At 33.3% G+C, this 115,343-nt stretch carries 123 protein-coding genes, 2 tRNA genes and 4 other annotated features (2 of these 129 cut by a window edge); of the genes, 107 read left to right on the plus strand and 18 right to left on the minus strand.

Translation table 11 applies throughout. The annotated features are described in order from the left end of the window. The 9 genes from MN187_RS01730 to MN187_RS01770 form a co-directional block, all read left to right on the plus strand. A protein-coding gene (locus MN187_RS01730) for a branched-chain amino acid aminotransferase (protein ID WP_117972471.1) crosses the window boundary here: on the plus strand, positions 1–489 show its 3' portion. Its footprint begins 543 nt before the window's first position; the window shows 489 of its 1,032 coding nt (coding positions 544–1,032); the start codon falls outside the window, past its left edge; the stop codon is at positions 487–489. A gap of 52 nt (positions 490–541) precedes the next feature. Continuing rightward, positions 542–777: a binding site (T-box leader), on the plus strand. A gap of 37 nt (positions 778–814) precedes the next feature. Continuing rightward, positions 815–1,054: a binding site (T-box leader), on the plus strand. Positions 1,055–1,119: 65 nt separating this feature from the next. Continuing rightward, complete coding sequence (locus MN187_RS01735) at positions 1,120–2,199, plus strand: methionine ABC transporter ATP-binding protein (RefSeq protein ID WP_117972472.1); 1,080 nt, start codon at positions 1,120–1,122, stop codon at positions 2,197–2,199. Beyond that, complete coding sequence (locus MN187_RS01740) at positions 2,183–2,863, plus strand: methionine ABC transporter permease (protein ID WP_117972473.1); 681 nt, start codon at positions 2,183–2,185, stop codon at positions 2,861–2,863. The genes MN187_RS01735 and MN187_RS01740 overlap by 17 nt, the downstream gene beginning before the upstream one ends. A gap of 21 nt (positions 2,864–2,884) precedes the next feature. Further along, positions 2,885–3,736: a MetQ/NlpA family ABC transporter substrate-binding protein gene (locus tag MN187_RS01745; protein WP_117972474.1), complete on the plus strand. Its 852-nt coding sequence runs from the start codon at positions 2,885–2,887 to the stop codon at positions 3,734–3,736. A 24-nt stretch (positions 3,737–3,760) separates the two neighbouring features. Then, positions 3,761–4,966 (plus strand): M20 family metallopeptidase, encoded by a 1,206-nt coding sequence (locus tag MN187_RS01750; protein ID WP_117972475.1) that lies wholly within the window; start codon positions 3,761–3,763, stop codon positions 4,964–4,966. 338 nt (positions 4,967–5,304) lie between these two features. Further along, positions 5,305–5,988: a metal-dependent hydrolase gene (locus MN187_RS01755; RefSeq protein WP_117972476.1), complete on the plus strand. Its 684-nt coding sequence runs from the start codon at positions 5,305–5,307 to the stop codon at positions 5,986–5,988. A 154-nt stretch (positions 5,989–6,142) separates the two neighbouring features. After that, the gene (locus MN187_RS01760) at positions 6,143–6,640 is read left to right on the plus strand and encodes an RrF2 family transcriptional regulator (RefSeq protein WP_117972477.1); all 498 of its coding nucleotides are present in this window, start codon (positions 6,143–6,145) and stop codon (positions 6,638–6,640) included. Then, the gene (locus MN187_RS01765; protein ID WP_117972478.1) at positions 6,634–9,336 is read left to right on the plus strand and encodes a YhgE/Pip domain-containing protein; all 2,703 of its coding nucleotides are present in this window, start codon (positions 6,634–6,636) and stop codon (positions 9,334–9,336) included. Before MN187_RS01760 ends, MN187_RS01765 begins: the two co-directional genes overlap by 7 nt. Before the next feature lie 235 nt (positions 9,337–9,571). Continuing rightward, positions 9,572–10,333, plus strand: coding sequence for a (S)-acetoin forming diacetyl reductase (locus tag MN187_RS01770; protein WP_117972479.1), 762 nt, complete (start codon positions 9,572–9,574; stop codon positions 10,331–10,333). Positions 10,334–10,431: 98 nt separating this feature from the next. On the opposite strand, the gene MN187_RS01775 is transcribed toward MN187_RS01770, so the two are convergent. Next, positions 10,432–10,791: a PepSY domain-containing protein gene (locus tag MN187_RS01775; protein WP_117972480.1), complete on the minus strand. Its 360-nt coding sequence runs from the start codon at positions 10,789–10,791 to the stop codon at positions 10,432–10,434. Between the two features lie 175 nt (positions 10,792–10,966). On the opposite strand from MN187_RS01775, the gene pepA reads away from it, so the two are divergent. The 9 genes from pepA (at position 10,967) to MN187_RS01820 (ending at position 15,330) form a co-directional block, all read left to right on the plus strand. Then, positions 10,967–12,043, plus strand: a complete 1,077-nt coding sequence (pepA, locus tag MN187_RS01780) for a glutamyl aminopeptidase (RefSeq protein WP_117972481.1) — start codon at positions 10,967–10,969, stop codon at positions 12,041–12,043. Between the two features lie 7 nt (positions 12,044–12,050). Further along, a complete protein-coding gene (locus tag MN187_RS01785; protein WP_117972482.1) occupies positions 12,051–12,362 on the plus strand; it encodes a thioredoxin family protein in 312 nt (103 codons plus the stop codon). Between the two features lie 14 nt (positions 12,363–12,376). After that, positions 12,377–12,832 carry a universal stress protein gene (locus MN187_RS01790; RefSeq protein WP_117972483.1) on the plus strand — a complete coding sequence of 152 codons (456 nt, stop codon included), beginning with the start codon at positions 12,377–12,379 and terminating at the stop codon, positions 12,830–12,832. Positions 12,833–12,860: 28 nt separating this feature from the next. Beyond that, the gene (gene ytpR, locus MN187_RS01795; RefSeq protein ID WP_117972484.1) at positions 12,861–13,478 is read left to right on the plus strand and encodes a YtpR family tRNA-binding protein; all 618 of its coding nucleotides are present in this window, start codon (positions 12,861–12,863) and stop codon (positions 13,476–13,478) included. A gap of 91 nt (positions 13,479–13,569) precedes the next feature. Further along, the gene (locus MN187_RS01800; RefSeq protein WP_117972485.1) at positions 13,570–13,839 is read left to right on the plus strand and encodes an IreB family regulatory phosphoprotein; all 270 of its coding nucleotides are present in this window, start codon (positions 13,570–13,572) and stop codon (positions 13,837–13,839) included. Continuing rightward, entirely contained in the window at positions 13,836–14,255 is a 420-nt protein-coding gene (gene ruvX, locus MN187_RS01805; protein WP_117972486.1) for a Holliday junction resolvase RuvX, read from the plus strand. The genes MN187_RS01800 and ruvX overlap by 4 nt, the downstream gene beginning before the upstream one ends. A gap of 68 nt (positions 14,256–14,323) precedes the next feature. After that, positions 14,324–14,647, plus strand: a complete 324-nt coding sequence (locus tag MN187_RS01810; RefSeq protein ID WP_117972487.1) for a DUF1292 domain-containing protein — start codon at positions 14,324–14,326, stop codon at positions 14,645–14,647. Positions 14,648–14,734: 87 nt separating this feature from the next. Next, positions 14,735–14,881: a hypothetical protein gene (locus MN187_RS01815; RefSeq protein WP_158559366.1), complete on the plus strand. Its 147-nt coding sequence runs from the start codon at positions 14,735–14,737 to the stop codon at positions 14,879–14,881. Between the two features lie 38 nt (positions 14,882–14,919). After that, positions 14,920–15,330, plus strand: coding sequence for a GNAT family N-acetyltransferase (locus MN187_RS01820; RefSeq protein ID WP_199500884.1), 411 nt, complete (start codon positions 14,920–14,922; stop codon positions 15,328–15,330). Between the two features lie 30 nt (positions 15,331–15,360). Here the strand turns inward: MN187_RS01820 and MN187_RS01825 are convergent, their stop codons facing one another. Both MN187_RS01825 and rnhC read right to left on the minus strand, forming a co-directional pair. Beyond that, positions 15,361–17,550: an amidase family protein gene (locus tag MN187_RS01825; protein ID WP_242094091.1), complete on the minus strand. Its 2,190-nt coding sequence runs from the start codon at positions 17,548–17,550 to the stop codon at positions 15,361–15,363. Positions 17,551–17,722: 172 nt separating this feature from the next. Further along, on the minus strand, positions 17,723–18,649 hold the full coding sequence (gene rnhC / locus MN187_RS01830) for a ribonuclease HIII (protein WP_241699273.1): 927 nt from the start codon (positions 18,647–18,649) through the stop codon (positions 17,723–17,725). 152 nt (positions 18,650–18,801) lie between these two features. On the opposite strand from rnhC, the gene zapA reads away from it, so the two are divergent. From zapA to MN187_RS01865, 7 genes are all read left to right on the plus strand, one after another. Then, positions 18,802–19,272, plus strand: coding sequence for a cell division protein ZapA (gene zapA / locus MN187_RS01835; protein WP_158559368.1), 471 nt, complete (start codon positions 18,802–18,804; stop codon positions 19,270–19,272). A gap of 20 nt (positions 19,273–19,292) precedes the next feature. Further along, positions 19,293–19,844: a CvpA family protein gene (locus MN187_RS01840; protein WP_117972491.1), complete on the plus strand. Its 552-nt coding sequence runs from the start codon at positions 19,293–19,295 to the stop codon at positions 19,842–19,844. 63 nt (positions 19,845–19,907) lie between these two features. Continuing rightward, a complete protein-coding gene (locus tag MN187_RS01845) occupies positions 19,908–22,280 on the plus strand; it encodes an endonuclease MutS2 (protein WP_241699274.1) in 2,373 nt (790 codons plus the stop codon). Between the two features lie 85 nt (positions 22,281–22,365). Continuing rightward, the gene (gene trxA / locus MN187_RS01850) at positions 22,366–22,677 is read left to right on the plus strand and encodes a thioredoxin (RefSeq protein WP_117972493.1); all 312 of its coding nucleotides are present in this window, start codon (positions 22,366–22,368) and stop codon (positions 22,675–22,677) included. Between the two features lie 103 nt (positions 22,678–22,780). Further along, on the plus strand, positions 22,781–24,562 hold the full coding sequence (gene uvrC / locus MN187_RS01855; protein ID WP_242094094.1) for an excinuclease ABC subunit UvrC: 1,782 nt from the start codon (positions 22,781–22,783) through the stop codon (positions 24,560–24,562). Between the two features lie 69 nt (positions 24,563–24,631). Continuing rightward, a complete protein-coding gene (locus MN187_RS01860; RefSeq protein ID WP_117972495.1) occupies positions 24,632–24,925 on the plus strand; it encodes a hypothetical protein in 294 nt (97 codons plus the stop codon). 97 nt (positions 24,926–25,022) lie between these two features. Continuing rightward, positions 25,023–26,231, plus strand: a complete 1,209-nt coding sequence (locus MN187_RS01865) for an NAD(P)/FAD-dependent oxidoreductase (protein ID WP_117972496.1) — start codon at positions 25,023–25,025, stop codon at positions 26,229–26,231. Positions 26,232–26,283: 52 nt separating this feature from the next. On the opposite strand, the gene sdaAA is transcribed toward MN187_RS01865, so the two are convergent. Both sdaAA and sdaAB read right to left on the minus strand, forming a co-directional pair. Continuing rightward, positions 26,284–27,159: an L-serine ammonia-lyase, iron-sulfur-dependent, subunit alpha gene (gene sdaAA / locus MN187_RS01870; protein WP_117972497.1), complete on the minus strand. Its 876-nt coding sequence runs from the start codon at positions 27,157–27,159 to the stop codon at positions 26,284–26,286. Between the two features lie 13 nt (positions 27,160–27,172). Next, positions 27,173–27,832 carry an L-serine ammonia-lyase, iron-sulfur-dependent subunit beta gene (gene sdaAB / locus MN187_RS01875; protein ID WP_117972498.1) on the minus strand — a complete coding sequence of 220 codons (660 nt, stop codon included), beginning with the start codon at positions 27,830–27,832 and terminating at the stop codon, positions 27,173–27,175. A 143-nt stretch (positions 27,833–27,975) separates the two neighbouring features. On the opposite strand from sdaAB, the gene MN187_RS01880 reads away from it, so the two are divergent. The 9 genes from MN187_RS01880 to lplA all read left to right on the plus strand — a co-directional run bounded on the left by MN187_RS01880 (position 27,976) and on the right by lplA (position 39,556). Beyond that, the gene (locus tag MN187_RS01880) at positions 27,976–29,190 is read left to right on the plus strand and encodes a CinA family nicotinamide mononucleotide deamidase-related protein (protein WP_158559370.1); all 1,215 of its coding nucleotides are present in this window, start codon (positions 27,976–27,978) and stop codon (positions 29,188–29,190) included. A 96-nt stretch (positions 29,191–29,286) separates the two neighbouring features. Continuing rightward, complete coding sequence (gene recA / locus MN187_RS01885; RefSeq protein WP_117972500.1) at positions 29,287–30,345, plus strand: recombinase RecA; 1,059 nt, start codon at positions 29,287–29,289, stop codon at positions 30,343–30,345. A gap of 249 nt (positions 30,346–30,594) precedes the next feature. Next, positions 30,595–32,151, plus strand: a complete 1,557-nt coding sequence (gene rny / locus MN187_RS01890; protein WP_117972501.1) for a ribonuclease Y — start codon at positions 30,595–30,597, stop codon at positions 32,149–32,151. Positions 32,152–32,559: 408 nt separating this feature from the next. Next, positions 32,560–34,722: an anaerobic ribonucleoside-triphosphate reductase gene (gene nrdD / locus MN187_RS01895; RefSeq protein WP_370448230.1), complete on the plus strand. Its 2,163-nt coding sequence runs from the start codon at positions 32,560–32,562 to the stop codon at positions 34,720–34,722. A gap of 44 nt (positions 34,723–34,766) precedes the next feature. After that, positions 34,767–35,345 (plus strand): anaerobic ribonucleoside-triphosphate reductase activating protein, encoded by a 579-nt coding sequence (gene nrdG / locus MN187_RS01900; protein ID WP_117972503.1) that lies wholly within the window; start codon positions 34,767–34,769, stop codon positions 35,343–35,345. 104 nt (positions 35,346–35,449) lie between these two features. Beyond that, positions 35,450–36,226: a hypothetical protein gene (locus MN187_RS01905; protein ID WP_117972504.1), complete on the plus strand. Its 777-nt coding sequence runs from the start codon at positions 35,450–35,452 to the stop codon at positions 36,224–36,226. Positions 36,227–36,542: 316 nt separating this feature from the next. Further along, a complete protein-coding gene (locus tag MN187_RS01910) occupies positions 36,543–37,628 on the plus strand; it encodes a M42 family metallopeptidase (protein ID WP_242094096.1) in 1,086 nt (361 codons plus the stop codon). Positions 37,629–37,801: 173 nt separating this feature from the next. Further along, positions 37,802–38,536: an MBL fold metallo-hydrolase gene (locus tag MN187_RS01915; RefSeq protein ID WP_117972506.1), complete on the plus strand. Its 735-nt coding sequence runs from the start codon at positions 37,802–37,804 to the stop codon at positions 38,534–38,536. 12 nt (positions 38,537–38,548) lie between these two features. Continuing rightward, the gene (gene lplA / locus MN187_RS01920; RefSeq protein WP_117972507.1) at positions 38,549–39,556 is read left to right on the plus strand and encodes a lipoate--protein ligase; all 1,008 of its coding nucleotides are present in this window, start codon (positions 38,549–38,551) and stop codon (positions 39,554–39,556) included. Positions 39,557–39,605: 49 nt separating this feature from the next. Here the strand turns inward: lplA and MN187_RS01925 are convergent, their stop codons facing one another. The 3 genes from MN187_RS01925 to MN187_RS01935 form a co-directional block, all read right to left on the minus strand. Beyond that, positions 39,606–40,652 carry a peptidylprolyl isomerase gene (locus MN187_RS01925; protein ID WP_242094098.1) on the minus strand — a complete coding sequence of 349 codons (1,047 nt, stop codon included), beginning with the start codon at positions 40,650–40,652 and terminating at the stop codon, positions 39,606–39,608. A gap of 132 nt (positions 40,653–40,784) precedes the next feature. After that, positions 40,785–41,165 (minus strand): YtxH domain-containing protein, encoded by a 381-nt coding sequence (locus MN187_RS01930; protein ID WP_117972509.1) that lies wholly within the window; start codon positions 41,163–41,165, stop codon positions 40,785–40,787. 2 nt (positions 41,166–41,167) lie between these two features. Beyond that, positions 41,168–41,590, minus strand: coding sequence for an HIT family protein (locus tag MN187_RS01935; RefSeq protein ID WP_241699279.1), 423 nt, complete (start codon positions 41,588–41,590; stop codon positions 41,168–41,170). 147 nt (positions 41,591–41,737) lie between these two features. Here MN187_RS01935 and MN187_RS01940 point away from each other — a divergent pair, with 147 nt between their 5' ends. From MN187_RS01940 to trmB, 4 genes are all read left to right on the plus strand, one after another. Beyond that, positions 41,738–42,472 (plus strand): ABC transporter ATP-binding protein, encoded by a 735-nt coding sequence (locus MN187_RS01940; protein ID WP_117972511.1) that lies wholly within the window; start codon positions 41,738–41,740, stop codon positions 42,470–42,472. Further along, a complete protein-coding gene (locus MN187_RS01945; RefSeq protein ID WP_117972512.1) occupies positions 42,472–43,701 on the plus strand; it encodes an ABC transporter permease in 1,230 nt (409 codons plus the stop codon). Before MN187_RS01940 ends, MN187_RS01945 begins: the two co-directional genes overlap by 1 nt. Positions 43,702–43,805: 104 nt before the next feature. Continuing rightward, on the plus strand, positions 43,806–44,585 hold the full coding sequence (locus tag MN187_RS01950) for a phosphotransferase family protein (protein WP_117972513.1): 780 nt from the start codon (positions 43,806–43,808) through the stop codon (positions 44,583–44,585). 54 nt (positions 44,586–44,639) lie between these two features. Then, positions 44,640–45,284, plus strand: a complete 645-nt coding sequence (gene trmB / locus MN187_RS01955; RefSeq protein WP_117972514.1) for a tRNA (guanosine(46)-N7)-methyltransferase TrmB — start codon at positions 44,640–44,642, stop codon at positions 45,282–45,284. Positions 45,285–45,323: 39 nt separating this feature from the next. Here trmB and dhaS read toward each other — a convergent pair whose 3' ends face one another. Further along, positions 45,324–45,863 (minus strand): dihydroxyacetone kinase transcriptional activator DhaS, encoded by a 540-nt coding sequence (dhaS, locus tag MN187_RS01960; RefSeq protein WP_117972515.1) that lies wholly within the window; start codon positions 45,861–45,863, stop codon positions 45,324–45,326. Between the two features lie 165 nt (positions 45,864–46,028). Here dhaS and dhaK point away from each other — a divergent pair, with 165 nt between their 5' ends. The 10 genes from dhaK (at position 46,029) to rplT (ending at position 52,513) form a co-directional block, all read left to right on the plus strand. Beyond that, complete coding sequence (gene dhaK, locus MN187_RS01965; RefSeq protein WP_117972516.1) at positions 46,029–47,018, plus strand: dihydroxyacetone kinase subunit DhaK; 990 nt, start codon at positions 46,029–46,031, stop codon at positions 47,016–47,018. Between the two features lie 15 nt (positions 47,019–47,033). Continuing rightward, positions 47,034–47,612: a dihydroxyacetone kinase subunit DhaL gene (gene dhaL, locus MN187_RS01970; protein WP_117972517.1), complete on the plus strand. Its 579-nt coding sequence runs from the start codon at positions 47,034–47,036 to the stop codon at positions 47,610–47,612. Next, entirely contained in the window at positions 47,613–47,981 is a 369-nt protein-coding gene (gene dhaM, locus MN187_RS01975; RefSeq protein ID WP_117972518.1) for a dihydroxyacetone kinase phosphoryl donor subunit DhaM, read from the plus strand. 15 nt (positions 47,982–47,996) lie between these two features. Further along, positions 47,997–49,130, plus strand: coding sequence for a glycerol dehydrogenase (locus tag MN187_RS01980; RefSeq protein ID WP_241699282.1), 1,134 nt, complete (start codon positions 47,997–47,999; stop codon positions 49,128–49,130). A gap of 103 nt (positions 49,131–49,233) precedes the next feature. Further along, the gene (dhaQ, locus tag MN187_RS01985; RefSeq protein ID WP_117972520.1) at positions 49,234–50,223 is read left to right on the plus strand and encodes a DhaKLM operon coactivator DhaQ; all 990 of its coding nucleotides are present in this window, start codon (positions 49,234–49,236) and stop codon (positions 50,221–50,223) included. A 182-nt stretch (positions 50,224–50,405) separates the two neighbouring features. Continuing rightward, positions 50,406–50,606, plus strand: coding sequence for a cold-shock protein (locus MN187_RS01990; RefSeq protein WP_071456381.1), 201 nt, complete (start codon positions 50,406–50,408; stop codon positions 50,604–50,606). Between the two features lie 202 nt (positions 50,607–50,808). After that, entirely contained in the window at positions 50,809–51,000 is a 192-nt protein-coding gene (locus MN187_RS10690) for a hypothetical protein (RefSeq protein WP_158559372.1), read from the plus strand. A gap of 177 nt (positions 51,001–51,177) precedes the next feature. Further along, positions 51,178–51,314: a sequence feature (ribosomal protein L20 leader region), on the plus strand. Between the two features lie 25 nt (positions 51,315–51,339). After that, positions 51,340–51,861, plus strand: a complete 522-nt coding sequence (infC, locus tag MN187_RS02000) for a translation initiation factor IF-3 (RefSeq protein WP_117972522.1) — start codon at positions 51,340–51,342, stop codon at positions 51,859–51,861. A 25-nt stretch (positions 51,862–51,886) separates the two neighbouring features. Then, positions 51,887–52,087 (plus strand): 50S ribosomal protein L35, encoded by a 201-nt coding sequence (gene rpmI / locus MN187_RS02005; protein WP_071456384.1) that lies wholly within the window; start codon positions 51,887–51,889, stop codon positions 52,085–52,087. Positions 52,088–52,153: 66 nt separating this feature from the next. Then, on the plus strand, positions 52,154–52,513 hold the full coding sequence (gene rplT / locus MN187_RS02010; protein ID WP_071456385.1) for a 50S ribosomal protein L20: 360 nt from the start codon (positions 52,154–52,156) through the stop codon (positions 52,511–52,513). 100 nt (positions 52,514–52,613) lie between these two features. Here the strand turns inward: rplT and MN187_RS02015 are convergent, their stop codons facing one another. Continuing rightward, a complete protein-coding gene (locus MN187_RS02015) occupies positions 52,614–54,533 on the minus strand; it encodes a fructose-1,6-bisphosphatase (protein WP_242094100.1) in 1,920 nt (639 codons plus the stop codon). Positions 54,534–54,674: 141 nt separating this feature from the next. On the opposite strand from MN187_RS02015, the gene MN187_RS02020 reads away from it, so the two are divergent. Further along, positions 54,675–55,376, plus strand: a complete 702-nt coding sequence (locus MN187_RS02020) for an O-methyltransferase (protein ID WP_242094102.1) — start codon at positions 54,675–54,677, stop codon at positions 55,374–55,376. Between the two features lie 74 nt (positions 55,377–55,450). Here MN187_RS02020 and MN187_RS02025 read toward each other — a convergent pair. Beyond that, positions 55,451–55,524: transfer RNA gene (locus MN187_RS02025), tRNA-Arg, on the minus strand. Between the two features lie 270 nt (positions 55,525–55,794). Between MN187_RS02025 and MN187_RS02030 the strand changes: the two genes are divergently transcribed. The 15 genes from MN187_RS02030 to recN all read left to right on the plus strand — a co-directional run bounded on the left by MN187_RS02030 (position 55,795) and on the right by recN (position 66,857). Next, positions 55,795–56,409: a TetR/AcrR family transcriptional regulator gene (locus tag MN187_RS02030; protein WP_158559374.1), complete on the plus strand. Its 615-nt coding sequence runs from the start codon at positions 55,795–55,797 to the stop codon at positions 56,407–56,409. Between the two features lie 75 nt (positions 56,410–56,484). Then, positions 56,485–56,555, plus strand: a sequence feature (ribosomal protein L21 leader region). A gap of 20 nt (positions 56,556–56,575) precedes the next feature. Further along, positions 56,576–56,884 (plus strand): 50S ribosomal protein L21, encoded by a 309-nt coding sequence (gene rplU, locus MN187_RS02035; RefSeq protein ID WP_071456389.1) that lies wholly within the window; start codon positions 56,576–56,578, stop codon positions 56,882–56,884. Positions 56,885–56,906: 22 nt separating this feature from the next. After that, positions 56,907–57,254, plus strand: coding sequence for a ribosomal-processing cysteine protease Prp (locus MN187_RS02040; protein ID WP_117972526.1), 348 nt, complete (start codon positions 56,907–56,909; stop codon positions 57,252–57,254). Next, a complete protein-coding gene (gene rpmA, locus MN187_RS02045; protein WP_071456391.1) occupies positions 57,248–57,532 on the plus strand; it encodes a 50S ribosomal protein L27 in 285 nt (94 codons plus the stop codon). The genes MN187_RS02040 and rpmA overlap by 7 nt, the downstream gene beginning before the upstream one ends. Before the next feature lie 118 nt (positions 57,533–57,650). After that, positions 57,651–58,715 carry a M24 family metallopeptidase gene (locus MN187_RS02050; RefSeq protein WP_117972527.1) on the plus strand — a complete coding sequence of 355 codons (1,065 nt, stop codon included), beginning with the start codon at positions 57,651–57,653 and terminating at the stop codon, positions 58,713–58,715. Positions 58,716–58,752: 37 nt separating this feature from the next. Further along, positions 58,753–59,310, plus strand: a complete 558-nt coding sequence (gene efp / locus MN187_RS02055) for an elongation factor P (RefSeq protein WP_117972528.1) — start codon at positions 58,753–58,755, stop codon at positions 59,308–59,310. A gap of 24 nt (positions 59,311–59,334) precedes the next feature. Next, positions 59,335–59,763: an Asp23/Gls24 family envelope stress response protein gene (locus MN187_RS02060; RefSeq protein ID WP_117972529.1), complete on the plus strand. Its 429-nt coding sequence runs from the start codon at positions 59,335–59,337 to the stop codon at positions 59,761–59,763. A gap of 1 nt (position 59,764) precedes the next feature. Next, entirely contained in the window at positions 59,765–60,208 is a 444-nt protein-coding gene (nusB, locus tag MN187_RS02065; RefSeq protein ID WP_233519155.1) for a transcription antitermination factor NusB, read from the plus strand. A gap of 332 nt (positions 60,209–60,540) precedes the next feature. Beyond that, entirely contained in the window at positions 60,541–61,404 is an 864-nt protein-coding gene (folD, locus tag MN187_RS02070; protein ID WP_117972530.1) for a bifunctional methylenetetrahydrofolate dehydrogenase/methenyltetrahydrofolate cyclohydrolase FolD, read from the plus strand. Further along, complete coding sequence (gene xseA, locus MN187_RS02075; protein ID WP_117972531.1) at positions 61,401–62,750, plus strand: exodeoxyribonuclease VII large subunit; 1,350 nt, start codon at positions 61,401–61,403, stop codon at positions 62,748–62,750. The genes folD and xseA overlap by 4 nt, the downstream gene beginning before the upstream one ends. Beyond that, positions 62,747–62,974 (plus strand): exodeoxyribonuclease VII small subunit, encoded by a 228-nt coding sequence (locus MN187_RS02080; RefSeq protein ID WP_117972532.1) that lies wholly within the window; start codon positions 62,747–62,749, stop codon positions 62,972–62,974. Before xseA ends, MN187_RS02080 begins: the two co-directional genes overlap by 4 nt. Positions 62,975–62,976: 2 nt before the next feature. Beyond that, positions 62,977–63,876 (plus strand): polyprenyl synthetase family protein, encoded by a 900-nt coding sequence (locus MN187_RS02085; RefSeq protein WP_158559376.1) that lies wholly within the window; start codon positions 62,977–62,979, stop codon positions 63,874–63,876. Beyond that, positions 63,873–64,700, plus strand: coding sequence for a TlyA family RNA methyltransferase (locus MN187_RS02090; protein ID WP_117972534.1), 828 nt, complete (start codon positions 63,873–63,875; stop codon positions 64,698–64,700). The genes MN187_RS02085 and MN187_RS02090 overlap by 4 nt, the downstream gene beginning before the upstream one ends. Positions 64,701–64,717: 17 nt before the next feature. Beyond that, on the plus strand, positions 64,718–65,164 hold the full coding sequence (locus MN187_RS02095) for an arginine repressor (RefSeq protein ID WP_117972535.1): 447 nt from the start codon (positions 64,718–64,720) through the stop codon (positions 65,162–65,164). A gap of 16 nt (positions 65,165–65,180) precedes the next feature. Then, positions 65,181–66,857 (plus strand): DNA repair protein RecN, encoded by a 1,677-nt coding sequence (gene recN / locus MN187_RS02100; RefSeq protein WP_117972536.1) that lies wholly within the window; start codon positions 65,181–65,183, stop codon positions 66,855–66,857. Between the two features lie 28 nt (positions 66,858–66,885). Here the strand turns inward: recN and MN187_RS02105 are convergent, their stop codons facing one another. Further along, on the minus strand, positions 66,886–67,005 hold the full coding sequence (locus MN187_RS02105; protein WP_277756540.1) for a DUF4044 domain-containing protein: 120 nt from the start codon (positions 67,003–67,005) through the stop codon (positions 66,886–66,888). Between the two features lie 169 nt (positions 67,006–67,174). On the opposite strand from MN187_RS02105, the gene MN187_RS02110 reads away from it, so the two are divergent. The 19 genes from MN187_RS02110 to MN187_RS02200 all read left to right on the plus strand — a co-directional run bounded on the left by MN187_RS02110 (position 67,175) and on the right by MN187_RS02200 (position 85,820). Further along, positions 67,175–67,549, plus strand: coding sequence for a DUF3397 domain-containing protein (locus MN187_RS02110; protein ID WP_117972538.1), 375 nt, complete (start codon positions 67,175–67,177; stop codon positions 67,547–67,549). A gap of 146 nt (positions 67,550–67,695) precedes the next feature. Further along, positions 67,696–68,127, plus strand: coding sequence for a division/cell wall cluster transcriptional repressor MraZ (gene mraZ, locus MN187_RS02115; protein WP_117972539.1), 432 nt, complete (start codon positions 67,696–67,698; stop codon positions 68,125–68,127). Positions 68,128–68,146: 19 nt separating this feature from the next. Then, positions 68,147–69,112 carry a 16S rRNA (cytosine(1402)-N(4))-methyltransferase RsmH gene (rsmH, locus tag MN187_RS02120; protein WP_117972540.1) on the plus strand — a complete coding sequence of 322 codons (966 nt, stop codon included), beginning with the start codon at positions 68,147–68,149 and terminating at the stop codon, positions 69,110–69,112. Between the two features lies 1 nt (position 69,113). Continuing rightward, entirely contained in the window at positions 69,114–69,506 is a 393-nt protein-coding gene (locus MN187_RS02125; protein WP_117972541.1) for a cell division protein FtsL, read from the plus strand. Then, the gene (locus MN187_RS02130) at positions 69,506–71,398 is read left to right on the plus strand and encodes a peptidoglycan D,D-transpeptidase FtsI family protein (RefSeq protein ID WP_117972542.1); all 1,893 of its coding nucleotides are present in this window, start codon (positions 69,506–69,508) and stop codon (positions 71,396–71,398) included. The genes MN187_RS02125 and MN187_RS02130 overlap by 1 nt, the downstream gene beginning before the upstream one ends. A gap of 1 nt (position 71,399) precedes the next feature. Further along, positions 71,400–72,368 carry a phospho-N-acetylmuramoyl-pentapeptide-transferase gene (gene mraY / locus MN187_RS02135; protein WP_117972543.1) on the plus strand — a complete coding sequence of 323 codons (969 nt, stop codon included), beginning with the start codon at positions 71,400–71,402 and terminating at the stop codon, positions 72,366–72,368. A gap of 13 nt (positions 72,369–72,381) precedes the next feature. Beyond that, a complete protein-coding gene (gene murD / locus MN187_RS02140; RefSeq protein ID WP_117972544.1) occupies positions 72,382–73,743 on the plus strand; it encodes a UDP-N-acetylmuramoyl-L-alanine--D-glutamate ligase in 1,362 nt (453 codons plus the stop codon). 2 nt (positions 73,744–73,745) lie between these two features. Further along, positions 73,746–74,834: an undecaprenyldiphospho-muramoylpentapeptide beta-N-acetylglucosaminyltransferase gene (gene murG, locus MN187_RS02145; RefSeq protein WP_117972775.1), complete on the plus strand. Its 1,089-nt coding sequence runs from the start codon at positions 73,746–73,748 to the stop codon at positions 74,832–74,834. Positions 74,835–74,855: 21 nt separating this feature from the next. Beyond that, positions 74,856–75,785 carry a cell division protein FtsQ/DivIB gene (locus tag MN187_RS02150; protein WP_117972545.1) on the plus strand — a complete coding sequence of 310 codons (930 nt, stop codon included), beginning with the start codon at positions 74,856–74,858 and terminating at the stop codon, positions 75,783–75,785. Between the two features lie 131 nt (positions 75,786–75,916). Continuing rightward, positions 75,917–77,257: a cell division protein FtsA gene (ftsA, locus tag MN187_RS02155; RefSeq protein ID WP_117972546.1), complete on the plus strand. Its 1,341-nt coding sequence runs from the start codon at positions 75,917–75,919 to the stop codon at positions 77,255–77,257. A gap of 21 nt (positions 77,258–77,278) precedes the next feature. Next, positions 77,279–78,547 carry a cell division protein FtsZ gene (gene ftsZ / locus MN187_RS02160; protein WP_117972547.1) on the plus strand — a complete coding sequence of 423 codons (1,269 nt, stop codon included), beginning with the start codon at positions 77,279–77,281 and terminating at the stop codon, positions 78,545–78,547. Positions 78,548–78,560: 13 nt separating this feature from the next. Beyond that, positions 78,561–79,247: a YggS family pyridoxal phosphate-dependent enzyme gene (locus MN187_RS02165; protein ID WP_233519156.1), complete on the plus strand. Its 687-nt coding sequence runs from the start codon at positions 78,561–78,563 to the stop codon at positions 79,245–79,247. 15 nt (positions 79,248–79,262) lie between these two features. Further along, positions 79,263–79,871 carry a cell division protein SepF gene (locus tag MN187_RS02170; RefSeq protein ID WP_117972548.1) on the plus strand — a complete coding sequence of 203 codons (609 nt, stop codon included), beginning with the start codon at positions 79,263–79,265 and terminating at the stop codon, positions 79,869–79,871. Positions 79,872–79,886: 15 nt separating this feature from the next. Then, entirely contained in the window at positions 79,887–80,150 is a 264-nt protein-coding gene (locus tag MN187_RS02175; RefSeq protein ID WP_199500889.1) for a YggT family protein, read from the plus strand. Positions 80,151–80,168: 18 nt separating this feature from the next. Further along, positions 80,169–80,951, plus strand: coding sequence for a YlmH family RNA-binding protein (locus tag MN187_RS02180; protein ID WP_117972549.1), 783 nt, complete (start codon positions 80,169–80,171; stop codon positions 80,949–80,951). Positions 80,952–80,965: 14 nt separating this feature from the next. Beyond that, positions 80,966–81,757 carry a DivIVA domain-containing protein gene (locus MN187_RS02185; RefSeq protein ID WP_117972550.1) on the plus strand — a complete coding sequence of 264 codons (792 nt, stop codon included), beginning with the start codon at positions 80,966–80,968 and terminating at the stop codon, positions 81,755–81,757. 274 nt (positions 81,758–82,031) lie between these two features. Then, on the plus strand, positions 82,032–84,818 hold the full coding sequence (gene ileS / locus MN187_RS02190; protein WP_117972551.1) for an isoleucine--tRNA ligase: 2,787 nt from the start codon (positions 82,032–82,034) through the stop codon (positions 84,816–84,818). 87 nt (positions 84,819–84,905) lie between these two features. Next, positions 84,906–85,289 carry a DUF4430 domain-containing protein gene (locus tag MN187_RS02195; RefSeq protein WP_233519157.1) on the plus strand — a complete coding sequence of 128 codons (384 nt, stop codon included), beginning with the start codon at positions 84,906–84,908 and terminating at the stop codon, positions 85,287–85,289. 12 nt (positions 85,290–85,301) lie between these two features. Continuing rightward, the gene (locus MN187_RS02200) at positions 85,302–85,820 is read left to right on the plus strand and encodes a hypothetical protein (RefSeq protein WP_233519158.1); all 519 of its coding nucleotides are present in this window, start codon (positions 85,302–85,304) and stop codon (positions 85,818–85,820) included. A 12-nt stretch (positions 85,821–85,832) separates the two neighbouring features. On the opposite strand, the gene MN187_RS02205 is transcribed toward MN187_RS02200, so the two are convergent. Beyond that, entirely contained in the window at positions 85,833–86,807 is a 975-nt protein-coding gene (locus MN187_RS02205) for a LacI family DNA-binding transcriptional regulator (protein ID WP_117972553.1), read from the minus strand. A gap of 101 nt (positions 86,808–86,908) precedes the next feature. Between MN187_RS02205 and MN187_RS02210 the strand changes: the two genes are divergently transcribed. From MN187_RS02210 to licT, 3 genes are all read left to right on the plus strand, one after another. Continuing rightward, positions 86,909–88,342 carry a 6-phospho-beta-glucosidase gene (locus tag MN187_RS02210; protein WP_241699284.1) on the plus strand — a complete coding sequence of 478 codons (1,434 nt, stop codon included), beginning with the start codon at positions 86,909–86,911 and terminating at the stop codon, positions 88,340–88,342. 248 nt (positions 88,343–88,590) lie between these two features. Then, complete coding sequence (locus tag MN187_RS02215) at positions 88,591–90,468, plus strand: beta-glucoside-specific PTS transporter subunit IIABC (RefSeq protein ID WP_242094106.1); 1,878 nt, start codon at positions 88,591–88,593, stop codon at positions 90,466–90,468. A gap of 108 nt (positions 90,469–90,576) precedes the next feature. Then, complete coding sequence (gene licT / locus MN187_RS02220; RefSeq protein WP_241699286.1) at positions 90,577–91,419, plus strand: BglG family transcription antiterminator LicT; 843 nt, start codon at positions 90,577–90,579, stop codon at positions 91,417–91,419. A 192-nt stretch (positions 91,420–91,611) separates the two neighbouring features. Here the strand turns inward: licT and MN187_RS02225 are convergent, their stop codons facing one another. Further along, positions 91,612–92,217, minus strand: a complete 606-nt coding sequence (locus MN187_RS02225) for an FUSC family protein (protein WP_117972557.1) — start codon at positions 92,215–92,217, stop codon at positions 91,612–91,614. A 15-nt stretch (positions 92,218–92,232) separates the two neighbouring features. Next, on the minus strand, positions 92,233–92,865 hold the full coding sequence (locus tag MN187_RS02230) for a hypothetical protein (RefSeq protein ID WP_117972558.1): 633 nt from the start codon (positions 92,863–92,865) through the stop codon (positions 92,233–92,235). Positions 92,866–92,986: 121 nt separating this feature from the next. Here MN187_RS02230 and MN187_RS02235 point away from each other — a divergent pair, with 121 nt between their 5' ends. From MN187_RS02235 to thiI, 18 genes are all read left to right on the plus strand, one after another. After that, positions 92,987–93,949: an aromatic acid exporter family protein gene (locus MN187_RS02235; protein WP_117972559.1), complete on the plus strand. Its 963-nt coding sequence runs from the start codon at positions 92,987–92,989 to the stop codon at positions 93,947–93,949. Positions 93,950–94,071: 122 nt separating this feature from the next. Next, complete coding sequence (locus MN187_RS02240; protein WP_117972560.1) at positions 94,072–94,632, plus strand: hypothetical protein; 561 nt, start codon at positions 94,072–94,074, stop codon at positions 94,630–94,632. Positions 94,633–94,637: 5 nt separating this feature from the next. Further along, positions 94,638–95,381, plus strand: a complete 744-nt coding sequence (locus MN187_RS02245) for a M15 family metallopeptidase (RefSeq protein ID WP_242094108.1) — start codon at positions 94,638–94,640, stop codon at positions 95,379–95,381. 7 nt (positions 95,382–95,388) lie between these two features. Continuing rightward, the gene (locus MN187_RS02250) at positions 95,389–96,015 is read left to right on the plus strand and encodes a glycoside hydrolase family 73 protein (RefSeq protein ID WP_117972562.1); all 627 of its coding nucleotides are present in this window, start codon (positions 95,389–95,391) and stop codon (positions 96,013–96,015) included. A 58-nt stretch (positions 96,016–96,073) separates the two neighbouring features. Next, entirely contained in the window at positions 96,074–96,769 is a 696-nt protein-coding gene (locus MN187_RS02255) for a beta/alpha barrel domain-containing protein (protein ID WP_242094110.1), read from the plus strand. Between the two features lie 144 nt (positions 96,770–96,913). Next, a complete protein-coding gene (locus tag MN187_RS02260; protein WP_117972564.1) occupies positions 96,914–97,300 on the plus strand; it encodes a DUF1149 family protein in 387 nt (128 codons plus the stop codon). An 82-nt stretch (positions 97,301–97,382) separates the two neighbouring features. Next, positions 97,383–99,278, plus strand: coding sequence for a coiled-coil domain-containing protein (locus MN187_RS02265; RefSeq protein ID WP_117972565.1), 1,896 nt, complete (start codon positions 97,383–97,385; stop codon positions 99,276–99,278). Positions 99,279–99,280: 2 nt separating this feature from the next. Further along, the gene (locus MN187_RS02270) at positions 99,281–101,449 is read left to right on the plus strand and encodes a Tex family protein (RefSeq protein WP_117972566.1); all 2,169 of its coding nucleotides are present in this window, start codon (positions 99,281–99,283) and stop codon (positions 101,447–101,449) included. Between the two features lie 13 nt (positions 101,450–101,462). Next, entirely contained in the window at positions 101,463–101,909 is a 447-nt protein-coding gene (locus tag MN187_RS02275; protein ID WP_242094112.1) for a SprT family protein, read from the plus strand. A gap of 54 nt (positions 101,910–101,963) precedes the next feature. Further along, positions 101,964–102,049, plus strand: a tRNA-Leu gene (locus MN187_RS02280). A 65-nt stretch (positions 102,050–102,114) separates the two neighbouring features. Then, the gene (locus tag MN187_RS02285; RefSeq protein WP_117972568.1) at positions 102,115–102,942 is read left to right on the plus strand and encodes a DUF72 domain-containing protein; all 828 of its coding nucleotides are present in this window, start codon (positions 102,115–102,117) and stop codon (positions 102,940–102,942) included. A 206-nt stretch (positions 102,943–103,148) separates the two neighbouring features. Continuing rightward, positions 103,149–103,868: an ATP-binding cassette domain-containing protein gene (locus tag MN187_RS02290; RefSeq protein WP_241699292.1), complete on the plus strand. Its 720-nt coding sequence runs from the start codon at positions 103,149–103,151 to the stop codon at positions 103,866–103,868. Continuing rightward, positions 103,865–104,542, plus strand: a complete 678-nt coding sequence (locus MN187_RS02295) for a methionine ABC transporter permease (RefSeq protein WP_117972570.1) — start codon at positions 103,865–103,867, stop codon at positions 104,540–104,542. The genes MN187_RS02290 and MN187_RS02295 overlap by 4 nt, the downstream gene beginning before the upstream one ends. Next, entirely contained in the window at positions 104,542–105,369 is an 828-nt protein-coding gene (locus MN187_RS02300) for a MetQ/NlpA family ABC transporter substrate-binding protein (protein WP_242094114.1), read from the plus strand. Before MN187_RS02295 ends, MN187_RS02300 begins: the two co-directional genes overlap by 1 nt. A 73-nt stretch (positions 105,370–105,442) precedes the next feature. After that, positions 105,443–105,835, plus strand: a complete 393-nt coding sequence (locus MN187_RS02305) for an OsmC family protein (RefSeq protein ID WP_117972572.1) — start codon at positions 105,443–105,445, stop codon at positions 105,833–105,835. Positions 105,836–106,251: 416 nt separating this feature from the next. Beyond that, complete coding sequence (locus tag MN187_RS02310) at positions 106,252–107,976, plus strand: septation ring formation regulator EzrA (protein WP_117972573.1); 1,725 nt, start codon at positions 106,252–106,254, stop codon at positions 107,974–107,976. A 121-nt stretch (positions 107,977–108,097) separates the two neighbouring features. Then, entirely contained in the window at positions 108,098–109,249 is a 1,152-nt protein-coding gene (locus MN187_RS02315) for a cysteine desulfurase family protein (RefSeq protein ID WP_117972574.1), read from the plus strand. A gap of 13 nt (positions 109,250–109,262) precedes the next feature. Then, entirely contained in the window at positions 109,263–110,480 is a 1,218-nt protein-coding gene (thiI, locus tag MN187_RS02320; RefSeq protein WP_117972575.1) for a tRNA uracil 4-sulfurtransferase ThiI, read from the plus strand. 38 nt (positions 110,481–110,518) lie between these two features. Here the strand turns inward: thiI and MN187_RS02325 are convergent, their stop codons facing one another. Continuing rightward, on the minus strand, positions 110,519–111,757 hold the full coding sequence (locus MN187_RS02325) for an aminopeptidase (RefSeq protein ID WP_117972576.1): 1,239 nt from the start codon (positions 111,755–111,757) through the stop codon (positions 110,519–110,521). A gap of 267 nt (positions 111,758–112,024) precedes the next feature. Between MN187_RS02325 and MN187_RS02330 the strand changes: the two genes are divergently transcribed. Further along, positions 112,025–112,594 (plus strand): TetR/AcrR family transcriptional regulator, encoded by a 570-nt coding sequence (locus MN187_RS02330; protein WP_117972577.1) that lies wholly within the window; start codon positions 112,025–112,027, stop codon positions 112,592–112,594. Positions 112,595–112,625: 31 nt separating this feature from the next. Here the strand turns inward: MN187_RS02330 and MN187_RS02335 are convergent, their stop codons facing one another. Further along, positions 112,626–113,072 carry a flavodoxin gene (locus MN187_RS02335; RefSeq protein WP_241699294.1) on the minus strand — a complete coding sequence of 149 codons (447 nt, stop codon included), beginning with the start codon at positions 113,070–113,072 and terminating at the stop codon, positions 112,626–112,628. A 149-nt stretch (positions 113,073–113,221) separates the two neighbouring features. Between MN187_RS02335 and map the strand changes: the two genes are divergently transcribed. Both map and MN187_RS02345 read left to right on the plus strand, forming a co-directional pair. Further along, the gene (gene map, locus MN187_RS02340) at positions 113,222–113,974 is read left to right on the plus strand and encodes a type I methionyl aminopeptidase (protein ID WP_117972579.1); all 753 of its coding nucleotides are present in this window, start codon (positions 113,222–113,224) and stop codon (positions 113,972–113,974) included. Between the two features lie 14 nt (positions 113,975–113,988). Further along, positions 113,989–114,927: a YihY/virulence factor BrkB family protein gene (locus tag MN187_RS02345; protein WP_117972580.1), complete on the plus strand. Its 939-nt coding sequence runs from the start codon at positions 113,989–113,991 to the stop codon at positions 114,925–114,927. Positions 114,928–114,932: 5 nt separating this feature from the next. Here MN187_RS02345 and MN187_RS02350 read toward each other — a convergent pair whose 3' ends face one another. After that, on the minus strand, positions 114,933–115,343 hold the 3' end of the coding sequence (locus tag MN187_RS02350; RefSeq protein ID WP_117972581.1) for a glycosyltransferase family 4 protein. Its footprint extends 720 nt past the window's final position; the window shows 411 of its 1,131 coding nt (coding positions 721–1,131); its start codon lies off the right edge, out of view — the gene reads right to left on this strand; its stop codon occupies positions 114,933–114,935.

The raw sequence follows: 115,343 nt of genomic DNA on the forward strand, positions 1-115,343 counted from the left end.
GTTGGTGGAAACTATGCTGCGAGTCTTTATCCTGGTAAATTAGCAAAAGAAAAACAGTTTTCAGATTGTATCTATCTTGATCCAGCAACGCATACAAAGATTGAAGAAGTGGGTTCTGCTAATTTTTTTGGTATTACAAAAGATGATGAGTTTGTCACACCGTACTCTCCATCTATTTTACCAAGTATTACAAAGTATTCTTTATTGTATCTTGCAAAAGAAAGATTAGGTTTAAAGACTCGTGAGGGAGATGTTTATTTAAAAGATTTGGATGAGTTTAAAGAAGCAGGAGCATGTGGAACTGCAGCTGTTATTTCTCCAATTGGGGGAATACAAGTAGGCGATGATTTCCATGTGTTTTACTCGGAAACAGAAGTAGGGCCAGTAACTAAAAAATTATATGATGAATTAGTAGGAATCCAATTTGGAGATATTGACGCACCAAAGGGATGGATCACAAAAGTAGAGTTAACATTAAATAAAGATTAAAAAAATGTTGACAGGATTAAAAAAATCGTGTAGATTAATGGCAACATATAAATAATGTTCTGTTTGATTAGGAAAGTAAGCTTTGATGCTTTTTAGAGAGACTCTGGTTGGTGAAAAGAGTTAAGTGATGATAAGTTGAAAATGACCTATGAGGAAAGAGTATCGATAGGTAGGTGCTCTCGGAAAAAGTTTCACCGTTAAAAGAAACACCGATAGATCCATTGTCGGGTATGAGGGAAGAAGAAATTCTTCTAAAAAAAGGTGGTAACACGATAAGTCGTCCTTTTACATAGTTCGCTATGTAAAAGGGCTTTTTTATTTTTATAGACCTACATTGACATGGTAAGTAGATTGACTTTATTTTTTACAGAGAACCTCGTGAAGCTGAGAAGAGGAAAGGTAAACCAATTGAAAATGGCCATGGAGTAATTTATATTCGAGCATTTTGATGTCAGAGTATAACGAGCGCAACCGTTAACTTGCTAGAGTATGATAGTACTCGATAAGGATTAATTTGTGAGAATTAATCAAATTAGAGGTGGTAACACGCACAAGCGTCCTCAAGAAAACAAATGACAGGGTTTGTTTTCTTGAGGATGTTTTTTTATAAATGAATTTGGAGGAAATAAAATGATTGAGTTGAAAGATATATCAGTAACATTCTATCAACCAGACAGACAAATTAATGCTGTCAAAGATGTTAATCTAACTATAGATAAAGGTGATATCTATGGCATTGTCGGTTTTTCTGGTGCAGGAAAAAGTACGTTAGTGAGAGTGATTAATTTATTACAACGACCGACATCAGGTGAGGTCATTATAAAAGGAGAAAACATTACCAATTTAAAGGGAAAGGATTTAAGAAGAAAGAGACAGTCCATTGGGATGATTTTCCAACATTTTAATCTAATGGCAAGTCGTACTATTTTTGATAATGTTGATTTTTCATTAAAGTATTCAGGAAAATCAAAACAAGAGAGAAAAGAAAAAGTAACAGAATTATTAGAATTAGTTGGTTTATCTGATAAACATGACGCGTATCCAAGCCAATTGTCAGGTGGGCAAAAACAACGTGTTGCTATTGCAAGAGCTTTAGCAAATGACCCAGAAATTCTTTTATGTGATGAAGCAACAAGTGCTCTTGATCCAAAAACAACATTACAGATTTTATCTCTATTAAAAGAATTGAATAAACGGTTAAATCTAACCATTGTACTTATTACCCACGAAATGCAGGTGGTTAAAGAAATATGTAATAAAGTTGCCGTAATGGAAAATGGCGAGATTGTTGAAAAAGGAGACAGTGTCACATTATTCAGCCAAGCGGAAAAAGAATTGACTCAGACATTTATTCGAACAGCTTCACATATTGATCAAGCCCTAGAAACGATACTGAATAGTCAATCGTTTATTGATTCATCCAACGATATTTGGCTGATTGAATTATCTTATATAGGAAGTCAAACCAATGAAGCATTAATTTCACAACTGTACAGTCGTTTCCAAGTATCAGCCAATATTCTTTATGGAAATGTTGAAATTATTCAAGATGTTCCATTGGGAAGCTTAGTGGTCAGTTTGTCAGGTGACATTGATAAACGACAAGAAGCAGTAGCATATCTTATTGCTGAAGGCGTGAAAATTACAATCGTTAAAGCAGATGAGCCAGTTGAAGTGGAAGGAGTGAATCATTATGCAAAGGTTAATTGAAAATTATCTACCAAATGTGAGTCAAATTCCAGATGAATTTAAGCAAGCGACTATTGAAACATTATACATGTCGTTTTGGACAGCCATTATTGCGGGAATATTTGGTTTGATATTTGGTGTTATTTTAGTCGTCACTCGACCAGGTGGATTATTAGAACAAAAATATTTGTATCACCTATTAGATAAAATTGTGAATGTAGTTCGTTCCATACCATTTATCATCTTACTGGCTTTATTAAATGTTGTGACGCGTGTGATTGCAGGAACAACAATTGGCGCAACAGCAGCACTTGTACCACTTGTTGCAGGAGTTGTCCCATTTTTTGCAAGACAGATTGAAGTCGCGTTACTCGAAGTTGACCCGGGAGTTATTGAGGCGGCTGAGGCAATGGGAACAAGTCCTTTAGGAATTATCTTTAGAGTGTATTTAAAAGAAGGTTTACCAGGCATTGTCAGAGTTTCAGCCCTCACGATTATCAATGTGATTGGGTTAACAGCGATGGCTGGAGCAGTTGGGGCTGGAGGGTTAGGGAATCTAGCCATATCAAGAGGCCATAATAGATTTCAAAGTGATGTCACTTGGGCAGCATTGATTATTATTTTATTAATCGTATTTATTTGTCAGGGAATTAGTAACTTTATCATAAAAAAAATAAGCCATTAACAATCAAAAGGAGAATGAAATATGAAAAAATTTGTCGGATATATCGTAGCAGTTGCAGTAGTATTATTAGTTGTTACAGGGTGTGGTTCAGGTAATAAAGAGGCAATATCTGAATCAAAAAGCGGAAAAGAAATGACAGTAAAATTAGGTGTTGTCGGATCAGACACAGATGTTTGGGATAATGTACAAAAGAGATTGAAAGATGAAGGAATTAATCTAGAATATGTAAAATTTACTGATTATAGTCAACCAAACGTGGCTTTAGATAGTGGTGATATTGATTTAAATTCATTCCAACATCAAATCTTTTTAGATAACTTTAATCAAGAACATGGGACAGATTTAGTATCAATTGGGAATACAGTGAATGCACCTTTGGGAATCTATTCAGAAAAAATTAAAGATGTTAAAGAACTAAAAGATGGAGACACCATCTCTATTCCAAATGATGTAACAAATGGGGGGCGTGCGTTATTACTTCTTCAAACAGCAGGGTTAATCAAAGTTGATCCAGCCAAAAAACAATCACCAACAGTGAGTGATATTACAGAGAATAAATTGAATTTAAAAATTGAAGAATTAGATGCTTCTCAAACACCTCGTTCTTTACAAGATGTTGCAGCAGCTATTATCAATAGTGGTGTGGCAGTAGATGCTGGATACCATCCAACGAAAGATGCGATATTCTTAGAACCAGTAGACGATACATCAAAACCATATGTCAATATTATTGTGGCAAGAAAAGAAGATGAAGATAACGAAACATACCAAAAAATAGTAGATGCTTATCAAACAGAAGATACGAAAAAAGTGATTGAAGAAACATCTAAAGGCTCAAGTATTCCAGCATGGGATACATTTGGTAAAAAATAAGGCTACTTAAAGGAGAAAAGGACTATGACAAGAGCAGAACAATCAGCAATTATAAAAAATTATATTAAAAAACAATTACCTATATATAAAGAACTAGCATTAGACATACACGCCCATCCGGAAGTCAGTAACTATGAAGTTTACTCATCAGATGTATTAATTAATCAATTGAAAAAAGAAGGTTTTGACGTTAAAAAAAATGTTGCTGGTCACCATACAGGATTTGATGCACGATATAAATCTGGCAAGCCTGGACCAACTTTAGCATTTTTGGCTGAATACGATGCCTTACCTGGAATTGGTCATGCATGTGGACATAACTTATTTGGAAACTATTCAGTTTTAGCTGCTAGTGCATTAAAACAAGTGATAGATGAAGTTGGTGGTGAAATTCGCATTTATGGAACACCTGGAGAAGAAGGAGGGGAAAATGGATCAGCTAAAGGTAGTTTTGTAAGAGAGGGATTTTTTGATGATGTTGATGCCGCCCTCTGCGTTCATCCTGCACACAAGTATGGCAAGACGGCTTTAGGATTAGCAAACGATCCGGTAGATATTGAATTCTTTGGTGTGGCTTCTCATGCTGCAGCAGCACCTGAAAAGGGAGTTAATGCGCTCGATGCTTTAATACAAGTGTTTAATGGTATTAATGGACTAAGGCTTCATCTACCAAAAGATGTGAATATTCATGGCATTATTACTAATGGGGGAGTTGCTGCGAACGTTGTTCCTGAATATGCGTCTGGACGTTTTTATTTAAGAGCAGCTAATAGAAAAACGTTAGATGATGTCTATCAAAAAGTTGAAAATATTGTTAAATGTGCGTCAATTGCGACAGGAGCAGATTACAAATTTGGGTTATTTCAAAATGGAGTAGATGATATTATTGTGACACCAACATTTGATGATATTTTTGTTAGTCATTTTGAGAGAATCGGTATTTCAGAAGAAGAAATATATAGTGGTGAAAGACAAAATATCGGTTCTTCCGATGTTGGAAATGTTAGTCAAGTGATTCCAACCATTCAACCAACAGTATCTATCTCTGATGAATACATTGCAGGTCATTCAGAAGAATTTAAAGCAGCCGCTAAAAGTGAGAAAGGTTTAAATTCAATAGGAATTGCTGCCCAGTTGTTAGCAGAAACAGCGTTGGATTTACTTTTAGATGACAAGTTATTAAATGAAATAAAAGAAGAACATAAAAAACAAAAAATACAAGGAAATTAATCTTTATTCTTTATCAATATAATAGATTTTTATATTGATATTACCAATCCCCTCTTTTTAAAAAAACTAACATTATATAGTAAAGATGTAGTGGTCATGCCTTTATAGAGATTGGACCCTGCTATAATTTTTTATGTTAATCATTAGGCTTGAAAATAAGAAAATAATTTGTTTATCTTATATAGAAATAAGCTATCCCCCCTAGTTATTTTTTATTAAGATGTTTCTAAAAAAACAAGTCTAAAGCATGACTGAATGGTATTATTCCATTCAGTTTTTTGAGTTATTTTATAGAAATAGGTATAATTGATTTATCTAATAAGTTAGGAGGAAATTATATGAAAATTAGTTATCATGGTCATTCAGTCGTTATTATAGAAACAGATGATCATACTCGTATTTTAATTGATCCATTTATTACAGGAAATAAATTAACAGACCTAACACTAGAAAAAGTGGAAATAGATTATATTTTTATTACTCATGGACATAGTGACCATGTGGGGGATTTGGTTTATTTAGCTAAAAAAAACAATGCTCAAGTTGTTGCTATTCCAGAAATTTGTCATTTTGCAACAAGTCAAGGAATTAAGAATGTTCATCCTATGAATATAGGAGGAAAGTTTGATTTTCCGTTTGGTCAAGTTAAAATGGTTTTTGCACAACACAGTTCAGGATATGAGTTGGATGGTGAGATGATTTATATGGGAGAACCCGCTGGATTTATCTTTACCATTGATAATAAGTCAATTTATCATGCCGGAGATACTGCTTTTTATAGTGATTTATCTTTGTTGAAAGATGATTTTGATTTAGATGTCGCTTTTTTACCAATTGGTGACAACTTTACAATGGGGATAGCAGACGCTGCAAAAGCATCAAACGTTATTCAAGCAAAATTGACTATACCGATTCATTATAATACCTTTCCTGTTATAGAACAAAATCCATATGAGTTTATTGGTTTATTACCAGAAAATACAGGTAAAGTATTAGAACCAGGAGAGTTCATTAGTATTTAAAAATCATATGAGAACAGTCCGAATAGAACTGTTCTTTTTTTATTCCAAAAACATGTTGTATTGAAAATGATAAAATAATGAAACCTTTCTATTGCATTGTGGATAAAAAAAGTCTATAATAGCCGAATGTAAGAATGAGAGGAAGTGATATCACTTGAAGTTAACCAATGCAACGGAACAAGCGTTGGCAATCATGGCATTATTATCGACACAGGAAAAAGACGTACCTGTGTCATCAATCGCAATTTATCAAAAACTGTCAGTTTCTTCTTCTTATATTAGAAAGTTACTAAGAAAGTTAGTGGTTTCAAATATTATTGAAGGGGTATCTGGAAATAATGGTGGATTTTACATTAAAAAAGAGTTATCTGATATTACGCTATTACACATTGTTGAAGCAATAGAAGAGCCGTTTCACTCATTTCCAAAAGTGGGTGTTTTAGAGAGAGCTTTTAGTGATTTTACTAAAATTGCTCAAACAGGTGATGAACAAATTGCCGAGTGCTTTTCGCGAGCGGATAAAAAATGGAACAAAGAATTAGAAAGAATCACAGTAGAAGATATATTATCTGATGTCTTTCGTGAGTATGGTGAAATACCACATAGAAATTGGAATGATTTTATAGAGGATGAGAGGTCAATTCAATGTTAAATAGAATAAAAAATGTATGGGATTTATTTGTACTAGATTGGAAAAGGATTTTTCATAACAAGCTCACGTTTGTATTGATGATAGCATTGATGATTATCCCATCGTTATATGCATGGTTTAACATTGCTGCACTATGGGATCCATATTCAAATACTGGTGGTATCAAGATTGGGATTTATTCCGATGATCAAACAGTTGATTTGAAAGGTAAAGAAATCAATATTGGTGAAGAGATAGTTGAAAATTTAAAAGATAATAAAACAATTGGCTGGCAATTTGTGTCATCAAAGCAAGAGCTTGATGATAAAGTGAAAACTGGTAAGTATTATGCAGGAATTTATTTACCAAAGAACTTCACTGAGAATCTTTTAAGTTTTACTAAAGGTGAAATTGATTATCCAGAAATTGAATATCAAGTGAACCAAAAAATTAATGCCATTGCACCAAAAATATCTGATAAAGGTGCTGGGACCATTCAAGATACTATTTCAACAGAATTTATTGAAACAGCTAGTAAAACATTATTAGAAGTATTTAATGAGATTGGGTTTAACCTTGATGCCAATTTACCTTCTATTAAAAAAATTACGTCAAAAATTATCAAAGTAGATGAAAATCTTGATGAGATAGATGGCTATACAAAAGAAGTTTTGGAATTACAAACTAAAATGCCAGAATTTAAACAAAAACTAGCATTGGCTAATGAATTTGTTGATTATATTCCTGAATTAAATAAAACAACGGACAAAGTTGTGGCATTAAATGGAAAATTACCTGAGATAGCCCAATATGGTCAAATCGTTTATGATGTTCAAGGAAATATTCCAAAAATTAAAAATGCCGGAACTCAGTTAAACAAAGCTGACAATGACATGGATAAAATTGTGAAGATGATGGATGAGGCCATTAATGAAGCAACAAAAGGGTTAGAAGTCATTGGAACAGCACAAAAAGTGTTACCAGACGTGACAGAGTTGATTAACACAGCTGATGGCATGATTCCGGATTTACAAAAACAATTACAAGAGATAGCAAATGTGTTGCCAACAGTGACAGAAGGATTGACACAAGGATTGGAAGTATTAGATACCTTGTCTAAAGTGTCAGCTAAATTAGCAGCTGATATTGCGGCATTAGATACTGAAACACATACAGCACAAATTCATGCTCAACTTGTAAAACTGGATAACCAATTAAGCACACAACTACAAATTATTCAGTCATTAAAAGAAACATTGACTCAATTATCTACCTTACCAAATGCACCTGATTTTTCTAATGCATTGGCACAATTAGATGATTTAGAATCACATGTGAGTCATGCTCAGGCAAACGTTCAATCTATTTTAGATAATTGGGAAAGCTACGCAGACGCACCTGCTCAATTACAAGCAAAATTAACTGAAATCAGCAATACATTAAATCAGATTGTTGTATCAATCAACCCACAAGAAATTGAAGCACAAGTTGATCAAACATTAAAAAATGTTCAACACATGTTAACGTCAGCCGGAAACATTACTGGTACAATTATTGATAACAATACAATGAAAACGTTGGATAGTTTATTAACAAATACAACAGGTATTATTAATGAAGCAATAGGATTCTTGAAGGATTATCAAAAAGAGATGCCAGCTATTCAAGATGAGATTCATACAGCTAATGTTATGCTAAATGGCAATATGGATTTAATTATTAATGGTATTAATCAAGGTGCTGATTTTTTTAAAAATGATTTTCCTGTTGTTCAAAGTAAAATGAATAAGGCAACATTATTTATTAAAAATGATTTACCTGGAATTGAAAATGATGTAAAAGAGACCATGTCCAAAGTTAATGAAAAGGCACCTAAATTGGAAACAGCTTTAAATGCAGCAGAAGTGATGATTAAAGAAGACTGGCCGAATGTTAAAGAAGGTGTTCAAAAGGCAGCAAATGCCATTAGAAAAGGGGAAAAGGACATTGATTTAGAGGAGGCAGTGAAGTATCTTAAGGGAGATGCTAATGCTGAGAGTAAGTTTATTTCTAGTCCGGTCAAACTTAAAACGAAAGATGTGTATCCTGTTCCAAACTATGGATCAGCAAGTACGCCTTTTTATACAGCACTTTGTTTATGGGTTGGGGCAGTCTTATTTTCAAGTATTGCATCAACTAAATTCCATTTAGACGAGGAACACGTAGGGCGTTTTTCAAAACGTCAACAGTTTTTAGCTCGTATGGGAACATTCTTGGTAGTAGGTTTCTTCCAAGCGTTAATTGTAACAGTTGGAAATCAATTACTCCTTGGAACCTATACAAAAAATCCAGTATGGAATGTGATATTTGCTTTAATTATTGATTTAGCCTTTATGATGATGGTGTATGTGCTAGTTGCTTTATTTGATAATCTTGGTAAAGGAATTGCCATTATTATCTTGGTTCTTTCTATTTCAGCAGGTGGAGGAAACTTCCCAATTGAAATGTCAGGACCGTTCTTTAGAGCAATTAACCCTTATATTCCTTTTACCTATGCTGTAAACTTATTAAGAGAATCAGTGGGTGGTATTTATTGGCCGTCAGCACTTAAAGCTATCACTATTTTGATTAGTATAACAATCGGATTCTTCATTGTTGGGTATATTTTGTATCCAAAAGCAGAGAGAATCTTTAAAAAAGTAGGAGATAACCTTAAAGAAGGACGAATTCTTCATTAACATTAAATTATATAAAAAAGAATCTAGAATAACTCTAGGTTCTTTTTTGTTATAAATAAAACAATAATGTATTTATGAAAAGGTTGACAAAGCATAAAATGTGGGTATTTAGCAATAAATTAAATAACAATAAAAAGTAATTTGCAACAAATTAATAGTAGCAGTATACTAAACAAGAAAAAATAAGGATTGTTGATTGTCACAATAGACAACCCGCTAAAGGGGAGATAGAATTATGAGTAAAGTTGCGATAGTTACAGGAGCAGGACAAGGAATTGGTTTTGCTATTGCAAAACGATTATATGACGATGGCTTTAAAGTAGGTGTGATTGATTATAATAAGGACATCGCACAAAAAGCGGTTGAACACTTAGGAGAGAATGCTTTTGCTGCAACAGCTGATGTTTCTGATAGAGAACAATTAGCTTCAGCTATTCAAGTGATTGTTGAAACATTTGGTGATTTGCATGTTATGGTAAATAATGCTGGGATTGCTCCAACAACACCAATTGAAACCATTACGCCAGAACTTTTCAAAAAAGTTTATGACATTAATGTTGGTGGAGTATTATGGGGAACTCAAATCGCAACAGAAATGTTCCGTAAATTTGGTCACGGCGGTAAAGTGATTAACGCAACATCTCAAGCCGGTGTTGTAGGAAACCCTAATTTAATGCTTTATAGTTCATCAAAATTTGCGGTTCGCGGAATGACTCAAATCGCGGCACGTGATTTAGCTGAAGAAGGAATCACAGTAAATGCTTATGCTCCAGGTATTGTTAAAACACCTATGATGTATGACATTGCTCATCAAGTTGGTAAAAATGCAGGAAAAGATGATGAATGGGGAATGCAAACTTTTGCTAAAGATATTGCAATGAAACGTTTATCTGAACCAGAAGAAGTAGCAAGTGTGGTATCATTCCTTTCAGGACCAGACTCAAATTACATTACTGGTCAAACAATTATTGTAGATGGTGGAATGCAATTCCATTAATATCTAGTCATAAATTAAACTCTCTCGGGAACATTTCTGAGGGAGTTTTTTTATACGAAAAAAAGAGTGCTGATAAAAAATCAACACACTCTTATCTATTAATCTTCAATTTTATGGATATCAATGATTGAACCAGTATGAGCATCTGCTGTAAATTCATATTGAACAAGTTGTCCTTCTTCAACACGAGAAATACCACCTGTATAGACATCTGTTTTAATAGCAAATTTGTCTAAAGGTTCCTTTTTAAAGTGAATCCAAGAGCCTTCGATTGGGCCATCTTGTAGAAAATCAGATTTTACTTGCTCTAAAATATCGTCTGCTGAAAGAACTTTATTTTCTTTGTACCATTTTGTGACTAAAGCACCAGCAACGGCACCCATTGCTAAACCAATACCTAAACCAGTCGTTAATCCATGATGATAAACTTCTTTTGTTTTTTGTTTTTTATGAAACATGTCGTTACCTCCTATGGTAATACTGATGTTATTATTGTAGCATAAATGATTAAAATGGAAAGAAAAAAGAAGTTAAAAAATCAAGTGATTGGTTTTTGACTAAGCTTTGCTTATGTTATAATTAAGTGAAGAAGAAAGAGAGGTGAACTACTAATTATATAATTAGTAGATAATCATGGATGATAAATTATTTAATCGTATAAAAACATTAACTGAAATTCAAAGTGTCAGTGGCTTTGAAGACAACATGCGACGGGTTATGGCTAAAGAAATGACACCATTTGTTGATAAAGTAGAATATGATGGATTAGGTGGTGTGTTTGGTATTCGTAAAAACAAATCAAACGAAGCACCACGTATCATGTTAGCGTCTCACATGGATGAAGTTGGTTTTATGGTGAGTCAAATTTTAGAAAATGGATTGTTTAGAGTCGTCCCTTTAGGTGGATGGAATCCTTACACTGTATCGGCACAACGATTTACGTTACAAACAAAAAAAGGTGACTATCCAATTATTTCGACATCAGTTCCACCGCATTTATTAAGAGGAGCAAATAAGCAAAAGGGAATAGATGTTGCGGATATTTTATTTGATGCAGGATTTGTATCAAAAGAAGAAGCAGAAGAATTTGGCGTACGTCCAGGAGACGGGATTGTTCCTCAAGCTGAAACAATTAAAACAGCAAACGGTAAACGACTCATTTCAAAAGCGTGGGATAATCGCTATGGTTGTACACTGGTGTTAGATGTTTTAGAAGAATTATATGGTCAAGAATTACCAAATACCTTAATTGCAGGAGCAAACGTGCAAGAAGAAGTTGGGTTACGTGGAGCAAAAGTATCGACTCACAAATTTAAACCTGATTTATTCTTTGCAGTGGACTGCTCACCAGCTGATGATATGTCAGGTAAAAAAGATGCAAACGGTCAATTAGATGAAGGATTCTTATTAAGAATATTTGATCCAGGAATGATTATGTTAGGTCGCATGCGTGAATATATCCTTGAGTTAGCAGAAGATAATAACATTCCCTATCAATACTTTGTTTCAAAAGGTGGAACAGACGCAGGTGCAGCACACTTAGTCAATGACGGGGTTCCAAGTGCGGTAATTGGTGTGCCAGGTCGTTATATCCATACTCATCAAACCATGTTTAGTATCAAAGACTATGAAGCTGCAAGAGAAATGGTCTTGAAATTAATCACAACATTAGATAAAACAGAAGTTGATACAATAATATACGGAAAGTAGTGAAGAGATGTTAATCCCAACAACGTATGAAGAATTAGCTAAACCACTTGAAGAAGGAAAAACCATGCTATTTTTTACAGCTGATTGGTGTGGTGATTGTGTCTTTATTAAACCAGACATGCCAGAAATTGAAGCGAGTTTTCCTGAATACACGTTTGTCCAAGTGGATAGAGATGTGTTTATCGATATTTGCCAAAAATGGGAAATACTAGGCATTCCAAGTTTTGTAGCAATCAAAGACGGTAAAGAGCTAGGTCGTTTTGTTAGTAAAGACCGTAAAACGAAAGAAGAAATTATGACGTTTATCAGTGAATTATAAAAGGAGGAGATAGTATGTTAGAATCACAAGAATATCGTTCAATATTAGTTGGAACAGATGGTAGTGAACAAGCCCAACAAGCATTTGAAAAGGCTGTCGCTGTGGCAAAACGTAATAATGCAGATATCGTTGTAGCACATATCATCGAAAATAAATTATACGGCGGGACTATGGCGTTTTCTACTTTTTCTCCAGATATTGTTCAAGAAGAAACTAATCAAGCAAAAGAGTTGCTCGAGAGCTATCTCCAGATAGCAAACGATTTAGGTTATGACCGAGTAAAAGCAACCTTAGAGTTTGGTTCCCCTAAAGTGATGATGGCAACAGAACTGCCAGAAAAATATGATACAGATTTAATTATGGTTGGACAATCAGGATTAAATGCGGTAGAACGATTAGTTATGGGAAGTGTGAGTGATCATATTATACGAACAGCACCATGTGATGTCTTAGTTGTTCGACCTGAGTAAAACAAAAAGAATGGTGAGGAAAAAATTAATGATTGTTAGTTATAATTTAGAAGCAGTTGGTGACACGCTGATTATTGTTGTAGCAAAAGGAAATAGTAAAGAAGTATCTGTTGTTAAAAAAGATAATGTAGCTTGTATTATAGAAAATGAAACAGATCACATTTTGGGTTGGAATATTTTTGATGCGTCAGATCATATTACTAATTTAAATGGAAATGGCCAAATCGAGTTATCATCATCACAAATTACTGAGCTTAATTTGACATTAAAAGAGGCAGGATTTTCTCATGAGTTTGAAGTAGATCATTCGCCAAAATTTGTTGTGGGATATGTTCATACATGTATACCACATGAAGATTCTGACCACTTAACGGTAAACGACATTGAGGTTGATAATGGTGAACATCTACAAATTGTATGTGGTGCACCAAACATTAAAGCTGGTTTAAAGGTAGTTGTTGCAAAAGTAGGTGCTATGATGCCTGATGGCTTAATTATTTGGCCTGGAGAATTACGTGGTGTGAAAAGTTTTGGTATGGTTTGTTCTGCAAAAGAATTACACTTACCAAATGCACCAAAAGAAAAAGGAATTTTAGAGCTAGATGATAGCTATGAAGTGGGAAGTCGCTTCAATTTACCTCAATAATTAATACTTTGTAAAAGTTTGAGTTATTAATTGTTGTTTCAAACACTATGAGTTAAAATAACATAGAGACATATTAAAGGGGGGAATTGCAATGAGTTTTGTTGATGAAACAGTCCAATTTGATTTTGGGGATGCCAATAAACGTGAAGTAAGTGAAACATTAGCGATTGTTTATATGGCGCTAAAAGAAAAAGGCTATAATCCTATTAATCAAATTGTTGGTTACTTATTATCAGGAGACCCAGCCTATATTCCGCGTTATCAAGATGCTCGTAATTTAATTCGTCGTCATGAGAGAGACGAAATTATGGAAGAATTGGTAAAAAACTATTTAGTGCATAATGGTATCGATCTATTATGAGAAAAATGGGATTAGATGTAGGATCTAGAACTGTTGGTGTTGCCGTAAGTGACTTACTTGGTTGGACAGCCCAAGGGTTAGAAATTATAAAAATTAATGAAGATGAAGGCGAGTTCGGTATTGAACGTGTAGCAGATTTAGTCAAACAATACGAAGTTGAAGAATTTGTGGTTGGCTTACCTAAGAACATGAATAATACGATTGGTCCAAGAGCAGAAGCAGCAATAGCTTATGGTGATTTATTAAAAGAAACCTTTAATTTACCAGTCGTTTATCAAGACGAGCGATTGTCAACTGTCGCAGCTGAGAGAATGTTAGTTGAGCAAGCTAATACGTCTCGAGCCAAGCGAAAAAAAGTGATTGATAAATTAGCTGCTGTAATGATTCTTCAAAATTATTTGGATAAAAAGGTTTAATAGCCTTTTTATCTTTTTTTTTGTATAATGAAGAGGAAGCAAAGATGAACAGAAAAGAGGAATAAATGATGACAGATAAACATGTACACACAGATGACTGTAACCACGATCATGAACATGAGGCAGATGATTTAATTACGTTAATTGATGATGAAGGAAATGAAGTATTATTTCGTATTCACTTAACAATTGATGGTAAAGAACAATTCGGTAGAGATTATGTATTATTATATGATGCAAGTACACCAGAAGGTGAAGAAGTTGAATTATTAGCTTATGCTTATGAGCAAGAAGATAACGAAGCAGAAGGTCGTTTAATGGAAATTGAAACAGAAGCTGAATGGGATATGATTGAAGAAGTTTTCAATGCATTCGAAGCAGAAGAAGATTAAACATCTTAAAATAAGAGCTAAACCCTTGATATGATTGGGTTTAGCTTTTTTTGTAGAGTTTTGGAAGTTTGAGAAGAGGGAAAGTAAATGAAAAAGTATAAAGGAAGCTATACTGTATTATTTTTAAGTCTTCTAATCGGGATTGTTTTGGGAAATGTTATAAAAGATATGACATTAGGTATATTAATTGGGATTTTAACTTATCCATTGTTTTCTTTCATGCAAAGATATTAGGAAGGGATGCTAAGATGATCACTAAATTAGAGGTTTTAATGGAAAATCAATTACAAGATATTATGTCGATTTGGCTTGATACTAACAAAAAGGCCCACTCCTATATAGCTAATTCATATTGGGAAGACAATATAGAGTTTGTAGAAAAAGAGCTACCTAAAGCAGATATCTATATAGCAACAGATGAAAATGGAAAAATTATTGGCTTTTTAGGTATTTTAGAAAGCTATATAGCGGGATTATTTGTATCGTCTGATTATCAAAGGCAAGGTATCGGAAATAAACTAATAGAACGAGCAAAAGTTGATTTTGAAGAATTATCTTTAACTGTTTATGAAAAAAATAAGCAAGCAGTAAATTTTTACACTAAAGAAGGATTTAAAATTAGTGAAACTCAAATTGATGAGGACACAAATGAAATTGAATTAGTTATGGTATACAAAAACTGACAGTGAATAAATCAACTGTCAGTTTTATGTTTATTGTTTTTTCTTTTTCATATACCAAAAAATAGCTGCTAAACCAATGATTAGAATTCCTATGAATGGCAGATATTTTTGAACAACCTCTCCTGTTTTAGGAAGACGAGATAAAGAGTTTAGTTCTTGATTAACATTGTTTACTTTTTTATTTTTAGAAACTGTTTTCTGAGAATTAGTGTCTGTCTGGCTACTTGTTTCACTAGTCTCTGAACTGGCTGATTGACTTGATTGTTTACTAGAACTTATTTCTGTACTATCAGTTGTTTCAGGAGCAGGAGTGACTAAAGTATTATCATCTTCAGTTATTAGAGTAGAAGAGGATGACGTAGAACTTGATTCTTGTTGACTACTACTTACTGTTACATCTGTTGTCTCGGAAGTACTAGTGGTAGAATTCTTTGATTCGTCACTTATCGTTTGAGTTGTAGAGTCAGTATTACTTTCTGAAAGTATTGTATCTGTTACGCTAGTTGTTTCTTGTGTCGACTCATTTTCAGATTGACTGATAGTGTTATTTGTCTGACTTGTTTCACTTTCGCTACTTAAAGAAGAACTAGACTCAGTTTCTGTTGTCGATTCAGTAGAGGACGTCATTGTATCGCTTGTTTCAGGAATGACTACATCTTTTTTAGTGTGTAGTTGCTTAAATTGATTATTTTCTTCAAATAATTTTCCTATTTCTAGTAAAAGTCTATCTTGATTTGTCGCAGCATTAAATTGTATTCCTAAAGGTAAATTACCTTTGCTGACATAAGTTGGTAAACTAATAGCAGGTTGGCCAGTTAAATTTGCTAACTGAGTAAAAGGTGTGTAAGCCAATGAATTTAACCATTGATCGTAGACAACTTTCATTCGTTCATCTTTTGTTTTTAACTCATCAATATGTTTAATTTGTTCAGCGTATTCTGGTGTTAGTAAAGATTCAGTTAGCCCTGGAGCAGTTGAAGCCGTAGTTGGCGTTAATATTAAAGGATAGTCTTTGTACAAAGCTTCCATTGTTTCTTTAACCTCATCGTTATAAGCATTGACTTTTTCTAAGTCTTCTTTATGAACCAATTCACTCGCTTGGTAAAGAGCCCACGTAACTGGATCAACATCGTCTATATGTAAACTTCTTTTTAATGTTTGCTTAGCTAAAAAGTTGGCTAAACTACCTGAAGCAGTTGCCATCTCATAATAACCATGCATTAGTTTAATCCCATCAACTGGAATAGAGATTTCTTCAGTGACAAATCCTTTTGAATTTAAAAAGTTAACAGCGTTCATAACAGCTTGTTTAGCATCATCACTGACAGGTGTCCCAACAGGTGAAGTAGTGGTGTAACCTACTTTTATACCAGTAAGATTAGCCGGTGTAGGATTAATATCAGATGTTAATAGATTCTCAAACAAAGCTGTTGTGTCTTCCATATTTTTAGCAAGTGGGAAATTGACGACTTGTCCAGTTTTAGCATTTCCTGAAATGATGCCTCTAGAAGGTTTTAATCCGACAAGACCATTCCATGATGCTGGAATTCTGATAGAGCCACCAGCATCACTACCAGACGCAACAGGCACCACACCAGATGCCACGGCAGCACCAGAGCCACCAGAAGACCCACCGGCTTGATAGTTAGGATTCCAGGGACTTCCAGTAGGGCCATAAAGAGTCGAATCAGTCACATTTTTCAATCCTAATTGGGGGTAGTTACTTTGACCAATGATAACAAAGCCTAAATCTTGTAATGATTTGGCAATACGCCCGTTAAATTTTGTTGTGACATGTTTGTTAAAATCTAACCCATTGGAGTTACTTCCACCAACGATACTATGACCTAATCCTTTCATTACAATAGGGACACCAAAAAATGGTTGACCGTTATCGACCATCTCGCTTGCTTCTTTTAAAGCAAGGTCTTTTCTTGTTGTAATTAAAGCATTTGTTCGTGGGTTTTCTATGTCATTGACTTGAAAAGCTAAATCAATTAATTCTTCGGTTGTAACTTTTTTCTCTCTTACTAGCTTAGCTAAATCAGTAGCGCTCATAGAAATGTACTCATCAGTTGTTAGATTCGTGTGTTGTGGTGTATCAGTAACGATGGTTGAACTACTAGTTGTAGCGACAGGAACCTCTACGGCATGAGTATGTATACCAACAGATAATAGTGCTGTGGCAAGTAATAATTTTATATGATTTTTTATCGGCATATTTTTTCTCCTTTTTACAAACTTCTTCAAGTGTAATCAAAAACGATCAAAAAAGAACGACGTAAATTTTTTACGTCGTTCTTTTACTGACGGAAAAGACGAAAATGTGTAATTTTTTATAAAATACCACTACTAGAAGACATATTCCAAAATAAACAAAACAATTTTGTATTTAACGATTAATTAAATGGTAGGCTTTTTGCGTATTGGCAAAATGAACTTTTGCATATTGTTCTAAAAGGGGCATGCCACCTTTTTTGATGATGTTAGCAGCAGCTATATCTGATTTTTGTCCAGCACCTGAAGGCATAGTAAATCCAAGTTCTTGACTTGCTTTTTCTAAACTAGTTAAAAATTCTGCTCGGCAGATAATAGAAGCTGCAGCAACAGACAAATGATATTGCTCACCTTTCGTTGTAAAGTAAAGAGGTTTAGTCACCCGATTTTGCTCTTTTGATAAGTATTTGCGATAGTTTGATTCAGGAGTGAATTGATCAATTAGTATACCTTTAGGGGTAATTGGGCTGATATCTTGCATTAAAAGATAGATGGCTTGATTATGTAAGGCAACTTTCATTCGATTGACATTGTATTCTGGTTGGATTTCATTATATTTTTTTGGTGTTAATACTAGTTTTCGGTAAGGTATGACATGGATGATTTCTTTGGCAATCCGTTTAATGTCATGATCCGTTAACATTTTTGAGTCTTTTACGCCTAACTCTTTTAATAGTGGCATATGTGTGTCATCAACATAAGCAGCACAGACAACAACTGGTCCAAGATAGCTACCATTTCCAACCTCGTCACTCCCCACAACGTTCCATGAAGCAAAATCTTTTGGCAACGAGTTTGAAGAACTAGAAGATTGTTTTTTTTGCGTCGTATTAGCTCCACGCTTTTCCCACATAGCGGCTTCTTTTTCAGCGTTGACTCCTTGAAAGACAACTTTTTTTGATTGATAAGCTGTGATAACTACTCCAGGAATTTTGGCTTGAAATAATGCGTATGGGGGTGTTTTTTGGAAATATGATTCATAAGCTGTTGTTAGTTCACTGATTAGCTTGTCAGAGGCTAATAATGTTATAGTTTGTTGCATATTCAACTTCCTTTTTAAAAAATTTATGTTAAGTATAACATGTTTTTATCATGAATGATTCTTAAGGTACAACTTGCTGAATTGTCAATTAAAAGAAAGTCATATATAATTAAGTTGCTTCTTTTAGTGAAGGATTTATGGGAGGATTTAAAATGGCTTTTGAAGAGAACAAACGATATAAAGCAACCATTGCTGGTAATACATATACAATCATAGGAAAAGAAAGTCATCATCATATGGATATTGTTAATCAGTTGGCAAACGAGCAGCTTGAAACAATTATGAAACATGCTCCTAAGCTATCAACAGAACAGGCTGCTATCTTATTAGCGATTAATACACTATCTGTTCAAATAAAACAGCAGGAAACAATTTTAAACTTAAAAAAAGATATTAGTGAATTAGAAGATGAACTAGAAAAAATGAAGAAGTTAGAAGAACGTCTTGATAAAATCGAGTCAAGAGAAAAAGAAACACGAAAAAAAGTGATACAAGAAAATCGAGAGTTAACAGATGAAGAGATGTTGAATCAGATTGAGATTCAAAAAATTGTGAATGAACAAGCAAAAGAAAAAATTAAACGCAACAATCATCAGAAGAAAAAACAACAATCAAACAAATAAAAAAATAAGTAGGTTTTTCAATGGTTATAACAATAATTAGTATTTTAGTATTATTGACAGGATTTTATGCAGGCTATCGACGAGGTTTTACTTTACAGTTGGTTTATTTTGTGGGCTATTTGTTAAGTTTTTTTATGGCAAAAAGCATGTATCAATCTGTAGGAAAAAAAATTGAACTATTAATCCCTTATCCTGCGCCAACAAAGACAACGAAACTAGCTGTTTTTGATAATCAGCTGATATTTGATTTAGATAAAGCTTTTTATGCAGCATTTGGCTTTTTAATTGTTTTAGTCGTAGGCTATTTGGTAACAAAATTTGTCGGTATGTTGTGTTATAGATTAACTTTTATTCCATTGCTTCATAAAAGTAACCAGTTAGTTGGAGGATTAATTAATCTTGCTTTAACCTATATTGGATTAGTCATCGTGTTAACGATAATAAGCATGATACCACTAGGTTTTATTCAAAATGCTTTTGCTAGTTCAGGTGTTGCTAGAGCGATGATTGAACATACCCCAATACTGTCATCTAGTTTGTATCAGTGGTGGATTAAACAAATTATTTTATAAAAGAAGAGCCTAGTAAAATGGGCTCTTTATTTACATAAGTCGTATTTTAGGAAGTGAAATAGAATGAAAAAGACAATAGAAGACATTTTAGAATTTGATAAAGTGAAACAATTATTATCACAACATATTGTGACAAAATCAGGATTAGAGCATGTGAGTGAGTTAAAGGCTTCTCATTCATATGATGAGATAGAAGAAGCATTAATGGAAACGGAAGATGGGATGACAGTTCTACGTTTGCGTGGTGGGATTCCTATGCCGATTTTAGAAAATATTAAACCACATATGAAACGAATTGAAATAGGTGCCATGCTTAATGGGGTTGAGTTAGCTCAAGTTGGACGTGTGCTAAGAACAGTATTAGAGATTCAATCCTTTTTTGATGATTTAAACGATGCTGAGGTTGCTTTACATCGATTATATGATTGGTCAGAAAAAATGATTGCGTTACCTGATTTATCAAAAATCATTCGATTATCAATTGATGAAGATGGTCATGTAACAGATGACGCGTCACCTGAATTAAAACAAATTAGACAAAGTATTAGACGGTCAGAGCAAGCAGTTAGAGAACAGCTTGATGGCATACTTCGTGGAAAAAATTCAAATTACTTGAGTGATACGATCGTGACAATGAGAAATGATCGCTATGTTATCCCAGTAAAAAGTGAGTATCGCAGTCATTTTGGTGGTGTTGTTCATGATCAAAGTGCATCTGGTCAAACAGTTTTTGTTGAGCCAAGGCAAGTAGTTGAATTAAATAATCGTTTAAGACAACACCAAATTGCTGAAAGAAAAGAAATCGAGCGTATTTTAGCTGAGCTTTCTAATGAATTAGAACCTTACAGACAAGATATTTTACAAAATGCCTATGTTTTAGGTAAACTAGATTTCATTAATAGTAAAGCATTATTTGGTAAACAATTGAAAGCTGTTGTGCCAAGATTGAGCGAGGACAAGGATGTTAACCTTAAACAAGCTAGACATCCACTAATTGATGAAGATGTTGTGGTACCAAATGATATTGTAATTGGTAAAGAGTATCAAGCTGTGGTCATCACTGGACCGAATACAGGTGGTAAGACGATTACGCTTAAAACATTAGGATTACTTCAATTAATGGGGCAATCAGGGTTACCAATTCCTGTTGGAGAAGAAAGTAGTATTGGAATCTTTTCAAATATTTATGCAGATATTGGGGACGAGCAATCAATTGAACAGAATTTATCAACGTTCTCTTCACATATGACAAATATTGTGTCAATTTTAGATAATCTTGATTCAGATAGTTTGGTATTATTTGATGAGTTAGGAGCGGGGACAGATCCACAAGAAGGAGCAGCATTGGCTATTTCTATTCTAGATAAAGTGGGAGAAATCGGCGCCTATGTTATGGCAACGACTCACTACCCTGAGTTAAAAGTTTATGGCTATAATCGTCCAAATACAATTAATGCTAGTATGGAATTTGATGTTGATACACTTAGTCCAACATATCATTTGTTAATTGGAATTCCTGGTCGAAGTAACGCGTTTGAAATATCAAAACGTTTAGGGTTATCACCTGATATCATTGAGCAATCTAAACAACTTATTGACGGAGAAAGCCAAGATTTAAATGATATGATTTCTGATTTAGAAAATCAACGGAAAATGACGGAAACCGAATATTTGGAAATGCGTCACTATGCTGATGAGGCGGAAAATCTTTATCATGATTTAAAAGAAGCGTATGAACGATTCTTTACTGAACGTGAAAAAGAGATGAATAAAGCGAAAAAAGAAGCAAATGAAGTCATCAGTAAAGCGCAAGAAGAATCGGAAAAAATGATTAAAGAGATTCGTCAAATGCAACTAAGAACAGGGAATAATCAATCCGTTAAAGAACATGAATTGATTGAAGTTAAATCAGGATTAGAAAATCTAAAACATGATGAAACGCACTTGAAGAAAAATAAAGTCTTGAAAAAAGCGAAAGAGAAAAAAACATTTAAAGTTGGTGATGATGTTTTAGTTGAAGCATTTGGTCAAAGAGGAACATTGATTGAGAAAGTTGGCAATAAAGAGTGGCAAGTTCAATTAGGTATTCTGAAGATGACTGTCTCAGAAGATGGCATGACACGAATTGCACCAGAGAAAGAATCTCGCATGCGTGTATCAACGGTGAAAAGTGATGGTGGCGGTAGTCGTCAATCAGTTTCAACTCAACTGGATTTACGTGGTAAACGTTATGAAGATGCCTTAGCAGAAGTTGATCAATACATTGATGCAGCCTTACTTGCAGGTTATCCTCAAGTAACAATTGTTCACGGACGTGGAACAGGTGCTTTAAAACAAGGGGTACAAGAGTACTTGAAAAATAATCGTCGAGTAAAAAAATATAATTTTGCTCCTAGCAATCAAGGTGGAGACGGCGCGACAATTGTAACTTTCTAAAAAGTGAGCAGATTGTTAGTTCTTTACTACCCCCGATGGTATAATCAGTTTATAAAATAAAAGATGATTTAGGAGATGAATGAATATGGTAGAAAATATTACAGATGCAAACTTTGCAGCAGAAACAGATGAAGGATTAGTATTGGTAGACTTTTGGGCACCTTGGTGTGGACCATGTCGTATGCAAGGACCTATTTTAGATGGTATCGCAACAGAATACCAAGACAAAGTAAAAATTGTTAAAGTAAATGTGGATGAAAACCCTCAAACAAGTCAAGCACACGGAATTATGAGTATTCCAACATTACTACTTAAAAAAGATGGTCAAGTTGTTGAACAAATGGTTGGTGTCCAACAAAAACCACAATTAGAACAAGTATTTAATAAATATCTTTAAAATTATAATCATTCTATGGTGCTATAATCACTGTGGAATGATTTTTTTTTCAACAAATTGTATACTTGACTTGATAAAGAGAGAGTACAAGGAGATTGAACTAGTGAACGAAAGAATAAAAAATAAATTAGCTTTGTTACCGGATCAACCAGGCTGTTATTTGATGAAAGATAAACATAATACCATTATATATGTTGGTAAGGCGAAAATTTTAAAAAATCGTGTGCGGTCTTATTTTACAGGGACGCATGATGAGAAGACACAACGACTAGTTAGCGAGATTGTAGATTTTGAAACGATTATTACAGAGTCGAACACGGAAGCTCTATTGTTAGAAATTAATTTAATTCAAAAAAATATGCCGAAATATAACATCATGTTAAAAGATGATAAGAGCTATCCCTTTATTAAAATTACCAATGAAAAAGCACCAAGACTGCTTATTACTAGAAAAGTATTGAAAGATAACGCCATTTACTTTGGCCCGTATCCTGATGTTAAAGCAGCCAATGAAACCAAGCGACTACTAGATAAAATCTATCCACTTAGAAAATGTAAAAATCTACCAAATGAAGTATGTTTATATTATCATATGGGACAATGTTTAGGACCATGTGTGAACCCAGTGGTAGAAGCGAAGTACAAAGAGATGGTAGAAGAAATTAAAAAGTTTTTAAATGGTGGTTATACCGAGATTCAAAAAGAAATTGAAGGAAAAATGATAAAAGCCTCTGAAAATATGGAGTTTGAAAAAGCAGCAGAATATCGTGATCAAATTCAGTCTATTCAAAGTGTGATGACCAAACAAAAAATGACGAATGCAGATTTTGTTGATCGCGATGTATTTGGTTATTATGCTGACAAAGGGTGGATGGTTGTTCAAGTTTTTTTTGTTAGACAAGGAAAACTAATTGAACGAAATGTATTTGATTTTCCATTTTATAATGAGCCAGAAGAAGATATATTGACTTTTATTGGGCAATTTTATCAAGAGAATCACCATTTTATTCCCAAAGAAATACTATTACCAAAAGAACTGGATAAAAGCCTTGTCGAAGCGATGATTCCAACTAAAATTTTACAACCTCAACGCGGTGAGAAAAAAGATTTAGTGAATTTAGCCAATAAAAATGCCAAAATTTATTTGGAAGAACAGTTTAATTTGATTGAGCGAAAAGAAGATAGAACGATTGGGGCGGTAGAAAAGCTAGGACAAGCAATGAATATTCCAATACCTAATAGAATAGAAGCATTTGATAACTCGAATATCATGGGAGTAGATCCTGTTTCTGCGATGGTGGTTTATATTGACGGAAAACCATCAAAAAAAGACTATCGTAAATTTAAAATTAAAACAGTTGAAGGTCCAGATGATTATGCCTCAATGAAAGAAGTGATTTATCGAAGGTATTCGCGAGTAATAAAGGACAATTTACCAATGCCAGATTTAATCTTAATTGATGGTGGGAAAGGACAGGTACATGCAGCTCAGGATGTGTTAGACAATCAATTAGGTTTAGATATACCAATTGCAGGATTAGCAAAAAATGATCAACATAAAACAAGTGAGTTATTATTTGGTCCAGATTTGGAAGTTATTCCGTTAAAACGTAATTCATCTGAATTCTTTTTGCTTCAGCGCATACAAGATGAGGTCCATCGATTCGCTATTACGTTTCATCGCTCAACACATAGTAAAACAAGTTTTGCCTCTAAATTAGATGGTATAGATGGTCTTGGACCAAAGCGTAAAAAACAATTATTGACAAAATTTAAATCGATGAAAAAAATTGAGGAAGCAAGTGTTCAAGATTTGATTAAGTCAGGCTTACCTCAACGGGTCGCAACTAATGTATACCAACATTTTAAATCAATAAAAAAATAGTCAAATGATAAAAAAAATGTTACAATTTAAAGCATGTTTTTTTAATTCGATAATAGAGGAGTCTTAACTATGAATTTAATTATACAAATCGTTACGTTACTTATCATTTTTGTCAGTATGTTTATTTATTATCGTCAAGTAAGTAAAGCAAAAAAAAATCAGTTGGGTTTAGAAGTATTAGCTAAATCATCTCAATTAACTATGAGTGGATTTATTTTAGGATTAGGTGTTATTTTAACTGAATTAAATTCATTTGGACTTTCAAGAAGTGAATTTGTGAATCATTTACTGATATACGGTGCATTTGTGAGTTTAGTGACAATTATTAGTATTTGGTACTACTCTAGAACGCTAAAAAAATAGAAGCATGTTTGTTTAAAAAGTCACAGTCAAAAAAATTGACTTTTTTGTGAAAAAATCATATAGTGTCGATGGACTAAAAGTTGGAGGGAATAAAAAAATGAGCAGACCAAGAGTCGTTATTTTGGGGGCAGGCTATGCAGGCCTAAAGACAGCTAAAGAATTAAGCAAGAAAAATGTTGAGGCGGATATCGTTTTAGTGAATAAAAATGATTATCATTATGAATCAACGCAATTACACGAAGTAGCTGCTGGAACAGAACCAGCAAGTAAAATAACATTTAATATTGTGGATGTTATTGATACAAAAAAAGTTGAATTTATAAAAGATACTGTTATTAAGGTTGAAAAAGATGATAAAAAAGTATTGTTAGAAAACAATGGTGAGCTATCATATGACTATTTAGTAATGGCATTAGGTTTTGAATCAGAAACATTTGGCATTCCAGGTGTAGATGAATTTTCTTTGCCATTAGTAAATATTAAAACAGCAGAAGCAGCACAAGCACACCTAGATAAAATGTTATCTAATTATCAACAATCTAAAAATGAATTAGATTTATCAATAGTAGTATGTGGTGCTGGTTTTACAAGTATTGAATATTTAGGTGAGATTACAAACCGTATTCCAAAATTGGCGAAAACAATGAATTTCCCAATGGATAAAGTGAAAATTACTTGTATTGAAGCAATGCCAACCTTATTGCCAATGTTTTCAGAAAAACTTGGTCAATTTGGTATTGACGTATTAAAAAAACGTGGTGTGACATTTAAAGTTGGCACACCAATTAAAGAAATTAAAGAAAATACAGTTGTTTATGAAGAAAATGGTGAACTAAAAGAAGTTCATGCACATACAATTATTTGGACAACAGGGGTTAAAGGAAGCCATGTTGTTGGAGAATCTGGATTTGCAGAACGTCGTGGACGTGTGATGGTGGAAAAAGATTTACGCGTTGAAGGTTACCCTGATATCTTTATGATTGGTGATGTGAGTGCCGTAATGGATGAAGAATCTGGTCGACCATTTCCAACGACAGCTCAAATCGCAATTAAACAAGGTGAAGCAGCTGCAAACAACTTAGCTCGCTTATTGAACAACCAACCTACTGAAGCCTTTACTTTTAAATCTTTAGGAACGGTAGCTTCAATTGGTAATAATGTTGGGATGGGCCAAATCCTTGGTGGAAAAGAAGTTAAAGGATATATGGGATCAATTGTTAAGAAAAGTATTATCAATAAATCTCTTCTTGATGTTGGGACTGCAGGAACACTTCTTAAAAAAGGCCGTTTTGATTATTATCATTAAAAATAAGAATAAAGAGCACCTTATTAGATTGAAGTCTAACAAGGTGCTTATTTTATTTAGGTTGATTATTGTAAAGTTGATGCATAATTTTTTTACCTGTTTTAGTTGCTGCTAATCCACCTTCAGCAGTTTCTTTAAAAGCAGAGGGCATTTGCATTCCGACTTGATGCATCGCTTCGATTACTTCATCTACAGGAATAACACTTTTAACTCCTGCTAAAGCCATATCAGCAGAAATAAATGCTTGGGAAGCACCTAAGGCATTTCTTTTAATACAAGGTATCTCAACTAACCCAGCAACTGGGTCACAGATAAGACCTAGCATATTGATAAGGGTTATTGCAACAGCATGAGATGCTTGTTCAGGTGTTCCACCACACGTTTCGACTAAAGCACCACTTGCCATAGCACTAGCTGATCCAATCTCTGCTTGGCACCCACCAGCAGCACCACTAATTGAAGCATTATTTGCAATGACTAAACCGATAGCACCAGCTGCAAATAAAAAGTTGATTTGTTGTTCTTTTGTTAAATCACGTTTATCTGTTAAAGCAGATAATACTCCAGCAGCAACTCCAGCGCTACCAGCAGTAGGTGTGGCACAAATTAACCCCATTTCAGCGTTAACTTCATTAACTGCTATGGCATTTTGTACAGCACGTAAAATAGTTTCACCACTTAAAAAGTTTCCTTGATTGACATAGTCATTCATCCTAGGAGCATCTCCACCAGTTAAACCGGTTACAGAAGTAACACCTTTTACCCCTTTTTCAATTGAGGCTAACATAATAGAAAGATTTTTTTCCATATGAGCGATAATCACATCACGTGGTCGCTGTGAAACATCTATTTCTGTTTGGATCATAGCTTCGGCAATTGAACCATGTTCATTTGCTAAAGTAATTAATTCTTCAATTGTTTCAAACATGTTTGTCTCCTTTCTAGTTGAAAAAATCAACCGCATCAATATGTTCAATTTGTCTCAGAGAATCGAGTAAGCCATCCACACGATTATCTACCTCGATAATCATCATAGCTTTTTCTCCTTTGGCTTCTCTTGTTAATGTCATGGTGCTGATGTTAATATTTTTTTCAGATAACAGTCGCGTTACGTTAGCAACAACTCCTGGTTTATCCTGATGGAAAGTAATGTAGGTTGGTGTTGAAAAATCTAAATTAATTTTAAAACCATTAAGTTCAGAAATTTGAATGGATCCACCACCAATAGAGATACCAGTACATGTCATGCTACGATCTTTTGTTTTTAATATCATTTTAACTTGATTAGGATGGTCAGCTTTTTCAATTTTAGGTATAAAAGCTACTTCCATTCCTTTTTCATGAGCGATTTCCAAGGATTTGGCTAAACGGTCATCATCTGGATCCATCCCAAGTAACCCACCAACTAACGCGATATCAGTTCCATGACCACGATAAGTTTTTGCAAAAGACTCATATAAATAGATATCAACAGAAAGTGGCTGTTCACCTAAAATACGTCGGATGACTTTTCCAATTCTTGCAGCACCAGCAGTATGTGAACTGCTAGGTCCTATCATGACTGGTCCAATGATGTCGAAAACGCTATTATATTGCCCCATGATTTACCTCCGTATATATTATTATTTGATTTTAGTTTATCATGAAAGGTTGATTTTATTGTAAACTTAGTCTTTTTTTTATTTAAATATAATGTGATAAAATAGGAAAAAGCGTATTTTAATTTATGAGTGGAGGAATAAGAATGAAAACAGAACTGATTGTAGTAGGAACTGAATTACTGTTGGGGCAAATTATTAATACAAATGGCGCTTTTTTGTCGAAAGAGTTAGCTGATTTAGGTTATGAAGTTTATTTTGAAACAACAGTTGGAGATAATAAAAAACGTTTAATAGATACCTTGAATTTAGCTTCAAAAAGAAGTGAGTTAATTATTTTGTGTGGAGGGTTGGGGCCAACAACAGATGATTTAACAAAAGAAGCAGTGAGTGAATTTATTAATGAACCGTTAGAATATGATAAAGAATCTCTAGAAAAGATTTACCATTTGTTTTCATCGACAGATAAAGTCATGCCAGAAAATAATAAAAAACAAGCACTTACCTTTAAGAAAGGCATAACATTAAAAAATCCAACAGGTTTGGCATGTGGTGCTTTTATTGAAGTGAATGGTGTTAATTATCTACTTTTACCAGGGCCACCAAGTGAATTAACGGCTATGTTTGAACAAGAAGCTAAACCTCTACTCAGAAAACTATCTCCACACCATAAGGAATTGGTATCGCGTTATTTACGATTTATTGATATTGGCGAGTCGCAGTTAGTAACAGATTTATCAGACATTATCGATGCGCAAACTAATCCAACAGTAGCACCTTATGCTAAGTCAAATGAAGTGATGTTAAGACTTACGGCACAGAGCTCAAATTTAGATACGGCTAAAGAGTTATTAGATGAAATGGAAGAAAAAATATTAGATATTGAAAAGCGTTATTTTTATGGTTATGGAGAAGAATTAACCATTCAAGAAGTTGTTATTAACCAATTAAAGAAACAAGGAAAAACATTATCAGTGATTGATCTATTAACGGATGGTCGTTTTTTTACTGTAGGGACTGAGGTAGCTGGTGGGGAACAAGTTGTAAAAGCAGGATTCAACGTCAATAGTAAGAGCATGTTATCTTCTATATTTAATCAAACAATTGAGGTAAGTGACGATAACACGCTCGGGAAAGAGTTAGCAAAATCAGGATTAGAGATGTTTCAAACAGATTATGTAATGGTGTTATTAGGAGATGTGAGTCATGGAAATGATGAATTACCTGAAGGGATTATTTGGTTTTTCTTGGCTAATAAAGAAGATATTATCTGTAAAAAAAGAATATTTAAACGTCACTTATCTTATATGAAAGACGGTGCTATAAAGCATGGATACAATTTTATACGATTAAATAGTTAATCGGGAACGCGAATATTTGTTCGCTTTTTTCTTGCTTTTTTGATTAAAAGAAAGTATATTAAAGAGTGAAGAGATAAAATAACTGGAGGTACATACATGGCAGATAATCGTAAAGCAGCCTTAGATGCTGCGTTAAAAAAAATAGAAAAAGATTTTGGTAAAGGTTCAGTAATGAAATTGGGAGAGAAAGTGGATACACAAATTTCAACAGTATCTAGTGGCTCTCTTGCTTTAGATTCTGCCTTAGGTGTTGGCGGATACCCACGAGGAAGAATTGTGGAAGTTTACGGTCCAGAAAGTTCTGGTAAAACAACGGTTGCACTACACGCTATTGCTTCAGTTCAAAAAGCTGGCGGGACGGCTGCCTTTATCGATGCAGAGCATGCATTAGATCCTAAATATGCAAGCGCGTTAGGAGTTAATATTGATGAGCTATTGTTATCACAGCCGGATACTGGAGAACAGGGGTTAAATATTGCGGAAGCACTAGTTTCAAGTGGAGCAATTGATATTGTTGTAGTCGATTCTGTTGCAGCACTTGTACCAAGAGCTGAAATTGATGGAGAAATGGGAGATTCACATGTTGGTCTGCAAGCTCGTTTAATGTCTCAGGCTTTAAGAAAATTATCAGGAACAATTAATAAAACCAAAACCATTGCTATCTTTATTAATCAAATCCGTGAAAAAGTTGGTGTGATGTTTGGAAATCCAGAAACAACACCAGGTGGGCGTGCATTGAAATTTTATGCAACAGTCCGTTTAGAAGTTCGTCGTGCAGAACAATTAAAATCAGGGACCGATATCATTGGTAACCGTACAAAAATTAAAGTCGTTAAAAATAAAGTGGCGCCACCTTTTAGAATAGCAGAAGTAGATATTATGTATGGTGAAGGAATTTCGCAAGAAGGCGAATTACTGGACATGGCTGCAGATAAAGACATCGTCAATAAAAGTGGTGCCTGGTATTCTTATCAAGATGAACGTATTGGTCAAGGCCGTGAAAATGCGAAAAAATATTTGGCTGAACACTCAGAGATGATGGAAGAGATTTATCAAAAAGTACGTTTAGCTTATAATATGGATGGTGTAAAACCTGAAGAGGTAGAAGAAGAAAATGAAAAATTAGAGGAAATGTCTGTCGAATCCGAAGATTAATTGTATAATAAACTACTGTTTAAAGTAATAATAACGAATTATGTTATTCTATTAATTTAGACAGTAGTTTATTTTTTTATGCTTTGTTGTTTAGCCTCTTTTTTAAGTTGACACTCCTTTTAACAAAGATTAGAATATATAATGTATAGTTAAATATATACACTCATATTTTATATATGATTTAAGTCATAGTAATATGTTTTACATCTACGAATAACACAATAATAAAGATAGTATGGAGGTGTTTTTATGGCTGCTACAATACTCCTTGCTATCATCGGTTTAATTGTAGGTCTAGCAATTGGCTATTTTATTGCCATGACTCGACATAAGAGGTCTATAGAGGGTGCGAATAATACTGCCACCGGAATTATTCGACAAGCCAAGAAAGAGGCTGAGACTCTAAAAAAAGAGCATTTGTTGGAAGCAAAAGAACTGAATCAACAATACCGATTCGAAATCGAAAGTGAGCTGAAGGAAGAAAGAGCTGAATTAAAAAATCAAGAAAATAGACTGTTACAAAGGGAAAACAATCTTGATCGAAAAGATGACTCTTTAGAAAAACGCGAACGTTCACTTGAAGAAAAAGAGGAAAAACTTGATTCAAGGAAACAATTGATTGATGAGCGGGAAAAAGAGGTATCGACCTTAATTGAAAAACAAGAGATAGAATTAGAGCGTATTGCCAGTCTATCTAAAGATGAAGCACAAAACATTATCATGAACGACATGAAAGCAGAATTGTCACATGATCGGGCAATGTTGATTAAAGAAAGTGAACAACGTGTAAAAGATGAAGTAGATCGTAAAGCACGTAATATGTTAGCTTTAGCGATTCAGCGAAGTGCTGCTGACCAGATCTCTGAATTGACAGTGACAGTTGTTACATTACCAAACGATGATATGAAAGGTCGAATTATCGGACGAGAAGGCCGAAATATACGAACACTTGAAACATTAACAGGTATTGATTTGATTATTGATGATACACCAGAAGCAGTCGTCTTATCTGGATTTGATCCAATTAGACGAGAAATTGCTCGAATGACATTGGAAAAATTAATTCAAGATGGTCGTATTCATCCAGCTAGAATTGAAGAGATGGTGGAAAAATCTCGTAAGGAAATGGATGAACGGATTCGCGAGTACGGTGAGAACGCAGCATTTGAAGTGGGAGTTCATTCATTACACCCTGATTTAATTAAAATACTTGGTCGTTTAAGATTTAGAACAAGTTATGGTCAAAATGTTTTAAATCACTCAATCGAAGTAGCAAAACTAGCTGGTGTCTTAGCTGAGGAATTAGGAGAAGATGCAACGTTAGCACGTAGAGCTGGATTACTACATGATATTGGTAAGGCTTTAGATCATGAAGTAGATGGCTCTCATGTTGAAATAGGAACAGAGTTAGTAAGTAAATATAAAGAAAATCCAGTAGTAATAAATGCTGTTGCCTCTCATCATGGTGATGTAGAAGCAACTTCTGTAATCTCTGTCTTAGTTGCAGCAGCAGACGCTTTATCAGCTGCTCGACCAGGAGCAAGAAGTGAGTCATTGGAAAACTATATTAAACGTTTAGAACGTTTAGAAGGAATTGCTAATGATTTCCCTGGTGTTGAAACAAGTTTCGCAATACAGGCTGGTAGAGAAATTAGAGTTGTAGTGAAACCAAGTGAAGTGACAGATGACGAAGCCGTTATATTGGTTCATGACATTCGTAAGAGAATAGAAGACGAGCTTGAATATCCTGGACACATTAAAGTAACGGTTGTTCGTGAAGTTAGAGCAGTTGATTATGCTAAATAACGTTTACCAATAAGAAACAAAAAACAGATGGAGAAATTCATCTGTTTTTTTATTTACAAAATTTAATAAAGGTAAACGACTATTTGTTATTGCAGCATTTTTAATGACGATTAGATTTTTTATAAAAAATGAAAAGTAAGAAATGATAGATAAAAAAATGGAATATTCTTTTAATACAGAATAGTTCATTTTTTTATGATTAAGTGAATAAAAAAACAAAACAACTATTGACAAATAAAAGATATTATCAAACCAATATTTATACTATATATAGTGTTTTTAAATCTTTTGTAACAAAAATATATACTATATATAGTTGAAAAAAGACTCTCGTTGGGATAAGATATTAATTGAATATATTAAGGGAGTTAGATGATAATGATAGAAACAGCAGAACCAAGCGAAAAAATGAGCAAAATATCAGAAGAAATTGATACGATTAATGTCATTAAAAGAGATGGACGTACGGTTGATTTTGACATTGCAAAAATAACAGCGGCACTACTGAAAGCAGAAAATAAAATAAATGGTCCAATTGATGATTTATCTATTAGAAAAATTGATGAATTAGTATTTAAAATTGTTTCTGAGATTACATCTCGTTTTTCTAAAGATGTGAAAATTTATGAGATTCAAAATATCGTCGAACATATACTTCTTGAAAATCGTGAATATTCTTTAGCTCAAGAATATATAAATTATCGAACTAAGCGGGATTTTGAACGAGCAGAATCAACAGATATTAATGTGACAATTGAGAAATTACTAAATAAGGATCAACGTTTAGTAAATGAAAATGCGAATAAAGATAGTGATGTATTTAATACCCAAAGAGATTTGACTGCAGGAATTGTTGGAAAATCAATCGGTTTGAGAATGTTGCCTCCCCATGTGGCAAATGCTCATCAGAAAGGTGAAATTCATTATCATGATTTAGACTATCATCCCTATTCACCTATGACAAATTGTTGTTTAATTGATTTTGAGAGTATGTTGAATAATGGATTTAAAATTGGAAATGCTGAAGTTGAGCCTCCTAAGTCAATTCAAACGGCAACAGCACAAATTTCACAAATTATTGCTAACGTAGCATCTAGCCAGTATGGTGGCTGTTCAGCTAATCGAATCGATGAGTTTTTAGCACCATTTGCGAAAAAAAATTATGAAAAACATTTAGAAGATGCTAAGCAATGGATAGATGATGAGTCTAAACACGATGAATATGCAAAACAAAAAACAAGTAAAGATATTTATGATTCTATGCAAAGTTTAGAGTATGAAATTAATACATTATTTACTTCTAACGGCCAAACGCCATTCACTTCATTAGGATTTGGTCTTGGAACGGATTGGTTTGAGCGAGAAATTCAACGAGCAATTTTTTTAAATCGTATTAAGGGGCTTGGAGGAGAACATCGTACAGCGATTTTCCCAAAATTAATTTTTACGATTAAAGATGGTGTTAACTTGAAACCAAGTGATCCAAATTACGATATCAAAGAGTTAGCGTTAGAATGTGCGACTAAAAGAATGTATCCTGACATATTGAATTACGATAAAATTGTTGAGTTAACTGGTAGTTTTAAAGTACCAATGGGATGTCGATCATTTTTACAAGGTTGGAAAGACGAGACAGGCAAAGAAGTTAATGCTGGACGTATGAATTTAGGCGTAGTGACATTGAATTTGCCACGCATCGCGTTGGAAGCTAAGGGTCACATAGAAACATTTTGGTCAATGTTAGATGAGCGTTTATCTATTGCTAAAGATGCTCTGATTTTTCGTGTGAAAAGATGTAAAGAAGCAGGACCAGCTAATGCGCCTATTTTATATATGTACGGTGCATTTGGCAATAGATTGAACAAAAATGAGTCAGTTGATGAATTATTTAAAAATAAACGAGCAACTGTATCACTTGGTTATATCGGGTTGTATGAAGTGGCTTCATCATTTTTTGGTGGAGAATGGGAAGATAATCCTGAAGCAAAAGAATTTACTTTAGAAATATTGAAATATCTAAAACAACATACTGATGCATGGGGCGATGAGTATGGTTATCACTTTAGCGTATATTCAACACCTAGTGAAAGTTTAACGGATCGTTTCTGTCGTTTAGATAAAGAAAAATTTGGGGAGATTGAACATATTACAGATAAAGAATACTACACAAATAGTTTTCACTATGATGTGAGAAAAAATCCTACGCCATTTGAAAAATTAGATTTTGAAAAAGATTACCCTAAATATTGTTCAGGAGGGTTCATTCATTACTGTGAATATCCAGTCTTGCAACAAAATAGAAAAGCATTAGAAGCGGTGTGGGATTATGCTTATGATAAAGTTGGGTATTTAGGTACTAATACCCCAATTGATCATTGTTATGAATGTGGTTTTGAGGGGGATTTTAACCCAACTGAACGTGGTTTTGAATGTCCACAATGCCACAATAATGACCCAAAAACATGTGATGTAGTAAAACGAACATGTGGCTACTTAGGTAACCCACAAGCAAGACCAATGGTTCATGGTCGTCATAAAGAAATTTCATCACGAGTAAAACATATGAAATAAAAAAGAGTATCGCACTCTTTTTTATTTTTTAAAGGAGTATAGAAATGAGAAATCCAAAACCAAAAGAGTGGGACTCTGCTAAATATAGTAAAGGATACATTGCTGACTATAAACCCTTTATGTTTGTAGATGGAGAAGGTGTTCGTTGCAGTATTTATGTTAGTGGTTGTTTATTTGCTTGTAAGGGATGTTTTAATCGAGCCATCCAAAATTTTAGATATGGAACACCTTATACTAACGAACTAGAAGATAGAATAATAGAGGATTTATCACACGATTATGTACAAGGATTAACATTACTTGGGGGAGAACCTTTCTTAAATACAGAAGTATGCTTGTCATTAGTTAAACGTGTTAGAAAAGAATTTGGTCACACAAAAGATATTTGGTCGTGGACAGGCTATACATTTGAGGAACTCTTGGAAGAAACAGATGATAAATTAGAATTACTGAGCTATGTGGATGTGTTAGTTGATGGTCGATTTGAGTTGGAAAAGAGAGATTTAAGTTTGCAATTTCGAGGAAGTAGTAATCAACGAATTATCGATGTCCCACAATCCCTGGTTGAATCTAATGTGGTGATTTGGGAAAAATGTTTAGATAAAGAAGCCTATTTCCGTTGAAATGGATGAATGCGTATAGTATTCATCTTTTTTTTACGATTTTATCCTTAAAAAGTTAAAAGTATTTGTGATAATTAACGTATCAAACATTAGGGGTGGGTCATATGATAGTCTCAGTTAATTTATTTCAACAACAAACACCAGAAGTACAGCAAAAAATAGCGGAACAACAAAAAGTAATGGAGCATTTATATCCAATATTAAATGATGTGCCAACGTTAGTATTTTTTACTGATGATAGTCAAATGGATTCTTTATTTGAGCAACAGTTTATCCAGCTGAATGACCAACCAAGTATTTTATATAGCCATGATGAACAAGATTATCAAACATTAATTGAAGGAATAGGAGCAATTGTATTAACTGCAGATAAAGTGGATAATACACAAATGATGTGTCAATCCTTATTAACAAAAGTAACTGATAATCAACGTGTTGTATTTGATGGTTGTGACGACATACTTAAATTAGTGCTGAGTGGGGATAGTAAGCCTTATGCCATTTGTGTACAAGAAAATAGATTGTCAAATCTTCTTTCGTTATCAAAAGAGACTATTTCAACGATGTTGCCCTCAGAAATTATGACAGATCCATTATTTGAGGATGTTCCGTTTGTTTTTATTTATAATGAAGCAGGTATTGGTTATCTCAATCATACTGACGAATTGTATGATGTCTCTATTGAACACTTGGACGTTAGCAAATTAAATCATACTGGTATGTTATTAGGATTGGCTAAAGGATTGAGTGATGAGGAAAAGTCGACAGAAGAAATTGTAACAGACGGGATTGTTTGTGCGATTTCTGCTATAGAAAATCAGGATGTTGTATTTGACAAACATTTTTATAAAGATAAAATAAATGTGATTAAACTAGCATGAAAGGGGCTTACTAGCCTCTTTTTTTGTGTTAAGGAATATAATACTCTTGTTTAATCTTTGTTTTAATAACATAATTAACACCCAAATTTTTCATTTTTACTTAATCAAATGGAATCATTTTTGCTTCGTTTGGTTTAATAAACGTTGACGATTTATTTTGTTTACTTGATAGGTTTATTGAAAAAAATAAAAAAGTGAGCATATATCTTAAGATTAAAAAAATGTCAGACTTTTTCAATGAATTAATTCTCATCTTTTTATATTTCGGTTAAAAATGTTATACTAAAGTTAATGAAATTAAAAAGAGGTGACTAGTTTGTTAGATAAACAAGAAGAATTATTTTTAAAAGAATTAACAGATGCAAAAGGCGTACCTGGTAATGAAACACAGGTGACAGAACTATTTAAAAAATATGCTGAGCCATATGCTGATAAATTATTGTTTGATGGGTTAGGTGGGATTAATGCACGTCACATTGGTGAAAAGGAAGGCCCACGTGTCTTAATTTCTGGTCATATGGATGAAGTTGGATTTATGGTGACTAAAGTCACTGATAAAGGCTTTATTGAATTCCAAACATTAGGTGGTTGGTGGGGACAAGTCATGCTGGCTCAACAAGTGACTATCACAACATCTAATGGAAAAGAAATTCATGGTGTAATTGGTTCAAAACCACCACATGTTTTGTCTGCTGAAGCAAGAAAACAACCATATGATATTGCAGATATGTTTATAGATATTGGCGCAACAAGTAAAGAAGAAGCAAATGAGTGGGGCATCAAACCAGGAGATATGGTGACGCCTTACATTGAGTACAAACGATTAAATGATTCAAAATATTTATTAGCAAAAGCATGGGATAATCGTATCGGAACGGCCGTGTCATTAAAAGTATTAGAAAATTTAGCTAAAGAAGGTCATCCAAATATTTTATTTGCAGGAAGTAATGTACAAGAAGAAGTTGGATTACGTGGTGCCAGAACGAGTACTCATTTAGTTAATCCTGATATTGCATTTGCTCTTGATACAGGGACTGCAGGAGACACACCAGGTATGACACCAAAAGAAGCGGATTCTGTGTTAGGTGAGGGCCCACAGATTTTAATTTTTGATGCGTCAATGATTCCACACAGAAAATTACGTGATTTTGTCATTGATGTGGCAGAAGAACTGGATATTCCATTCCAATATACTGTTATCACAGGTGGAGGAACAGATGCTGGAATGCAACATTTAACACGTAATGGTGTACCATCGCTTGGGATTACAGTGGCAACTCGTTACTTACATTCACATACATCTATTATTCATGAAGATGATTATTTAAACACTGTTAAATTAGTGACAGAAGTAGTGAAACGATTAGATGCTGATAAAGTAAAAGAATTAACATCTTACTAAATGAAATGAACAGGTACGTAAAAGTATCTGTTTATTTTTTATAAAGAACAAAATTGTTTTAAAAAATGATTTTTATTGAATGATTTTAGGAATTAGTTGATAATATTACCAAAGTATTTGTATCTTTTATTGACTAGTCGTAGGATAATATTGTATGGAAAGGAAGTCGTATTATGGATATCACTGTATTAGGCTATTGGGGAGGTTACCCTTATCAAGGGGAAGGTACAACATCATACCTTGTTCAATCAAATGATTTTTCATTGTTATTAGATGCTGGAAGTACAACACTTGTTAGGTTAGAGGAAAAGTTAGATCCTTTGACGTTAGATGCTGTTCTTTTGACTCATTATCATCATGACCACATGGCAGATTTAGGCGTTTTACAATATTTACGCCAATTAAAACCAACAAAACCTGTGGAAGAATTGCTGATATATGGTCATACTGAAAATATGGAAAAATTTAATGAGCTAACCATGACAGGTATTTCAAAAGGTATTGCCTATCATGAAACACAAGAGCTTGAACTGGGTCCATTTCTAATAACGTTTAAACGTACGATTCATCCTGTTCCTTGTTTTGCAACAAGAATTGTCGAAAAAAGTACAGGCAAAGTGTTTGTGTTTACGGCAGATACAGGCTATTTGGAAGGGCTATCTGATTTTTGTCAAGAGGCTGATTTGTTAATTACTGATACTTATTTTTTAGAAGGTAATGAGCATCATAAAGCTCATCTAACAACCAAAGAAACTGGTGAATTAGCTAAACAAGCTAATGTTAAACAAGTAATCATTAGTCATTTAAATCAATCCCTTGATTTAGATGAAGTTTTAAAACAGACTCAATATTATGCTGGAGATATTCCAATTCAACTTGCAAAAATTAATTTAAATAAGACATTATAAGGAGATGTATCGATGATTTATGTATCAAATGAAGAAATAACAGACCCACGTATTAACTTAGCTATTGAGACATTTTTATTACAGGAAATGCCAGTAGATGAGCCAATTTTATTATTTTATATTAATGAGCCATCAATTATCATTGGACGTAACCAAAATACGATTGAAGAAATTAATATGGATTATGTTGAAGATAATGGTATTCATGTGGTTCGTCGATTAAGTGGTGGGGGAGCAGTTTATCACGATGAAGGAAATTTAAACTTTAGTTTTATTATGCCAGATGATGGAGAATCCTTTAGAAATTTTGCGAAGGTGACTCAACCGATTATTGATGCCCTTCATGAGCTAGGAGTTGAAGGAGCAGAATTAAAAGGAAGAAATGATCTAGTCATTGACGATAAAAAATTCTCAGGAAATGCGATGTATGCAACAAATGGTCGTATGTTTGCTCATGGAACATTGATGTTTGATAGCGATGTGAATGAAGTTGTAAATGCATTAAAGGTGAGAAAAGATAAGATTGAGTCAAAAGGAATTAAATCAATTCGTTCTCGTGTCACTAACATCAAACCTTTTTTATCTGATGATTACCAATATATGTCAACAAAAGATTTTAGAAAAGAAATTTTATTAAAAATCTTTGAAACAACAGATATTAATGATGTAAATGAATATAAATTAACAGAAGAAGACTGGAAAAAAATCAATGCTATTTCTGATAAATTATATCGTAATTGGGATTGGAACTACGGTCGTTCGCCTGAATTTGATATTGTACGACGTAAAAGATACCCAATTGGTTCAATTGAAGCAAAAATGAATGTATCCGATGGTGAAATTAAAGAGATTCGTATTTTTGGTGATTTCTTTGGATTAGGTCAAATTGCTGATGTGGAAGATATTCTTACTGGAATCAAATATGACAAAGAATCAATATCAAAAGCTGTTGAAAAAATTGATGTTAAAAAATACTTTGGAAATATTGAAGTAAGTGATTTAATTGAATTATTGTATTAAATAAAAGACGTGCATCTCATTAGGAGATGCACGTTTTTTATTATTAGCATTATTTAGTTGATTCAGTGGTTTCTTCTTTACTAGATTCAGTTGATTTAGATTCTGAGGATTTACTTGTTTTAGAATCTGAAGATTTACTTGTTTTAGACTCTGATGTTTTGCTATCACTTGTTTTTGTTTCTTTTTGTGGTAAGTATGGTGTTAATATATTTTTATACTGATTATCTTTAATATTTACATTTGCTTTTTCTAATTCTTTTCCAATAACTTCTTGTTGGAAAGTAGGATCAGATATTTTAGTTTGTTCAAAAATGTCTTTTAATTCTTTTTCATAAGGTTTGTAATCATTACCTTTTTGTTTATTTTTAACCATTTTTACAATGTAATAAACATCTGTACCAGTTTGTTGGTTTTGAACAGTGATTAAATCAGATACCTTACCGTCTTCTAATTTGTATGCAGCTTCTTTTACTTCAGTAGGAACTGTTACACCAGCAGGATCAGTTGTAGCAGTTGAGTCAAACTTCACTTTACCACCATCTTCTTTAGTGACAGTATCTTGAGAGTCACTTTTCGCTACTTTAGCAAAATCATCACCATCATTGATTTTTTTCAATGCTTTTTCAGCGTTTTCTTTAGAGTCAAATGACATAATTTGAGTTTCTACTTGTGGGTGATATGTTTTCCAAGTTTCTTTAAGATCAGCATCTGTTACTTTGATGTGAGATTTCAACATTTCTTTGAAGGCCAAACTTTGTTTAATATTATCTTTAAATTGTTTAGCTGTCGTGTTGTTTTGTTTCAGTAGGGCTTCAAAAGATTTTTTACCACCATTTTGTTTTTCATAAGTAGAGTATTGTTTATCAATTTCTTTTTGGTCAACTTTACTACCGTAATCGTCTAAAGTGATTTTTTGAATAATCATGTTAACCAATGTTTCAGATGAAGTAGGGCTTTTCTTCAATTCATCGAAAAATTGAGTATCAGTAATTTTTCCACCTTTCATTGTAACGATATCTTTACCGCCAGAACAACCTGCTAAAGTAATCATACTTAATAGCGCGACAGCGGCTAATTTTAATTTTTTGTTTTTCATGTTAATTCTCCAATCTAGTTTTCAATAAATATTATGGATGATTCATAAGCATGTTTATTATTATACCATAAAAAGAATGAAACTAAATAGTTATCTAAAAAGTTAATAATAATTTATAAATAATTTAAGACTTTATTGTTCAAGAGTGTCTTTAAATTCAGTGATATCTTGTTCAATTTTTGCTAATTGTTCTTTGATTTGTTCGATCCTTGGTTTGGCTTTAAATTTAAATTTTTTAAGACTTTTTAATGTTTCTTGTTCAAAGACAGGTAATAATTCTTGTGATAAGGTTACTAATTGATTAGCTTGTATTTTGGTAGTATCAATTTGATTACTTAGTGATAGAAGAAAATTGATATCTGTTTCTATTTTATTAGTGATTGATTGTTTGGTTTCTTTTCCAGATCGTGGAGCTAGTAAGAGAGCAGCCCCCCCACAAATAGCTCCTCCGATTAAAAAGCCTTTAATAAATTTTTTTCCTGAAAAAGAGTTATTTTTCTCTTTTTTTTTCATTTTTAAATCTCCTTGTTAATGGACTGAGCAATGGATAGCATATCTTCTTTTGAGTATTTTGAACCATTATCTGCAAAGGTCATTGAAAAATCGTCCTCTTTCCCATATCTTGGAATAAGATGGACATGTGAATGAAAGACACTTTGATAAGCCGCTTCTTTATTATTATTAACCATATTTAATCCAACCATATCGGGGAAGGCTTGTTCAATAGCACGTGCAATTTTAGGGATTCTAGTAAAAACATCTGATGCTAACTTCTCATCATACTCAAAAATGTCAGTAACATGTTTTTTTGGAATCACCAAAGTATGTCCTTTAGTGGTCTGAGTAATGTCTAAAAAGGCATATACCATATCATCTTCATATACAGGGTAACTAGGTATTTCTTTTTCTATTATTTTGCAAAAAATACAATCAGTCATGCTTTGTTCCTCCTATGTTTATTAGCTTTCTGTTTTAGTGTAACATTATCACAATTGAATGAAAAGCTAGGACAATGAATATTAAAATAAGTAAGTAAACGAACGATATATGATATAATCAGTCTAGTATATATTGGAGGAAAAATAATGAGTTTAAAAATAGAAAATCTAACAGGAGGCTATGGTCATGTTCCTGTTTTAAAATCAGTTAATTTTGAAGTGAAATCTGGTGAGATGGTTGGGTTAATCGGTCTTAATGGCGCAGGTAAAAGTACAACCATAAAACATATTATTGGGTTACTTAATGCACAAAAAGGAAAAATTACCATTGATGATGAGACCATTTTTAATGCCCCTGAATTTTATCGAAAAAAAATAGGCTTTATACCAGAAAGTCCAATATTGTATGATGAATTGACATTAAGGGAACATATTGAAGTGACGGCGATGGCGTATGATATTCCTAAAGAAGAAGCTTTAAAACGTGCGGAGTATTTATTAAAATTATTTCGTTTAGAAAATAAATTAGATTGGTTTCCCACTCACTTTTCAAAAGGAATGAAACAAAAAGTTATGGTATTGTGTGCTTTTTTAACAGAGCCAAGTTTATATATCATAGATGAGCCATTCTTAGGCTTAGATCCATTGGCTATCAATGCTCTTCTTGAATTGATGAATGAAATGAAACAACAAGGTGCTGCTATTTTGATGTCCACTCATATTTTAGCTACAGCTGAAATATATTGCGATCGTTTTGTGGTCTTGCATAATGGTGAAGTTAGGGCGAATGGGACAATGGAGGAATTACGTGAGGAGTTTAATTTACCAGATTCTTCTTTAGATGATATTTATTTATCTCTTACTAAAGAGGAGGGGAAATAATGGCAGAATTTTATAAATTACGTCTTACTAAACATCGAAAAAAAATGCTTCGCTATTTAAAATATGTGATGAATGATCATTTTATTTTAATTTGTATGGTTGGACTAGGAGGTTTTGGTTATTACTATTCCGAATATTTAAAAACATTGACTCCATTGGTTACGTGGGTACCTTTTATGGTGCTGCTGCTTTGGATTATCAGTCTATTTATTGGACGATTGAGTACCTTGATGCAAGAAGCAGATATGGTATTTTTACTGCCAAAGGAAAGAGCGATGATGACTTATTTGAAACAAAGTTTAAGATATTCGACTATTTTACCAATGATTAGCTTATCTCTAATTGTCGGAGTGACGTTTCCTTTAGTAGCGGCAACAACATCGGTGACTCTTTCTATGGCATTATTCATAATTGCAAGCTTGATTTCATTAAAATATGCAGATTTATGGATACAGTTAGAGTCACTTTATCTTAATACAGAGAAAAAGGTGATAACGCATCGATTTGTATGGTGTATTGGAGCTTTAATTGGTCTTTCTTCAAGTTTATTTTTATCATTTTATATTGGAACAGTCATTTCAATTATTGTGAGTACCTTGCTAGTGGTATTAGCAAAACAAACGTTAGAAATAAGTCAATTGAATTGGGAAAAGAGTATTAACATGGAGAGAAAAAGAATGAAACGAATTTATTCATTCTTTAATTTATTTACGGATGTTCCGGGCTTGTCATCAGATGTTAGAAGACGGAAATATTTAGATGGCTTACTGAATAAAGTTAAGAAAACCTCAGAGAATACTTATCTTTATCTGTATGCAAGAGTTGCTGCAAGAAGTTCTGAGTATAGTAGCTTAACATTACGATTGGTTGCTGTAGGCGCGATTCTTTTATTTTTTACTCAGTCATTTTGGTTAATGGCTATACTAGGTAGTTTGTTTATCTATTTGTTGGGATTTCAATTAATTCCAATGTATCATGCATTCGACTATATGTTGATGATTAAGCTGTATCCTGTTTCTCCTAAGAAAAAATCTGGTGCAGTTTTATCTATAATAAGAAGTGTATTAATTATCATGACAATTATTTATGGCATAATTGTGTTGATTGTATTACCTAATAAAGTAGAGGCAATGCAATTATTTGGGATATTTGTGGTGGTATGCTTAGTATTCTCGTGGGGGTATCTTCCTTTGAGACTAAAAAAAATTGAAAAAAATGCAAATAGATGAAAAACTTTAATAGAAATGTGTTATACTAAATTTTCGTAATCCCGTAGTGGAACAGTGGAATGATGGTAAAAGTGAGTAAAGGACAGTTATGGAGAGTAATAGACATGTTTAATTTTGATAAAAACTGGAATCTCCAACCAATAAAAGGAGATACCGGGAAAGCTTATAAAGGTATGAAAGAAAATGAGAGGGTCTTTATTAAGCGTAATTCTACTCCTTTTTTAGCCGCATTATCTCGTGAAGGTTTGACGCCGAAATTACTTTGGACAAAAAGAACAAGTAATGGGGACATATTAACTGCACAAGAATGGTTAGAAGGACGACAATTAGAGGTAGATGAACTCCCTGAGAGTGAAGATGTTGCACATATGTTGCGTTATCTTCATCAATCAGAGTCATTAAAATCAATGCTTAAAAGAATGGATGGTGCAGAAAAATCAGTCTTTGATTTTTTGAAAGATTATATAACTGATTTACCTAAGGAATTGAAAAACGACGATTATTTAATGCGTATTTTTCGTTATTTAGAAAATCACTTACCATCTTATGCATCAGTTGAATTTGTTGCGTGTCATGGAGATGCTATTCATAATAATTGGATGTTAGCATCAAATGGAGAATTATATTTGGTTGATTGGGATTATTCTGTTTTAGCTGATCCAGCTTATGATTTGGGGACTATATTAGGGCAATATGTTTCTAGAGAGGATTGGCCTAATTGGTTAGAAATGTATGGTATACAAGTTGATGATGAAGTGTTGGAGCGTATTAATTGGTACGCAGGCATGAACTTGTTGCAGCAAATTAAAAGAAGTTATTATCGAGAAGAATACAAACAAATGTCAAACTATGTTTCATTATTAAAAAAATTATATGAGGTATGAGTAGCTCTTTGACTTAAAAGTCAAGGGGCTATTTTATAGAGAAAGGAATACGTTATGCGATTAAGAAACAAACCAGGTGCAATGGAGACAATTAAAGACAATCCACAATATATTTTAACTGATGGTAGCTTGTGGAAAGGTAAATGGCAAGAACGTTTTGCAAAAGAACAACCCATCCACATAGAAGTGGGGAGTGGAAAAGGGCAATTTATTGTCGAAATGGCAAAAGCTCATCCTGATATTAACTATGTTAGTATTGAACTGCAAACAAATGCTATGATTTCAGTATTAGAAAAACAATTAGTTGAGCAGTTACCTAATTTGCAATTATTATTAGTCAATGGAGCAGATTTAACTGATTTTTTTGAAGAAGGTGAAGTGTCTCAAATTTATTTGAATTTCTCTGATCCATGGCCAAAGAAGAAGCATGCTAAAAGACGGCTAACGTATAAAACATTTTTAAAAACCTATGAAACTATCTCAAAGTCAGGTGCACAACTTCACTTTAAAACGGATAATCAAGGTTTATTTGAATATTCATTAGCTAGTTTGTCTCAATATGGTATGGTTTTAAATCAAGTGTGGCTTGACTTGCATGGTAGCGATTATGAAGGCAATATTATGACAGAGTATGAAGAAAAATTTTCTTCGAAGGGACAACCAATTTATCGATTAGAAGCAACTTTTAAAGAGAAATAGTAAAAACATCTTTGCGGATAAAAAAACGCAAAGATGTTTTTATTTTTCTCTGATGAGAAAAGATAGTTGAGTAATAATAGATGAGGTAAGTTGTTCTTTTGGTGTTTGGCAATCATAAAACAACCAATTTTTAATGACGCCTGTCACAGCAAATGCATAAAAATCAGCCGTTTCTTCAAGTTTGATTTGTTTTATCGTTTCTTTTTTTTGATGGGTGATTAGGTATAAAATAAATTGTTGTAGTTGAGTCGATAACTGAGCATCAAAAACATAGGATTCTAGTAGCGTCTTTTGGTAAAATAATTTATTTTTTTCGAAATAATCAACCAATCGTTTAATAATCACTGTCCAGTGATCATAGTTGATAAAATGCTCCACAATTTCAGTGAGTTCTTGTTGATAAATCCAAATAATCAGATCTTCTTTGTCTGTAAAATGATCATAAAAGGTTTGTCTACGATATTCAGCATGAGACATAATATCTTTGATGGATATTTTTTGATAGGGAGTTGTCTTTAATAAATCTTTTAACGAATAGGCGATGACTTTTTTTGTGATTAAAGAACCAGTTGACGCCATGAGAGACCTCCTTTAGTTGACCTTGTCTATAGAATAACAAGCTAAAACGAAAAAGACAAATATGATTCATTTTTGAAAGCGGACACATTTTCGAAACTGTCCATTACGAAGAAAGCCTTTTCTTTATATAATACAGACATAGATAAGAAAACGGAGGAAGCGACGATGAAAAAAATAATTAATCAAACAGATGATATATTAAATGAAATGCTTGAAGGACTCTCTTACGCTTATAGTGATTTAGTAACACGAGTTCCAGGAACAAACGTTATTGCTAAAAAGACTATTTCTGGTAACAAAGTCGGTGTCGTAAGTGGTGGAGGAAGTGGTCATGAACCTGCACATGCTGGATTCGTTGGAAAAGGAATGCTGAGTGCCGCTGTTTGTGGAGAAATTTTCACATCACCTACTCCAGATCAAGTACTAGAAGGAATTAAAGCAGCCGATGATGGTGCTGGAGTATTACTTGTCATTAAAAATTATTCTGGTGACGTGATGAATTTTGAAATGGCAAAAGATTTAGCCGAAATGGAAGGCATTGAAGTTGAAACAGTTTTAGTTGATGATGACATTGCGGTTGAAGATAGCACATACACAGCTGGAAGACGTGGTGTTGCTGGAACTATTTTCGTTCATAAAATTTTGGGTCATGCCGCAGAAAATGGTAAAACATTAGCTGAGATAAAAGAAATCGGGGACAAATTAGTTAAAGACATTAAAACACTAGGTGTTGCTTTAACCGGTGCAACAGTTCCTGCTGTAGGGAAACCAGGATTTGTTTTAGAAGAAGACGAAATTGAATTCGGTGTGGGAATCCATGGAGAACCTGGTTATCGTAAAGAAAAACTACAATCATCAAGAAAACTAGCTGAAGAATTAGTTGGGAAACTAAAAGATGAATTTAACTGGAAATCTGGTGATAAATATGGTGTGTTAGTGAATGGTTTAGGTGGAACACCATTAATGGAACAGTTTGTTTTCATGAATGATGTGAAAGCGCTATTAGAAGAAGATGGATTAATTGTTGACTTCAAAAAAGTTGGTGATGTGATGACATCAATTGATATGGAAGGATTATCGTTAACGATGATTCACCTAGATACACCTGAATGGACAGAAGCATTGAAAGCACCTGTTACAACAATTGCGTGGTAAAAAGGAGAAAATTGTATGGAAGCAAAGAAAATTATAAATTGGTTACAACTTTTTACAGATAAAGTTGGCGAAAATAAAGCGTATTTAAGTGATTTAGATACACCAATCGGAGACGGTGATCATGGTGCTAACATGGCTCGTGGAACGAGTGAAATGATGAAAGTTATCGAAGAAAAAAATCCAGAAACACCAACAGATGTCTTTAAGTTAGCGGCTATGACATTGATTAGTAAAGTCGGTGGGGCTTCTGGTCCTTTATATGGTTCTGCTTTTATGGGAATGACAAAAGCATCAATGAAATCAGATGATTTGGTGACAATTTTAGAAGGTGGCATGAGTGAAATTCAAAAACGTGGCAAAAGTGAGCCAGGCGAAAAAACAATGCTTGATACTTGGTCACGTGTCATTGAATCCCTCAAAGACGGTTCTTTAACAGAAGAAAAAGTGAAAGAAATTGCCGAAGAAACAAAAGAGATGAAAGCAACAAAAGGACGTGCCTCTTATTTAGGTGAACGTTCAATTGGACACATTGATCCAGGTGCTATGTCAAGTAGTTACCTATTTGAAGCTATGATAGAAGTAGGAGTGAAATAGATGAGTTTAGGAATCGTATTAGTATCACATGTATCAGAGATTACAACAGGTATTACTCGTTTAATCAAAGAAGTAGCCAAAGATGTTTCGATTACAACAGCTGGCGGTTTGGAAGACAACGGTATTGGAACTAGTTTTGATACGATTATGTCAGCATTTGAAGAAAATGAAGCAGACACTATCCTGGCTTTTTATGACTTAGGAAGTGCTAAAATGAACTTGGAATTAGCAATGGACATGACAGATAAAAATGTCATTTTATATGATACAGCATTAGTGGAAAGTAGTTATACAGCGGCCGCGTTAATACAAGCTGGTGCTGATTTAAAAACCATTGAAGAACAATTAAGCGAATTAAAGGTAAAATAACTAGGGGGAAAAATCATGAGAAAAGCATTTATTAGTCCATCAAAATATGTACAAGGCGAAGATGAATTACTGAACTTAGGTTATTATGTTAAAACATTTGGAAAGACAGCTCTTTTAATCGCACATCAAGATGATATTAATCGTGTGCAAGAAAAACTAGACAAGACAGCAGAAAAATTTGGTATCACATTTATTCCAAGTCATTTCAATGGGGAATGCTCACGTGGTGAAGTAGCAAGGTTACAAGCATTTGCTAAAGAAAATGAAGCCGATTGTGTGATTGGTTTAGGTGGTGGTAAAGCCATTGACACATCAAAATGTGTAGCTGAAGGAGATCACTTAATTATCGTGCCAACTATTGCTGCAACTGATGCACCAACAAGTCATTCAGCTGTTTTATACACTGAAGATGGTGAATTTGATGACTATGCTTACTTTAAACAAAGCCCAAGTGTGGTCATGGTTGATACAACGATTATTGCTAATGCACCAACCAGATTTTTAGTATCAGGTATGGGGGATGCGTTATCAACATTATTTGAAGCTCGTGCAACAGCGAATTCATTCTCAAATGTTAATGCCGGTTTACCAAATGGGTATGTGACAAAAGAAACAGCTCCTGCTAAAAATACGATTGCAGCTTACACATTAGCTAAAGTATGTTATGAGACATTACTTGAAAATGGCTACAGTGCCAAAATAGCATGTGACAATAACATCGTGACACCAGCGTTAGAAAATATTGTTGAAACCAATATTTTATTATCCGGTTTAGGATTTGAAAGTAGTGGTTTAGCTGCTGTTCATGCAATCCATGATGGATTAACTGCTTTAGAAGGAACTCATTCATATTTCCATGGCGAAAAAGTTGCCTTTAGTGTGATTTGTCAATTAGTCTTAGAAAATGCCTCACAAAAAGAATTACATGAAGTACTTGATTTTAGTTTATCTATTGGCTTACCAGTTTGTTTAGAAGACATTGGCGTAGAAAGCATTACGTTTGAAGAAGCAATGGAAGTGGCTAAAAAGGCTTGTATTCCAGAAGAATCAATTCACTCTATGCCTTTCCCTATTGTTGAGGAAGAAGTTGCGGCTGCCATTATTGCAGCAGATAAGATTGGTCGTGATTACAAAGCGAAACATAAATAATGATTTAAAGGTTTCAAACAGCCAGAATGCTCTATGATCTGGCTGTTTATTGTTTTATATACTTATGTTAGACTAGGGAGGAAAAAGAAGAAGGGGGGATGTTATGACGCGGATTATCAATAAACCAAACGATACTGTTTCACAAGTTTTAAATGGTGTGGCATACATTCATCAAGATATCTTACAAAGAATTCCTAAAACAGGTATATTATTACGAAAAAGCAGTATACCAAACAAAGTTTCAATCATTAGTGGTGGGGGAAGTGGCCATGAACCAGCACATTTTGGGTATATTGGAGAAAATATGCTTGATGCTTCGGTGAGCGGCCCCGTATTTATTCCACCAACAGCTGAAGAGGTATTTAAAGCCATTCAGAAAACAGATCAAGGTGACGGCGTTTTATTAGTCATAAAAAACTTTGAGGCTGATGTCAGTAATTTTTTACAAGCAGAAAAGCAAGCGAAAGACGCGGGTCATAAGGTTTCTCACGTGATTGTCAATGATGACTGTTCAGTTGAAACCGGAAGTTTTGAAAAAAGACGTCGAGGTGTTGCTGGAACTATTTTTGTACATAAAATACTGGGAGCAGCAGCTAGTGAAGGGAAAACATTAGATGAATTAGTTTCAATAGGAGAAAAAGTCATCAACTCAATGAATAGTCTAGGGGTGGCTTTGTCAAGTGGGACAAGTTTAACTGGAGAAACGTCTAACTTTACCTTAGAAAAAGATATGATTTCCTTTGGTATTGGCATTCATGGTGAAGAAGGATATCGAAGTGAACCCTTTCATTCGTCAGAACACTTAGCCAATGAGCTATTAAATAAATTACTCGTTCAGTATGATGATCATACTAATAAAAGATTTGCAATCCTTATAAATGGTTTGGGTACAACGACGGTAATGGAGCAGTATGTTTTTTCAAATGATGTCAAAAGGCTGTTAGAGTTAGAGGGTGTAACGGTTGTTTACGCTAAAACAGGAAATTATATGACATCAACTGATATGGCTGGAATTTCGTTGACTCTTTTAGAAATTATCGAAGAAAGTTGGTTAGAGTATCTCGAAAAACCAACTAATGCTTTTGCTTGGTAAAAAATTAATTATTTGAAAAAAAGGTTGTATTTAAATGAAACTTATGATATATTAATAAGCGTAGTATATTTGATTCGTTTTAGGAAAATTAACGTTCTGTTTACATTTCTCCTATTAAGCGTCACATTTATTGCAACAAAATATGCGTATATGATTACGCGATAATAAGGAGGAAACACAACATGGCAAACGGAACTGTAAAATGGTTTAACGCTGAAAAAGGTTTTGGTTTTATCACTCAAGAAGGTGGAGAAGATGTATTTGCACATTTCTCAGCTATCCAAGGTGACGGATTCAAAACTTTAGAAGAAGGTCAAGAAGTGACTTTTGATGTTGAAGAAGGTCAACGTGGACTTCAAGCAACTAACATCGTTAAAGCTTAATCTAACTTTTAATTAAACAAAACCACTTAAGTTAATTCTTAAGTGGTTTTTTATTTGTTTGAATCAAATGGCTTGTCTATCACCATACTAAGGGCTAAACCGATGCTAATCATTTTATCCATATTTACAATAAGTCCTTGGATTAAGTCCTTGGATTTTATCAGGAGAAAAGTGGATCTGTTCAAAGTGGCACGTAGAAAGATTGAGTGAATCAAGAGATGTATTTAACCAGGTTGTATTTTCAAGAGTACAATCATCTATTTTAAGTTGTTTCCAAGTGGTATCAGAAAATTCAGATGATAATGGATTGCAAGATAAAAAATGTGTCAGGCGTATTTTAGAAAAATTAAATGGTGTATGGGGCATAGTACAGTTGGTAATTGACAATGGTTAAGATGGGAATTAACCCCATAGATGACACTCTTTAAACATAACACGATGGAAGGAGCTATTCATCCTTTCTGATAGATATCATACATAATGTTTAGAACAAGTATAAAATACTACGTTATTAAATGATAAAAAAGTTGTTGACTTTTTTGTTTGATTCTTATACAATTAAGAAGTTGAGAAATTAAAGCAGAAGCACCCGCTTCTCGCCTTAACAATAAAAAATTGTTGGGCTAGATAACGTTTAGTTTTGATATAATATCAAATACTATTTTGGTGCGGGGTCTTTATTTGTAAAGAGCTCGTTTTTTTCTGTGTTTTTCTCTAAAAAATTCGGAGGTGAATGACCATAGCAAAAGATAATATGGTGAATGACGGCATTCGTGCAAGAGAACTACGTTTAATTGCAGTAGACGGAGAACAGCTAGGTGTTAAATCTAAAGTAGAAGCTTTAAGAATTGCTCAAGAAGCAAATCTTGATCTTGTTTTAGTATCACCAAATGCTAAACCACCAGTTGCAAAAATTATGGATTATGGAAAATTCCGTTTTGAGCAACAGAAAAAGGAACGCGAAGCCCGTAAAAAACAAAAAGTCATTAATGTGAAAGAGGTTCGTTTGAGCCCAACAATCGATGTCAATGATTTTAATACCAAATTGCGTAATGCGCGTAAATTCCTTGAAAAAGGTGATAAAGTGAAAGCTTCTATCCGATTTAAAGGTCGTGCGATTACCCATAAAGAAATTGGTCAGAACGTCTTAAATCGCTTAGCAGATGAAACAAGTGATATCTCAGTTGTTGAGCAAAAAGCGAAAATGGATGGTAGAAGTATGTTTATCATGCTTGCACCAAAAACAGATAAGTAGGTAAGAATCTGAGGAGGAAAATAACATGCCAAAAATGAAAACACACCGTGGATTAGCAAAACGTGTAAAACGTACTGGTGGTGGAGGTCTTAAAAGACATCGTGCATTTACTAGTCACCGTTTCCATGGAAAAACTAAAAAACAACGTCGTCAATTACGTCGTCCAGCAATGGTATCAAAAGGCGATTACAAACGTATTCGTCAACAATTGACTCGCATGAAATAATTTTTAGTTCCTGATAATAGCTAAAAATATATATTGAAATAATGAACAACTCAAGGAGGAATTATCATGGCACGTGTAAAAGGTGGAACAGTAACTCGCCAACGTCGTAAAAAAGTGCTTAAGTTAGCTAAAGGCTACTATGGCTCAAAACACACATTATATAAAACAGCAAAAGAACAAGTGATGACTTCTTATACATACGCATTTAGAGATCGTCGTCAAACAAAACGTAACTTCCGTAAATTATGGATTGCTCGTATTAACGCAGCAGCTCGTATGAATGGTTTAAGTTATTCTAAATTCATGCATGGTTTAAAATTAGCAAACATTGATATGAACCGCAAAATGTTAGCTGATATTGCTATTCATGATGCAGAAGCATTTACAACATTAGCTGACCAAGCAAAAGCTGCTTTAGCTAAATAATAAGAGTTATTAATCTAGAGAATGTATGTTTTCTAGATTTTTTATATGAAAAACACATGTTTTTTAGGTGAGATAAATCTAAAAAGCATGTGTTTTTTTATTAATAGTTTAAATAATTCAATAGTTTATTTAGGTCATTGATTTGTTCTTGTAAACTTGCTCCAATAGTCGTATCTCTTACGTATTTTCTATCCACAGGTCTATCCACAATTCGTTTGACTGAAGCAATATCATCGTTTTGTAAAATAACTTCTTCTATAGAGGAAAAAGGTTTATGAGCAACTAATTGCATGCCGTAAGAATTATATAAAAGAGTATATCCGGCGATACCGGTTGTTTTTTGATAAGGTTTTGAAAATCCTCCATCGATTACTAACATTTTTCCTCCTGCTTTAATAGGTGTTTCTCCCTTAATCTCTTTAACAGGAGTATGACCATTTATAAGGTGGCTATCTTTCTTGTTTAGACCAAATTCAGAAAGAATAAAAGAAATCGTTTCTTGATTCTCTCTAAGTTTATAATAAGCATTTTTTTCTTCTATGTGAGTTTCCTTGTCTTTAATGAAATATCGTTCAAAAGTAGTCATTTCTTTTTTTCCGAATAATGACGAATTTTCTCCTGACCATAAATACCAAAGTAAATCTGTGTCGATATCGTTATGACTATGTGGATTAGCGTAAGCTCTTCTTAAGCTGGTTTCAAAAAAATCTAATAGATATTTCCCTTTATACGCGTGTCCGTTGATATGGAAAGCTTTTAATGAACCATCTTGGTTTAAAGGAACGCAACCGTGAATAAGCAAGTTATCATTGTAGACCAGGTACATATTTCCTCTTCTTACTAAAAAATCAGTATGGCGTTTTAATTTTTCTGAATGGATAAAGTTATGCATTAAACGTTCAATAATATCTTCTTCTTCCAATGTTAATTTAGTGGGATTATTAGGATCTACTGTCATGAAACAGGTGTTGGTTAAAGTATACTTTTTTCCTTTTAGGTGAACCGATAAGTCAGTGTAGTCGACAGTTGTTAAAAATTTTCTATGATCCATATTAAACTCTTGTCGCCTAGAAACCAATTGTTCCTCTAATTTGAATTGTAAAATAGCGGCTGCTTGATGTATTTTGGTTGTCTCTAACAGCTCTTCTTTTGAAGATATCGTTTCAGGTATTGTTTTCGGTTGAAATACTGGATTATCTAGGTAGTACTTTTCTGCATAAGTCAGTAACGGTCGTAAGTTGATACCATAAGTATCTTCAATAATATCTAAGTTATTATATCTTGCTGAAATGCGAATGATATTCATCATACAAATAGGAGAACCTGCTGCTGCACCAATCCAAATGATGTCATGATTTCCCCATTGTATATCGACTGAATGGTAATTCATTAAAGCGTCAATAATTTTATCTGGTGCAGGTCCTCTATCATATATATCGCCGACAACGTGTAAATGGTCTATAACTAAACGTTGGATAGTGTAACACAGGTCAATAATTAAAGCGTTCCCTTGTTTGAGCGTCAAAATATTAGAAATGATTTGATTATAATATTCTGCTTTATCAGCATTAGTTTTTACTTGATAAAGTAGCTCCTCAATGATATATGAAAAACGTTTTGGTAAAGATTTTCTTAATTTTGAGCGAGTATATTTACTCGCACTAAATTTTATTAAACGAATTAATTGATCAATTGTTTGTCTATACCAATTAGCGTTAATTTGTTTTTCAAGATGTTTTAATTTTTCCTCGGGATAATAAATAAGTGAAGCAAGGTTCTGTTTTTCATTAAAAGTTAATTCATTATTAAAGACATCATTTATTTTTTCTTTTACATTACCCGATCCATTTCTTAATAAATGTTGGAAAGCATTGAACTCCCCATGTAAATCACTAACAAAGTGTTCAGTGCCTTTTGGTAAGTTTTGAATCGCTTTCAAATTTATGATTTCGCTAATAATGTTTTCTTCATTTTCATACTGTTTATAAAGTAAATCAAGATATTTATTTTGTTCTATCATATAATCTAAACCTTTTCTTTTTACCTTAATAGTAGTCTATCATACATTATTAGTCAATATATACCAATTAGTAAAAAATACCTAATTGTCAAACGATAAAAAAATTTGTATAATTTGTAAGGATGGGGTAGGTGATAAAAAATGAGAAATGAAATGATGTATCGTCCAGTTTTAAAAGATGAAATAATAGAATTACTTAGGCATAGACAACCGGAAATGAGCGGTAAAGTAGGAAAAGTCCAAGAAGAAGCTAAAGAAACAGGAGTACCAGTTATTCCAAATGAAACAGCGACGTTTTTACGATTTTTCTTAAAACAAATTAAAGCAAAAAATGTTTTGGAAATTGGCACTGCTATTGGTTTTTCTGCTAGTTTGATGATAGAGGCTATGGGAAAAGATAGTCATGTGACGACGATTGACCGATTTGACGTTATGATTAGGCGAGCAAAGAATACATTTGAACAATTAGAAATTGAAGATCAAGTAACTTTACTAGAAGGTGACGCAAAAGATTTATTAGGAACTCTTGATGAGCCATATGATTTTATATTTATGGATAGTGCAAAATCAAAGTATATTGAGTTTTTACCAGAATGTTTAAGGTTAGTAAAAACAGGTGGCGTGATTATGATCGATGACGTATTTCAAGCGGGAACAGTCATGCATGATATAAAGGATATACCTAAGAGCCAGCGAACTATTTATCGAAAATTAAATCAATTATATGATACCGTACTAGGAAATGAAGACTTATCTGTCACGATTCTTCCCTTAGGAGATGGCGTGTTAATGATTTCAAAAGAAGTGGATAATGTACACTTAAAAAGTGACAAGGGAATGTGATAGAGTCACATTCCTTATTTTTTATTAAAATAAAAAACCCAACTGATAAATAAATTAACAGTTGGGTTAAATAACGTCGCAGGAGGGATTCGAACCCCCGACCGTTCGCTTAGAAGGCGAATGCTCTATCCAGCTGAGCTACTGCGACTGAATGAATAAGTAGTATTGGTTGTTTCAAACAACAGAATAATCATAAACAATTTTCACAGGATAGTCAACTGTTTTTTTATAAAAATTTATTTTTTAAAAAAACCTATGTAAAAGGAAAAACAGAAGAAAAAATGGATGATAAACAAACGGAATTTTAAAAAACTAGACAAAAAGTAGAAGTATGATGTATACTTACAAAAGTATTGTTGATATTATGGGGAAATTAAACAATATAACAATTAATTTATGTGTAAGGGGAATATACAATATGGGGAAAATCGATCCACGAGTCATTAAAACTCGTAAAAAATTAAGACAAGCTTTTCTAGATTTGTTAAAAACACGTAGTTTGAGTGAAATGAACATCAAAGATTTAACAAATCAAGCAGGTGTTACTAGAGGTACTTTTTATTTACATTATCGAGATAAAGATACATTTATTGAAACCATTATGGAAGAAATCATTGAAGATTTCTATGAATCAGTGGTGGAGTACATTCCTTATCAAGGTGATGAAGAAAAACAAATTCCACGAATTGTTTTAGATCGTGTGTTTGCTTATATTGGTAACTCACCAGAATTTTTTGTTACGTTACTAAATGAAAACGATGCAGAAGATTACCGCGTATTATTTAGTGAACGTTTATATGACTACGTATTAGCTCATGTGAACTATGGTAACTCTATCCCAGTTAGAAAAATGCCAAAAGAATTGGTAAATAACTTTGTTGTATACTCGTTGCTAGGTATTTCAAATGCGTGGGTTAGTGAAGGTCAGATTTACGCGAATCATTATATTGCCGCAATGGTATCAAAAATGTATCGCTCTGAATTGTTTATTGAAGTTGGGTTGTCCGACTTTTTTGTATCTGAAACACTCTAATTTATAGAGAATGGTCAAAAGTTATTGACCGTTCTCTTTTTTTTTGGTAGAATGTTAATGTTGTATTTGTGTGCACCACAACTACAACCGCACGAAACAAGTATTAAGAACGCAAGTCGCTTGTAACGGCGAGTCTAAGTATAGAAGAAGGAGGTGCGGAACAAACATGTACGCTATTGTAAAAACTGGTGGAAAACAAGTTAAAGTAGAAGTAGGTCAAGCCATTTACGTTGAAAAATTAGACGTAGAAGCTGGCGGTAAAGTTGTGTTTGATGAAGTCGTTTTAGTAGGTGGAGAATCAACAAAAGTTGGAACACCACTTGTTGAAGGAGCAACTGTTGAAGGAACTGTTGAAAAACAAGGAAAACAAAAGAAAGTTGTCACTTACAAATATAAACCTAAAAAAGACAGTCATCGTAAACAAGGTCATCGTCAACCTTATACAAAAGTTATGATTGAAGCAATTAATGCCTAATTTTTAGAAAGTAGGTATGCTTGTGATACAGGCTAAATTTAAGCAAACTGAGACCGGTGACTTTTTATCATTTGAAATGGATGGACATGCTGAATCAGGTCCTTATGGATACGACATAGTGTGTGCAGCAGCATCTGCTTTGTCAATTAATACGATAAATAGTATTAACGAACTAGCAGACTATATGCCCATTTATGAAATGGAGTCAGGATATCTTTATTTTGAAAGATTGGATTCTTTATCAGATAAACAAATTGATATAACAAATTTATTGGTTCACAGTTTATTAATTGGGCTACGCTCAATTGAAGCTGATAATCAAGCATTTATACAAGTTAAACTCAGTCAAGGAGGTGCAAATCCATGTTAAAAATGAATTTACAATTATTCGCCCATAAAAAAGGTGGAGGTTCTACTACTAACGGTCGTGACTCAAGATCAAAACGTTTAGGTGCTAAACGTGCTGATGGTCAAACTGTATCAGGTGGATCAATTTTATACCGTCAACGCGGAACAAAAATTTATCCAGGTGAAAATGTTGGTCGTGGTGGAGATGATACATTGTATGCAAAAGTGGACGGAGTTGTTCGTTTCGAACGCAAAGGTCGCGAAAAAACACAAGTATCAGTTTATCCAGTGGCTAAATAATTAAAACTCTAAAGCAGCTTATTCGTTGGGATAAGTTGCTTTTTTATTTTGTTTGATTTTATTTCCTTGATAAGTTTGTTATAATAAAAAGTAGCATAATGAAAAGAGGGCGACGTAAATGATGGAACGTGTAGAAAAATTACGAAGTAAAATGGTGGAACGTGGAATAGATAGTTTTTTAATTACAAATTCATATAATTTAAGATATTTAACAGGCTTTACTGGAACAACAGGTATTGCGTTAATCACTCTAGACAAAGCATATTTTATTACAGACTTCAGATACACTGAACAAGCAAGTGAACAATGTGTAGGATATGAAATTGTTAAAAATGTTGAACCAGCTTTTAATGTTGCTGCTGATCTAGTGAATCAATCTAAAGTTCAAAATATGGCATTTGAAGAACAAACAGTATCGTTTTTCCAATACACTGTGTTAGAAGAATTAGTAGATGTTGATTTAATACCAGTAACAGGAGTGATTGAAACTTTACGTGAAGTAAAAGATATCGCTGAGATTGAAACCATTCGTAAAGCTTGTCAAATTGCTGATGCTGCCTTTGAACATATTTTAACTTACATCAAACCTGGAATGACTGAAATACAAGTAGCAAATGAATTAGACTTTTATATGAGAAGTTTAGGAGCAAGTGGTGTATCATTTGATACAATTGTCGCAAGTGGATTACGTTCAGCTATGCCACATGGTGTTGCAAGTGATAAAGTTATCGAAGTTGGCGATTTTATTACGATTGATTTTGGTTGTTATTATAATGGGTATGTTTCTGATATGACAAGAACGATTTCTTTAGGTGAACCAAGTGAAAAATTGAAAGAAATCTATCAAATTGTTAAAGAAGCACAACAATTGGTTTTGGATACAGCTAAGCCAGGTATGACTGGTATAGAATTAGATGCAGTAGCAAGGGATTATATTGCTGAAAAAGGATATGGTGATGCTTTTGGTCATTCAACAGGACATGGAATTGGTTTAGAAATTCATGAAGGACCAAATGTTTCTAAATTAGCTGAAAAAATGTTTGTTCCAGGAAATGTTATCACAAATGAACCAGGAATTTATTTGCCAGGAATTGGTGGGGTTCGAATTGAAGATGATATGTTAGTGACAGAAGATGGTATTGACCGATTGACACATTCTCCAAAAGAGCTTATTATTTTATAGATAATTCATGTGAAAAATAGTATTTTAGGAGGCCGTTATGATATCAGTTAATGATTTAAAAACAGGCTTAACAATTGAAGTAGATGGTAATATTTATCGTGTCATTGAATTTCAACATGTTAAACCAGGAAAAGGTGCAGCGTTTGTTCGAACAAAATTAAAAAATTTACGAAATGGAAATACTGCTGAAAAAACATTTCGTGGTGGAGAAAAAGTCGCAAAAGCTCAAATAGATAATAAAAAAATGCAATATCTTTATGAATCTGGAGGCAGTTATGTCTTTATGGATATGGATACTTATGAGCAACTAGAGTTACCACAAGAACAGATAGCAGAAGAATTAAATTACTTATTGGAAAATAGCGAATGTCATATTATGATGTATGGAACAGAAACTATTGGAATAAATCTTCCAAATACGGTAGAATTAGAAGTCAAAGAAACAGAGCCAGGAATTAAAGGAGATACATCATCAGGGGGATCAAAACCTGCTGTTATGGAAACAGGGTTAGTTGTCCAAGTACCATTCTTTATTAATGCTGGTGACCGTTTGATTATTAATACAACTGATGGGTCATATGTTTCTCGTGCATAGTGATAAACTAAAGGAGGAAGTTTAATGTCAGAAAATAAAAATTTGGTATTAAGTAACCAAAATCAAGCGATTGATGGAGAAATTGTCGTTGCTCCTGAAGTCATAGAAGTTATTGTTGGTATTGCTGCATCCAAAGTATCTGGTGTTTATGGTATGCGCGGTAACTTAGCATCTAACGTTGCTGAACTGTTTGGAAGTTCTGTTCATGACAAAGGTGTGTATTTAACAAATGATGCTGGCAAGATTAAAATTGACCTGTATTGCTTCTTGAATTATGGTGTATCAGTGCCTAAAACAGCTATTGATATGCAAGAAAAGGTGAAACAACAGGTTCTTTATATGACAGATTTAGAGATAGCAGAAGTAAATGTCCATGTTGTTGGCGTTGTTCCTGAAAAAACAACATTGCCAGATTTAAATGAATTATTTGATTCAGAAGATGAGGAAGATTAGAGTGGGATTAACAAGACACCAATTAAGAGAAGTAGCTTTTCAAACAATTTTTTCAATGATGTATCAAGAAGATGCTGCAATTATTGATTCCATTAGTTATACACTATCACTAATGGATGAGAGTTTTGAGTTAGAGGAAGAAGATTTAGTGATTCCTACTTATTTAGAAGTGGTTGTAACTGGGATTACGGAAAAACAAGACATACTTGACGAAGTGATTGAAAAACATTTGAAAGGATGGAAAATTAATCGTTTAGCTAAAGCTGATTTGATTATTTTACGTCTAGCCATTTTTGAAATGCTATATTTAAAAGATATACCTAACAAAGTATCATTGAATGAGGCGCTTGAATTAGCTAAAACGTATAGCGATGACGAATCGAAACGTTTTATTAATGGTGTTTTGTCATCAGTATTAGAAGATATAGAAACAGAAACTGTTTAATCATAAAAGACAAAAAGATTAATTTCTTTTTGTCTTTTTAAATAAGCTACTAGGAGTTTTTGTAAGTAAGTGTTAATGGCTAGTTTAATATGTTTATGTATAAAAATAAAGTAGATAATGTCTTCAACTAACGTAAATAGAAATGAAAGTATTCAGTAATTTTTATTGTTGAAATATAAATTCATAGTATAATAAGAACTAATTATGATAAGATGACCTTTAACTAAGGAATATTATCATAATTAGTTTTTTTATTAAACGAGATGATATTTTTTATCAAAAATAGCTTATGATACAATAGAACGAAATGAAAAAATGAGGGGATGGAGACTATGACAGTAATTTTAGACGGGAAAGCATTAGCAAATAAAATGCAAGAAGATTTAGCCAATGAAGTGGCAGAATGGAAAACTAAAGGTTATCGTATACCAACACTTGTGGTCATTTTAATCGGAGAAGATAGTGCAAGTAAGGTATATGTTAAAAATAAAGAGAAATCAGCACAAAAAATAGGATTTAATTCAATTGTGAGACGATTAGATACAACGATTAAAGAAGAAGATCTTTTATCAATTATTGAATCATACAATCAAGATGATTCAGTAGATGGTATTTTAGTTCAACTACCGCTACCAAAACATATAGATGAAGAAAAAGTATTATTAGCCATTGATCCTAGAAAGGATGTGGATGGTTTCCATCCTTTAAATGTTGGAAAATTATTTGTAGGAGATCCAGACATGCATCCATGTACTCCATATGGCATTATTACTTTGTTAAAAGAGCATAATGTTCAACTTGCTGGGAAAAAAGTTGTGATTATTGGTCGAAGTAATATCGTCGGTAAACCATTGATGCATATGATGTTGAATGAAGATGCGACTGTGACAATTGCTCATTCAAAAACAAAAAATTTGAAGGATGAAACGCTAACGGCAGACGTGTTGGTAGCTGCAATTGGACAAGCTGAATTTATCACATCAGATTATGTGAAAGAAGGAGCTGTTGTGGTTGATGTTGGAATGAATCGTAATAGTGAGGGCAAATTAGTTGGAGATGTTGATTACCAAGATGTATTGCCAAAAGTTAGTGCCATCACACCTGTTCCAGGAGGCGTTGGACCAATGACTATAACAATGTTAATGGAGCAAACCATGAACCAGGGAAGAAAGTATTGTGGTGAAGAAAAAGAATGACGGGAAAAAATTATTTAACAGTAACAGCCTTAACAAGGTATTTAAAACGAAAATTTGAAGCAGATCCTTATTTGGAGAAAGTTTATTTAACTGGAGAAGTATCAAATTTTAGACCTAGAGCAAACAGTCATCAATATTTTAGCTTGAAGGATGAAAAAGCTAAATTATCTGCGGTGATGTTTAAAGGTGCTTATCAAAAATTAAAATTTCAACCAGAAGAAGGCATGAAAGTTTTAGTAGTTGGTCGAATTTCGCTTTATGAAGCATCAGGAAATTATCAAATTTATATTGATCATATAGAACCAGATGGTGTAGGAGCGCTTTATCAAGCTTATGAACAGCTTAAAAATTCGCTAAATCAAGAAGGGCTATTTAAAGAAAGTCATAAACAACCATTAGTTAAATATCCTAAACGCATTGCTGTTGTCACTAGTCCTAGTGGCGCGGTAATTAAAGATATTATCACAACTATTCAAAGACGTTATCCGATTGCACAACTCGTTTTATTTCCAACAAAAGTTCAAGGAGACGATGCCTCTAAAGAAATTGCTCAACGGATTAGAGAAATTAATGAGATAGGAAGTTTTGATACCATGATTGTTGGTCGTGGTGGTGGTTCTATTGAGGATTTATGGTCTTTTAATACGGAGGAAGTTGTAAGAGCGGTATTCGAATCCAGAACGCCTGTTATTTCATCTGTCGGGCATGAAACAGATACGACACTGACTGATTTAGTGGCCGATGTTAGAGCGGCAACACCTACTGCAGCTGCAGAATTAGCAGTTCCAGTATTAAAAGAAGAGTTAATAAAAATTCGTGAAAAACAAATGCGTTTATACAATGCATTAAATAATCAGTTGAAACATAAACGGGCTAACTATGATAAATTGAGTCAGTCAGTGATGTTTAAGCAACCGAATAGATTATACGAAGCCTTTTACTTACAATTAGATGGTTTAGACAGACGTTTGAAACAAACCATTATAAATACATTGCATGAAAAACAAACGCAGTGGCAAAAGCAATCTGAAAAATTAATGCTTAAAAATCCTTCAGAACAAATAAAAAGACGTCATCAAGAGCTTACTTTTTTTGAGCAATCACTTAATCGTTCGATGCAACAGCTGTTACTTAATAAAGAAAAGCATTTTTATCAAGCTACTGAATCACTTGATTTATTAAGTCCTTTAAAAACAATGAGCAGAGGATATAGTTATGTTACGAAACAACAACATATTGTAAAAAGCGTATCAGATGTTAAAATTGAAGATGAAGTGACGTTAAATGTATCAGATGGTAAAATAATAACAATTGTAAAAGAAATAGAAAGCGATGGGATGATATGACCAAAGAAAAACAAACATTTGAAGAATCAATGGAAGAGTTAGAAACGATTATTAAAGGGCTTGAATCAGGGGATGTTCCGTTAGAAATAGCTTTAGAAAAATTTCAACGTGGTGTAGAATTAAGTAAGCAGTGTCAAGAAACATTAGCTAATGCCGAAAAGACCTTAACAAAAGTCATGAGTCAAGATGGTCAAGAAATAGAGTTTGAAGCTAAAGGAGAGTAATGATGACAAATTATTCTGATTTTGTCGCAATGAATGCACCAAAGATTGAACAAAGTATTTGTGAATTTATTCGGGAAGAAACGATTGGAGAAGAATTAACTAAATCAATGATTTATTCTATTAAAGCGGGTGGAAAAAAATTTCGTCCACTTCTTTTTTTAGCAACGTTAGATTTATTTGATTACTCTATTACACAGTCTGAATATGATGTGGCAAGTTCACTTGAAATGATTCATACCTATTCGTTGATTCATGATGATTTGCCAGCGATGGATGATGATGACTTACGTCGTGGAATGCCAACAAATCATATTGAATTTGGAGAAGCGTTAGCTATTTTAGCAGGAGATGGGTTGTTAACTGAAGCGTTTCACTTATTATCTTTGGCTGATATTGAGTCTGAAAAGCTAGTTAAAATCATGGAGATATTATCAGCTAGTGCTGGTACAAAAGGAATGATTGCAGGACAAGTAGAAGATATACAGGCTGAGAATAAACCAGTTTCTTTGGAAGAGTTGCAGAAAATTCATGAGAAAAAAACAGGAGCATTAATAAAAAGTGCTGTCGAAATGGCGTGTATTATAGCGGATGTTAATATCTTTGTTCAGGATAAACTAGAACAGTATGCAACTGCTTTAGGGATTGCATTTCAAATTCGTGATGATTTACTTGATGTTATTGGGGATGAAGCATTAATCGGTAAACACACTGGTAGTGATGAAAAGTTAAATAAATCAACTTATGTATCCCTATTGGGATTATCTGGTGCTAGAAAAGCTTTTTATGAGAAATGTGATGAGGCAAAAGAAGCGTTGAATCAAGTCAAATTAGAGTTAAAACGCCCAATAATTGATTTGACAATATTAGATGAAATACTAAAAGAATTGAAGGAAATAGAATGAAAGAAAAAGTAGGAAAAGAACGTGTTGATGTTCTTTTAGTGCAACAAGGACTGTGTGAAACAAGAGAAAAAGCAAAACGGACAGTCATGGCTGGTTTAGTTTGTGATGAAAAAAATATTCGTTATGACAAGCCTGGAGAAAAAATTCCGATTGCAACTGAACTTAGATTAAAAGGACAAGTAATGAAATATGTGTCTCGTGGTGGTTTGAAATTAGAAAAAGCAATTGAAGTATTTAATATTGATTTTTCAAACCGAACCTTATTGGATATTGGGTCATCAACTGGAGGATTTACTGATGTTGCCTTACAAAATGGGGCGATGATGAGTTACGCTTTGGACGTCGGCTCTAATCAACTTGCATGGAAATTAAGACAAGATGAACGTGTTGAAGTCATGGAAAAAACGAATTTTAGATATGCTAAGTTATCGGATTTTAAATTAGGTCAACCAAATATTGCCACAATTGATGTTTCGTTTATTTCATTAAAATTGATTATTCCAGTCTTACGAAACATCATTTCGGAAGATGGAGAAGTTGTGGCATTGATTAAACCACAATTTGAAGCAGGAAAAGAACAAGTGGGAAAAAAGGGAATTGTTCGAGATAAAAAAGTGCATATGGATGTATTAAATAAAATGATTAGTATGATGACGGAATCTCAATTTGACGTAGTGAAGTTAGACTATTCTCCAATTACTGGTGGGGAAGGGAATATAGAGTTTCTTGCTTACTTAAGACCTTGCCAAACAACCGGAAATTATTTGGGACGTGAAATAATAGAAGAGTTAGTAGAAAGAGCCCACAATCACTTGAATGAATAAGAGAGGTCAGGCTGAGTATGAGAAAATCCGAACGACAAAAACTAATAAAAAAAATAATATTTGAAGAAAATGTTGGGAAACAAGAAGAGTTAGTTATAATGTTAAAAGATCGGGGTATACCTGTCACACAAGCAACTGTATCAAGGGACATTAAAGAATTAAATTTAATTAAACAAGTTGATGAAAATGGGGTTTTTAAATATTTTTTACCTAAAAATGACACAGCTGAAAAGCGTCGTTTAGAAAAAATGATGGGAACATCATTTATCAGTATTGATACGATGGACAATTTAGTGAATCTTCAATTAGAGCCTGGAGTTGGGGTGATTATTGGTAAGTTAGTCGAATTTGTTTATGAAGAAAGTTTATTTACTGTTGTATCTAACGATGATAAATTACTCATTATTACGCGAACCCATGAACAAGCGCGTATGTTAGAAAGAGAAATTTTATCTATGACATAATGGAGTGATGACTGATATGATTCAAGAGTTAACAGTTCAGGATTTTGCGATTATTTCTAATTTAACAATTCCTTTTCGAGAAGGTATGACCGTCTTAACAGGTGAAACTGGCGCGGGAAAATCAATTATTATTGATGCAATGGGACTTATTGCTGGTGGTAGAGGATCAATTGATTATATACGAGATGGGGCAGAAAAGTGTCGTATTGAAGGGTCTTTTTTTGTGTCAGATAATGAAGATGTAGCAACTTTTTTAGAAAAAAATGGAATAGAGCCATCAGATGGACAATTGGTGATACAGCGTGAAATTTATCGTACTGGACGAAATAATTGTCGCATTAACGGACAACTTGTTACTACAAAAATATTACGAGAAATAGGACCATATATAGTAGATATTCATGGTCAAAATGAACATCAAGAATTAATGCATGTTTCTAATCATTTGCATTTATTAGATCAATATGGCATGAAACAATTAGGTAATGAATTAACAGTTTATCAAGAAAAATTTAAGAACTACATGTCTCTTAAAGAGCACGTCAACCATTTATTAAATAATGAAAAAGAATTTGCTCAACGAATGGATATGTTAACGTTTCAGTATAAAGAAATAGAATCCGCACAGTTGACGGATGGAGAAGAAGAAACATTAATTGAAGAACGACGTAAATTAATGAATTTCCAAAAAATTATGGATTCATTAAAGAAAACCTATCAATATTTAGATAATGAAGAATTAAATGCTGTCACATTAAGTGGTGCTGCGATGACTGAAATGGAACAAATAGAAACGATTGATGAGGAGTATTCTGAAACAACAGAACTATTAAGAACAGCTTATTATTCCTTGCAAGAAGCAACCGGGAGAGTTAGTAGTTCTTTGGAGCAGCTAGAGATGGATGATGAGCGACTGATTGTCATTGAAAATAGACTAGATGTCATTAGACAGTTGAAAAGAAAATATGGTGATAGCGTTGGTGAAATATTAGAATACTTTAAAGGTATATCAGAGGAATTGTCGGAAGAATTAGGAAATACAACGGATGTTAATAAATTAACAGAGAAATTAGAACAGGACAAAAATGAGTTAAATAAATTAGCTAAAAATATTAGTCAAATACGTCGTAGTGTTGCAAACGTATTAGAAAAAAATATCATGAAACAATTAGCGAGCCTTTACATGGAACAAGCAATCTTTAAAGTTGATTTTATAGAGACTGAATTAACAATAAATGGACTAGATAAAATTGAATTTTATTTATCTACTAATGTTGGTGAATCTCCTAAGCCATTAACAAAAATTGTTTCAGGTGGAGAATTATCTCGTATTATGTTGGCTTTAAAAACTATTTTTTCTGCCACACAATCAGTGACAAGTATTGTATTTGATGAGGTAGATACGGGCGTTAGTGGAAGAGTAGCTCAAGCAATTGCTGAAAAAATTCATCAAATAGGAAAATATTCGCAAGTTCTTTGTATTACCCATTTGCCACAAGTTGCAGCTATTGCCGATACGCAATATTTTATTAGAAAAGTAGTTAAGGATAATCGTACGCAAACAATCGTTAATGAATTAACAAAAACCGAAAGGGTCAATGAAATAGCAAGAATGTTATCTGGTGCAGATGTTACTGAGTTAACCAAAGAGCATGCTAAGGAATTATTAGCTTTAGCAAAAAAAGGCCACTAACTGATTAAATGTTAGTGGTCTTTTTTAGTTAAATAATTCCTAAGGCTGCTAAAGAGGTTAAAACTAAGCCGCCAATTGTTACAATAAGCATAATCCATATTACAACTTTAGTTATTTTATTAAATGTTGATTGTGGTTTTTTATCCATTATGTTGTATTCACTCCAATATTATAGTTATTATGCTATATTTTACAATGAGATTTATAAAAATAGCAAGAAAATCAATAAAATGTAAAAAAATGCTTAAATAAATTGAAAGACAGCAGAGTAATGCTTATAATAGAATTAATTAAATGTCTACGAAGGGATAAAAAGAATGCCAAATTTTACAGTTGCACTATTTTTTTGGTACTTATTTCCAGTTATAGTGATTATTGCAAGTAATTTACTTGTAAAAAAAACAAATATTGATAAAAAGTATGGTATAAAAACACCGGATATAGCAACACCGTTCTTTTTTATAGGGCTTCACTTTGTATCCGTAGGAACGTTAGGTAAAAGCTTTTTAGCATATGTCTTTTTAATGATTTTTTTCATAGGGATGATTGTTGCAATTATGCTTGCTTATTATTTTCATGATATCAATTATCGACGCTATTTTAAGATTTTGTGGCGGATTGCTTTTTTAGTAACATTAATGATTTATGTTGTTTTGATTATCGGTAGTATTATTTTATTTTTAAAACGTTAGTATGCATCTTCTATTAGGTAGAAGATGCTTTTTGATAATTATTTAAAATCTATGATAAATTATAATTTTTTTTATAAGAATGTGGTAGAAAGTGGGGTAATGTGGTAGACTGAAATTATTGAGTGGCGTTGTGAGGTGACCTAGTTATGTTTATGGGAGAATTCCAGCATAATATTGACTCAAAAGGACGTCTAATCGTTCCCTCTAAATTAAGAGATTCTCTTGGTGAACGATTTATTGTTACCAGAGGAATGGATGGCTGTTTATTTGGTTATACACTAGAGTCTTGGTCTCGCCTAGAAGAGAGTATGAAAAACATGCCACTTACTAAAAAAGATGCTAGGACATTCGTTCGATTTTTTTATTCCGCAGCAACAGAGTGTGAAATAGATAAGCAAGGACGTATTAATATTCCTATTAAATTAAGACAATTTGCAGGATTAGAAAAACCTTGTATCATTATAGGGGTATCCGATAGAATCGAAATTTGGAGCGAAAATCGCTGGTTAGCATTTTCTAAAGAGGCTGAAGAAAATTTTGATGATATCGCAGAAAGCCTTATTGATTTTGGAATATAAGTAAAAATGGAGAATGAAAATGTCAGAAACATTTAAACATATTACTGTTCTATTAAAAGAAACAGTAGATGGATTAAACATAAAATCAGATGGAATATATATAGATTGTACATTAGGTGGTGCTGGGCATAGTCAATATCTGTTGTCCCAGTTATCCAATAAAGGCCATTTGTATGCCTTTGATCAAGATGAACGTGCAATTGAACACGCTAAAAAATTTTTATTAGATGAAGTAGAACAAAATAAAGTAACGTTTGTTAAAAGTAATTTTCGTTATCTAAAAGAAAAAATGAATGAATTAGGTGTCCAACAAGTAGATGGAATTCTTTATGATTTGGGTGTGTCATCACCTCAGTTAGATGAAGCAGAAAGAGGATTTAGCTACCATCAGGATGCACCATTAGATATGAGGATGGACCAAACAAATTATTTAACGGCTAAAGAAGTTGTAAATGAATATACTTATGAACAATTAGTTAAAATATTCTTTAGATATGGTGAAGAAAAATTTTCAAAACAAGTGGCTCGCTTGATTGAAAAACGACGGATTGAAAAACCAATTGAAACAACGGGAGAGCTAGTTGAAATTATTAAAGAAGCTATACCAGCACCTGCTAGACGAAAAGGTGGACATCCAGCTAAACGTATTTTTCAAGCGATTCGTATTGAAGTAAATAGTGAGTTGGATGTTATTAGTGAAACACTTGAACAAGCCATTGATTTACTGAAACCAACTGGTCGAATTAGTGTCATCACATTTCATTCATTAGAAGATAAGCTAGTGAAAAACATTTTTAAGGAATACAGTACACCTCAAGACTTGCCACCTGGACTGCCTATTATACCAATTGAATATCAACCTGATATAAAATTAATTAATAGAAAACCAATCGTGGCCTCAGATGAAGAGCTTGGGATGAATAATCGATCTCGTAGTGCTAAATTACGTATTATCGAAAAAATAGCTCCTGAAAGGGTGGATTAACATGTCTCTGCCAGAAAAGCAAAGTCCATTTACATATAATGATTCTCCAGTTAACTCACCTGTTAGTAAGGAGAATAGTACATTGGAAGAAGTGCAACCCCCAATAATTCCACAGAGTAAATTGAAAAAAGTGACTAAATTAGAAAAGTTTATTTTCACTGTATTTATTGCAACATTTTTATGCTTGGCGGTTGCAACTATTCGAATGACAACCTATATTAACCGTGAGGAAGAAGCTATTTCTTCTCTTCAGGCAGATAGCAAACAGATGCAACAAGATATTGAAACTCTTGATCAAGAGAAAAATGAGTTGCAACGAACTGAACGTTTGAAAAAAATTGCCGAATCTGCTGGAATGCAAATGCGTGATGAGAATATAAGGAAAATAAAATGATGAAAAAAATAAAAGAATTTTTTAGAAAAATAAACAAAAAAATACAAGAAAAAAGTTTAACACCAGCAGGCAATAGAAAAAAAGTGGGGGTTATCCTGTTTTATGCTTCTATTGCTGTTTTTGTTTTAATTTCTTTACGTTTCGTTTACATCATAACAGTTGGTAAGGTCGGTTCGCAAAGTCTTGATTCTGAAAGACAAAAAATATATCAAGGAAGTAGCGTTATAAAAGCAAAACGTGGAACCATTTTCGATCGTAATGGGCTGCCACTTGCTGAAGATGCTACTTCTTATTCGTTATACGCAGAACTTGACAAAAACTATAAAGGGATTAATAACGTGGAGCTTTTTGTGCATGATAAAGATCATGATAAAATTGCTGATATTTTAAATAAGTATACTGGAATTGATAAAAAACTTGTTTTAGAACAATTAACACCTAAGAAAAATAAAGACGGTAAGTTAATTACTAATGTAGAATTTGGTTCTAAAGGAAAAAATCTAAGTTTAGAAACTAGAAACAATATTGAGGAAGCATTAAAAAAAGAGAATATTACTGGTATCTATTTTAAGGAGCACCCTGACAGATTATATCCGAATGGAAAATTTGCTTCTTATTTCATAGGATATGCACAACCAGAAGATACGGATAAAGAAAATAGTAAATTAAGTGGTAAAAATGGACTAGGTATAGAAAATACCTATGATAATGTGTTAAAAGGAGAGGATGGATTTAAGTACTATCAAAAAGATAGCAAGGGAAATGAACTTCCTGGGACAGAAGTCATTGATAAAAAAGCTAAAGATGGACAAGATATTTATACAACGTTAGATACTAACTTACAAACAAGGCTAGAAGATGTGATGGATAGTGTGAATGAAAAAGCTAAACCAGAGGATATGACAGCTATTTTAATGGATGCTAAAACTGGTGATATTTTAGCAGCGTCACAACGACCAACTTTTGATCCACAAACAAAAGAAGGATTATATAAAGAAAAAGGGCAACCTGATCCTGTTTGGGAAAATTTACTTGTTCAACGACCGTTTGAACCTGGTTCTACGATGAAAGTTTTTACTGTTGCAGCAGCCATTGATTCGGGAAAATTTCCATATAATGAGACATTTACCTCAGGACGAACTCAGTTATATGATGCCACAATTAGTGATTGGGTACCGGCTGGAAAAGGACAGTTGACGTATAGACAGGCATTGGCTTGGTCAAGTAACGTTGGTATGGTTAATTTGGAACAAAAAATGGGTTCAATATGGCCAGAGTATTTGGAACGTTTTGGATTTGGTCATTCAACTGATTCTGGATTACCGCTTGAGGCAACAGGAAGTATTAGTGATAAAAATCCTGTTGATATGGCAATGACAGCTTTTGGACAAGCTATTTCTGTGACAAATATGCAGATGATGCAAGCATATACAGCTATAACAAATGAGGGTAAAATGTTAAAACCGCGATATATTAAGAAAATAGTGGATAAAGATGGAAAAGAAAAAGAAATTAAAACAGAAGTGGTAGGAGAACCAATAAAAGCTGCAACAGCAAAAACAGTTCTTGAATACATGCAAGATACTGTCAATGACGAAATATATGGGACTGGGTATGGTATTTATAATATTGATGGTGTGAATGTTTCTGCGAAAACAGGAACAGCCCAAATATTTGAAAATGGCCAACTTTTAACAGGAGCCAATGATTATATTTATTCAGTAGTTCAAATTGCACCAACAGAAAATCCAGAATATATCATGTACGTTACAATGAAAAAACCAGTGATTACTGGTGAATTCGGGTCACCATCAGAATTAATTTCAGAAATATCAAACGGTATGTTAAAACATGCTTTTAAGGTAGATACCACAACGGATAAAGGAGAATAACATGAACGGAGTAGAATTATTAATACCATTATCATTGGCAGTGGCTTTTGTATTGATGGTTATGCCACTATTTATAGGTTATTTTAAAATGAAGAAAATGGGACAAGCGATTCGTGAAGAAGGTCCTGAAGGTCATCTTGCAAAATCAGGGACACCAACTATGGGAGGAGTTGTTTTTTTAATAAGTATTTTGTTAACTTCTCTTATTGTTGGTGCTTGGCAAAAAGAAATGACATTTTCTTTTTGGAGTATTTTATTTATTTTGTTTTTATATGGACTATTAGGATTTCTTGATGATTTCATTAAAGTGTTTAAAAAAAGAAATTTAGGATTAAATTCAACACAAAAATTAATTGGTCAAATTATTGGTGGGATTATTCTTTACGCTGTGATGAAATCAAATAGTGTAACAGATGAATTATTTATCCCATTGATTGGAAATGTTAATTTTGGCTTTTTATATGGATTGTTTGCTGTGATTTGGTTGGTCGGATTTTCAAATGCAGTGAATTTAACAGATGGTATTGATGGTTTAGTATCTGGTTTAGGTATGATTTCTTTTGGAACCTATGCTATTATTGCATACAAACAAGAACAATTTGCTATTGAATTGATTTGCCTAGCAACTGTTGGAGCGCTTTTTGGCTTTTTAATTTTTAATAAAAAACCAGCAAAAATTTTTATGGGAGATGTTGGTTCTCTTGCTTTAGGTGGTATGTTAGCCACTATTTCTATTTTACTTCATCAAGAATGGACACTTTTATTAATCGGTTTAGTGTATGTTATAGAAACACTTAGTGTCATGTTACAGGTAGCATCATTTAAATTAACAGGCAAACGTATTTTTAAAATGTCTCCAATACACCACCATTTTGAATTAAGTGGTTGGTCAGAATGGAAGATAGACATTGTTTTTTGGATAGTAGGATTAGTGATGTCAGCATTGACATTGGGCATTTTATATAATTAAGGAGATATCAAGGATGAAACAGTCAAAGCGTTATGCAAATGAAAAAATTTTAGTATTAGGGTTAGCTAGAAGTGGTGTTGCCGCTGCTAAGTTATTGCATGAATTAGGGGCATTTGTTACAGTCAATGATGCGAAAAAATTAGAAGATAACAAAGAAGCTCAAGAATTATTAGAAGCAGGTATAACAGTTATTACTGATAGTCATCCTTTAGATCTTCTTGATGAAGGATTTTCTCTTATTGTGAAAAATCCTGGGATTCCTTACACGAATCCTATTCTCGAGAAAGCAATAAAAAAAGAAATTCCAATTATTACAGAGGTGGAATTAGCGTATCAAGTCTCAGAGGCACCTTTTATTGGCATTACAGGAACAAATGGTAAAACAACAACAACAACCATGATTAAGCAAATATTTGATACGTATCAACCTAATAAGGCACTTTTAGCTGGGAATATTGGTTTTCCAGCAAGTGATGTTGTATTAAAGGCTACAGAAGATAATGTATTAGTAACAGAATTATCGAGTTTTCAACTAATGGGAATTGATGAATTTACGCCTGAGATAGCAGTTATTACTAATATTTATGAAGCTCATATTGATTATCATGGCTCAAGAGAGGAATACGTTAAAGCTAAATGGCGCATTCAAAAAAATATGACAGAGAATAATACATTAATTTTAAATGCTGATTTACCTGAAATCGTTAAATTATCCAAACAATCTAAGGCAACCGTGATTTATTTTTCAGTATCTAGAAAAGTTAATGGAGCTTATTTGGAAAAAGATTGGTTAATGTATCAAGGTGAAAAAATTATAGAATTAAATGAATTAGGTGTTCCAGGTTCGCATAATGTTGAGAATGCTCTAGCAGCAATTTGTGTAGCAAAAGTTTCAAATATAGATAACGAGTCAATAAAAAAAAGTTTGTCACTCTTCTCAGGTGTTCCTCATAGAACAGAGTACATTGGGACATATAATGGAATCAAAATATACAATGATTCAAAAGCGACTAATATTTTAGCTGCTAAAAAGGCAATTAGTGGATTTGATAATGAAAAATTAGTATTAATTGCTGGAGGGCTTGATAGAGGAAACTCTTTTGATGGATTTATACCAGCTATTGAGCAACTAAAAGCTATTGTATTATTAGGCGAGACAAAAGATAAATTAAAAGAAGCAGCCAAAAAGGCGCAAGTATCAGAAATTATTTGTGTTGATAACATGAAAGAAGCAGTGAAAGAAGCCTTAAAAGTTGCACAGTCAGAGGATACGATTCTTTTGTCGCCGGCATGTGCTAGTTGGGATATGTATCCTAACTTTGAGACTCGTGGAGAAGAATTTGTAGCAGAAATAACTAAACAAGTAGGGAATTAATGATGAGAGTACTAGTATCAGGTGGAGGAACAGGTGGACATATTTATCCAGCTATTTCTATCGTTCGTTATATTAAAGAAAAATACCCAGATTCAGAATTTTTATATATTGGAACAGAAAAAGGGCTAGAAAGTCAGTTAGTGCCTAATCAAAATATTCCATTTAAAACAATTGAAATTCAGGGGTTTTATAGATCACTAACGTTAAAAAATTTTAAAACAGTGTATTTATTTTTAACAAGTATTAAGCAAGCTAAAAAATATATTAAGGAATTTCAACCTGATATTGTGATTGGAACAGGTGGATATGTTTGTGGATCGGTTGTTTATGCAGCGAGTAAATTAAATATTCCCACAATTATTCATGAACAAAATAGCGTGGCGGGTATGACGAATAAGTTTTTATCAAAATATGTTGATAAAGTAGGAATTTGTTTCACTGATGCAGCCGAGTATTTTCCAAAAGAAAAAGTTGCACTAGTAGGGAATCCTCGAGCTCAAGAAGTGATGATGGTAGACAAAAAAAAGGTGTTAGAGGGGTATGGTTTGGATTCTGATAAGCCCACTATCGTTATCTTTGGTGGCAGCCGCGGAGCTCAAACGATTAATAACGCGATGAAAGAAGCATTACCACTATTTAAAGGAAAACCATACCAGGTATTATATGCTTCTGGGACTATTTATTTTGATGAGTTTAAAGAAAAAGAAGAGCTAATTAAGCAATTAACTAATGTAACAGTAGTGCCATATATTGATAATATGGTTGACGTTTTAATCAATGTAGAAGCACTAGTTGGGAGATCAGGTGCGACTAGTATGGCAGAAATTACGGCATTAGGATTACCTTCGATATTGGTTCCCAGTCCTAATGTTACGGATGATCATCAAACGAAAAATGCAAAAAGTCTTGTTGATAATCAAGCAGCATTGATGATTAAAGATAGTGAATTGACAGGAAAATTATTGGTTGAACAAGTGGATAAATTAATGTTAGATGATCAATATAGACAAACTATGGCAAAAGCATCAAAAGCTGAAGGGATTCCTGATGCAATGGATCGCTTGTATGGTTTGATTCAGGAACTAACCTAATTTAAGGAGGGCTAGTAAGGGATGTCAAACAAAAAAGAGGATGATAAAGGGGAAAATCGAGGTAATCATCGATTGATAAAATCATCAAAAAAAGAATTGAAAGATAGTAATAAACAAGGAACACTTTCTACGAAAAGGAAAACAATCAATAAACTATCTCCATTTCAAGGTTTAACTCCTAATGAGGAAAAACGTCTAACTAGAAGATTAACGAGTATTTTAATTACCTTAACAGTGGGAATACTTATTACTCTTTATATTATTTCTCCTTTAAGTAAATTACAAAATATAGAAGTGACTGGAATCGACAAAGCAGATAGTCAAAAAATTATAAAATCAAGTCACCTTAAATTAGGTGATGGATTATGGCCTCAGTATTTTAATAAATCAAAGGATATGAAAAGAGTGATAAAGGAAAATCCAAGAATCAACACAGCGACATTAAGGATTAAACAATTTAATCATTTTGATATACATGTAACAGAATATGAGGTCCTGGCTATTTTATTAAGAAATAATAAAATGTATCCTGTTTTATCTAATGGAAAAATTTTGAGTGAAACAGCAAAAGAATCAGAAAAAAAATTGCCACAGTTAATTGATTTTAAAGAAGGAGAAGGATTGGATTCATTTTTGACATCATATGAAAAATTTTCGCCAAAAATGAAATCAGAAATTAGTTCTATTGAGTCACAGGCCACTCAAAAAAATCCTTTTAGAATTAAATTAAATATGAAGGATGGCAATCAAGTAATTGGATTATCAACAACAATTGCGGATAAATTAGTTTTTTATGACAAAATTTCGGCAGAAATGAAGTCAAAAGGTGTTATTGATATGGAAGCGGGTAAAACAGGGATATTTTCATATCCTTTAGAAACACAAAATAGCGACTCAAGTGAGGGGTTATCGGACGAAAACTCAATGGAGAGTGTAAATAATGGTTTTTAACGTTCAGAAAAAAAACTAGCAAATATAGTATTCTTCTTTATTTCATAGTACTATTTATGATAGAATAGTGTGAGGTATTATGCATATAATAAAGGAAGACTTTGTTAGAATTATAGGAGGGAAGACCTTTCATGGCAAAAACAGGAATATATGTAAGTCTTGATATCGGTACAACATCAATAAAAGTTGTTGTAGCTGAGTACATAGAAAATCAAATTAATATTATTGGCGTAGGAAATGCAAAATCAAAAGGATTGGATCGTGGTATTGTTATCGATATAGACAAAGCTGTTCAATCCGTTCAAAGAGCAATTAAACAAGCAGAAGAAAAATCAGGTGTTCAAATTAAAAGTGTTAGTGTAGGTATTCCTGCTAATCTTTTAGAAGTAGAAAAATGCGAAGGCATGATAGCTGTTAATAATGAATCAAAAGAAATAACTGACAAAGATGTTAAAAATGTGGCATCAGCAGCAGTTGTTCGTTCAACACCTCCAGAACGTCAAGTCATTACTTTAGTTCCTCAAGAATTTAAAGTAGATGGTTTTGAAGGAATAAAAGATCCAAGAGGTATGATTGGTGTTCGTCTAGATATGAAGGGATTATTATATACTGGACCTAAGACAATTGTTCACAACATTCAAAAATGTGTTGAAAAAGCTGGATTGGTGATTGATGAAATGGTCATTGCTCCTTTAGCTTTAGCTTCATCTATTCTTTCGGATGGAGAAAAAGATTTTGGAACAACTATTATTGACATGGGTGGTGGACAAACAACTACCTCTGTGATGTATGAACGTGAATTAAAATTTTCACACGTTGAACAAGAAGGTGGAGAGTTTGTAACCAAGGATATTTCTGTTGTTTTAAACACATCATTAACTAATGCGGAAGCGTTAAAAATCAACTATGGATATGCTTATCCAGAAAGAACTTCACCGAATGAAGAATTTCCTGTTGATGTCATTGGTAAAAATGAACCTGTCAGAATTGATGAACGCTACTTGTCAGAAATTATAGAAGCGCGTGTTGAACAAATTTTTTCAAAATCAAAAATGATGTTAGATAGCATTGATGCACTTAATTTACCAGGTGGTGTTATTTTAACTGGTGGAGCCGCAAGCTTGCCAGGAGTAGTCGAGTTAGCAGCGGATATGTTTGGAACAAACGTTAAATTGTATGTTCCAAATCATATGGGATTACGTAATCCTGTATATGCTAATGCAATTGCTATTGTTGAGTATGTCGCACAACTTGATGAGGTTTATCATGTGACTAAATTAGCCGTTACTGGTGATAAAAAACGAACAGCTAAACCTGTTCGTGACATTTCAGTAGAGACTAAACAACATGAAAAAGCTGTACAACAAGCACAAGAACCTGTTACAGATATGTCTGTCAATGAACCTGTAAAAGAGAAAGAAGAAGGTTTTGGCGGTAAAGTAAAAGGTTTCTTATCCAATATATTTGACTAATAGTCTAGGAGGAAACAAATAATGGAATTTTCATTAGATAATACTGTAAATACTGGCGCGGTAATTAAAGTTATTGGTGTCGGTGGCGGTGGCGGTAACGCAGTAAACCGTATGATTGATGAAGGAGTAAAAGGCGTAGAGTTTATCGTTGCAAACACAGACGTTCAAGCACTACAACATTCTAAAGCAGAAACTGTCATCCAACTAGGACCTAAATTTACAAAAGGATTAGGTGCTGGATCGTTACCAGATATTGGCGAAAAAGCTGCATCTGAAAGCGAAGATTTAATTGCTGAAGCATTAAAAGGTGCTGATTTAGTATTTATTACTGCTGGAATGGGTGGTGGTACCGGTACAGGTGCAGCACCTGTAGTAGCTGGAATTGCTAAAGAACAAGGAGCTTTAACAGTCGGTGTTGTGACACGTCCGTTTAGCTTTGAAGGTCCAAAACGTAGTCGTTTTGCAGCTGAAGGAATTTCAGCTTTAAAAGAAAATGTGGATACTTTGGTAATCATTTCTAATAATCGTTTATTAGAAATCGTTGATAAAAGAACACCAATGTTGGAAGCTTTTAGAGAAGCTGACAATGTATTACGTCAAGGTGTACAAGGGATTTCTGATTTAATTACATCTCCTGGCTATGTCAATTTAGACTTTGCAGATGTTAAAACAGTGATGGAAAATCAAGGAACCGCTCTAATGGGAATTGGTGTTGCAAATGGAGAAGATCGTGTGATTGAGGCTACTAGAAAAGCTATTGCCTCTCCGTTGCTTGAAACATCTATTGAAGGTGCTGAACAAGTGCTATTAAATATCACTGGTGGGGCAGATATGACTTTATTTGAAGCACAAGATGCGTCTGAAATTGTAGCGAGTGCCACAGGTGGAGATGTAAATATTATTTTAGGAACATCAGTTAATGATCAATTAGGTGATGAGATTGTTGTTACTGTCATTGCAACAGGAATTGATCCAGGAAAAAAAGAACGTCAAGCGATGGGAAGAAATAATGTGACTACACCAAATGGAATGGTTCAACAGAGACAAGCAAGATCAGTTCAAGAACCTATTCGTGAAGTTCCAGAAATGGATTCATCACGCACAGCACAAACAAGTGCATTTGGTGATTGGGATTTAAAACGTGAACCATCGACTCGTCAAGTCCCAGATGAAACACAGTTTGAAACAATTGACAGAAAAGATTATGATAATGCTAACCAGGATTCTGATCATCCTTTAGAAGCGGAAGATGAATTAAGTACACCACCTTTCTTTAGAAGAAAAAAATAAGAGGTGACTTAGATTGGTCCTGCAAAAACTGGAACAAAACGTTGAGTCAATTCAACAAGATGTTGAGCAAGCTTGCCAAATCGGTCAAAGGTCAGTCGATAGTGTGACTGTCATTTGTGTCACTAAATCAGTTGACAAAGAGACAACAAAACAAGTTGTTAATTTAGGATTTGAACATTTAGCTGAAAATAGGATGGAAAAATTGTTAGAAAAGCAAGAGTATCTATCAGATAATAAACAGATTAAATGGCATTTTATAGGAAATTTACAACGGCGAAAAGTTAAATCAGTCATTAATAATATTGATTACTTTCATGCATTAGATAAAATATCATTGGCTGAAGAAATACAAAAAAGAGCAATAAAACAAATTAAGTGTTTTGTTCAAGTAAACGTTTCTGGAGAGATTTCCAAACAAGGAATCTCTCCGGAAAATTTAATAGATTTCATTAAGGATTTAAAAGATTTTGATAGAATTGAAGTTATTGGTTTAATGACCATGGCTCCTATTGATTCAAATCTTAACGAATTATCTCAGTATTTTGACCAATTAAAATTATTACAAAACAAAGTTGCAACAGAAAAACTTGACCATGCACCATGTACAGAATTAAGTATGGGTATGAGTCAAGATTTCATACCAGCTATAGAATCTGGAGCAACTTTTGTAAGAATTGGTTCGAGATTTTTCGAATCTTAGGGGAGAGGTGATAGAGTGAAGTTATTCAATAAAGCTGGTGAAAGATTTTCCGATTTTTTTGGCGTTTCTGATGATGAAAGTGATGCATTTGTTGATGAAGAAGTGACGATTGATGAAGAATCATCTGTTCTTGAGCCAGAACCTAATATTAGAGAAACAAATAATTTAGAGGATGCGCTTGATGATGTTGCTAGTATGAATCATGCTATCAGCCATAATGAAGAAGAACCAGAAAAAAATGTTAAAATTTCTGCAACAGAAAACCAGTATACTAATAAAAAAGTAGTTGAAATGAATACCTATCAACCTACCTCAAATGGAAATAAACGTATGGTGGTTGCTAGACAACATAGAAAAGTATCGGTTTATGAGCCTAGAGATTACATTGATTGTAAACAAATTGCTCAAGCTTTGTTTAGAAAAGAGATTATTATTTTGTCTTTTAAATTAATGAATGAAAGCTCTGCCAGGCGTGTTGTAGATTTTATGACAGGGACTGTATATGCTATTGATGGAGATATTCAACGCTTAGGAGATGAAATGTTTATCTGTACTCCTGCCAACGTAGATGTCGATTCAAGCATTACTCGAAATATCATAACAAACCATTTAACAGAATATTAAGGATGTGTTAATTTGATTATAGCTTTAATCTCTAAAGCCATAACCCTATATACTTATGTTTTAGTGATTTATGCTTTATTATCATGGTTTCCTGGGGCGTATGATTCAAAAATTGGTCAATTTATCATACGAATTTCAAGACCATATTTAAGTATGTTTGATCGCTTGAATTTGAGTATTGGTCCAATTGATTTTACAATTATTGTTGCAATATTTGTTTTACAATTAGCTGGACAAGGTTTAATTTTAATATTAGCAAGATTAGTTTATATGATTTAAAGAATGGATGTGAGTTTTTTGCAAGCTAATGTGTATCAGCATTTTCGCAAGGACGAACATCCTTTTATTGATACTATCGGTAATTGGATGGAACAAGTTGAGATGCAATACGCACCCGTTGTAACTGAATTTTTAAACCCACGTGAGATGTTTATTTTAAAGACATTGGTAGGTAAAAGAGACGATATTTTATTGTCTTTTTTTGGAGGATTTGAAGATTCTGAGAGAAAATGTGCCATACTTTATCCAAGTTATTACAATCCTAATGAAACAGATTATGAAATCTCAGTTTATGAAATAAAATATCCTATTAAGTTTGGTAAATTAACTCATGGAAAAATTTTAGGAACATTAATGAGTACTGGAATAAAAAGAGAATTCATTGGAGATATCATAACAAATGGAGAACAATGGCAAGTTTTTATAAAAAAATCTATTTCTAACTATATTACTCAACAAGTTGACAAAATTGGTTCATTTGGAGTAAAATTTGACGAAGTAGGTTGGCAAGATATTTTACAACCGACTGATGAATGGTTAGATGAGACTCTAACAATCTCTTCACTTAGAATTGATAATATTATTTCAACAGTATATAATGTATCTAGACAACGTGCTAAACTGATTGTAGAATCAAAGAAAGCTAAGGTCAATTGGACCGAAGTAGAGCGTGTTGATTTTCCAGTAGATTATTTAGATATTGTGTCAGTTCGAGGACTAGGAAGAGTTCAACTATTAGAAACACTAGGGAATACTAAAAAAGATAAGATAAGATTAAAAATTAGAGTTTTAAGAAAGTAGCAAGGAGTGTAAAAATGGGAATTAAACCAATTGATATTACGAATAAAAGTTTTAATAATAAATTTAAGGGATATGATCGTGATGAAGTAGATGACTTTTTAGATCAAATCGCTTTAGAAGTTGAAAAATTAACCCAAGAAAATCGTTCTTTAGAAAAAGAAGTAAAACAGGCAAATGATAAATTAAGTTATTTTAATGAATTAAAAGATTCATTAAACCAATCAATTATTGTAGCTCAAGATACTGCGGATAAATTAAAAGAAAATGCTATTAAAGAGTCTGATTTAGCAATTCAAAAAGCTCAAGCTCAATCTGAAGACATTTTAGCACACGCTAATAAAATGTCTGATGAGTTGATTTCTGGTGCGGCAAATAAAGCAAATCAAATTTTATCTGAAGCAAGTGAACGTGCTCGTCAATTGGCTGTTGAGACAGATGATTTGAAAAAGAAAACCCGTGTTTTCCATAGAAACTTAAATGTATTATTAGAATCACAGTTACAAATTGTGCAAAGTGATGAGTGGGATGAAATCCTTAAACCATTTGGTGCTTATGTTGACAGTAGCCATCAAGCATTTAAAGAAGTATTAGATGCTGTTGAAGCAGCAAATGGTCTTGAAGCAACTTCACCAGCTATTAATATTAAACCTAATTTTGATAATGTATCTCAATCAAAAACAGATATTAAGGTAAGTGCGACACAAGAAATGCCTAATCAGCCTGTTCAGCAACAAAAAGAAGAAAAAAGTGAAGAAACAAAAAAATTAAATAAAGTGGAACGTTCATCACGTTCAAAAGTTAAATAATAAAGTTAGATGTAAAATAGAAAAGCTTAATTTATTCTGAAAGTGAGTTAGGGATAGTGGAAACCTAGTGAGACACTGAATTAAGAAAGATCCTTTACAAAAAAGAAATCTGAAATTATAGTAAGATTTCTCGGTGAGAATCGTTACAATCTACAGGAGAGTATAGACTTATGTCTGTACTGAATTTTGGGTGGTAACACGATAGCTTCGTCCCTTTTTAAGGGACGAAGCTTTTTTGTATATAAAAATAAAATAAGTGAGGATGATAGATAAAATGAAAATGAAAGAAACGCTTCATTTAGGAAAAACAAGCTTTCCAATGCGTGGAAACTTACCAGTAAGAGAAGTTGAATGGCAAAAAGAATGGGAAGAAAAAGATATTTATGGTCAAAGACAAAAATTAAATGAAGGGAAACCAACTTTTATTTTACATGATGGTCCTCCATATGCTAATGGAAATATCCATTTAGGACACGCACTAAACAAAGTAAGTAAAGATATTATTGTTCGATTTAAATCAATGTCAGGTTTTCGTGCCCCATTTGTTCCAGGTTGGGATACACATGGCTTACCAATTGAACAAGTATTAACCAAAAAAGGTGTTAAACGCAAAGAAATGCCTAGAGCAGAATACTTAGAAATGTGTAAAGAATATGCACTTAGCCAAGTTGATAAACAACGTAATGATTTTAAACGCTTAGGTGTATCAGGAGATTGGGATAACCCATACATTACTCTAACACCAGATTATGAAGCAGCTCAAATTCGAGTATTTGGAAAAATGGCTGAAAAAGGATATATCTATAAAGGATTAAAACCAATTTACTGGTCTCCATCTAGTGAATCTTCGTTAGCAGAAGCAGAAATTGAATACAAAGATGTAAAATCAGCCTCTATTTATGTTGCATTTGATGTGAAAGATGGAAACGGAGTATTAGATAATGATACGAGTTTTGTTATTTGGACAACCACACCTTGGACTCTTCCAGCAAATTTAGCGATTAGTGTAAATCCCGAATATGTTTATGTCGTGATTGAAGCAGATGGTAAAAAATTTGTCGTAGCAAAAGAGTTACTTGAAACAGTGACAAAAGAAATTGGTTGGGAAACTGTTTCAGTTATTAAAGAGATTAAAGGGGCAGAGCTAGAAAATCTGACAGCTCAACACCCATTTTATGATAGAGAATCACGTTTGATTTTAGGTGATCATGTAACTCTTGATGCAGGGACTGGCTTGGTTCATACGGCTCCTGGACACGGGGAAGATGACTACATTGTATCTCGTAAATACGGTATCGATGTTATTTCACCTGTAGATTCTCGAGGATGTTATACAGATGAAGCACCTGGATTTGAAGGTATCTTCTATGATAAAGCTAATCCAATGATTACTGAAATGCTAGAAAAAAGTGGTCATTTATTAAAATTAGATTTCTTTACTCATAGTTACCCACATGATTGGCGTACAAAAAAACCTGTTATTTATCGTGCAACGCCACAATGGTTTGCATCAATTGATAAATTTAGAGGCGATATTCTATCTGAAATTGAAAAAGTAGATTGGATTATTCCTTGGGGGAGAACGCGTCTATATAACATGGTTCGTGATCGTGGCGATTGGGTTATTTCTAGACAACGTGCATGGGGTGTACCATTACCTGTCTTTTATGCAGAAAACGGTGAGGCGATTATTACACCAGAAACAACAGAACATGTGGCGAATTTATTTGCAGAACACGGGTCAAAAATCTGGTTTGAAAAAGAAGCCAAAGAATTATTACCAGAAGGATTTACTCATCCTGGTAGTCCAAATGGCGAATTTACAAAAGAAACTGATATCATGGATGTTTGGTTTGACTCTGGTTCATCACATGAAGCAGTGTTAAGAGGCAGAAGTGATTTATCATTTCCAGCTGACTTGTACTTAGAAGGATCTGACCAATACCGTGGATGGTTCAACTCAAGTATTACAACAAGTGTGGCAATTAATGGCGTTGCACCATATAAAGCAGTTCTTTCTCAAGGATTTACATTAGACCCACAAGGACGTAAACAAAGTAAATCTTTAGGAAATACGATTGAGCCAAATAAAGTAACCAATCAAATGGGTGCAGATATTTTAAGACTTTGGGTCTCAAGTGTGGATTATGAATCAGATGTGAAAGTGGATATGAATACGTTAAATCAAATTGCTGAAGTTTATCGTAAAATTCGTAATACAATGCGTTTCTTATTAGCAAACACATCTGATTTTGATGTGAATAAAGACCGTGTTGAATATGATGAATTACGTTCGGTTGATAAATATATGATGATTCGCTTAAATGATACAATCAAAACTATTCGTGATAAAGGGTATGACAATTATTCATTCTCGACTGTTTATAAGAGTCTAGTTAACTTCTGTACAAATGACTTGTCAGCATTCTATTTAGATTTTGCCAAAGATGTTGTCTACATTGAAGCAGGAGATAATCATGAGCGTCGTGCAATGCAAACTGTCTTTTATGATATTTTAGTGGCTTTAACAAAATTAATGACACCAATTTTACCATTTACGTCAGAAGAAATTTGGTCTCATTTACAAGAAGAAGAAGAATATGTGCAGTTATCTGAGCTTCCTGGTTATGACACTTATCCAGATCAAGATTCAATCATGGAATTATGGGATGGATTCATGGAAGTGAGAACACATGTCTTAAAAGCTTTAGAAGAAGCTAGAAATAATAAATTAATTGGTAAATCATTTGAAGCAAAAGTGACTATCTATCCAAATGAGCCAACTGCTATGTTGTTAGATGCATTAAATACTAATTTGGCACAAGTATTGATTGTTTCAGATTTAGTTGTTGAAAAATCAACAACTGATGTACCAGAAACTGCTATGAAATTTAATGATGTCTCTATTTTAGTGGAACCTGCTCAAGGTGAAACGTGTCAACGTTGTCGTGCAATCAAAGAAGATGTAGGTAGTCATCAAGAATTACCGACATTATGTAATCGATGTGCTGAAATTGTTGAAGTAAATTATCCTGAAGCTGTAGCAGAAGGCTTAGAGTAAAACTAAATAAATAAGCCTCAAATTATCAGTAGATAGTTTGAGGTTTCTTTATGAAAAGTTAAGGAATTTAAATAAGGGAGAAGTATGATGAAAAAATTAAATTGCTTGGTGTTAAGTGCAACGATTTTAGTGACATTAACAGGTTGTGGAAGTGGTAAAAAGAACCAAACAGTAGAGTCAACGCAATCAAGTGCAACTGTTAATATCACACTAAAGGAAGATCATAAAGAAATTGATTCAAAAGAAGTTAGCGTGAAAGATGAGACTGTTTTATATAATGTATTGAAAGATAACTATGATATTGAAGATACAAAAGGGTTTATCACATCCATTGACGGTTATAAACAAGATGAAAAAGAAAATAAGTATTGGTTATATACAGTCAATGGTAAACAAGCTGAAAAAGGGGTTCAAGAAACAACAGTATCTGATGGTGATAATATTGAGTTTGATTTATCTAAATTGGATTAATAGGAGACTAACTTGAAGCATATTAACACACAATCATTAACAATGATGGCTTTACTGACAGCATTTTGTGTAGTCGGTAGATTATTAATGGTTTTTATACCAAATGTTCAACCGATTACGGCAACACTTATTTTAGTGACACTTTATATGGGAAGACTTGAAGCAATTGTGATTAGTTCGCTTTCTATTTTAATTACAAATTTTTATTTAGGTATGGGAGTTTGGACAATTGCCCAAATAGTATCTTTTTGGTGTGTCATTTATCTAGTAGTCCTATTAGATAAATGGACTAACGTAAAAAATAACAAGGTATTACAACTTATTTTGTGCCTGATATCCGGTCTAGGGTATGGCTTTCTCATATCGGTGATGTTAGCACCGATATTTGGCGTAACAAACTTTTGGGCATATTATGTGACTGGTATGAGTTTTGATATCATGCATGCTTTCGGAACAATGTTTTTTTATATCTTATTAAAGAGTCCTTTTATTTATCTAATGAATAAAGAAATGAAAAAAAGAGGTAGCTGAGCTATCTCTTTTTTATTTGGTCGATGATCGAATAACTAAGTCTTGCGTAATGGGAATAGGTGAAAAAGTTAAGTTTTTTAATTCACTATAAAGATAGTTAAAACAATTGGTCGCTTGAGTTTCTAAATGACAGTCGACGGTAGTTAAGTGAATAATTTCGCTGATAGCGTTATTATCAAAACCCATAATACCAATATCTTTAGGGATAGAATAATCTAAAAGCTGCAATTCAGAGATACATTCAGCCGCAATGAAGTCGGTATAAAACACAAGGCAGTCAGGTCTATTTGATGTTTCATGCCATTTTTTTGCAATGTTTCGTCCAATTTGATAAGGTTTAGTGTTTAAAAAAATCCATTCCTCTTTTTTTTCTAGCTCTGGGTGTTGCTCATAAAAATAATCAAGAGCATTGATTCGAGCAAGGGTATTTTTATTATTTTTATAACCTAAAATGTGCCCGATATTTTTATAACCTCTGCTAAGTAAAAATTCAAGAGACATTAGATAACTGTCGTACTGATTGACATAAGATGAATAAATATCAGGAGAATCAATTCGATGCCAAGTCGAGATGGGGCCAAATTTTCGATAAGGTTTAATATCATCCCAAGAGTTACTTCTAGTGAATATAAAGACAGCATCCACTTGCTTATATTTCATTAAATTTAACGCATCTATTTCCTTTGCTTTATCTCCACCAGTAACATATAAGTTGACATAGAAATCATATGTTAATGCCGTTTTTGTGAAAGCATTTAAAAAGATACTGGTATATTGATTAAAATCATAGGAGATGAAGGCAATTGTTTTTGTTAAACCAGCTTGTAGATTTCTTGCGATCATGTTGGGAATATAACCAAGTTCGTCCATGGCTTTTTCAATTTTGAATCTTGTTGCTTCGCTAACATATCCTTTATTTGAAACAACGCGAGAAACAGTCGATTTTGAAACACCTGCTTTTTTTGCTACATCAATAATTGTTGTCATATAAAGACCTCCATTTACAAAAATTATACCAAAAAAAACTTGACATGGGAATGTTCCCACAAGATAGAATGAACATACAAACAATATAAGGAGGAAATACAATGGGATTTAGACAAGATTTTTTATGGGGTGGCGCAACAGCAGCCAATCAATGTGAAGGAGCATATCGTGAAGATGGTCGAGGATTAGCGAATGTGGATTTAGCTCCAGTTGGACCAGATCGTGCAGCAGTTATTACTGGAGAGATGAAAATGTTTGAATTTGATGAACATCATTTTTATCCAGCCAAAGAAGCCATTGATATGTACCATCGTTACAAAGAAGATATTGCGTTATTTGCAGAGATGGGATTTAAAACATATCGCTTATCCATCGCTTGGTCTCGTATTTTTCCAAAAGGTGATGAAAATGAACCAAATGAAGCAGGTTTAAAATATTATGAAGACTTATTTAAAGAATGTAAAAAATATGGGATTGAACCATTAGTTACGATAACTCATTTTGATTGTCCAATGCATTTAGTTGAAAAATACGGTGCATGGAGAAGCCGTGAATTAGTCGGTTTTTATGAAAATCTGTGTCATGTTATTTTTAATCGTTATAAAGGTTTAGTAAAATACTGGTTAACGTTTAATGAAATTAATATGATTTTACATGCCCCATTTATGGGAGCAGGGCTTTATTTTGAAGAGGGTGAAAATAAGGAACAAATCAAGTACCAAGCTGCTCATCATGAATTACTAGCTAGTGCGATTGCCACAAAAATTGCCCATGAAGTTGATCCAGAAAACAAGGTAGGATGTATGCTTGCTGCAGGAGCAAACTATGCTTATACTAGTAAACCTGAAGATGTTTGGGCGTCAAGAAAAGCTGATAGAGAAAACTATTTCTTTATTGATGTTCAATCTCGTGGGGAGTACCCGTCTTATGCGCTAAAAGAAATGGAACGAAAAGGTATTACCTTACCAATTCAAGAAGGCGATTTAGAATTATTGAAAGAGCACACTGTTGATTTCGTGTCATTTTCTTATTATTCATCAAGATTGCAATCGACGGATCCAGCGGTGAATGAACAAACGAGTGGTAATATCTTTGAGTCACTTAAAAATCCTTATTTAGAGTCAAGTGAGTGGGGATGGCAAATTGATCCACTAGGATTAAGAATCACGTTGAATGATTTATACGATCGCTATCAAAAACCATTGTTTATTGTAGAAAATGGATTAGGTGCTGTGGATACACCAGATGAAAATGGTTATGTTGTAGATGATTACCGTATTGAGTATTTAGCAGAGCATATCAAAGCGATGAGAGATGCCGTAGAAATTGATGGGGTTGATTTATTAGGCTATACGACTTGGGGATGTATTGATTTAGTCAGTGCGGGTACTGGTGAAATGAAAAAACGTTATGGATTTATTTATGTAGATCGTGACAATGAAGGAAATGGAACACTTAATCGTAGTAAGAAAAAATCATTTGATTGGTATAAAAAAGTCATTGCAACAAATGGAGAAGATTTGAGCAATAGCTAATTGTTAAGAAGGCTTCAGATTTTTTCTGAAGTCTTTATTTAAATAAAGTACATTTATTGTTTACAAGAAAGCGGAAACATGTTATTATCTGTATGTAAAGGATTGTAACTGCTAAGCAGGCAAGACCTAAATTGAATGAAATAGTGAACGACAAGATTAGTCTCAGTATATATCTGGGCTTAGTTTGCGTAGACTATTTTAGTCAGTTTAGGTCTTTTTTGCATTTAAAAATGTAAGGAGGAATTATTATGGCAAAGCTTTCTAATAGAGAGTTAGCGACACAAGTTTTAGAATTAGTTGGAGGAAAGGAAAATGTGAGTAGTGTTGTTCATTGTGCAACACGCCTACGATTTAAATTAAATGATGAATCGATTGCTAAGACTGAAGAGATAAAAAAAATACCAGATGTTATCCAAGTCGTTCAAAGTGGAGGTCAATATCAAGTTGTAGTAGGAAGTAGAGTATCAGATGTCTTTAATGAATTACTAGATGTATCTGGGCTTGGAGAGCCAACAGAAGAAGAGAAAAAAGATAGTAACATTTTTAATAAATTTGTTGATATTATATCAGGTGTTTTTACACCATTTTTAGGAGCACTGGCAGGAACTGGAGTATTAAAAGGGCTATTATCTATTTTATTATTGACAGGTGTTTTAACAGACAAGTCAGGAACTTATCAAATTCTTTATGCAGCATCAGATGGGTTAATGCAGTTTTTACCATTTGCAGTGGCCTTTACTGCTGCTAAAAAATTTAAAACAGATCCTTTTATTGCCTTATCAATAGCAGGAGCTCTATTATACCCATCTATCACACAAATGGCAGGAGAACAAGTATCATTGTCATTTATGGGGATACCTGTCATCATTAGTCCAACAGGTTATATGCAAACAGTGATCCCAATCATATTGTTTGTTTGGTTACAAAAATATATTGAGAAATTTATGAAAAAAATTATTCCTGAATTTTTAAAAATTATTTTTGTCCCAATGTTTACTATTATGGTTATGGTACCGTTAACTTTTGTTGCAATAGGGCCTTTAGGTACAATTATTGGAACGGGATTAGGAACAGCTTATACAGCAGTCTTTAATTTTAGTCCTATATTAGCAGGTGCAGTTATGGGTGGCTTATGGCAAGTGTTTGTAATGTTTGGGATGCATTGGGGTCTTATCCCAATAGCATTGAATAACTTAACACAATATGGTTTTGATACTTTAAAACCAATGTTATTGGGAGCTGTTTTAGCTCAGGCAGGAGCTGCTTTTGCGGTATTTTTGAGAACAAAGAATGAAAAACGAAAAGCATTGGCACTCTCAGGAACGTTGACTGCTATTTTTGGTATTACTGAACCGACTGTTTATGGTGTGACTTTACCTCTAAAAAAACCATTTATCGCTGCTTGTATCGGTGGAGCGGTTGGTGGAGCAGTTATCGGCGGAGCTGGTGTTAAACTATTTGCTAGTGGTCTAGTGAGTATATTATCAATACCTGGCTTTGTGAGTACGATTGAGGGTGTTGAATCAAACGTTATGATGGGAATTATTGGAGGTATTGTATCGATTGTTGTGGCATTTGTTATGACATTGGTTATTGGTTTTGATAAAGAAGTAGAATCAACTGATGAGGAATCAAATAATGTATCATCTGGTACATCAAGTCAATCAGGATCACGAGAAGAGTTAGTTTCTCCTGTAACAGGTGAGGTTGTTCCATTATCTGAAGTCAAAGACGAAGTATTTTCTTCTGGTGCGTTAGGAAAAGGTATCGCTATTAATCCAACTATCGGTGAGTTATATGCACCAGCAACAGGAGAAATTACCACTGTATTTCCAACAGGGCATGCAATAGGTATGATAACAAATGATGGTTCTGAGATACTGATCCATATTGGTATGGATACTGTTGAGTTAGACGGAAAAGGATTTGATATTAAAGCTAAGCAAGGGGATAAAGTAAATCAAGGTGATTTATTAGGATACTTCGATATTGATTATATTAAAGAAGCAGGAAAGCCTGTTGTCACGCCAATAGTAGTTACAAACTCAGATCAGTTTTTAGATGTCCTTACATTAGATCAAAAAGATATTGTATCAGGAGAAGAATTATTAGTTGTAATCAAATAACGGTGTTTTTATGGTATGGTAATTGATTCTATAAAAAAACATTTATAGGATGTATAATAAAATGAGGGTTAATGACAATATCACTGATTTAAGAAAAGGACACAAGAGATGATTATAAAAAAAATTTTAAATAATAATGTGGTAATTTCTGATAATAAAGAATCTCAAGAAGTTGTTGTGATGGGCAAAGGTATTGCGTTTAATAAAAAAGTTGGAGATAAAATATCTTTAATTGCTATTGATAAGATGTTTGTTAATCATTCCGGAAGCGAAAGACAAGAGATGGAAAAATTGGTCGAAAAAATACCACCTGATATCATCGAAGTATCTAAAGAGATTATGTTATTAGCAGAAAAAGAGATTGGTTATAATTACTCTGAGAAATCTTATTTAAGTTTGACGGATCATTTGTTTTATGCTATAGAACGGGCTCGCGAGAAGATTTCACTTCCTAATCCATTATTATTTGATATAAAAAAATTTTATCCCAAAGAATTTAAAGTTGCTTTAAAAGCGGTTGAAATTGTGAAGGATAAGCTAAATGCGGACATGACAGAAGAAGAGGCAGGTGTGATTGCACTACATTTAGCTAATAGTGTGACAGATTATCAAGATATGGCAACAACAATGAAAAACACAGAGATTGTCAAAAATATATTAAATATTGTTAGACGATATGTTGGATACGAGTTTGATGAACACTCAACAAACTATCAAAGAATGGTGACTCATATTCAATTTTTTGTTCAACGAATAATAAATAATGAATTAAGTGAGGAAACAGATGATTTTTTGTATGAATTAGTTCAATCAAAATACCCAAAAGCCTTTCAATGTAGTTTAAGGGTGAAAGACTATCTTTTAACTAAGTATGATGTTCCCATTAATCAATCAGAAATAATCTATTTAACGATTCATATCAATAAGGTAATGGATGATAATAAAGGATAAAGAAGGAATACAAGTATTTATTCTTTCATATTGAAGACAAACTAACTACCCATGTCTTACTATTTCAACATTAATAGTCACTCCGTTTCTCTATTTTATCAAAAAAAGACAAAGTATCGAAATTTGTCAATACTTTGTCTACAGTCTAAGTAGTCTCTTATATTAAGAGACTACTTTTTTATTTTCTATTCGTTAATCTAATGAGTTATCTGGTGGGATATTTTTTTCTAGTGCTTGAATTTCTTGTTCTAAAATGTTAATATCCTGTTTCTTTTTAGCTAAGGTTTCTTTCTTTTCTTCTAAGGTTTCTTCTTTATCTTCTAATGGTGATTTTATTAGATAGTTCCATAAGATAGCAAACAGCGTTCCAATAAATGTATCAATGACACGGTCGATAGCATATGTAAAAGAGCTAGTTTTTGGAATAGAGAAGCATAAGAACAATAATGTCGCGACACCACCAATAATTCCTTTTTGATTTTTTAAACGAGTCGAGACAGTAATGGTGACTAAAACAAAAAATGGCACAAGGAAGATTTCTCCAATGGATTGATTAGGGAGTTTTAGTAAACAAATATAGTATAAAATTCCAGCAATTCCGCCAATGGTGTTGCCAAGTATTCTTGATTTTCCAAAACTCATGGTGGTTGACATATCTTCACGTAAAGCAAAAACAGCAGCTAGTGTGGCTACCATTGGGGAACCACGATGTGTTAAGTGAAAAAAAATAATGCAACACATAACAGCAATTGAGGTTTTAAGTGTTCGCAAGCCAATTCGATATTTTCCAATAACCATCTGATGAGCATTCTCCTATTTATTATGATTTGTCGGAACGGAACGTTGGTAATCATTTATTAATTTAGTGGTATACGACATATTTTGTAACGTTTCATTTGTGACGATTAAAGTTGCACCATTTGCTCTATCAATAGCAGAGAATAAAGCATCGGCTGTCTCATTTGCTACGTCATCATATAATTTTTTTTCTTGTGATAAACTAGTTTCAATATAAAGCTGAAGAGATTCAATATTATTGATGATAATCTCTAAACTACCCTGAATTGACACTAATTTAGTATTATCTACATCAACTGCCTTTTTGGAAATAATATTTTTTAGTTCTTTATTATAGGACTTAATTAGTTTATTATCTTTTTTTAAAGTCGATAATAATTTTTCACGTTCTTCATAACTTTTATTTAGACTGCTTGTTTCATTACCTAAAATATTGGTTATTTTTTTTTCATGGATATCTTTATCATAGGTTGTTGAAAAATTTTCAATAAGTGTATTTAAAGAGGAAATAGTTGCTTTTTCTTCTTTTAGTTGTTGATTGATATTTTTTGTGACTGTGACTGATTGATCCAATTCTTGTGTAATACCGCACGCACTTAAAGTAAACAAAAATAAAAATATGACTAAAAATGGTTTAATACGTGTCATAGAGTAACCCTCCTCAATATATCCCTATAATAAACGAAAGAGAAGTATTTTTCTAGTATTTGACGGGAAACAAATTTTGACTTTAAATAGAGTAAGGATAAAGTGTGAAAAGAGGAATAATATGAAAATTGGATTACGTACCATAAAAACTGCTTTAACAGCATCTATCGGGATTTGGTTAGCAAGCTATTTGGGGTTTAAATACGCCTCAACAGCAGGGGTCGTGGCGATTTTAAGTGTGACAAATACGAAACGTTCATCTGTTAAGATAGGACTTGGTAGGCTGTTAGCATTTATGCTAGCAACAATTATGGCTTATTTCTGGTATCACGTAATAGGATATAATCCATTAGCCTATTGTTTGCTATTATTATTTTATATTCCGATTGCTGGTAAATGGAAAATGCCTGAAATTGTCCCAATCAATTCAGTTCTAATGACTCATTTTTTAAATGAAAAATCAATGGCTCCGTGGTTAGTTTTTAATGCATTTGGTTTGTTGTTTATCGGGGTGACCTTAGCACTTATTGCTAATTTACATATGCCTAGTGTAAAAGAAGATATCGAAGAAAATAAACAGGTAGTTGATAAAACAATCCAAAAATTATTGATGCAGTTTTCAGAGATGCTTTATAGAAAAGATGTAGAAAATGAATGTAATGCTTTACTTGAAGGATTATCTAAATCGATTAAACAGGGAAAGCAATTATCAAAACGTCATATGGAAAATCAGTTGTTATCACAAGATGAGTATTACTTAAGTTATTTTGATATGAGATTACGTCAATTTGAAACATTAGAAGATATGAATGAGTTAATTAAACAAATTGATGTCGATAAAGATGTCGCAGAAAGTGTGGAAACGTTACTATTAAATATCGCAGAAACTTATGCTGAAGACAATAATGCGTTATCTTTAAAAGAAGATGTATTAGAAGTATTCCAAATGTATGAAACAAAATCATTACCAACATCACGAACAGAATTTGAAAACCGTGCGAAATTATATCAATTGTTATTACAAATTCAAACATTTATTGATATTAAAGTAAACTTTAGTCAAATGAATGAAAAAATGTTGTAGTTTTTCTAAACTTGTCTAGGTAAATGATGTATTTGATTCAAAAGTTTTATTAAATATAGTAGAATGAAAAGAGATATTATATTATTTAGTTGATTTAATAGATAAGAAAGAGGATGACGTATATGCATCAAGCAATGGTTAATATTATGTTAGATCGTATAAGAGATCAATTTATTAGTGAAGACACCTTTTGTAAAAATATTTTAGAACTACCTATAGAGATATGGTCAGATTGGAAAAAAGGTTTAGTACAGTTACCAAATGATAAGATGCAAAAGATTAAAAATTTATTTTCTGACTATGAATGGATGTTGATCCAAAAAATTGTCAGTCAGACAATTATGTTTCCAGAAAAAAGAAATTATGCAAGTGTCGAATATAAACGTTTAAAAACAGTGATTGCTAATACATGGATTAAATCAGGTGTAGCAAAAGTTGAATTAATTACCCAACAGCGTTTTAGTGATAGAGAATTGTTAAACGTCCCACAAAAACATGTAGTTGTTCTACGTGTTGTGATGAATTATGGTGAATGGGGATATGATGACATACTAGAATTCTTTATGCCAGGAATTGTCCAACAACAAATAGAGGAATCAAAAGTTGATTTAATTGAATGGCTAGATGAAAATTTGACAGATACTTATGCAGAAGAAAATACTCAACATAAGGGAAATGACTAGTATTCATGGCTAAAAAAATATTCATCGGTATTATCAGTTGTTTTATTGCACTGGGATTATGGGTTAAAGTTGGGGATAACCAAAAAGCAGTAGAAAAAACAACTCAAACAGATCAGATAAAAGAGCCAGTTCAATCTACAGCAAAATCAGATGAGACGTATCCAGGAAACGCAACAGATTGGGATCTTATTTTAGTTAATAAAGATAATAAGATTGAAAAAGAACCAACTAATTTAAAAGAATTACCTAATGGTGAAAAAATTGATAGTCGTATCTTTGGTACATTTAATGCAATGGTGAATGCTGCTGACAAAAAAGGATTTAAAATAGTGACTATCTCAGGCTATCGATCCGTAGCAGAACAAAGGGCGATTGTAGAGCGAGACATTGCAAGCTATAAAGCACAAGGCTTTTCTGATGAAGAAGCAAAGAAAAAAGCAATGGAATATTTAACAGAACCAGGATTGAGTGAACATCATACTGGTTTAGCTATTGATATTTTGGATCAAGATTGGTACAACAAAGGTAATATGCTAGAAGGTGAATTTGGTGATACAGATGCTGGAAAGTGGATTGAAGAAAATGCTTGTCAATATGGGTTTATTGTTCGCTATGAAAAAGGTAAAGAGTCAATAACAGGTATTAATTATGAGCCATGGCATATTCGTTATGTCGGTAAAGCTAATGCCTTATATATGAAAAAACACAACTTGTCGCTAGAAGAATATGTTGAAATGATTAAAAAGTAGGTAATTTATGGCGAAAAAATATACAAGAAGATATGGCAATCAACGTAAAGTAACGTTACCCTTAATACTAAGTTTGTTACTTTTAATGGTTGGATTAATTGTTTTTTTATTAAGTCTAAGAGGATTAAGTGATACCACTCCAATGACACAATCAGATGTGTCAAATTCTACAGATAAACAGGCTTTTATTGAAGAAATTGTTCCGGTTGCTAAAGAGATGCAAGCTAGTCATGGTATTATGCCAAGTATTGTTTTAGCTCAAGCTATTTTAGAATCAGATTGGGGAACAAGTGAGTTAAGTGCTAAATATAATAATTTATTTGGTATTAAGTCTTTTAGTGCCAATGATCATTCAGTAAAACTTGAAACAAAAGAGTATAAAGATGGTAAATGGGAAACTATTAAAGCAAACTTTAAAGTATATGCTAGTTGGTCTGATTGTATTAGAGATCATACGTTGTTGTTTGTACAAGGCGTGGATTGGGACCCTTATTTATATCAAGGGGTGTTATTAGCAGATGATTATCAGACTGCAGCTAGAGCTTTACAAGTTGCTGGATATGCTACAGATCCAGGCTATGCTGATAAGTTAATATCTCTCATTGAAGAACATCATTTAAATCAATATGATTGATAAATTGAACTTTAATATTTTGATTAAAGTTCAATTTATTTATGGAGGAGAAATAATTATGAATAGAGAAAAACGTATTGCCCCTGAAATTGTCACAAATTTAAGAAAAGATTTAATCAATGTCCCAAACGTCATTCGAAATTGTTCAGGAATAAGAATTTATGGAAAACGAATTAAATCAATCTGCTATTCAACTGATATAGCTATTATTCGTAATATTGATGCAGATGCTGTGATAGCCGTTTACCCATTTACACCACATCCAACGATTACTAAAGCAATTATTGAAGCAGCAGATGTTCCTGTTTTTTCGGGTGTTGGTGGTGGTTTAACTCAAGGAAATCGCTCAGTTAATATGAGTATGTTTGCAGAAGCAAATGGTTCTCTAGGTGTCGTTGTGAATGCACCTACACCTAAGGAGACAATTTATGATATCTCACAGACCATTGATATCCCCATTATTGGAACAATAACATCGGAATTTACCGACATTGATGAAAAGATTGCAGCTGGTGTTCAGATTTTAAATGTTAGCGGTGGTAAACACACTGCTCATATTGTTCGAATGATTCGAGAAAGATACCCATTATTTCCTATTATGGCAACAGGAGGACCAACGGAAGAATCAATTATGGAAACCATTGAAGCTGGAGCGAATGCTATTACTTATACACCACCTTCAAACGGTATGTTATTTAGTAAAAAAATGCAGAATTATCGAGCAATAGAACGTGAAGACAGTAATGAAGACTAGCCTTTTTAATCAATTAATTGAATTAATGTATAAATGAACTTAGATTTAGATTTAAATCTAAGAAAAATTCGTGTAGAATATAAAAGGTAGATAAGATAACTATAAAGAATTTATTAAATAGTGACATATTTAGGAGAGAATAAAATGGAATTAAAGAGACAACAAGAATTTGTACAGTCATATCATTATGATGCATTACCTCAAGATCATTCTGAAGAAACATCTATTAATGTAAGTTTAAATCCTTTTGAAATTACAGATGAAATGACCATTGATGCAGAAAACAACTCGATTTTAGGGTTGAGAGTCGAATTTAAAATTATATTAGATAATGTTGCCATTAGTGGTGATGTCGCTCAATTTGTTCAAACAGTAGGTAGAAAAGTGGATAAAATTGAAGATTTAACTTCAGAAGAAGTGAACACTTTGGTACAACCTTTATTCGTTTTGATTGAACGATTAACTTATGAAGTAACCGAGATTGCGTTAGACAAACCTGGTGTACAACTTAACTTTTCTCAAGAAGGCTAAATAAGTCTAAAAAAGTGTTGTGGTCTAACAACACTTTTTTAGTATCATTGTAAGCGAGTTGATAAAAAACGGAGGTAATATAATGAAAAGTGACCAGGGGAAAATTAGTATGCGGTTGTTCAAAAAAGAAAAAAAGAAACCCCGTAAAAAATCAATTACCGTAATAGAAAAAAATCGACCATCAGGATCTATGACCAACCAATTAGAAATATTATTCGATCCTATTTTTTTCTATAAAATTGATAAAAGGTTAACTGTCTTTTTTCGTAGATGGCGTTCTGTGTTATCTATCTATCCAATAGAAAGAGCATTTTATCATATTAATGATAATGGAATAATTAAATTGTACATCTCTTTCAGCGTTTCAGCATTACTAAGTGATATTGAAATTAAACATTTTTTTAAAGCAGTTCAGGAATTATTGACTGCTCCATATAATACTATAGAATCTAGTGACATGGTACAACCTGTTTTTCAGACAGGAAATGAGTCAAATAAAATGAATTTTAATATTTTAGATGATCAAGATAAAATCATTGATACATTACAAAAAAAAGTGGTGGAACAAGACGCTTTAGTGAATCAGTGGAGTAAAGAACGAGATAAAGAACAAAAAATATTAATGGAGCAACTAGATATTATTGAAAAAGAAAATAATGACTTATTGCGGTATGTAGATACTTTTCAAGATAATAAAATACTACCTAAAAAAGAACAATTAGAAGATATTTACCCAACTAAAAATGACGAAAGTCATCAACGTTATTCCATCCTGTCAAACGAATTGACAAATGCTAAACATTTAATTAGCGAGTTGCAACATAACAATAACCTACTCAGTTTAACGTTGAATGAAACATCAAAAAAAAATCGGCAATTAACTATATCTGAAAATAAACAAGTCGATGAAATTAAAGATTTACAGCTAAAATTGACAGAATTAGAGACAGAAAATTCAACATTAAAAAATCTATATCAAAAAGAACAAGATGATAAAGCACAATTAATCAATCAAGTCCAACTTGATATGAAAGAATTTGAGGAAAAAATTGCGGAACAAGAAAGACAGTTAGTATTAGTATCAAATGATTCCTTTAAATTGCAAGCTAAAATTGATGAATTAGTGAGTGAAAAGACAGAATCTGATTTATTAATTGATGAATTAAAAGAAGAAAATCATTCAGTAAAAAATAAATTAGATCAAGAATCAGTTGAAAAAGACAATGTCTTAAGAACGTTGGAAGAACAAAAAAAATCGTATTGGCAATTAGAAAAAAAATTAAAAGAGTGGATTGATAAAAGCCAAGGAATGGAACAACAACTTGAAGAACAACTTAATAAATACGAACTAGATACATCCAGTATGTTAAATGATCTAACTAATTTAAAAGAATTAAATCAGAAATTAAGTGAAGAAAAAAACTATTATCACAATGAGATGAGACAATTATTAAAAGAGGTTAATCGTTTAAGTGATCGTGTTGCTTACCTCCAACAGTTTGTTGATCAGACTTTAGTTGAAGAACAAGAAGATAACAGCGAAGGGACAGATTTAATAAATGAGGAAAAAATAGAAGAAGAACAAGCAATACGATACGATGAAGATGATATTTTGGACTTATTTCAACAAGCAGATGATGCTGAAGTTGAAGACGTTAAGGTTCCAGTCGAAGAGTACCGGACATATCGGTTATCATTAAAATTTTTGGAGTATCGATGGTATCAAGCTAATATCATGCAAGTCAATGATACTGGTAAAAGTGAACTCAATTGGAGTAAGCATTATATATCTGAAGCGAATGAATTCTTTGTAGAACTAGAAAATCTAGTCAAGATACCATTACTGTCGAAAAAATATGTTATGATGGATAAGGAAATTAAGTTACGCTTAAAAGCGTACCAAGCGTTATCTGCTTATTTAGAGAGACGTTATTTTAAATCAAGTAAACATTTTTTTGATAGGGAGACGGCAGAATAATTATGCAAGATACACAAGTTTTTGATATTTTAGAAAAAGAGTTACCCAATATAAAAAGAAAACAAATCGATACCGTGTTGCACTTATTAAGTGAAGGAAATACGGTTCCTTTTATTGCACGTTACCGTAAAGAACAAACGGGAAGTCTTGATGAAGTAGAAATTCGAGAAATTGAAGAACGCCATGCTTATATTGAGGGATTAGTCAAACGTAAAGAAGAAGTTACTCGATTAATCAGTGAACAAGGAAAATTGACGAAAGATTTAGAGAAAAAAATTAACGCTGCTAAAAAAATGCAACGAGTGGAAGATTTATATCGCCCCTTTAAACAAAAACGTCGAACTAAAGCGACCATTGCAAAAGAAAATGGTCTTGAGCCGCTAGCTGATTGGCTATTGACATTTCCAAGCAATGGGTCCGTTGAAGATGAAGCAGCTAAATACGTTAATGAAGAAGTTAAAACATCTGAAGAAGCTTTATCTGGAGCACATGAAATTATCGCTGAAGTGATTAGTGATGAGCCATCTTACCGTGAATGGTTACGTAATATGACGAAACAAACAGGTCTTTATACCACAAAAGTAAAAGATAAATCATTGGACGAGAAAAGTGTGTATGAAATGTATTATGATTTTTCTGAACCAATGAAAAAAATGGTATCACATAGAGTACTTGCGGCTAATCGTGGTGAAAAGGAAGGTGTGTTGAAAGTTGCGATTGAAATAGATAGCAACCGAGTATACCAGTATTTCGAACGTCACTTAATTAAGAGTGAGACAAGTATTGCAACACCTTATATACGCTCAGCTTATGAAGATAGTTATAAACGATTTATAGGACCGGCAATTGAACGAGAAATACGGAATGAATTGACTGAAAAAGCAGATGAACAAGCCATTACTATTTTTGGTGAAAATTTAAAAAATTTATTATTACAACCCCCTTTAAAAGGGAAAGTTGTATTAGGGTTTGACCCGGCTTATCGCACAGGATGTAAGCTAGCTATTGTTGACCCAACAGGTAAACTATTGGCTGTTCATGTGATTTATCCACATAAACCAGCTAATGCCAAAAAACGTGAAGAAGCTAAGCCGGAGTTCATTAAATTATTAGAGGAATACAAAGTTGAAATGGTGGCAATCGGTAACGGGACGGCTAGCCGTGAATCAGAAGCATTTGTTTCAGAGTGCTTGAAAGAAATGAAACGTCCTGTTTTTTATGTGATTGTTAATGAGGCAGGAGCATCAGTATACTCAGCTAGTGATACGGCACGAGAAGAATTCCCAAATTTACAAGTTGAAGAACGAAGTGCTGTTAGTATCGGTCGCCGCTTGCAAGATCCATTAGCAGAATTAGTAAAAATTGATCCAAAAGCAGTAGGAGTGGGGCAATACCAACATGATGTCTCACAAAAACGCTTAGGAGAAAAACTTGATTTCGTTATTGAAATGGTTGTTAACCAAGTTGGAGTCAATGTTAATACAGCAAGTGCCCAACTTTTACAGCATGTGGCTGGATTAAATAAAACAACGGCAAAAAACATTGTGATTTATCGCGAAGAAAACGGTGAATTTACTAGCCGTACTAGCCTGAAAAAAGTACCACGCCTAGGACCAAAAGCCTATGAACAATCAATCGGATTTTTACGTATTCCAAATGCTAAAAATATTTTAGATACAACAGGTATTCACCCTGAAAGTTATGGATTAGTAAAACAATTATTAAAAGAACTAGCGATTGATATATCAGAAATTGGGACTGAGGAAACAAATGCGAAATTAGAAAAAGTATCTGTTGAACAAATGAGTGAGACATTATCAGTTGGTAAAGAAACACTAGAAGATGTAATCAGTGCGCTAAGACAACCTGGACGAGATATGCGTGATGATTTAGCTGCGCCCATTTTAAGAAAAGATATTCTCAAAATGGAAGATTTAAAACCCGGGATGCAATTAGAAGGAACAGTCCGAAATGTGGTTGATTTTGGTGCATTTGTGGATATTGGAGTGAAACAAGATGGTTTAGTTCATATCTCAAAATTAAGCCAATCATACATTAAGCATCCAACAGATGTCGTGGCAGTTGGAGATGTTGTGACAGTGTGGATAGTAGATGTAGACGTCCAAAAACAACGCATCACATTGACAATGATTGATCCAACTCAAAAATAAGGAGAATCTTTAGATGAATGATGGTGAATTACAGTCTTTGGTGGAAAAAACGTCTCTAATGTATTTTGGTAAACCATTTTGTCATCAAGCATCATTTAATAAACGGTTAAAAACAACTGGTGGACGGTATCATTTAGACTCCCACCAGTTAGATTTTAATCCTAAAATATTAGTGGTTTATGATGAACGAGTACTGATAGGGATTATTAAGCACGAACTCTGTCATTATCATCTTCATTTAGAGAATAAGGGTTATCAACATAAAGACAAAGAGTTTAAAGAGTTATTAAACCACGTTGCTGGGTTACGATTTACACCACCACTTTGTGAGAAGAAACAATCAAAGTTTTACATGATTGAATGTTGTCAATGTCATAAACAGTTTCAACGAAAGAAGCGTTTAAATTTGGCAAAGTATCGTTGCCAGTGTGGTGGGAAATTAATTTATTTAACAAAATAATAAAAATATAGTGGCGACGACTAAGTATTATATGGTAAAATAATACTACGATTAGCGAGAATGTCGGAATTGGCAGACGAGCAAGACTAAGGATCTTGTGAAGAGTATTCTTCGTGAGGGTTCAAGTCCCTTTTCTCGCATATTGATTGGGTATCAGATCTATTGATCTGGTACTTTTTTTATAGACGAGAAGGAATGAGAAAAGTTGATAGAAATAGGTCTAACCACATTTAAAGAGCATGGGAAATTATTGAACAAATCATTTTTAGCGTTATCTGACTACGCGTCTTTATTTCCAGTGGTAGAAATGAATACCTCTTTTTATGGGATTAAACAACCAACTGTTAGCCAAAAATGGGTAGATGAGACACCTGAAAGTTTTTCATTTAGTGTCAAAGCGTTCAAAGTCATGACGAAACACGCTAAAATAGAAGAGTTTTATCAAAGTGAAGAAGAGATGGATGACGCATTTAAATTGTTTTTAATGCCTTTGATTCAACAAAATCGATTATCAACGATATTGTGTCAGTTTCCGAGTTTTTTTATTTGTAATAAACCAAATGTGGAGTATCTTCGTAAGTTAAGATTACGATTCAAAGAGTTTCCTATGGCAATCGAATTTCGAAGTGGCACATGGTACAACGACTCTGTCAAACAAGATATGATTGAGTTTATGAAACAGTATCACTACACATTAGTGACAGTAGATGAACCACAAGTCGCTCATCACTCGGTGCCATTTTTACCTAAAGTAACTACAAAAGATTATGCTTATTTGAGATTACATGGAAGAAATAAACGCTACTGGACAGAAAAATCAGGAGATTGGCGAAAAAAGAGAACGCTCTATCGTTATTCAGATAGTGAGTTAAACGAATTGGCAAAGGACATTAAACAAATAGAAGCTAAAAAAATAGTTGTTGTGTTTAATAATAATTCAGGGGGAGATGCAGGTGAGAATGCCTTAACTTTAAAAAATATGTTAGCCATTGATTATAAAGGGTTGAATCCGACGCAATTAAATTTATTTTAAAAAAATTCGCAAAAAGACAAAATTGTTTCTTGAATAAACAAATACATTAAATCAACATGCGGTGATATCAATGTTTTTTGTTGATATGAGAGAGTAGCTAAAAAGTTACTCTCTTATTTTTTGTGATAATTTTGCATTTTTCCGTGAGAGCCCTTACTATGTGTGATGTCGATAGGTAGTAACGTATACGTAAAGGAGTCGAAAAAGTGATTCAATTAAAAAAAGTGAGAAAATCATTTGGTGACTTTCATTTAAGAGACATCACTTTAACAATAAATGAAGGCGTTATTTATGGAATAGTGGGAGAAAGTGGTTCGGGAAAGTCCACACTATTAAGTATCTTAAATTTAACTACACCAATTGATGACGGAGAATTAGTTATTGATGGGGTACACTGTGAAACATTGACTAAAAGTCAGCAGCGTATGTTAAAACAGGAAATGGGTATGATTTTTCAGGAGTATCACTTACTAAACAATTTGACGATACTTGAAAATATTCATCTGCCATTAAAATTAAAAGGGATAAAAGATGTTACAAAGGCTATCTATTGGTTAGAAAAAGTAGGTCTTTCAGGATATGAAACAACCTATCCTTCTCAATTAAGTGGTGGGCAAAAACAACGAGTCGCGTTAGCGAGAGCGTTAGTGACAAAACCTAAATACATTTTATTAGATGAAGCAACCAGTGCACTAGATGAGTATAATGCACAGTTGATTTTACAAGTATTGACGGAAGTTCACACAGAGTATCAACCTACCATTATGTTTGTTAGTCACGATTTGGATAAAATTAAAACATTTTGTCAGGAGTGTTTGATTTTAGATAAAGGAAGTATTAGTCGTATTGTCACTGTGATTCATCATAGTAAAGATGAATTGTTGGCATCTTATCCTGAAAAAGCATTCAGGAGGTTAACAACATGACCTCTATATCGCATGCGATGATTTATTTTCCAGAACTAATGTTGGCACTTAGACAGACACTATATATGATTGGTGTCAGTATGATGATTGGGTCATTACTAGGCTTAATAATAGGGACGAGTTTATTTTTATGCCGAGGAAAAGAAACGTGGCAAAAAAAGTTGGTATATCATCTGACCTCCAGTTATGTCAATATTATTCGTTCATTTCCATTTCTATTATTGGTCGTGATGTTAATTCCACTCACTAGAATAATTGTGGGAACAGGATTTGGTCCAAAGTCAGCTTCAGTATCGTTAAGTTTAGTGGCGATTGCCATCTTTGCTAGACTTTGTGAACAAGTACTACTAGATATTCCAAATAGTGTGTTGGTTTTATCTGATTCACTCGGTGTGAGTTTATGGCAAAAAGTGATTCATTTTTTATGGTTAGAAGCAAGAAGTGGTCTTGTGTTAAGTGCCACATCAATGTTAATTAGTTTGGTATCTTATTCGACTGTAATGGGGGTAGTCGGTGGAGGAGGCATTGGAGACTTCGCCATTCGATATGGCTACCAACGTTATGAATATACGGTCATGATGATGGCTATTGTGATGATGATTGTATTGGTTGGGTTAATTCAGTTAGTAGGGTATAAAATAGCAAAAAAATTAGATAAAAGGACGTTGTCATAATGAAAAAAAGTTTAAAGTATTCAGTATTATTAGGGTTAACATTAGGGTTAGTGGCGTGTGGAAAAGCTCAAGAAAGTAAAAAAGAAGACACACCAAAAGAAGATAAAATCATCAAAGTGGCTTCTCAGGCACCACCAATGACTGATATTGTAATGGTTGCAAAAGAAGAAGCAAAAAAAGATGGATGGGATATTGAATTGGTTCAAGTAACAGATAACATCCAATACAATGAAATGTTAAAGAGTAAAGAAGTAGATGCGAATTTTGCTCAACATAAACCATATATGATGAAATTTAATCAAGAAAAAGATGCAAACTTAGTCGTGATTCAACCAATCTATAATGCAAAAGTTGGTTATTATTCAAAAGACTATAAATCAGTTGACGAGATTCCTGAAAAAGCTAAAATTGCCATTCCAAGTGATGTGTCTAATGAAGGTCGTGCGCTTGCTATTTTAAACGAACAAGGATTGATTACATTAAAAGAAGGTGTTGGTTTTAATGGAACACTGAAAGATGTCGAAAAAAATCCAAAAGAACTAGAATTTTTATCAGTTGATTTACTTAACTTAGCCGAAGCTTACAATGAAAAAGATGTTGCAATGGTATACAATTACCCAGCTTATATTGCGAAAATTGGTCTAACACCAGATGATGCGATTTTATTAGAAAATACAGTAGATGAAAGATTCGCGATTTCTTTAGTCGCTAGAGAAGACAATGAGAAATCTGAAAAAATTAAAGCTTTGAAAAAAGCTATGACAAGTAAATCAGTTAAAGAATATATCGAGAAAGAACATAGTAAAACAGCTATTCCAGCGTTTTAATATGTCCCCACCTTTTATATGATGAAAGGTGGGGTATTTTCTAGTTAAAAACGTGATAAAGGAGAGAAAAGATATGACAAGTGAAACCATCGAATTAATTCAAGGAAAAAATGGGATAGAATTACCATTTGAGTCTGGTAACTGGGTGTTACTAAAAGAAGAAGGCTATTCACCCATCCAAATGTTGGTGGCATCTGTCGCAGGGTGTGGTGCATATGTGTATCAATCGATTTTGAATAAATCAAACATATCGTACACCTTTAAGGCAGTATCAGTGAAGTATACAAGAAATCAAGAAAAACAAAGTAAACCTATTGAAAGTATTGATATGACATTTGAGGTGAAAGTAGCTGATGAAGACCAAGAAAGAGCTCGTCGTGCTTTAAAACTGATTAGTAAACATTGCCCAGTTATACAATCACTTGATCCGGCTATCTCAGTATCTGAGACAATCAAATTTATTTAACTATATTAACTAAGTTTATTATTCTCAACGAAATGAGTGGAAGATATCATCATGACGTTGGGATGTTTTTTATTTATTTCAACTAAATGTCTTATAAAAATGTCTTATGAATAAGTAAAGACATAAAATTTGTCTTTTTAATTGCTAAAATTGAAATAGATAAGTTATACTTGAACAGGAACATGAATCATTAGTAGGCACTTTAAAGGTCAAAGCATGAAAAAATGACTTTTTTAGAATTAACTAGTGATAGAAAGTAGTGAATGTGCTATAATCTTTCTTAGATGTAAATTTTCTAATATATTGATCAATTGTATGAAAAAGAGGTTTTAAGTGTGTTTAATATAGACATTTAGTCCTCGTATTTCTGGTGAGTCGAAAGGGTAGTGGTCACAAACATATATGGAGGAAATTTCATGAATACTAAAACCTGGTTATGGGTATTACTTTTTGTAATTATCCTAGCAGTAGCTGCCTACCTAGTTGCGTTCTTTATGAAGCGCAGAAATCAAGATAAATTGGAGGAATTAGAAAAACGTAAAATTGCGTTATTCGACCTGCCAGTGATTGAAGAAGTGGACGAAGTAAAGAAAATGCACTTAGTAGGACAAAGCCAAAACACATTTAGGGAATGGAACCAAAAATGGATTGATATATCTACCATATCTTTTGCTGAGCTAGAAAGCCTAATTTTTGAAATTGAAAACTTAAATGAGACCTATCGATTAATGAAGGTTAAAGAAGCCATTGTAGAAGCTAATGACATGTTGACTGGCATGGAAAAAGAAGTTGAAGAAATCCGTCAGGGCTTGAAAGAATTACGTGGAAGTGAAGAACGTAACTCCGAAGCTGTTCAAAAAGCTTTAGATGCATATGAGTCAATTAGTAATACAGTGTCTGAAAATCCTGAAAAATATGGTGTCTCTTATAGTGAACTTGAAAAACAAATTCAAAATGTTGAACGCGATTTTACTCAATTTGTTGCATTAAATACAGCTGGTGATCCAATGGAAGCACGTACTGTATTAGAAAACGCTGAAAAGAGAACATACGAAATCCAAAAAATTGTCGAGCAAATTCCACCTTTAGTCGAAACACTAACAAATGTGTTTCCAAAGCAACTAAAGGAAATAAAAGAAGGCTACGAAACATTGAAGAAAGATCACTATGTATTTGAAAATGACGTAGTGGCTGTTAATGTTGAAAAACTAGAAACAAAAGTTGACTCAACATTATCTAATTTAGAAAAATTAGAAATTGAAAATGTTTCAAAATTAAATACTGAAATTGCTAAAGAAATTGATCATTTGTATGACATCATGGAAAAAGAAATTTCTTCAAGAGTTTATGTTAATGACAATAAAGCAAAATTAACAAGCCTATTGGAACATGCCGATAAAAACAATCATTTATTAATGATTGAACTAGATCATGTCTCTCAAAGTTATATTTTAAATAACAATGAATTGGGAAGCGTCAGAGGTTTCCAAGCTCAGATGGAAGAAATACAAAAAGAATTTGACGAAACTGAAGAACAAATGAAAAATAAAGAAGCGATTTTCTCACAAGTTGCTTCTTTTTACCGCGAGAGTCTAGCCCAATTGAAAGACATTGAAAACGGGCAAGTTGAGATAAGTCGTTCTATTAAGGATTTTGCTCCTAGAGAACGTGAAACTATCCAAAAAATTGATGACTATGAATTAGAATTGCGTATGTTAAAACGTTATGTTGAAAAACAACGCTTACCTGGAATACCAAGCAGTTACTTGGAATTTTTCTTTGTAACTGGAGAACGAATTGAAGAACTAAGCCAAGAGCTTAATAAAATTAGAATAGATATGAATCATATCGATCGCTTAGTTGGTGTATGTGATGAGGACATGCGCACGCTTCGTGAAAAAACGAATGAGTTGATTGATAGTGCCGCTTTAACAGAGCAAATGATTCAGTACGCTAACCGTTTCCGTTTCTCTCATCCAGATATAAAACACGCAATTGATCGCAGTTTGAGTTTATTCTCAAGAGAGCATCAATACAAAGATGCTTTAGATGTTATTTCTGAAGCGATTGAACGAATCGAACCAGGAGCAACAGAACGTATTAGAAAATATTATTTTGATAATAAAGAGACAACAGTCTAAGAAAAAAGTCCAAGAAAGCCAAACGTGTTTTCTTGGTTTTTTATTTTGTCATCAGAGAAAGTTGATGATTTAATAGTAGCGCGTTATAATGGGTAAGGAATTTTTAAGAAAGAGTGACGATATGATATATTTTGATAATAGTGCCACAACCATGATTCATCCGCAAGTGTTAGATACCTATAATAAAGTCAGTCAACGTTTTATGGGAAATCCTTCAAGCTTACACCGTTTAGGTCAACAATCATCTGTGTTATTAGAAAAATCACGTGTTCAAATAGCAGATATATTAGGGGTAGAGTCTTCTGAAATCTTTTTTACCAGTGGTGGGACAGAAGGAAATAATTGGGTTATAAAGGGGACAGCGATAGAAAAACGCTCTTTTGGTAATCATATTATCGTGTCGAGTGTGGAGCATCCATCTGTTTCTAATACAGCGAAACAATTAGAAGAACTTGGGTTTAAAGTCTCTTTTTGTCCCGTTGATAGAAATGGCATGATTGATTGTCATGACTTAGAACAATTAATTACTGAAGAGACAATTTTAGTATCAACTGTTGCAGTAAATAGTGAAGTAGGAATGGTTCAACGGATTAAAGAGATTAGTACATTATTGGAAAACTATCCATCGATTCATTATCATGTTGATGCAGTCCAAGCCATCACTAAGTTGTCTGTTGATAAATTTTTAACCCCTCGTGTAGATTTCATGACGTGTTCTGCTCACAAATTTCAAGGGCCAAGAGGAATTGGATTTGTTTATTGGCGAAGTGGAGCAAAATTATCTCCTTTATTGACTGGTGGGGGACAAGAACATAATAAGCGCAGTGGGACAGAAAATACACCAGCGATTGTTGCGATGGCAAAAGCAATGCGTATTGCAACAGATGATCAAGAGATGAAAGAACAAAAAATGCGCCATCTAAAGAATGCCTTAGCAGCAGGATTACAACAGTACGAACATGTGACAATTTTTTCTTCATTAGATGATGACTCATCAGCCCCTCATATTTTAACATTCGGGTTAAAAAAAGTCCGCGGCGAAGTATTAGTTCACGCATTTGAAGACAAAGATATTTATATTTCGACAACGAGTGCCTGTTCAAGTCGTCAAAAAACAGATAGTAGTACACTTCATGCAATGGGAGTGACTCATCGTTTTGCTGAAACAGCCGTTCGTATCAGTTTAAATCATCAGAATACCATAGCAGAAGTAGAGCAATTTTTAGTTATTTTTAATCAATTGTATAACAAATTTTCGAAAATTTATTCGTAAGAGGAGCCCCAAAATGAAAGCAACAGAAATTATGATTCGCTATGGCGAGTTATCAACAAAAGGAAAAAACAGACGCATTTTTATTAACCGATTAGCTTATAATGTGAAACAAAGTTTGCATGCTTACCCAAATGTAAAAGTAAGAGCAGACAGAGACAGGATGCATTTGATTTTAAATGGTGAAGATGATCGATTGGTTATGGAACAATTAAAACCTATTTTTGGTATTCAAAGTTTTTCACCAGTCGTTCGGATAGAAAAAGACACTAAGTTAATTTGTCAAACAGCAGTCGAGATGGTAAAGGATATTTGGAAACCAGGCAAAACCTTTAAAGTACAAAGCAGACGCTCAGATAAAGAATTTATTTGGGATAGTAAAGATATTAATAAAGAAGTAGGAGCTGCTATTTTTCATGGCATAGAAGGCATTGAAGTGAAAATGATTCAGCCAGATATTCGTATGGAAGTAGAAGTTCGTAATGAAGCGGCTTATTTATCTTGTGAAACGATTTATGGCGCTGCCGGGTTACCAGTTGGCTCAAGTGGTAAAGGTATGTTGATGCTATCAGGGGGGATTGACTCACCCGTTGCTGGATATTTGGCAATGAAACGTGGGGTAGAAATAGAGGCAGTCCATTTTTATAGTCCTCCATATACAAGTGAGCAATCATTAAATAAAGCCAAAGATTTAGCCGTTAAATTAACGCCATATGTCGGTCAAATACAATTTATTACAGTCCCATTTACGGAAATTCAAGAAGAAATTAAACGAGGGATTCCACAAGGGTATTGGATGACAGTGACAAGACGTTTTATGTTACGCTTGACGGATAAAATCAGAGAAAGACGTCAAGGATTAGCGATTGTCAATGGAGAATCACTGGGTCAAGTCGCCTCACAAACGATGCATAGTATGTTAGCGATAAACGATGTGACCACAACCCCAATCATTCGTCCGGTTATTACGATGGATAAATCAGAAATCATTGAAATAGCAGAAAAAATTGATACATTTACTCTAGCGACACAACCATTTGAAGACTGTTGCACAATTTTTGCTCCACCAGAACCAAAAACAAAACCAAAGGTAGACAAAGTTCGAAAATATGAAGAACGATTGGATATTGACGGATTAGTTGAAAGAGCCTTAGAGGGAATTGTCAGTGAAGAAATTAAATCAAGCGACACCTTCTTACAAACTAGTACACAAGAGATGGATGATTTATTTTAAAAAACAAAAAAGAAGTGGATAAGTCCACTTCTTTTTTGTTATGCCCATTCGCCGTTTCTAAAAATAGGAACACGTGAGCCATCTTTTTTGATACCATCAATATTCATTTTATTTGAACCAACCATAAAGTCAACATGAGTTTGGCTACGATTTAATCCTGCTTCTTCCAATTCATCTTCAGTCATTTCAGTACCACCTTCAATATTGAAAGCATAAGCACTGCCTAAAGCCAAATGGTTTGAAGCATTCTCGTCAAATAATGTGTTAAAGAATGTAATACCTGATTGAGAAATTGGAGAGCTATCAGGTACAAGAGCGACTTCACCTAAGCTTTTAGCCCCTTCATCTGTTTCTAGTAATTTTTTCAAAACATCTTCGCCTTTTTCAGCTGTCACATCAACAACTTTTCCATTTTTAAAAGTAAAGACCATATTTTCAATTGTATTTCCCGCATAACTTAATGGTTTGGTGCTTGAAACAACGCCATCAATTCGACGACGATCAGGTGCAGTAAATACTTCTTCAGTAGGCATATTCGCCATGAAACGTTCGCCACGTGCATTTTTACTACCGGCACCTTCCCAATGATGATGTTCAGGAAGACCAATCACTAAGTCAGTTCCTGGAGCAGTGTAATGTAGGGCATCAAATTGTTGAGCATTTAATTCAGCTGCTTTTGTTTCCAACGTTTTATCATGTTTATGCCAAGCGTCAATTGGATCTGCTTCATACATGCGACATGCTTTGAAAATAGCGTCCCATAAAGCATCAACTTGTTCTTCGTTAGAAGACAACTCTGGGAACACTTTTTTAGCCCAGTCACTACCAGCGGCTGCAACAACGGTCCAACTTAATTTATTTGCTTGAGTCGCTTGTCTGAGCGGCATCATTGCTTTTCCGTTAACGGATTGGAAAGTAGCTAAACGTTCTCCATCTACACCAGAGAACGCGTCAGGATTTTGAGAAACCACACTAATGCGACTTGCCCCTTTTTCTACCCAGTCATTGGCTTCTTTTATCTTATAATCAGGGACAGTTGAAATAACGTCATCATCAGCGTGTAAGAAAAATTCTCTGTTGATTGTGTCATCTGACCATTGCACAACAACTTGTTTAGCCCCTAATTTATAGGCTTCTTTTACAATATAACGAGCTAGTGGTGCTTGCTCTACTTGTATATTTAATACCACTGTGTGTGAATCAGAAACATTTACTCCCACTTTAGTGATTAATTCGGCATATTTTTGTAATAAATGATCAAAATTAGTTAAAACCATACTATCATCCTCCAAGTAAATTATTAGTATTATCTTAGCATAGGATGAGTGTTGTAACAAATTTAAAATCAATTCTTGTTTAAAAATAAAAACATAGTCAAAAATTAATTGTTAAAAGATGCTTTTTTGTATCAAAAAAGCCATGTTTTTTTATAGATTAACTTGTTGGATAATAAATTCATGTTATAATAAAATTAAATTAAATAACTTTAGTTTGACACGTATTGTTCGTATTATAAACATATTAAGAACAAAGGAGAGATTTTTGTGGCAAGGAAGAAAACAATTACACGAGAACATATTTTATCAGCTGTATATGAAGTGATTTCAACTGAAGGTTTCAGTGGATTTACAGCAAGAAATATAGCAAATAAAATGAAGACATCCACACAACCTATCTATTTAGAATTTAAAAACATGGATGAGTTACGAACTGTTTTTATTGATAGAGTAACATCAGACATTAGATCAGAAGTATACGATCGCCGATTTACAGGTGATTGCATTGTTGATTTATCGATCAATTATGTTAAATTTGCTTCAGATCATAGCGTCCTTTTTAAGTCATTATTTGTGGATGAACATGAGTGTGGTAACCAATTAAACGAGTTTACCCATGATTTATTTAATGAAAAAGTAGCGAGTGATGAAAAATATAGTAAATTAAGCCATACAGTAAAAGAAGCTATTTTTATAAATTGCTGGGTTATGAGTGTTGGGTTAGCTTCTCTTGCAGCGTCGAAACGAGCTAAACCAAAAAACGAAGAAATTGAAAAGATAATAAAAAACCTGATTGATTTATCGATGAAACACCCAGATGTAGCCTTAACAAGATAAAAAAACAGGAAAATTAATTTTCCTGTTTTACTTAATTATTTAATTGTTGCACTAAAGAATCAGCAAAGGCTTCAAGTGCAACAATATCATCTTCTTCGGCAGCTAAGTCAACTTTAACTGACTCAGCGCCTTTTTTTGCGCCTGTTGATTGGAAGGCTTTATCAAATTGGTCTACAACTTGACAAAAACACGGATAAAAAGTATCACCCGAGCCAACGACTCCATATAATTTACCTGTTAAATCTAATTCTAAAAGGTCGTCATAAAAATCAGCAATTTCATCTGGAACAAGTAAGTCATCATAAGTATAACTCCCAACAATGCAAATATCAGCATCAAGAAAGTCATCCGCATCAACTTGTGTACATTCATTAATTTCAACATCAATGCCTTTATCCTCTAATCGCTCAGCAACAATATCAGCAATTTCTTCGGTATTTCCGGTAAGACTAGCATAAACAATTTTAGCAACAGCCATGATTTTCCTCTTTCCTATGATTCATCATCTAAGAAAATTATAACAAATAAATGATAGTTTTCAATAGATTTATCTGTTGCGAGTTTTGTCGAACGGGTGTGTTTATGCTAGAATAAGAAAGCAAAGAATGAAAGGGAGCGAAAATAAATATGATTACATTAAAATCAGCAAGAGAGATAGATGAAATGGAAAAGTCTGGTCAGTTATTAGCTAGTGTCCATGAAGCACTAAGAGATTTCATTAAACCAGGTGTAACAAGCTGGGACATTGAAGTATTTGTCAGAAATATGATTGAAGAAAATGGTGGAATTGCAGCTCAAATCGGATACGAAGGCTATGAGTATGCAACTTGTTGCAGTATCAATGATGAAATTTGTCATGGATTCCCTAGAAAAACCCCATTAAAAGACGGTGATTTAATTAAAGTAGACATGTGTATTGATTTAAAAGGAGCGATGTCTGACTCTTGTTGGGCATATGTTGTCGGTAAATCAACACCTGAAATTGATAACTTAATGGAAGTTACTAAAAAAGCTTTGTATTTAGGGATTGAACAAGCAAAAGTCGGCAATCGTATAGGAGATATTGGTCACGCCATTCAAACGTATGTTGAAGGTGAAAACCTGTCTGTAGTACGAGATTTCATAGGACATGGTATAGGACCAACAATACATGAAGCGCCATCTGTCCCTCATTATGGTCAAGCAGGAAAAGGGTTACGTTTAAAAGAAGGTATGGTTATTACAATAGAGCCAATGGTTAATACGGGAACTTGGCAAATGAAGATGGATAATAATGGATGGACTGCAAGAACGAAAGACGGTGGACTTAGCTGTCAATACGAGCACACAATTGCTATTACAGCAGACGGTCCAAAAATTTTAACACTACAAGACGAATAGGAGCGTTGCACGGAATGGGAAAAATAAAAGAAAAGAAAGATTGGCGATCGTTTGTTAAGGATTTTATGGCGACGTTAAAACAAGCCGATGTTACAATCTATTCCATTGTTGTAACATATTACATGTTATTATCATTTTTCCCACTCTTCATTGTGATTGGTAATATATTGCCCTATTTAAAAATCGATGAGGCCACAATTTATCCTTATATTAGAGAGTTGTTACCACCAGATATCTATCGTCTTTTAAAAGATACGATAGAAGATTTGTTGACTAAGAGTAATGGTGGTTTACTTTCTATTTCTGCGGTAGGAACATTTTGGGCGATTAGTAAAGGTATTAATGGGATTCGTATTAGTTTAGATAAAGCATATGGTGTATCTAAGCAAAAAACGCAAATTATTAGGCGGTTATTATCATTTTTTATGGTATTTTTATTGATGTTAGCTCTATTAGTTTTAATGTTTATAATGGGGTTTGGGCAGGTAATATTGGAGCACCTTCTTCCGATATTAGGGTTACCAGATAACATATTATCAACATTTCAAACACTGAGATGGCCAGTAACCATCTCTGTCTTATTTGTTGTTATGACGTGTCTTTATTATTTTTTACCGAGTGCGAAAATACATTTTAAGACCATTTTATTTGGTGCAGTATTTACAACTATTACTTGGATGATAGTGACCCAAGCTTTTAGTTTATATGTGATACATTTCTCAGGTAAAATATCCAGCTATGGTATTATTGGAGGATTTATCCTTTTTATGTTTTGGCTAAATATTGCTGCTTCGATTATTATTATTGGTGGTGTGATCAATGTTACCGTCGAAAGATTTCTCTATGGACCAATTAACGTAAAAGAAAGTGTTGTTGGAAATTACGTAGAAAGTACGATGCAACGAGTAAAAGAAAAAAGAGAAGAAAAAAAGAAAGAAAACTCAGTTAGTTAATTGAGTTACTCTTTCTTTTTTTTTCGGTCTAACAACTTTTTTTGACGATAAGCTTTGTTTCCAATAAACTTGAGTACATGTAATAAGGGTTGCCTGTTCTCTCCGCTTAGTTCAATTAATTCAATAAATAATTGTAAACCAAGAAGAGACGCAATCGTCAAGAAAATAGTTCCCCATGTATTGGTAAACAAGTATAGAAATGAAATAAGTGAAAAAATAAGAGACATGCAATAAATCATCACAACAGCTCCCCTGTGTGTAAATCCCAATGAGATGAGTCGGTGATGCAAATGCATCTTATCAGCTGATGAAATAGGTTTTTTATTCAATAATCGTCTAATCATGGCAAATACAGTATCTGTCAAGGGAACGCCTAATATAATTAGTGGCGTAATCAATGAAATGAATGTTGCATT

This window comes from Vagococcus sp. CY52-2 (assembly GCF_022655055.1).
Lineage (GTDB): Bacteria > Bacillota > Bacilli > Lactobacillales > Vagococcaceae > Vagococcus.

Coding starts and splice junctions, on each gene's coding strand:
- MN187_RS01810 (WP_117972487.1), top strand. CDS start 14,324: ATGACAGATAAACATGTACACACAGATGACTGTAACCACGATCATGAA.
- MN187_RS01820 (WP_199500884.1), top strand. CDS start 14,920: ATGGAAAATCAATTACAAGATATTATGTCGATTTGGCTTGATACTAAC.
- MN187_RS02105 (WP_277756540.1), bottom strand. CDS start 67,005: ATGGATAAAAAACCACAATCAACATTTAATAAAATAACTAAAGTTGTA.
- MN187_RS01800 (WP_117972485.1), top strand. CDS start 13,570: ATGAGTTTTGTTGATGAAACAGTCCAATTTGATTTTGGGGATGCCAAT.
- nrdG (WP_117972503.1), top strand. CDS start 34,767: ATGAGAAATCCAAAACCAAAAGAGTGGGACTCTGCTAAATATAGTAAA.
- MN187_RS02050 (WP_117972527.1), top strand. CDS start 57,651: ATGATGGAACGTGTAGAAAAATTACGAAGTAAAATGGTGGAACGTGGA.
- MN187_RS02335 (WP_241699294.1), bottom strand. CDS start 113,072: ATGGCTGTTGCTAAAATTGTTTATGCTAGTCTTACCGGAAATACCGAA.
- rplU (WP_071456389.1), top strand. CDS start 56,576: ATGTACGCTATTGTAAAAACTGGTGGAAAACAAGTTAAAGTAGAAGTA.
- MN187_RS01980 (WP_241699282.1), top strand. CDS start 47,997: ATGAGAAAAGCATTTATTAGTCCATCAAAATATGTACAAGGCGAAGAT.
- MN187_RS01945 (WP_117972512.1), top strand. CDS start 42,472: ATGGCAGAATTTTATAAATTACGTCTTACTAAACATCGAAAAAAAATG.
- ytpR (WP_117972484.1), top strand. CDS start 12,861: ATGATTGTTAGTTATAATTTAGAAGCAGTTGGTGACACGCTGATTATT.
- MN187_RS01785 (WP_117972482.1), top strand. CDS start 12,051: ATGTTAATCCCAACAACGTATGAAGAATTAGCTAAACCACTTGAAGAA.
- MN187_RS02060 (WP_117972529.1), top strand. CDS start 59,335: ATGTCAGAAAATAAAAATTTGGTATTAAGTAACCAAAATCAAGCGATT.
- MN187_RS01755 (WP_117972476.1), top strand. CDS start 5,305: ATGAAAATTAGTTATCATGGTCATTCAGTCGTTATTATAGAAACAGAT.
- MN187_RS02305 (WP_117972572.1), top strand. CDS start 105,443: ATGACAAGTGAAACCATCGAATTAATTCAAGGAAAAAATGGGATAGAA.
- nrdD (WP_370448230.1), top strand. CDS start 32,560: ATGAGCAAAATATCAGAAGAAATTGATACGATTAATGTCATTAAAAGA.
- MN187_RS02150 (WP_117972545.1), top strand. CDS start 74,856: ATGTCAAACAAAAAAGAGGATGATAAAGGGGAAAATCGAGGTAATCAT.
- MN187_RS02015 (WP_242094100.1), bottom strand. CDS start 54,533: ATGATAGAACAAAATAAATATCTTGATTTACTTTATAAACAGTATGAA.
- efp (WP_117972528.1), top strand. CDS start 58,753: ATGATATCAGTTAATGATTTAAAAACAGGCTTAACAATTGAAGTAGAT.
- MN187_RS01905 (WP_117972504.1), top strand. CDS start 35,450: ATGATAGTCTCAGTTAATTTATTTCAACAACAAACACCAGAAGTACAG.
- MN187_RS01735 (WP_117972472.1), top strand. CDS start 1,120: ATGATTGAGTTGAAAGATATATCAGTAACATTCTATCAACCAGACAGA.
- MN187_RS02225 (WP_117972557.1), bottom strand. CDS start 92,217: ATGGTTATTGGAAAATATCGAATTGGCTTGCGAACACTTAAAACCTCA.
- folD (WP_117972530.1), top strand. CDS start 60,541: ATGACAGTAATTTTAGACGGGAAAGCATTAGCAAATAAAATGCAAGAA.
- rplT (WP_071456385.1), top strand. CDS start 52,154: ATGGCACGTGTAAAAGGTGGAACAGTAACTCGCCAACGTCGTAAAAAA.
- MN187_RS01940 (WP_117972511.1), top strand. CDS start 41,738: ATGAGTTTAAAAATAGAAAATCTAACAGGAGGCTATGGTCATGTTCCT.
- MN187_RS01915 (WP_117972506.1), top strand. CDS start 37,802: ATGGATATCACTGTATTAGGCTATTGGGGAGGTTACCCTTATCAAGGG.
- MN187_RS02185 (WP_117972550.1), top strand. CDS start 80,966: ATGGGAATTAAACCAATTGATATTACGAATAAAAGTTTTAATAATAAA.
- dhaM (WP_117972518.1), top strand. CDS start 47,613: ATGAGTTTAGGAATCGTATTAGTATCACATGTATCAGAGATTACAACA.
- MN187_RS02315 (WP_117972574.1), top strand. CDS start 108,098: ATGATATATTTTGATAATAGTGCCACAACCATGATTCATCCGCAAGTG.
- infC (WP_117972522.1), top strand. CDS start 51,340: ATGACCATAGCAAAAGATAATATGGTGAATGACGGCATTCGTGCAAGA.
- lplA (WP_117972507.1), top strand. CDS start 38,549: ATGATTTATGTATCAAATGAAGAAATAACAGACCCACGTATTAACTTA.
- MN187_RS02275 (WP_242094112.1), top strand. CDS start 101,463: ATGAATGATGGTGAATTACAGTCTTTGGTGGAAAAAACGTCTCTAATG.
- MN187_RS02300 (WP_242094114.1), top strand. CDS start 104,542: ATGAAAAAAAGTTTAAAGTATTCAGTATTATTAGGGTTAACATTAGGG.
- MN187_RS02325 (WP_117972576.1), bottom strand. CDS start 111,757: ATGGTTTTAACTAATTTTGATCATTTATTACAAAAATATGCCGAATTA.
- MN187_RS01775 (WP_117972480.1), bottom strand. CDS start 10,791: ATGTTTCATAAAAAACAAAAAACAAAAGAAGTTTATCATCATGGATTA.
- mraY (WP_117972543.1), top strand. CDS start 71,400: ATGAACGGAGTAGAATTATTAATACCATTATCATTGGCAGTGGCTTTT.
- MN187_RS02230 (WP_117972558.1), bottom strand. CDS start 92,865: ATGACACGTATTAAACCATTTTTAGTCATATTTTTATTTTTGTTTACT.
- MN187_RS02195 (WP_233519157.1), top strand. CDS start 84,906: ATGAAAAAATTAAATTGCTTGGTGTTAAGTGCAACGATTTTAGTGACA.
- dhaQ (WP_117972520.1), top strand. CDS start 49,234: ATGACGCGGATTATCAATAAACCAAACGATACTGTTTCACAAGTTTTA.
- MN187_RS02130 (WP_117972542.1), top strand. CDS start 69,506: ATGAAAAAAATAAAAGAATTTTTTAGAAAAATAAACAAAAAAATACAA.
- MN187_RS01840 (WP_117972491.1), top strand. CDS start 19,293: ATGGTTATAACAATAATTAGTATTTTAGTATTATTGACAGGATTTTAT.
- murG (WP_117972775.1), top strand. CDS start 73,746: ATGAGAGTACTAGTATCAGGTGGAGGAACAGGTGGACATATTTATCCA.
- murD (WP_117972544.1), top strand. CDS start 72,382: ATGAAACAGTCAAAGCGTTATGCAAATGAAAAAATTTTAGTATTAGGG.
- MN187_RS02125 (WP_117972541.1), top strand. CDS start 69,114: ATGTCTCTGCCAGAAAAGCAAAGTCCATTTACATATAATGATTCTCCA.
- dhaL (WP_117972517.1), top strand. CDS start 47,034: ATGGAAGCAAAGAAAATTATAAATTGGTTACAACTTTTTACAGATAAA.
- MN187_RS02265 (WP_117972565.1), top strand. CDS start 97,383: ATGAAAAGTGACCAGGGGAAAATTAGTATGCGGTTGTTCAAAAAAGAA.
- MN187_RS01950 (WP_117972513.1), top strand. CDS start 43,806: ATGTTTAATTTTGATAAAAACTGGAATCTCCAACCAATAAAAGGAGAT.
- trmB (WP_117972514.1), top strand. CDS start 44,640: ATGCGATTAAGAAACAAACCAGGTGCAATGGAGACAATTAAAGACAAT.
- mraZ (WP_117972539.1), top strand. CDS start 67,696: ATGTTTATGGGAGAATTCCAGCATAATATTGACTCAAAAGGACGTCTA.
- MN187_RS02310 (WP_117972573.1), top strand. CDS start 106,252: ATGAATACTAAAACCTGGTTATGGGTATTACTTTTTGTAATTATCCTA.
- MN187_RS01815 (WP_158559366.1), top strand. CDS start 14,735: ATGAAAAAGTATAAAGGAAGCTATACTGTATTATTTTTAAGTCTTCTA.
- MN187_RS01860 (WP_117972495.1), top strand. CDS start 24,632: ATGAATTTAATTATACAAATCGTTACGTTACTTATCATTTTTGTCAGT.
- MN187_RS02295 (WP_117972570.1), top strand. CDS start 103,865: ATGACCTCTATATCGCATGCGATGATTTATTTTCCAGAACTAATGTTG.
- map (WP_117972579.1), top strand. CDS start 113,222: ATGATTACATTAAAATCAGCAAGAGAGATAGATGAAATGGAAAAGTCT.
- thiI (WP_117972575.1), top strand. CDS start 109,263: ATGAAAGCAACAGAAATTATGATTCGCTATGGCGAGTTATCAACAAAA.
- MN187_RS02205 (WP_117972553.1), bottom strand. CDS start 86,807: ATGACAACAATTATTGATGTAGCAAAAAAAGCAGGTGTTTCAAAATCG.
- MN187_RS02260 (WP_117972564.1), top strand. CDS start 96,914: ATGGAATTAAAGAGACAACAAGAATTTGTACAGTCATATCATTATGAT.
- trxA (WP_117972493.1), top strand. CDS start 22,366: ATGGTAGAAAATATTACAGATGCAAACTTTGCAGCAGAAACAGATGAA.
- MN187_RS01990 (WP_071456381.1), top strand. CDS start 50,406: ATGGCAAACGGAACTGTAAAATGGTTTAACGCTGAAAAAGGTTTTGGT.
- MN187_RS01770 (WP_117972479.1), top strand. CDS start 9,572: ATGAGTAAAGTTGCGATAGTTACAGGAGCAGGACAAGGAATTGGTTTT.
- MN187_RS01865 (WP_117972496.1), top strand. CDS start 25,023: ATGAGCAGACCAAGAGTCGTTATTTTGGGGGCAGGCTATGCAGGCCTA.
- MN187_RS02235 (WP_117972559.1), top strand. CDS start 92,987: ATGAAAATTGGATTACGTACCATAAAAACTGCTTTAACAGCATCTATC.
- dhaK (WP_117972516.1), top strand. CDS start 46,029: ATGAAAAAAATAATTAATCAAACAGATGATATATTAAATGAAATGCTT.
- rsmH (WP_117972540.1), top strand. CDS start 68,147: ATGTCAGAAACATTTAAACATATTACTGTTCTATTAAAAGAAACAGTA.
- licT (WP_241699286.1), top strand. CDS start 90,577: ATGATTATAAAAAAAATTTTAAATAATAATGTGGTAATTTCTGATAAT.
- recA (WP_117972500.1), top strand. CDS start 29,287: ATGGCAGATAATCGTAAAGCAGCCTTAGATGCTGCGTTAAAAAAAATA.
- recN (WP_117972536.1), top strand. CDS start 65,181: ATGATTCAAGAGTTAACAGTTCAGGATTTTGCGATTATTTCTAATTTA.
- MN187_RS01745 (WP_117972474.1), top strand. CDS start 2,885: ATGAAAAAATTTGTCGGATATATCGTAGCAGTTGCAGTAGTATTATTA.
- dhaS (WP_117972515.1), bottom strand. CDS start 45,863: ATGGCGTCAACTGGTTCTTTAATCACAAAAAAAGTCATCGCCTATTCG.
- ruvX (WP_117972486.1), top strand. CDS start 13,836: ATGAGAAAAATGGGATTAGATGTAGGATCTAGAACTGTTGGTGTTGCC.
- MN187_RS02345 (WP_117972580.1), top strand. CDS start 113,989: ATGGGAAAAATAAAAGAAAAGAAAGATTGGCGATCGTTTGTTAAGGAT.
- MN187_RS01845 (WP_241699274.1), top strand. CDS start 19,908: ATGAAAAAGACAATAGAAGACATTTTAGAATTTGATAAAGTGAAACAA.
- xseA (WP_117972531.1), top strand. CDS start 61,401: ATGACGGGAAAAAATTATTTAACAGTAACAGCCTTAACAAGGTATTTA.
- MN187_RS01765 (WP_117972478.1), top strand. CDS start 6,634: ATGTTAAATAGAATAAAAAATGTATGGGATTTATTTGTACTAGATTGG.
- rpmI (WP_071456384.1), top strand. CDS start 51,887: ATGCCAAAAATGAAAACACACCGTGGATTAGCAAAACGTGTAAAACGT.
- MN187_RS02020 (WP_242094102.1), top strand. CDS start 54,675: ATGAGAAATGAAATGATGTATCGTCCAGTTTTAAAAGATGAAATAATA.
- rnhC (WP_241699273.1), bottom strand. CDS start 18,649: ATGCAACAAACTATAACATTATTAGCCTCTGACAAGCTAATCAGTGAA.
- MN187_RS01925 (WP_242094098.1), bottom strand. CDS start 40,652: ATGAAAAACAAAAAATTAAAATTAGCCGCTGTCGCGCTATTAAGTATG.
- sdaAA (WP_117972497.1), bottom strand. CDS start 27,159: ATGTTTGAAACAATTGAAGAATTAATTACTTTAGCAAATGAACATGGT.
- MN187_RS02250 (WP_117972562.1), top strand. CDS start 95,389: ATGGCGAAAAAATATACAAGAAGATATGGCAATCAACGTAAAGTAACG.
- pepA (WP_117972481.1), top strand. CDS start 10,967: ATGGATGATAAATTATTTAATCGTATAAAAACATTAACTGAAATTCAA.
- MN187_RS01825 (WP_242094091.1), bottom strand. CDS start 17,550: ATGCCGATAAAAAATCATATAAAATTATTACTTGCCACAGCACTATTA.
- MN187_RS01935 (WP_241699279.1), bottom strand. CDS start 41,590: ATGACTGATTGTATTTTTTGCAAAATAATAGAAAAAGAAATACCTAGT.
- MN187_RS02215 (WP_242094106.1), top strand. CDS start 88,591: ATGGCAAAGCTTTCTAATAGAGAGTTAGCGACACAAGTTTTAGAATTA.
- MN187_RS02030 (WP_158559374.1), top strand. CDS start 55,795: ATGGGGAAAATCGATCCACGAGTCATTAAAACTCGTAAAAAATTAAGA.
- MN187_RS01790 (WP_117972483.1), top strand. CDS start 12,377: ATGTTAGAATCACAAGAATATCGTTCAATATTAGTTGGAACAGATGGT.
- ileS (WP_117972551.1), top strand. CDS start 82,032: ATGAAAATGAAAGAAACGCTTCATTTAGGAAAAACAAGCTTTCCAATG.
- MN187_RS02110 (WP_117972538.1), top strand. CDS start 67,175: ATGCCAAATTTTACAGTTGCACTATTTTTTTGGTACTTATTTCCAGTT.
- MN187_RS01880 (WP_158559370.1), top strand. CDS start 27,976: ATGAAAACAGAACTGATTGTAGTAGGAACTGAATTACTGTTGGGGCAA.
- MN187_RS02210 (WP_241699284.1), top strand. CDS start 86,909: ATGGGATTTAGACAAGATTTTTTATGGGGTGGCGCAACAGCAGCCAAT.
- ftsZ (WP_117972547.1), top strand. CDS start 77,279: ATGGAATTTTCATTAGATAATACTGTAAATACTGGCGCGGTAATTAAA.
- rpmA (WP_071456391.1), top strand. CDS start 57,248: ATGTTAAAAATGAATTTACAATTATTCGCCCATAAAAAAGGTGGAGGT.
- MN187_RS02240 (WP_117972560.1), top strand. CDS start 94,072: ATGCATCAAGCAATGGTTAATATTATGTTAGATCGTATAAGAGATCAA.
- sdaAB (WP_117972498.1), bottom strand. CDS start 27,832: ATGGGGCAATATAATAGCGTTTTCGACATCATTGGACCAGTCATGATA.
- MN187_RS02095 (WP_117972535.1), top strand. CDS start 64,718: ATGAGAAAATCCGAACGACAAAAACTAATAAAAAAAATAATATTTGAA.
- rny (WP_117972501.1), top strand. CDS start 30,595: ATGGCTGCTACAATACTCCTTGCTATCATCGGTTTAATTGTAGGTCTA.
- MN187_RS02085 (WP_158559376.1), top strand. CDS start 62,977: ATGACAAATTATTCTGATTTTGTCGCAATGAATGCACCAAAGATTGAA.
- MN187_RS02245 (WP_242094108.1), top strand. CDS start 94,638: ATGGCTAAAAAAATATTCATCGGTATTATCAGTTGTTTTATTGCACTG.
- MN187_RS02080 (WP_117972532.1), top strand. CDS start 62,747: ATGACCAAAGAAAAACAAACATTTGAAGAATCAATGGAAGAGTTAGAA.
- ftsA (WP_117972546.1), top strand. CDS start 75,917: ATGGCAAAAACAGGAATATATGTAAGTCTTGATATCGGTACAACATCA.
- MN187_RS01930 (WP_117972509.1), bottom strand. CDS start 41,165: ATGAAAAAAAAAGAGAAAAATAACTCTTTTTCAGGAAAAAAATTTATT.
- MN187_RS02270 (WP_117972566.1), top strand. CDS start 99,281: ATGCAAGATACACAAGTTTTTGATATTTTAGAAAAAGAGTTACCCAAT.
- zapA (WP_158559368.1), top strand. CDS start 18,802: ATGGCTTTTGAAGAGAACAAACGATATAAAGCAACCATTGCTGGTAAT.
- MN187_RS02255 (WP_242094110.1), top strand. CDS start 96,074: ATGAATAGAGAAAAACGTATTGCCCCTGAAATTGTCACAAATTTAAGA.
- MN187_RS02090 (WP_117972534.1), top strand. CDS start 63,873: ATGAAAGAAAAAGTAGGAAAAGAACGTGTTGATGTTCTTTTAGTGCAA.
- MN187_RS01740 (WP_117972473.1), top strand. CDS start 2,183: ATGCAAAGGTTAATTGAAAATTATCTACCAAATGTGAGTCAAATTCCA.
- MN187_RS01750 (WP_117972475.1), top strand. CDS start 3,761: ATGACAAGAGCAGAACAATCAGCAATTATAAAAAATTATATTAAAAAA.